We start from the raw sequence: 111150 nt of genomic DNA, 5'->3' as shown, positions 1-111150 counted from the left end.
CCCCCCTGCCCCGTCAACTGGCGTAGTGGCAGTACAGCTTAGGTCAAGGTCCGTCCGTGCCGACAGTTCTCTGAGGAGCGGATGGGGAAGGCGCACCTACTCAGGGCGGTGGAGCGGCTTTGGGCTGGAGCTGCTTTGGCGCGAGTGATCATGGCCCCGTAAGCTTCCGGCGCGTCGGGCAGTCTGTGGACCTGCCCGGTAAAGCACGACGTTGGGGCCATGATCTTCGAGGCTCGCGCCAAAGTGGCTGCCTAAAGCCGCGGAGCCGACCGCCCCAGCCACGACGAACCCCTTCTCTGAGGTCAGGCGGCTGATTACTGCGCGCGCGGCACGGGCGCCGGCCGGGCTGGAGCGGGGCGGAGACAGGAGCGCAGGCCCGGCCGGGGGCCGGGCCGCGCGCGGCGAGCAGGGCGAGCCGCCTTGAACCAGTAGAGAAAGTTTGAATCATGCTCGGGCTGCTGCCGTGTCCGGTCCCGGTAGATGCTTGAGAGTTCGGACCCGGTTGACGGTTGCAGGGCTGAGCAAGCCTGGCTGCTGCTGGCGCGTGGTGTAGAACCCTGGGCATGGGGAGTGAACGGCGGGAACGGACCAGGGTGCTCGGGGCACGTCTTCGCGGGCTTCGTGCAGAGGCCGGCCTGACGGGTGCCGTGTTGGCCCAGCGGGCTGGAGTGGGACAGCCGACCGTGTCCAAAGTCGAGACCGGGCGCATGGTTCCGAGTGCCGATGTACTCGACAGGCTCTCGCGTGCCCTCGGCCTCGACGAGTCGACTGTGGGGGAAGTCCGGGAGCTCCTGGCCGCGGTGGAGGCTGCGTCCGACTCTGACCAACTGGCGGACGGCGCTACTTCAGTCGGCATGACGGTCGATGAAGAGGTTCGGTCCGCTCAATTGGTGCGGTCGTTCCAATGTGTCGTTCTCCCGGCCATGCTGCAGAGTGCGGAGTATGCCCGGCACGTCTTCGCGAGTGCGCCGACCGCAACGGCTGAGGAAGTCGGCAGGGCTGTTGCTGCTCGCGTGGAACGACAGAGCGTGTTGTACGAGCCGGGGCGGGAGTCGGTGTTCGTTCTGACGGAAGCTGTGTTGCGGACCTGGCCCGGTACCCCGGCTCTCATGCTTGCTCAGCTCGACCGGTTGCTGGCTGTCGAGAGTCTGAGCACGGTACGGCTCGGAGTCATCCCCTGGCGGCGGCCGGTGCCGGTCCTGCCGCGCCACGGGTTCACGTTGTGCGATCGGCGGGCCGTCGTGGTGGAGACCTTCAGCAGTGAGCGCGTGTCCGGCGATGCTGATGAAGTTGCTTCGTACGAGGAGACGTTCGGCCGCTTCGAGCAGGCCGCGGTCTTCGGTGACGAGGTGCGGGAGCTGCTGTTGCTCGTGATGAAGGAGTTCCGCGACTTGGGAGACGCCGTCACCCCTTAGAGGAATAATTCCTCACAATGCCTGGCCTGGCGGTCGCGCATGGGAATACTCTGCCGCTGGGCTGTCTAGCCCCCTAGATATAGGTGAGGAGAGTCCCATGCGTTCCAAGTGGTGCCGTGCCTTCCGTGGGCTGCCTGAGGAAGTGGCACATGCCCGTCATTTCATCGCTGCCCTACTGCAAGAACAGGGGCCCACCGACGATGCCATCTTGGTCGTGAGCGAGCTCGCGACCAATGCCGTGCGCCACACGCTCAGTGGCTCAGTCGGAGGCTGGTTCCTCGTCGTGCTTGGCCTCGGCGACGACCTCGTCCGCATCGAGGTGGTCGACCAGGGCGGCGACTGCGTACCGCACCTGTGTGATGCGACTGGCCAGGAAGAGGGCGGCCGCGGGTTGCGGATGATCGCGGCCTGCGCGAAGGACTGGGGCGTGAAGGCCTGGCCGGAGGGTCGCTCGGTGTGGGCTGATCTCGCGCGGGAGGGCGTGTGACCGTCCTCTGGTAGGCCGCGCCGTGTGGTCGTTTCACGGGTAGTGGCGGGTGAGTCCCCGGGGTGTTCCTCGGCGGCGGGCCAGGTTTTACGTGATTGGCGTTCGGTCGGGACGGCGTCTCCCGCCCATACCGTCTAGGGCCCTAGACTCCTGGTTACTGCTAGGAGGTGAGGTCATGTCGGACGAGCTGCAACGGATCATGGCGATTGATGATCCGTACCTGCTCCTGCGCGAGGTCACGACCCGGTTGGCCGACGCGCAGCAAGAGGTGACCGAGCTGGCCCGGCTCCGCCGGCGAGTGGTCCAGGACCTCCACGCGCAAGGACTGTCGTACGCGCAGATCGCCGCCAAGGCTGGCCTGAGCCGCGGGCGCATTCACCAGATCCGGCACACCGGTCCGGCGCCGGAAGGCGCCTTCCTCGGACGGGGCGCCGTCACGGTCGCCACTCCGCTGCGGCGTGACGACGAGCGCGGGCGCACGGTCGTCGCCGTGGACGACGTCAGTTCCGGCAAGCGACTGGAAGACCTGGCGCGGTCGTACGGGCTCGACGTCACGTCGGAACACGTACCGGTGAGCGGTGAGATCGACCTCAACCGGGACGGCCTGGTCGTCGTCTGCGGGCCGCGCATGTCTCAGGAGATGTGGGAGACGTACGCGCAGGATCCCGTATTGCGCTGGGAGCGCGCGGAAGACGGGCCTTGGACGGTGGTGGACCGCCGTACCGGCGCCGTGCACCGGTCGGGCCAGGACAGTGATCCGGCCCGTCCGTATGACGTCGGATACCTCGGCCGACTGTCCCGCCCGGACGGCTCCGGCACGTTGCTCGCCATCGCCGGTGTCCATACGCAAGGCTCCCTCGGTGTCGTGCAGCTGCTCGCCAACGACCTCAACACGTTGTGGGGGCAGGTGGGGGACCGCCGCTTCTCCACGCTGGTGGGCGTCGAGTACGACCCCGAGACCAGCGAACCGCAGTCCGTCGAGCTGCTCTGCCCCCTGTACCGGCACGACGAGGACACACCGGCGTGAGAATCACCCTCGCCTCGCTACCCGCCGAACCGGGCCGGCAGAACGAGGACTTCGCCGCTTCCGCTCCCGGCGCGGCGGTCCTCCTCGACGGTGCCGGCGTCGGCGGCGCCGAGACCGGGTGTACGCATGGCGTCGCCTGGTTCTCCTCGACGCTGGGCGGCCTGCTGCTGCGCAGTATCACCGTGCAGCCGGCCCGGTCGCTCGCTGACTGCCTGGCCGACTCCATCGGCCTCGTCCGGGCCCTGCACGAGGACAGTTGCGATCTGACCTACCGGGCCAGTCCCACCAGCACGGTGATCGCCGCACGGGCCGGTGGGGGAGCCCTGGAGTATCTCGTCCTCGGTGACTCCTCGCTCCTCCTCGCCGACAGGAGCGGGAGTGTGGACGTGGTCACCGACCGGCGCCTGGACGACGTAGGCAAGCGGCTGCGCGGGCCGGTCGACGCGCTGCCCACCGGCTCGCCTGAACACTCCGCCGCGCTCGCCGAGTATCGGGACGCCCTGACAGGGCTCCGTAACCGGCCGGGCGGCTTCTGGATTGCGGGTCCCGACCCGCGGGCGGCCGAACACGCCCTGACAGGCCGGGTGCCGCTTGAGTCGCTGGCATCCGTGACGCTGATGAGCGACGGCGCAACGCGACTCGTCGACCGCTTCGGCCTCGACGACTGGCGGCAGACCCTGACCGTCCTCGACTCCTCCTCCGGGCCGGACGAACTGATCCGCCGGGTACGCGAAGCCGAGGCCGGCGACCCCGACGGCCGACGCTGGCCGCGCGGCAAGGCACGGGACGACGCCACCGTCCTTCACTGGGCGCTGCCGTAGGGCGTCGGCGGGCGCCGAGACACACTCGTATACCCCCCTAGACAGTCGGGGGCGTCCCCCTGTGCTGTCTAGGGGGGTACTCAATTCACGCGGTGCCGGGCGACCGGTGCCCACAACCCAGTGAGGTTCTGAAATGCGTGTCATCCCCGTGGACACTTCGGACGCGACGCTCCTCGTTACCAAGCTGCCCGAGGTCAAGGTGAGGGACCGGCAGACCGGAGAGGTCGCGGTGGACCCGGTGACCAATCAGCGGCTCATGACGCTGGAGCTGGTGTTCATCGCGGCCGGCGGCTCGGACATGGTCAAGGTCACCATCCCGGAACAGGGCATCGGTGACGGCCTGGTGATGGGCGCACCGGTCTTCCTGTCGGGTCTGGTGGCCCGGCCCTGGGAGAGCGAGTTCGGCGGGCGGGCCCGGCACGGCATCGCCTACCGGGCCGACGCTGTCATGGTCAGCGCGGCTGCACCGGCTCAGGGCTGACGGCCATGGCTGACATCGTCCGTGTGTTGTTAGCGGTCCTGCTGGTCCTGGCCGCGCTGCTTGTGCTCCGCCGTCGGCTGCCGGTCCTGTTCTGGTGGCTTATCGGGTACCCGGCCGTCGCGCTGCGGGTGCTCACCTCATATCGGGCGACGATGGATGCGTGTGGTCTGACGGTTCCCGCCTCGGCCATCCGCCGGGCCACGGCCCGGGTGGTGGGGTGGCAGGCGGCTCCCGTACCTCCTCGTCACTCGCTGCCGTGGCCGACCGGATCCGGTCTCGTAATGCGGCTGCGTCTGGCGGCCGGGCAGGCGCCCGAGGACTTCACCGCCTCGGCCGACCGACTACGGCACGCCTGGGGCGCTCACGCCGTGCACGTCCGCTCCACCAAGCCGGGACGCCTCGAACTGCGCCTGGTCGGCTGGGACGTACTCGCCGAGGTTCGTCCCGCCCGGCGTCGGCAGACGAACGGCCCGCTTCGCCTGCCTCTCGCCCTACGGGAGGACGGGGCATGGCACGTCCGGGACTTCCGCACCGTGCCGCACGAACTCATTCTCGGTGCCACGCAGTCCGGCAAGTCCGTCTACCTGCGCAACCTGCTGTGTGGCCTGGCCCGGCAACCGGTCGTGCTCGTCGGCATCGACTGCAAATGGGGCGTGGAACTGGCGCCGTTCGCACCCCGGTTGTCCGCCCTCGCCGACCAGCCGGACCGGGCCAACGATCTCCTCGACGCCCTGCTGGAGGAGATGGAGGCACGGTTCCGCCTGATCGGGCTCTCGAGCGTGGCGGGCCCGGACGCCGTGCTCACCTCGGACGTGTGGGGGCTGCCGGACGATGTACGGCCGGTGCCGGTCGTGATCGTCGTCGACGAAGTGGCAGAACTCTTCCTTGCCGCGAACAAAGACGACGAGAAACGGCGGGACGCCATGGTCACCAAGCTCATCCGCCTCGCCCAGCTCGGCCGCGCGGCCGGCATCTACCTGGAGGTGTGCGGCCAGCGCTTCGGCTCCGAACTCGGCAAAGGCGCAACGATGCTCCGCGCTCAGCTGACCGGCCGGGTCTGCCACCGCGTCAACGACGAGTCCTCGGCGAACATGGCGCTGGCCGACGTCTCCCCAGAGGCGGCCCTGGCCGCGACCTCGATCCCGGCTGACCGGCCGGGTGTCGCCGTCGTCGGTGACTCCTCCGGCGGCTGGTCCCGCGTCCGCTCACCACACCTCACCCTCGACGACGCTGCGGCCGTCTGCCGTGACACCGCCGCCCTGGTACCGGAACTGCCCCGGCTTGACGCCTTCCGGCCCGTCGTCGCCACCGAGGCGACCAAGGCGTCCTCGCCCTCGGGTGCCCCGGCCGCTCGTCCGGTGACCGAGTAACGCGCTCCCCCTCCCACGGCCGGCGTGACCGCCTCACGCCATGTCCCTACCCCTCCCGTGCCCGAAACCGGAAGGAGTCTAGTCGATGCGTGCTCACCTGGCCCGCGTAGACGCCGTGATCGTTCAAGCCGTCATCGCCGGTGCCCTGTCCTTCTCCCACCTGCACGACCTCGCTGCAGCGGCCGGACAGGCGGGCTGGAAAGCGTGGGCCTACCCCGTGAGCGTCGATCTGCTCCTGGTGGCTGCATGGCGCCGGATGCGTCAGTCGCAGCGAGCAGGACAGGCGGCCGGTGGCCCGCGGCTGTGGTTCCTGATCGCCCTGGCCGCGTCCCTCGGCGCCAACGTCGCCACGGCCGGACTCCTCGACCTGGACGACGTACCGGCCTGGCTCCGCGTCACGGTCGCAGGTTGGCCCGCCGTCGCCTTCTTCGGCGGAACCCTCCTAGCCCACGCACCACACATTCAGGAAGAGCCGAGCAAGCCGGCCGCATCGACCACGGACGCGGAACCGGAGCCGCGCCCCGCCCCACCCGTCGCCGTGGAGGTGCCCGATCGGGACGCACTCCCGGCCCCGCTCACCGTCCCCGAACCTGTCGCCGCACCGGTTGCCGCTTCGACCCCGGCACCTGCTCAGGCCGTTGCCCTTCCGCCCGCCCTCGTCGACCGCGTCCGGGCACTGGCTGACGAACACCGCTCGACCACCGGCCACCCCGCCGATCCCGACACCGTACGCGCCCGGCTCGGCCTGCCTCCGTCCATGACCGCATCCGTCGCCGCACACCTCTGAGGGAGGAGCACCACCATGAACCCGCGCTTCCGCAACGTCCGCCGCATCGGCCCCGTCAACGTCGCCTCCTACATCGACCGCGGCCGAAACCGCCACCTGGCCGCCTGCACCGCGCCCCGCTGCGACTTCTCCGCCGAGTACGACAGCCGCGCCGCGGCCGAACTCGCCGCCCGCACCCACCGCTGCTCGGCCTGACAGGAGACCACCGCCATGGACGTTCCGCTCTGGCTCGCCCTGCTCGTCGTCGGAGTCCTCGGCGTCAAGCTCATCCGCCCGCCCTGGTGGCTCATCGCCGTCCTGCTTCTCGGCGGCTACCTCATCGCCGACAGTCTGCTGGCCCCCGTCATCGACACCGCCGTCAAGTAACCGCGAAGGGAGACCCGCTCATGTTCCAGCCGAAGATCCCGACCATGCCCCAGCCGACCGGCATGGTCACCCCGCCCACCGTCGTCGAGCCGACCGCCATCACTCCGGCTGTTATGACTCCGCAGCCGGCCCCCGTGCCCCCGGCGCCGTCCCGCCCGGCTGTCCAGTTGACCCCTGGTGCTGCACTCGCCCTCGTCGGCTGCGGTACCGCCGTGGTCCTGGTTGTCGGCGCCGTCCTGGTCTCCATGCTCCTCGCCGTCGCCATCACGGCCGCGTCCGTGGCCGTGTGCGCCGTCGTCCTCCGCTCCCTTCTCCACCGCCGCTGACCTCATCGCCTTCTGCCCGCCCGGCTTGCCCGCACTGTTTAGCCCCCTCGACAGTGCGGGCGGGGCTGATCGCTCCGACCCCCCGACTTCGCTGCCAGGAGGAAACCGCACATGCACTCCACGGCTCCGGCAGGAGCCATCCGTCATCTGGCGTCCCTCGCCCGGCACGGCGACCTCAGCGCCTACGCCCACCAGATCCAGCGCCTCGGCGGCTGCGAGCGGCCCGTACGGATGGAGGGCCACCGGCTCGACGTCCACGCCGCCACCGGTGAGATCGTCCGGGAAGTCGTCGACCGTGACCTTCCGGCCGGACAACTCCTCATCCGCTGCAACAACCGCCGCGCCACCCGGTGCGCCACCTGCGCCGAGGTGTACCGCAAAGACACCTTCCACCTCGTCACGGCCGGCCTGAGCGGAGGCAAGGGCATCGGGCCGTCGGTTGCCCAGCACCCGCGCGTCTTCGCCACCTTCACCGCCCCGTCCTTCGGCCCCGTCCACAACCGCCCCGGCGGCGGCCGGTGCCGCTGCGGACGCCTCCACCCGGACGACGACCCCGCCCTCGGCACGCCCCTGGACCCGGACCGCTACGACTACCGCGCGGCCGTCCTGTGGAACGCACACGCCGGGGCACTATGGGGCCGCTTCACCACCTACCTACGCCAGCAACTCGTCTCCCGCGCAGGCATCGGCCGCTCGGAACTGCGCCACTGCCTCAAGGTCTCCTACGCCAAGGTCGCCGAGTACCAGCGGCGCGGCGCCGTCCACTTCCATGCTGTCATCCGCCTCGACGGCCCGGACGGCGCCGAGGATGCCCCGCCGGCCTGGGCCACGACCGAACTGCTCACCGACGCGATCCGCTCGGCGGCCCGCCTCGCCGAGACACCCGGCCTCGTCCTCGACGGCCACGCGTACGCCTTCCGCTTCGGCGAACAGCTCGACATCCGCCCCATCCGCTCGACCGACTTCGCTGGCACCTCGGAGCTCTCCAGCCGCGCCGTGGCCACCTACATCGCCAAGTACGCCACCAAGGGCGCCGAGACCGCAGGCACCCTGGACCGCCCCATCCGCAACCCGATCACCGACCTGATCGGCTCCGGCGTCACCGACCATGCCCGGCGCATGATCCTCACCTGCTGGCACCTCGGCGCCCTGCCCGAACTCGAAGACCTGCGCCTGCGCAAGTGGGCCCACATGCTCGGCTTCCGCGGCCACTTCTCCACCAAGTCCCGCGCCTACTCCGTCACCCTCGGCGCCCTCCGCCAGGAACGCGCCGACCACAACGAAGCCCTCACCCGCGAACGTGCGGCTGAGGCCGGCCACCCACTGCCCGACCCGGACACCGTGCTCGTCCTCTCCCACTGGCGCTTCGCCGGAACCGGCCTGACCGCCGCAGAAGCCTGGCTTGCCGCTGCACGCAAGCCCGATACAGGAGCGGCAGGAGGGCCCGCCCATGGCTAGCCGACGCAGCACCGTCGTGGACGTGGCCTCCGAGCCGCGATCTCTGCCGTCGCGGTATCTGACTCCTGACGACCTCGTGGCCATGTTCGACCTGCCCAGTGTCGAGACGGTCTACCAGTGGCGCCGCAAGCGCACCGGTCCTCGTGGCTTCCGAGTCGGCCGGCATCTCCGCTACGACCCTGCGGACGTCCAGGCCTGGGTCGAGTCCCTGCGGGAAGGGGCTGCCGCCTGATGGCCGGACACATCCAGGATCGCTGGTACCGGACCGAGACCGGCCAGGACGGGAAGGTGCGCAAGGCCAAGACCGAGCGCTACGGGTCCGGGCTCCGCTACCGCGCTCGCTACGTCGGCCCGGACGGCACGGAGAAGTCCAAAAGCTTCCCCGACCGTCAGAAGCGGCTCGCTGATCAGTGGCTGGCGCACATCGAGGCGGACATGGCGCGCGGGCAGTACATCGACCCACGCGCTGCCCGGATCACCTTTCAGCAGTACGCCGAACGCTGGGTCACCACGCAGGGCGCCGACCCGAACACCCGAGCCTCGATGGAGTCGCAACTACGGCTGCACGCCTTCCCCTACCTCGGCTCGCGCCCGCTCGGTTCCTTCCAGCCGGCGCACATCCGCGACTGGGTGCGGCAGTTGCAGGAGAACGGCGTCCGCGGGTCGTATGCCCGGACGATCTACTCCAACGTGCGGGCGGCGCTCAGTGCGGCCGTGGACGATGGACACCTTCCTAGGAACCCTTGTGCCGCTCGGTCTGTCCGGCCGCCGACCGTCGACAACAAGCGTGTCGTGCCGTGGACGCCCGAGCGGGTCTTCGCCGTCCAGGCCGCCATGCCCGAGCGCTACCAAGCCATGGTCGACCTGGGCGGCGGCTGCGGGCTCCGCCAGGGCGAGATCCTGGGCGTGGCCGTCGACGCGATCGACTTCGACTCGGACACGCTCCACGTGGTCCAGCAACTGAAGCTGAGCCGCAGCAAGGCCGTGTTCGCGCCGCCGAAGGGCGGCAAGCTGCGGGACGTGCCCCTTCCCGGCCCCGTCGCCGATGCGCTCCGGGCGCACGTGAAGCGGTTCCCGCCGGTCGAGATCACCTTGCCGTGGAAGGTGGCCGACGGTCCTCCGGTGACCAAGCGGCTCATCTTCACCGGGCCGCGCGGTGGGCATGTCTGGCGTACGTCGCTCAACGAGGAGGCGTGGAAACCGGCGCTGGCTGCGGCCGGCGTCATCCCCGTGCCCGAGCGGGGCCGCCCATACGCCGAGTCCCGCGAGAACGGCATGCACGCCCTCCGCCACTTCTACGCCTCGGTGCTCCTGGACGCGGGCGAGAACATCAAGGCCCTCGCCGAGTACCTGGGCCACTCGGACCCGGGCCTGACGCTCCGCGTGTACGCGCACCTGATGCCATCCAGTCAGGAGCGCACCCGCAAGGCGATTGCGGCTGTCTTCGCTTGACCTAACGTACGGTTCCTGACCTCGTGATTTGTCGGGGGGTGGGGCGGTGAAATGGCCATCATGGATTTGACACTCCGCGTGTCAATTCACGGTTCGTGATTTGTCGGGGGGTGGGGCGGTGAAATGGCCATCATGGATTTGACACTCCGCGTGTCAATTCACGGTTCGTGATTTGTCGGGGGGTGGGGCGGTGAAATGGCCATCACGGATTTGACACTCCGCGTGTCAAACCTCGCCCCAGGCTGACGGGGAGGGGCAGGGGGCACGGCCAGGGGCTTGTCGCCAAGCTCGCCAGACGCTCAGACGGGTGCTTCCAACCCCCAGGGCTTCGGCACTTTAGTAATTCAGTGGTTTTTCGCAAGGTGTGAGGGGGAGGCTCGCGAGAGAAGCGCCCTCCGGTCGTCGATGGCGGCGAAACGCGGCATGAAGAGCGTCACGCCTGGTCTTTAGCTGCGGTTTTGCAGAGCTACCGTTAAGCCGATAAAGTCCTCTGCACCGCCGGGGTGATCAAGAGGGGCCGCCCATCGCATTGGACGGCCCCTCGCTCCGTTGGCGCATTCGCATCCACGACATTAGGAGTACTCATGGAACCTACGGAGATGGCTATCGTGCCACGTCGAGGTCTGCGTATCGACCTCATCCCCCGTGAGCTGCACATCGTCCTCATCTGTGCTGGCGGGGCGATGCTGGCCGTGCAGGCCAACGTCACATTGCCCGTCGCCGTCCTGATGGGCTTCCTGCTGTCGGTCCGCGTGAGGATCCGCCGCATCTGAACGATGGCGGCCCAGGCACGGCCCAGGCCCACAGAAGAACCCCCTCCTGAGGGGAAACCCACAGGTAGGGGGCTTCTTCGGTGCTGCTTACTTCTTCTTGCCCTGATTCTTGACCGCCTCGATCGCGGCCGCTGCCGCGTCCGGGTCGAGGTAGGTGCCGCCGGGGGTGACCGGCTTGAAGTCGGCGTCGAGCTCGTAGGACAGGGGGATGCCCGTGGGGATGTTCAGGCCCGCGATGTCGGCGTCCGAGATGCCGTCGAGGTGCTTGACCAGGGCGCGCAGGCTGTTGCCGTGGGCGGCGACGAGGACCGTGCGGCCGGTGAGGAGGTCCGGGACGATCGAGTCGAACCAGTACGGGAGCATGCGGACGACGACGTCCTTGAGGCACTCCGTCTGCGGGCGCAGCTCCGGCGGCAGGGTCGCGTAGCGCGGGTCGGTGAACTGGGAGTACTCGGCGTCGTTGGCGAGCGGGGGCGGCGGGGTGTCGTAGGAGCGGCGCCACAGCATGAACTGCTCCTCGCCGAACTCCGCGAGGGTCTGCGCCTTGTCCTTGCCCTGCAGGGCGCCGTAGTGACGCTCGTTCAGGCGCCAGCTGCGGTTCACCGGGATCCACAGGCGGTCGGCTGCCTCCAGCGCGAGCTGCGCGGTGCGGATCGCGCGCTTCTGGAGGGAGGTGTGGAGCACGTCGGGCAGCAGGCCGGCGTCCTTGAGCAGCTCGCCGCCGCGCGTCGCCTCCTTCTCGCCCTTCGGGGTGAGGTTGACGTCCACCCAGCCGGTGAACAGGTTCTTCTCGTTCCACTCGCTCTCGCCGTGGCGGAGGAGGATCAGCTTGTACGGTGCGTCGGCCATGGGCCCGAGCGTAATAGACGCCCCGCGAGGGCCGCGCGCCCTGCCCGCTTGGCGGACGCTTGACGGGATCTGTTAATTGAGTGGCCTCCCGCGCCCCTTCCTTCGTAAGTTGTGCTCGCTGCATCAGCCACTTACATCCACCACTTCCAGGGTCACTGGGTTCTACGGGGGGTCCCCATGTCGGTCGCCGGACTGAGACGTGCCGTGCGCGAGTCGGTCTCGGGGCTTCCCCCCGCGTTCTGGTGGCTGTGGATCAGCACCCTCGTCAACCGGCTGGGCGGCTTCGTCGCCACCTTCATGGCGCTCTACCTGACGCTCGACCGCGGATACTCCGCCTCCTACGCCGGTCTCGTCGCCGCGCTGCACGGGCTCGGCGGGGTGATCTCCTCGCTCGGGGCCGGTGTGATGACCGACCGGCTGGGGCGGCGGCCCACGCTGCTCGTCGCCCAGACCGCCACCGCGCTGTCCATCGCGGTGCTCGGCTTCATGCGGGACCCGGTCGCCATCGCGGCCGTCGCCTTCCTGGTCGGCATGGCCTCCAACGCCTCCCGGCCGGCCGTGCAGGCGATGATGGCGGACATCGTCCGGCCGGAGGACCGTATCCGGGCCTTCTCGCTCAACTACTGGGCCATCAACCTCGGTTTCGCCGTCTCCTCCGCGGGCGCCGGGTTCATCGCAGAGGTCAGCTATCTCGCCGGTTTCCTGATCGAGGCCGGCATGACGCTGGTGTGCGCGGTCGTCGTCTTCGTGAAGCTGCCCGAGTCCCGGCCGAGCGGCGAGGACTCCCCGGAGGCCTCCGCAGCGGGCGAGTCCGTCTCACTCCTGACCGTGCTGCGCGACGGGCGCTTCATGGGCGTCGTCGGGCTGTCCTTCCTCATCGCCGTGGTCTTCCAGCAGGGGTACCTGGGGCTGCCGGTCGCCATGGGGGAGGCGGGGTTCACGCCCGCGGACTTCGGCCTGGCCATCGCCGTCAACGGTGTGCTCATCGTCGTACTGCAGCTTCCCGTGACGCGGTTCATCGAGCACCGGGACCCGCGGCACCTGCTCGTCGCCTCGTCCCTGCTGGCCGGGTACGGCTTCGGGCTCACCGCCTTCGCCGGGTCCGTCGCCGTCTTCGCCCTCACCGTGTGCGTGTGGACGCTGGCCGAGATCGTCAACGCGCCGACCCAGACGGGGCTCGTCGTCCGGCTGTCCCCGGTGCACGGGCGCGGGCGCTACCAGGGCATGTACACCATGTCCTGGGCGGTCGCCGCCCTCGTGGCCCCGCTGATGTCCGGGTTCGTCATCGACCACTGGGGCGCCGAGTGGCTGTGGGGGATGTGCGCCGTCGTCGGCACGGTGGCCGGCCTCGGGTACGGGCTGCTGATGCGCCGGCTGCCGGACGAGACCGCGGAGACGGTCGCCGGGGAGGGTGCTCGGGCCGCCGAGGCGGTGCCCGAGGTCAAGGCCTGCTGAGCGGAGCAGATCCGGAGGCCCCGGCGGCCGTCACCGGCGCCGGGGCCTTCGCTCGTACGGAGTCAGCCGCACTGGCACGGGTTGCCCGACTGGCACCCGCAACCGCAGCCGGAGCCGCAGCCGCACGCGGCGATCAGCGTGAGGTTCCTGACCTCGGCGGGCTGCTCGGTCTCGCGCTCCTGCGTGGGGTCGGGCGTCGTGCCGGGAGATTCGGCCATGGGTCCCTCCTCGGGGCTGGGGCATGCGCACACCACTCCCCATTGGATGCCCGCACCCCTGGGCGCATCAACGGCGCATTGGGGCTCGTACGCGCCCGTGGCCGCCTCCGCGCACGCCCGCCGCCCGGTCTACGCGCACGCGCGCCAGGCCGGTCACGCGCACGCCCGCCGGCCGCCTCCGCGCACGCCCGCCGCGGACCGCGGTCAGGCGCCCTCCACCCCCGGCACCGTCTGGATCTCCGTCTGGAGCTCCGCCTGGATCTCGTCCGCGTGCTCGCCGGTGACCAGGTAGACCACCCGCTTGGCGACCGAGACCGCGTGGTCGGCGAAACGCTCGTAGTAGCGGCCGAGCAGCGTGACGTCGACGGCCGTCTCGATGCCGTGCTTCCAGCGGTCGTCCATCAGGTGCTGGAAGAGGGTGCGGTGGAGGAGGTCCATCGCGTCGTCGTCCTGCTCCAGCTGGAGCGCCAGGTCCACGTCCTTGGTGATGATCACCTCGGCCGCCTTCGCCATCAGGCGCTGCGCGAGCTGGCCCATCTCCAGGATGGTCGCGTGCAGATCGTGCGGGACCCCGCGCTCCGGGTAGCGCAGCCGCGCGAGCTTCGCCACGTGCTGGGCCAGGTCGCCGGAGCGCTCCAGGTCGGCCGACATCCGCAGTGAGGTGACGACTATGCGCAGGTCGGTCGCCACCGGCTGCTGGCGCGCCAGCAGGGCGATGGCCCGTGCCTCCAGCTCGTGCTGGAGCTCGTCGACCTTCTGGTCGGCCTCGATCACGCTCTCCGCCAGCTTCAGATCGGCGTCCAGGATGGCGGTCGTGGCGCGCCCGATCGCCGACCCGACCAGCCGGGCCATCTCCACCAGACCGTCGCCGATCGAATCCAGTTCCTCGTGGTACGCGTCCCGCATCAGGGTTCCTCTCGTGCGTCTGTCCGGGCTTCAGGAGCCGGGGCTCCTGCCCACGCTCCCACGGTCCGACTCCTACGCGTCCGGTTCCGTCACCCCAAATGAACCATCCCTGGCTCCAAGGTGAACTCTGAGCGACGAGTGTTCGAGCTCGCCCGCCGACGGCTGTGGGCACCGGCCGCGCCATGCCTAACCTGGGTGCATGGACGTGAACGCGGCGGTCGCCGCAGTGGCTGCGATCGCCGGAGTGCTCACCGGCGTCATCGCCATGCTGGCGTTCCGCTTCAGCGAGCGCGAACAGAGGCGCCCCACGCGTACCTCCCTGCACACGGACCTGGTGCTTCCGCCGGGTGTGGACACCGTGCTGTCCGTGCTGCGCTCGTCCGCCGTCGTCCTCGACGAGGCCGACGGAGTCGTCAAGGCCAGCTCCGCCGCGTACGCCCTCGGCCTGGTCCGCGGCGGCAAGCTCGCCGTGGAGCCCATGATGAAGATGGCCCGCGACACCCGGCGCGACGGCGAGATACGCCAGGTCGAGCTGGACCTGCCCCGCCGGGGGACCGGACGCGGCGAGGCCCTCGCGGTGTCCGCGCGGGTGGCGCCGCTCGGCTCCCGGCTCGTTCTGCTGCTCGTCGAGGACCTCACCGAGGCCCGCCGCATCGAAGCCGTACGACGCGACTTCGTCGCCAACGTCAGCCATGAGCTCAAGACCCCCGTCGGCGCGCTCTCGCTGCTCTCCGAGGCCGTGATGGACGCCTCCGACGATCCCGAGGCCGTCGAGCGCTTCGCCGGGCGCATGCAGATCGAGGCGACCCGGCTGACGAACCTGGTGCAGGAACTCATCGACCTCTCCCGGGTGCAGAACGACGACCCGCTGGAGGACGCCGAACCGATCCGCGTCGACGAACTGGTCGCCGAGGCCATCGACCGCTGCCGGCACCAGGCGGGTGCCAAGGAGATCACCATGGCCGCGGGAGGCACCGCCGACCTGCGGGTGTGGGGCAACCGGGGCCAGCTCGCCGCCGCGCTCGGCAATCTCGTCGAGAACGCGGTCAACTACTCGCCCGCCCGTACCCGCGTCGGCATCGCGGCCCGTACGGTGGTCCAGCCCGGCGGGGACCTGATCGAGATAGCCGTGACCGACCAGGGCATCGGCATCTCGGACAAGGACAAGGAGCGCATCTTCGAGCGCTTCTACCGCGTCGACCCCGCTCGCTCCCGTGCCACCGGCGGTACGGGGCTCGGCCTCGCGATCGTGAAGCACGTGGCCGCCTCGCACGGCGGGGAGGTCACGGTGTGGAGCGCGGAGGGCCAGGGCTCCACCTTCACCCTGCGGCTGCCGGAGGCCCGCGCGGCCCGCGAGCGCGCCCACCAGATGTCTCACCGGGACGACACCGAGGGCCTCGAGGACGAGGCCGGACGGACGTCCCACCCATCCCCCCACTCTTCCGATCCATCCGCGTACGAAACGCTTCCCTCCCCGGAGGTCCTTCCGTGACCCGTGTGCTCGTCGTCGAGGACGAGGAGTCCTTCTCCGACGCCCTGTCGTACATGCTCCGCAAGGAGGGCTTCGAGGTCGCCGTCGCGACCACCGGGCCCGACGGACTCGACGAGTTCGAGCGCAACGGCGCCGACCTCGTTCTGCTCGACCTGATGCTGCCCGGGCTGCCGGGCACCGAGGTGTGCCGCCAGCTGCGCGGCCGCTCCAACGTCCCCGTCATCATGGTGACCGCCAAGGACAGCGAGATCGACAAGGTGGTCGGCCTGGAGATAGGTGCCGACGACTACGTCACCAAGCCGTTCTCCTCGCGCGAGCTGGTCGCCCGGATCCGCGCGGTGCTGCGCCGGCGTGGTGAGCCCGAGGAGGTGACCCCCGCGGCGCTGGAGGCCGGTCCGGTGCGGATGGACGTCGACCGGCACGTGGTCACCGTGGGCGGCACGAAGGTCGACCTGCCGCTGAAGGAGTTCGACCTGCTGGAGATGCTGCTGCGCAACGCGGGGCGGGTGCTGACCCGGATGCAGCTCATCGACCGGGTGTGGGGCGCGGACTACGTGGGCGACACCAAGACGCTCGACGTCCACGTCAAGCGGTTGCGAGCCAAGATCGAGCCGGACCCGGGGGCGCCGCGGTATCTGGTGACGGTGCGCGGGCTCGGCTACAAGTTCGAGCCGTAAAGAGGCCTGGGGGTGAGTCGGCGGACGGAGTCCGGCGCAGCACTCCGAAGCCCGCGCAGCGGTGTGAGGGGTGCGTCGGGGGCGGTGTTCGAGCCGTAAAGAGGCCTGGGGGTGAGTCGGCGGACGGAGCCGTAGGCCGTCCCCCCCGCCGGGACGTCCGACGGCTGTCCCGGCTGTCCCGTGCGACGCCGAAGGGCGGAACCCCCGACCGGGGTTCCGCCCTTCGGCGTCGTAGGGCGGGCGGTCAGTCGCCGGCCGGCTGGCTCGCGGAGGCCGCGTCGGACGGGGCGCCGCTCTCCGGGGACTCGCCGGCGGGAGCGCCGGAGGTCTCCGCGTCGCCCGGGGTCTCGCCCGTGCCGCCCTCGGCCGGCTCGCCGGAGGACTCCGCCGACGGCTCCGTCGAGGCGCCCGGCGCCGCCGGGATCTCGCTCGGGCCCCAGCCCTCGAAGAAGTTCTCCGCCGGGTAGACGATCGCGCGCAGGTTCACGTCACCGGTCTCGCTGAAGGTGAAGGTGACCTGCTGGGCGTTGCCGTCCCGGACGGCCTCACGGCTGCTGGACAGGACGGCGGAGGCGTTGCCCTCGCCGCCCAGGATCAGTGAGCCGCCGGCCGGGACGGTGAGGCTGCCGCCCTTGGCGGGGGACAGCTCGGCGGTCTTGCCGGTGCCGGGGAGGGTGACCGACTCCAGCGTCTGGTCGGTGCTGCCCTCGTTGAACAGGGTGGCGGCGATGACGGCGGGGCCGGTCGACTCCAGGTCGGGCTGGGTGACGACGATGGCATTCTGGACCTTGATGTCGCCGACGGTCGTCGCCGCGTTGTCCGGCTGGATCTGCAGTGTCTGGGCGTTGTTGCCGGCCCCGCACGCCGAGAGCGAGGCGATCGAGAACGCGATGGCGGCGGCGGCGAGGGCGCCGCGTCGAAGGCTGCTGCTCACGGCGGCGGCATCTCCTTGACTCTAGCGTTTGGCGACCGGGTGAAGCCGCCCTAAGGGTCTGTCAGCGGCCTCAGGTTACCGAGCCGTCCCCACGCCGCCGCACCCGACCCTCCCCGAGACGTCCCGGGTTAGCCCGGGAAGGCGCGCGCGCGGCGGTGCGGTCACCCGATCACCGATGACGTAGGGACGCTCCGTACGGGCTCATGAGCCACAGCTGACCCATGAGTAAACGCCGTCACTTGCGCATCGTGGTGGCGCGCCATTCGCGTGAGCGCGCATTTCCGTGAAGGAATGATCGGGCGGCCGCGGAATTGATCACCGGCCGCCGATCCTCACACCGTGTGATCAATTTCGGATTCGGCCGGAACCCGGCTCAGCCCACCGAACGGAGTAGCGGAAGTCGAGCAAGCGGAACCCGACATATCGGGCGTTTCGAGCGCTCGTGCGGAGCTCCGGATGCGTGTAACGTGCGCGATTCGCTCACACCGGAGAGCCGCTCCGACCTGCGAATACCTGCTTCCGCCAGGCGTCCGAAGCACGTTCCTGTTGCTGTTGTCAAGCCCCGAGAATGGCCCTGACCTGCGAAAACGCCATTCAGAAGACGCCGTATCCGTGTTACCCTGGATAGCCACGGAAGGGGTACCTGTCACATGACGTTCAAGGTTGGCGACACCGTGGTCTATCCCCATCACGGGGCCGCGCTGATCGAGGCTATCGAAACTCGCCAGATCAAAGGCGTGGACAAGACCTACTTGGTGCTGAAGGTCGCCCAGGGTGACCTGACGGTACGTGTGCCAGCGGACAATGCGGAGTTCGTCGGCGTGCGTGATGTGGTCGGTCAGGACGGGCTGGACCGGGTCTTCGAGGTGCTGCGCGCACCGTACGCGGAGGAGCCCACGAACTGGTCCCGTCGCTACAAGGCAAATCTGGAGAAGCTCGCCTCGGGCGATGTCATCAAGGTCGCGGAAGTCGTGCGTGACCTGTGGCGCCGTGAGCGCGAGCGCGGACTCTCCGCCGGTGAGAAGCGCATGCTCGCCAAGGCGCGTCAGATCCTGGTCAGCGAGCTCGCCCTCGCTGAGAACACCAACGAGGACAAGGCCGAGGCCCTGCTCGACGAGGTTCTCGCCTCCTGAGGCCGGCCTCCTGAGTCGCGGCTTCGCCCGTCCGGCGCTCGGCGGAGCGCAGCAGCAGGCAGCAGGCCGAAGCAGCACTCAGCAGCAGCACTCAGGACATCGAAATGCCGCGGTGCCCGATGACGTCATGGACGTCGCCGGGCGCTGCGGCATGTTCGTACCCGGACACCGTCCGTACGCTGCACTTGCGCCATGGCGTGGGATGTGTCATCACTCACGTCCCCACCCCCGGCGTGCCGGGCTCCGGGCGGCCGGCCCGACCAGAGTCACGGAAGGGGCTGGTCAAGGCGTCACGCCCGGCACTTCCCCCGCTCCGGGAGCGGGGGTACGCCCAGGCCATACCCACGTAGGCCGAGCACACAAACCTGACAGGAACCGATGACTGACGATCCGCTCCCCCCGCCGTCGCCGACCCCCCACTCCGGCCGTCCTGCCGCCCGTACGACCGCCCGCACGGCGGCCGTCATCCCGGCCGCGGGCCGGGGTGTGCGCCTCGGTCCGGGCGCCCCGAAGGCGCTCCGGGCCCTGGGCGGCACGCCCATGCTGATCCACGCGATCCGAGCGATGGCCGACTCCCGCGCCGTGTCCCTCGTCGTCGTCGTGGCCCCGCCCGACGGCGCTGCCGAGGTGAAGGCGCTGCTCGACACGCACGCGCTGCCCGACCGCACCGACTTCCTCGTCGTCCCCGGCGGGGAGAGCCGCCAGGAGTCCGTGAGGGCCGGCCTGGACGCGCTGCCGCCCGGCTACGACATCGTCCTGGTGCACGACGCGGCCCGCCCGCTCGTCCCGGTGGACACCGTCGACGCCGTCATCGAGGCCGTACGCGACGGGGCGCCCGCCGTCGTCCCCGCGCTGCCGCTCGCCGACACCGTCAAGCAGGTCGAGCCCGCTCCCGAGCCCGGTGCGCCGGAACGCGTGGTCGCCACTCCCGACCGGTCCCTGCTGCGGGCGGTGCAGACACCGCAGGGCTTCGACCGGGCCACGCTGGTGCGCGCGCACGAGACGGTGACGGACAACGTCACCGACGACGCGAGCATGGTCGAACAGCTCGGCCTGCCCGTCGTCACCGTCCCCGGGCACGAGGAGGCCTTCAAGGTCACCCGCCCCCTCGACCTGGTCCTCGCCGAGGCGGTCCTGGCCCGCAGGAGGCTGAACGATGGCTTCTGAGCCGTACCCGCTGCCCCGGGTCGGCATCGGCACCGACATCCACGCCTTCGAGGACGGCCGCGACCTGTGGTGCGCAGGCCTGAAGTGGGAGGGCGAGGGCCCCGGCCTCGCCGGCCACTCCGACGCGGACGTCGTCGCCCACGCCGCCTGCAACGCCCTCTTCTCCGCCGCCGGTCTCGGCGACCTGGGACAGCACTTCGGCACGGGCCGCCCCGAGTGGTCCGGCGCGTCCGGCGTGACCCTGCTGACCGAGGCCGCGCGCATCGTCCGGGAGGCCGGCTTCCGCATCGGCAACGTCGCCGTGCAGGTCGTGGGCCCCCGCCCGAAGATCGGCAAGCGCCGGGACGAGGCCCAGGAGATCCTCACGGAGGCGGCGGGCGCCCCGGTCTCGGTCTCGGGCGCCACGACCGACGGGCTGGGCTTCCCGGGCAGGGGTGAGGGCCTCATGGCGGTGGCGACGGCGCTGGTCGTACGGGACGGCATGTGACATACGCCGTCGAAACCGCCGGAGGCGCACCCCACGGCCACGCGCCCACTACCCTGGTGTCGTGACTATTCGCCTGTACGACACCAGCGCCCGGCAGATCCGTGACTTCACCCCGCTCCAGCCGGGTTGCGTCTCGATCTACCTGTGTGGTGCCACCGTGCAGGCGGCACCCCACATCGGGCACATCCGCTCGGGCCTGAACTTCGACATCATGCGCCGCTGGTTCGAGTACCGCGGCCTGGAGGTGACGTTCATCCGGAACGTCACCGACATCGACGACAAGATCATCGCCAAGTCCGCCGAACAGGGCCGCCCCTGGTGGTCCATCGGCTACGAGAACGAGCGCGCCTTCACCGACGGCTACCGCGCCCTCGGCTGCCTGCCCCCGGCCTACGAGCCGCGCGCCACCGGCCACATCACCGAGATGGTCGAGATGATGCGCGGCCTCATCGAGCGCGGGCACGCCTACGAGGCCGACGGCAACGTGTACTTCGCCGTCACCTCGTTCCCGGAGTACCTGAGGCTGTCCAACCAGGAGCTCGACAACCTGCTCCAGCCGTCGGGCGAGGGCGAGACCGGCAAGCGGGACCCGCGCGACTTCGCGATGTGGAAGGCGGCCAAGCCCGGCGAGCCGAGCTGGGAGACGCCGTGGGGCCGCGGGCGCCCGGGCTGGCACCTGGAGTGCTCGGCCATGGCGCACAAGTACCTCGGCAGCGTCTTCGACATCCACGGCGGCGGTCTCGACCTGATCTTCCCGCACCACGAGAACGAGATCGCCCAGGCCAAGGCCTACGGCGACGAGTTCGCCCGGTACTGGGTGCACAACGCCTGGGTCACCATGAGCGGCGAGAAGATGTCGAAGTCGCTCGGCAACTCCGTACTGGTCGGCGAGATGGTCAAGCGCTGGCGGCCCATCGTGCTGCGCTACTACCTCGGCACCCCGCACTACCGGTCGATGATCGAGTACAGCGAGGAGGCCCTGCGCGAGGCCGAGTCCGCGTTCGCGCGGATCGAGGGCTTCGTGCAGCGCGTGACGGAGCTGGCCGGGGGCGTCGTCGAACCCGCGGGCGAGGTGCCGCCCGCGTTCGCCGAGGCGATGGACGACGACCTGGGCGTCCCGCAGGCGCTCGCCGTCGTGCACACCACCGTCCGGCAGGGCAACAGCGCGCTGGCCGCCGACGACAAGGAGGAGGCCGTCGCCCGGCTCGCGGAGGTCCGTGCCATGCTCGGCGTGCTCGGCCTCGACCCGCTGGACCCGCACTGGGCCGGCGGGAGCGACCGGGGTGAGGACCTCCACGGTGTGGTCGACACGCTGGTCCGCATGGTCCTCGACCAGCGCGAGGCCGCCCGGGCCCGCAAGGACTGGCCCACCGCGGACGCCATCCGCGACCAGCTGGGCCAGTCGGGCCTGGTGATCGAGGACAGCCCGCAGGGGCCGCGCTGGAGCCTCGGCCCGCGCTGAGGAGCCTGGGGCCGCGAGGCCCCGACCTGGGCGTTCGAAGATCGACTGTGCCGTCCGGGCCTCCGGGCGGCACACTTCACAGGCACACGTCTCAGACGTGCGCACCCGAGCAGCACCACAGCAGCACCACCCACGACTTCACGGAGACGGATACCTCATGGCCGCGAACAACCGCCGCATGTCCGGCAAGAAGGGCGCGCAGGTCGGCAGCGGCGGCCAGCGGCGCCGGGGCCTGGAAGGCAAGGGGCCGACGCCGCCCGCCGAGATGCGCAAGGGGCACGCCAAGCAGCGTGCCGCGCAGTCGAAGGCACGCCGCGCCCAGGGCCGCCCGCCGCAGCGGCGCGGCGGGGGCCGCTCGGCCTCCGAGCTCGTCGTCGGCCGCAACCCGGTCGTCGAGGCGCTGCGCGAGGGCGTGCCCGCCTCCACGCTGTACGTCCAGCAGTTCATCGACAACGACGAGCGGGTGCGCGAGGCGCTCCAGCTCGCGGCCGAGCGCGGCGGCATCAACCTCATGGAGGCGCCCCGCCCAGAACTCGACCGCATGACCAACGGCCTGAACCACCAGGGTCTGGTCCTCCAGGTGCCGCCCTACGAGTACGCGCACCCGGAGGACCTGGTCGCGGGCGCCCACGACGAGGGGCAGGACCCGCTGATCGTGGCCCTCGACGGGGTCACCGACCCGCGCAACCTCGGCGCGGTCGTCCGGTCCGTCACGGCCTTCGGCGGTCACGGTGTCGTCGTGCCCGAGCGGCGAGCCGCGGGGATGACCGCCGGAGCCTGGAAGACCTCCGCCGGTACGGCCGCCCGCACGCCCGTCGCCCGCGCCACCAATCTGACGCGCGCGCTGGAGGCGTACCAGAAGGCCGGGATCACGGTCGTCGGCCTGGCCGCCGACGGGGAGGCCGAGCTCGGCGAACTCCAGGCGCTGGACGGGCCGGTCGTCATCGTCGTCGGCAGCGAGGGCAAGGGGCTGTCCCGGCTGGTCGGCGAGACCTGTGACGTCCGGGTGCGGATCCCGATGCCGGGCGGCGCGGAGTCGCTCAATGCCGGCGTCGCGGCGGGCATCGTGCTGTACGAGGCGGCGCGCCGGCGGGCCTGAACGGGTGTTCGGGCTCATCACCCGCGCGGAGTGTTCCGGGTGGTCCGGACGAGCTTGACGCGGTCCGGACACATCGGGCGGGTCAAGGCAGTGTCCTAACGCCATGTCACTCGGTTAGATGAGTGTGGACACCAGAACACCCCGCACACCCACGGGGGACCGCTCGTCGGGACTCGACGACGCTCCCGCGCTGAGCATGGTGAAGGTGCCGAGCGATCCGGCGCAGGTCATCGTCAATCACGCCAGCTTCCGCGTGCAGCTGGGCGTCTCGGCGCGGCGCGCCCCCTCGCCGCGGATCGCACGGCACACCAGTGTCGCCGAGGACACCGCCCGCATCCCCGTCGTCACCAGCATGGGTACGGCAGGGCCGGCCGCCGCCCGCCGTCGTCCCGTCGTCTGGAGCGGCCGGTCCGAGCCCGACGACACCGGCGCCCACCGACTGCTCCAGGCCGTGCGGCGGCACGACGGCGTCCGCCACGCCGACGACCTGTTCACCGACTCCGGAGCCACCCGGCTGCTGCCCCAGGCGGACACCGGGTACGACTACGACGACGGCCCGGCCACCCAGCCCATCGAAACCCCGTTCGTCGGCGCCCAGCGCCGCCACGGCGACGGCCCCCTGCTGCCCCCGATGCGCTCGTCCGGCAGCGCCTACGACGAACCCGCCTACGACCAGGGTTACGGCGACCAGGGCTACGGCGACCAGGACTACGGCGACCCGGAGTACGACGGGTCCGGGCACGACGACACGTTCGAGAGCACGGGCCGGCGCGGCAGGCGGCACGGGGACGACCCGGCCCGGCACGCCTACTACCCCGGCCGCCGGATGAACCTCGGCGTCGTCCTGCTCCCGCTGCGGGTCTTCCTCGGCGGCATCTCCGTCTACGCCGGGATGAACAAGCTCTGCGACCCCCTCTACTTCGAGGGCGGCAAGCGCGGCTCCATGGTCAAGTGGCTGCACACCCTGCACCCCTGGGAAGCCGCCGAGCCGCTGCGCCAGTTCGCCCTCGAACACCCCATCGGCGCCGGGCTGGTCATCGCCTTCGCCCAGATCGTTGTCGGAGTGCTGACCGTCCTCGGCTGCTGGCAGCGGCTGGCCGCCGTGGTCGGGGCGACACTGTCGGCGGCGCTGCTGGTCACCGTGAGCTGGAAGAGCGTCCCCGCCTACGAGACGCCCGACATCATCTACCTGGCCGCCTGGTCGCCGCTGATCATCGCGGGCGCCCCCGTCTACTCCGTCGACGGCCGTCTCGCGGCTGGTGCCTGGCGCCGGCTCGGCCCCCGCGCGGACATCTGGGACCTGCGGAGCCACGTGCTGCGCCGTGGCGTCCTCATCACCTTCGTGGTGTGCGGGCTGACCATGCTCGTCGGCTCGCTGCTCGGCGGTGCGGTCCGGGACGCGGACCGGGTGGTCGTCCCCGGGCCCGGCGAGGCCCCGCGCAACGAACTCCCGGGATCGCCGCTGCCGGAGGAGCCGGGCGAGCGGCAGGAGGAGCAGCGGACCCCGTCGGCCTCCACCCCGCCCACCCGGGGCGCCACCTCGGGCCCGGCGAGCCCGTCCGCCGGGACCACCACCCCCGGGGCGACCCAGGGCGCGGGTTCCGTCACCGGTGCGCCCAGCCAGACCCGGGGCAGCGCCGGCCAGGCCCCGCCGCAGCAGTCCGTCCCGGCGGAGCGGGCGCCGAGCACCACGTCCGGCCCGACCTCGGGCGGCGGTGCCGCCGGCGGCAGCGGCGGCGCCCCGAGCGGGGGCAGCGGCGGCTCCTCGGGCGAACCGGGGCTCGTGGGCGGCCTGTTGGGTTAGCAGAGGCCGCTTCCGTACGCAGATGGGGTCCCGCACGGTGCGACCGTGCGGGACCCCTCTGCGTCGTGCGCGGGGGTGATGTGGTGTCAGCGGCCCTGTGTAGCCAACTCCTTCGCCGCCTCCGTCAGGTCCTTCGCGGTGTCGATCGCTCGCCAGTAGGAGCCCTGGGGGATCGGGAACCCGGCCAGGCGCCGCTCACGCGCCAGACGCGGGAACGTGGTGCGCTCGTGGTCGCCGCGCTCCGGGAGCAGGCCGGCGAACTCGGGGGAGAAGACGTACACGCCCGCGTTGATCTCGAAGGTCGACGGCGGGGCCTCGATGAAGTCGGTGATGTGGCCGAAGCCGTCGGTGCGCACCGCGCCCCACGGGATGCGCGGGCGGGCCAGGGCGAGGGTCGCGACGGCGTCGCGCTCGGTGTGGAAGTCGGCCATGTCGCGCAGCGAGAAGCGGGTCCAGATGTCGCCGTTGGTGGCGTACCAGGGCCGGTCCGGGTGCGGGAGGTGGGCGGCGGCGTACTTGAGGCCGCCGCCGCGGCCGAGGGGTTCCGTCTCGACGACGGTGGTGACGGAGACGGGGAGGTCGGTGGTCTCCAGCCACTTCTGCAGCACTTCGGCGAGATGGCCGCAGGAGACGACGACGTCGGTGACGCCCTCCTCGGCGAGCCAGGTGAGCTGGTGGCCGATGATCGGGGTTCCCGTGCCGGGGATCTCGACCATCGGCTTGGGCCGGTCGTCGGTGTACGGGCGGAGCCGGGAGCCCTGGCCGCCGGCCAGAACGACGGCTTGGGTGGGGCGGGAGGCGGCACGCGGGTCGGTCATGCCCGCACTTTACGCGGCGCCGGGCGGGTGGCTGCGGGCAGCCGGGCGTGCCGGTGCGTTGTCGGCGCGCCCGGTGTCGGTGGCGGCTGGGGGGGCGCGCAGCCCGGCGTGGGCGGGGTGCCTCCCCCGGAGGGGGACTCCCAGCGCCCACCCTCCCCCACTTTCGGCTTCGCTCGAGCGGGAGGTACCCCCATCGCCCTGGGGGTGCCTCCCAGGCCTTCGGGGCACTGGGGGGAGGCACGATGGCCCGCAGCTGCGGCGGTGCGGGTGCCCGCAGTGACGGCGGCGTGGGTGTCTGCGGCCGCCGCAGGGTCAGCGGTTGGCTGTGACGACGCCCGCGGCGTAGGCGGTGTCGCAGACCGGACGGGCGTAGGACTGGGCCTTCGTGGGGCCGTGGACGCGGACCGCGGCCCGGCCCAGCGAGCGGGCGATGGAGGCGCAGTGCTTCGCCAGGGACGGGCGGTCGTTCACGGCCTGCTGGAGGTGGGTGAGCGCCACACCCGGGTTCTCCTCCTGGAGTTCCACCAGCAGCTTGTCGCGCAGCACGTCCTGCGGCGCGCGGGCGCCGGTCCGCGAGGAGGCGCCGGAGGCGGAGGTGTCGGCGGCGGTGAGCACCGGGCTCGTGGGGGCTCCGGACCAGTTGACCCCCGCGACCGCGAGAGTCCCGGAGAGCACCAGGACGACAGGCAGGACGAGGGCGAGGGAGCGGCCGATCCGGCGGGCGGGGCCCCGGCCGCGTCGCGTCTGAGGGTTAGTGGAGTGCTTCACGCGTGTGAGGGTAGCGCCCGGTAGTGGTGGGAAAACATTCCGTCACCGTTACGGGGGACGGGGAACTCCGAATTCCGGGCGACGTGTTGACGCAAGCGCCCGAAATGCCGGGTGTGCCGGGGTATTTGTCGACAACGTGAAGGGCCCCGCAGAGCTCTGCGGGGCCCTTCACATCCGTGCGGCCGACCTCAGTCGGACAGGCGCGCACCGGTCGACGTCGAGAACACGTGGGTCTCGCCCGGACGCGGCACGACGTGCAGCACGCTGCCCTTCTCCGGGACGTCCCGGCCGCCGACGCGGACCACGATGTCCTTGGACTCGCCGCCGACCTGCGCGGTGCCGTACACGAACGCGTCGGAGCCCAGCTCCTCCACGACGTTGACGGTCACGGCGACACCCTGGTCGGAGTCGGCGCCGGCCACGTCGAAGTGCTCGGGGCGGACGCCCACGGTGACGGTCTTGTCGCTGGTCGCGGCGAGCGCGTCACGCTGCACCGGCACCACCGAGTTGCCGAACTTCACGCCGCCGTCGGCGATCGGGACCTCGATCAGGTTCATGGCCGGGGAGCCGATGAAGCCGGCGACGAAGAGGTTGGCGGGCCTGTCGTACATGTTGCGCGGGGTGTCGACCTGCTGGAGCAGGCCGTCCTTGAGCACCGCGACGCGGTCGCCCATGGTCAGGGCCTCGACCTGGTCGTGCGTGACGTAGACGGTGGTGATGCCCAGCCGGCGCTGCAGCGAGGCGATCTGCGTACGGGTGGACACACGGAGCTTGGCGTCCAGGTTGGACAGCGGCTCGTCCATGAGGAACACCTGCGGCTCACGCACGATGGCGCGACCCATGGCGACACGCTGGCGCTGACCACCGGAGAGCGCCTTCGGCTTGCGGTCCAGGTACTCCGTCAGGTCGAGGATCTTCGCGGCCTCTTCGACCTTCTGCCGGATCTCCGCCTTGTTGACGCCGGCGATCTTGAGCGCGAAGCCCATGTTGTCGGCGACCGTCATGTGCGGGTACAGCGCGTAGTTCTGGAACACCATGGCGATGTCCCGGTCCTTGGGCGGCAGGTGGGTGACGTCGCGGTCGCCGATGCGGATGGCACCGCCGTTGACGTCCTCGAGCCCCGCGAGCATGCGGAGCGAGGTGGACTTGCCGCAGCCGGACGGGCCGACGAGGACGAGGAATTCGCCGTCCGCGATCTCGATGTCCAGGGCGTCGACGGCGGGCTTGGTGGAACCGGGGTAGATCCGGGTCGCCTTGTCGAACGTGACAGTGGCCATGGTGAATGGTCCCCTTCTACCGGCAGGAACGTGCCGGACGATCCGAGTAGGAAGGTGATGCCACGACGGGTGTTCCGTTGTGGTGTGGTCCACATGGGTGAACTGGCTCAGGACGGTACCTGGCGTTCACCTGGTCTGTCAGCAGTTCCCGTGCTGTGAATTTCACGGGAACTTTCGATCACGGAGGTGACCGTTCGGTTTCGTACGCGATCACTGCTCGTCCGCGTACCGGTCCGCGAGCGCCGTCACCGCCGCCGCGACCGCCCGCCGCAGTCCCGCGGGGCCGAGCACCTCCGCCTCGACGCCGAGCCGCAGCAGATCGCCCGTGGCCACCGCCTCCGACTCCACGGAGAGCTCCACCTCCACCCAGCCGTCCCCGTCCGGCGGCCCCGCGCCCGCGACGGCACGCGCCCCGGCCGCCCCGAACTGCATCGGCAGCAGCTTCCGCCCACGCGGCGAGAGCCGCAGCCGGGCCGTGCCCTGCCGCATCGCCGCCTCCAGCCGCCGGGAGGACTCGGCCCAGTACGCGGCCAGGTCGAACCCGGCGGGCCGGCCGAACTCCTCGCCCGTCTCCGCGACGGCCTGGAACCGCGACACCCGGTAGGTGCGCACCGCGTCGTCCGTCAGCGCGACCAGGTACCAGATGCCGCCCTTCAGGACGAGTCCCAGCGGGCGCACCTCCCGGTGCACGTCGCCGCGCCAGCGCCGGTAGTGGGTCCGCAGCACCCGCCGCTCCCACACCGCCCGCGCGATCGGCTCCAGGTACGGCACGGGGTCGGCGTCCCGGAACCAGGCGGGCGCGTCCAGGTGGAACCTCTCGCGCACCCGCCGTGCCTGTCCGGCCAGTTCGCCCGGCAGGGCGGCCTCGATCTTCAGCTGGGCGCTCGCCAGTACGGCGCCCAGGCCCAGGTCCCTGGCCGGTCCCGGCAGCCCCGCGAGGACCAGCGATCCGGCCTCCGCGTCCGTCAGTCCGGTCAGCCGTGTCCGGTAGCCCTCCATGAGGCGGTAGCCGCCCTCCGGCCCGCGATCGGCCCGTACGGGCACCCCGGCGGCACCGAGCGCCTCGACGTCCCGGTAGACGGTGCGGACCGACACCTCCAGCTCCGCCGCCAGCTCGGGAGCGGTCATCCGGCCGCGGTTCTGGAGCAGCAGAAGGAGGGAGAGGAGTCGGTCGGCGCGCATGGAGTCATTGTCGCCCGTACCTGACAGGAGGTGTCAGGTACGGGCGGCAGGGTCGGGGAGCACACCGGGAACGTCCGTCACCTCGGAAGGGGACACCCATGCCGACCACCAAGGTCACCGGCCACTTCACCTTCGCCGACTGGAAGGAGAGCCCCGTCACCCCGGAGGGCACCTTCCCCCGGCTCGCGCACGCCACGGTCACCAACGCCTTCTCGGGCGGGATCGATGCCGGGGTCACGACCTGCGACTACGCCATCGCCTACCTGACCGGGACGACCGGTGTCTTCGCGGGCACGGAGCTGGTCATGGGCCGCGTCGACGGCCGCGCGGGCACCTTCGTCCTTGAGGAGCGGGGCCGCTTCGAGAACGACGGCACCGTCCACTGCACCTTCGAGGTCGTGGCGGGCTCCGGCACCGAGGAGCTGAAGGGGCTGCGCGGCACCGGCGGATTCACCTACCGGCACGGGGAGACGGAGGTGCCGTACGCCTTCGCGTACGACGTGGAGTGAACGGGCGGGCTCCGGCCCACAAGTGCGTGGCCCGGCGAAACCGGCACTGTGTACAGTGGACCAGCCTTCGCGCGCGCCGCGCGGTGCCTCCTTAGCTCAGCTGGCCAGAGCAACGCACTTGTAATGCGTAGGTCGTCGGTTCGAATCCGACAGGGGGCTCCCCTTGGTCCCGGGCCGGAACGTCTCCGGTCCGGGATTTCTCATGCCGTGCGGGCACGCAGGCGGCGGGCGATCTCCAGGTCGTCCCCGTCCACGGGGCGGCCGTCCTCGATCTCCCACAGCGCGTTCTGCAGCAGCCGCCCGTACGTCCACGCGCGCGCCCGCGCGCGGTCCAGGCCGAGGACGTCGGTCATGGCGTCGAAGCGCCAGACGACGTCGTCCGGGTCGAAGTTGTTGGCGAGGGCCGGCCAGAGGTCGAAGCCGGGGTCGCCGGCCAGGGGCTTGGGGTCGATGGCGAGCCACGGGGCGCGGTCGGCGGCGAGGACGTTCTCGTCGTGCAGGTCCCAGTGGAGGAGGCGGTCGCCCGGTTCACCGGCGACCTCGCGTACGGCGGCGGCGCAGTCGGCGACGAGGCGGCGGGCCGCAGGGTCCGGGATGCGCTCCAGCGCCCGCGGTGTCCGCTCCAGCAGGGCGGCGGTGATGTCGCCCAGGCGGCGCATGCCGGCGGGCGCCGTGGTGGTGTGGAGGTGGGCGAGGAGACGTGCGATCACCAGGACGCCCTCGTGGACGTCCGGCTGGTGGGCGAGCATCCGGGAGGAGTCGAGGCGTTCCAGGAGCATGGTGCCGGTGGGTTCGTCGTGGTCGAGCAGGCGGACCGCTCCGTCGCCGTTCCACAGGCGCAGGGCGACCGGCTCGCCCTCGCTCTCGTGGTCGCGGATCTGGAGCTTGAGCACCGCCGGTGTGCCGTCCGCGCGGTCGACGGGGAGGACCAGGGCGGCGACGCCGTGCATGGGTGCCCCCGCCAGGCGCAGGTCCCAGCGGTCCAGGAAGGCGGCGGTGAGGTCCGGCAGGGCGGCGATGAAGGCCCGGCCGGCCTCCTTGTTGAACTTCTCCTGAGTGGCCGCGAGTTCCGCGGGGACATCGATCATCTCTCGCAGGGTAGTGGCGTGCGGCGGCCGGGGCCCGTGGTTCGGCGGGCGCCGTCAGGGCTCCAGGACGACCTTGCCGGTGGTGCCCCTGTTCTCCAGGGCCCGGTGGGCGGCGGCGGCCTCGGCGAGCGGGAAGCGCTGCACGGCCGGGGTGAGCCGGCCCTCGGCGGCCTCGGCGAGTGCGCGCAGTTCGAGGGTGCGGACGGGGTTGGGGCCGCCGGCCCTGCGCATCATCTCGGGGCCGAGGACGTTGACCGAGACGCCCTCGACGACGTACGGGCTGTCGCTGTCGAGGCCCTCGGCCGACCAGCCGAACACGACGTGCCGGCCGCCGGGCGCGAGGAGGCCGACCACCGCGCGGGCGACGTCGCCGCCCACACCGTCGTACACGACGGTGACCTTGCCCCGGTGGCCGTCGAGCCGTTCGGTCCACCGGGGGTCCGTGTAGTCGACGGCGAGGTCGGTGCCGCCCGCTTCCACGCGGGCCGTTTTGGCGGGGCCGCCGGCCAGGCCGACGACGGTGGCGCCGGCGTTCCTGGCGTACTGCACGAGGAGTGTGCCGATGCCGCCGGCCGCGGCCGGGACGACGACCACGTCGCCGGGGCCCGGCTCGGCGAACTGCACGATCCCCATGGCCGTGCGGCCGGTGCCGATCATGGCGACGGCCTGGGCGAAGTCCAGCCGTGCGGGTATCTCGTGCAGGCGGTCGGCGTCGGTGACGGCCAGCTCGGCGTAGCCTCCGGGAACGAAGCCGAGGTGGGCGACCACGCGGCGGCCGAGCAGGTCCTCGGGGGCGCCGTCACCGAGTGCGTCGACCACTCCGGCGACCTCACGCCCGGGGATGGTCGGCAGGGTGGCCGGTGCGGGCCCCGGGCCGCGCACGCCCCTGCGCAGGGCCGCGTCGAGGAGGTGGACTCCGGCGGCCTCGACGGCGATACGCACCTGGCCCGGGCCCGGCCTCGGGTCCTCGACCTCCTCGTAGGTGAGGTTCTCGGCCGGGCCGAAGGCGTGCAGACGGATGGCGTGCATGTGGGACCCCCCAGGGTCGGGCGCCGGTGTGGGGCCTCGGCGCGCGGCATCGGTGTGCGGCGTCGGGATGAGCGCCGCCACGGCCCCACGGTGCGACCTCAAGCGCGCTTGAGGTCAAGCGCGTCCCGGCCGAGCGCGAGCGAGACGGCGGTCAGGGCGCTGTTGAAGGACACCTCCGAGAGCACGCCGGGCGCGGCGACCTGGTCACCGGCGAGGTGGACGCCGTCGCCCCGGTCGACGGCGGGCCGGTCGCGCCAGCTGGTGCCGGGCAGGTCGACGGCGCCGGTACGGCCGTTCGCGACCGCCTGCCGCCGCCAGGTGAGCCGCTCCCGCCAGCCCTCGAAGGCCAGGTCCAGCAGCTCCTCCGCGCGGGCGGTGCCGTCCGTCTTGGACTCGCCCGGCGCGATGGGGATCTGGCCCTGGATCAGCTGCTCCCCGGCCGGGGCGAGGGTGCGGTCCTGGGCGGTGAACCGCTCCAGCCAGCCCGGCGCGTCCAGGTCGGACACGGCGAACGCGTCGCCGCGCCGGGTGCGCAGGGCGAGGTCGACCAGGACGGTGCGGCCGCTCGGCCAGGTCAGGGAGGGGTCGCCGAGGAGACGGCGGGCGGAGTCCAGGGAGGTGGCGACGATCACCGGGGTGTCGGTGGGCACCGTGTCTACGCGGGACAGCGTCTCCATCCGCACGCCCAGGTTCCACGCGCGGGCGGCCATCCGGTCGATGAGTCCGCCCCAGCCGCCGCGCGGGTAGTGCGCCTCCGGCGGGATCCTGGTGGCACGGCGCAGGCGTTCCTGGACGAAGGCGGCGGACAGGGAGCCCGGGTCGTGGTGGAACAGCGCGACCGCCGCGTAGTGGGCGGCGGCCCGCGCGCCCTCCTCGCCGGCGATCCCGGTGGCCCAGGTGAGGAAGTCGGTGTCGACCGGGGCGCGCGTGGCACCGGGGCGCAGCAGTCTCAGCATCGCGAGGGGCGGGGTGCGGCGCAGGGCGCCCCGGTGGCGGAACCGCAGCCGGGCCGCCTCCAGCGGCGGCAGCGGGGCGAGCGGTCCGACGAGGTCGCGCCGGCGCAGCCAGGTCCAGTGCGGGCCGCCGTTGTAGAGGGCGTGCGGTCCGTCGTTGGTCCGGTACGGGCCCTCGGCGGTGCGGGCGCGGCCGCCCAGGGTGTGGTGGGCCTCGTGGACGGTGACCTCGGCGCCCGCCTCCGCGGCGGTGATGGCCGCGGTGAGTCCGGCGAAGCCGCCGCCGATGACGGTGATGCGGTGCATGGCTGGGGGTCTCCCTCGGTGGTCGAACGTCGCCTTCAGGCTTTGTGGAGAAGACGGAACAGGGCGCCTGAAGGTGACATGCGCGGGGTTTTCCCAGGTCGGGCCGATTGTCAGTGGTGGGGTGCAGCATGGGGCCATGGCGAGCCGAGCGACAGGTGGTCCAGGGGTGAAGCGGGCGCGACGGCCGGAGCTGCGGCTGCCCGCGCTGGAGCGGTACGAGGGGAGCGGGCTGGAGCCCGACGGGGACTACGACGGGCTGGAGTTCCGGGAGACGGACTTCTCGGGGCAGGACGGCGGCGGGGCGCGCTTCATGGACTGCGCGCTGACCGGGTGCGCGCTGGACGGGACGCGGTTGTCCCGGGCGCGGGTGCTGGACTCCTCCCTGGCCGGCGTCCGGGGCGTGGGCACCGACCTGGCGGAGGCGACCCTGCGCGATGTCGAGCTGACCGACGCGCGGCTCGGGGGGACGCAGCTGCACGGGGCGGCGCTGGAGCGGGTGCTGATCCGCGGCGGCAAGATCGACTTCCTGAACCTGCGCGGGGCCCGGCTCAAGGACGTGGTCTTCGAGGGCTGCGTGCTGGTGGAGCCGGACTTCGGTGGGGCACGCCTGGAGCGCGTGGAGTTCGTCGACTGCGCGCTGAAGGGCGCGGACCTTTCGGGGGCCACGCTGAACCACGTCGACCTGCGGAACGCGTCCGTGCTGGAGATCGCCAGGGGGGTGGACCGGCTGTCGGGGGCAGTGATCAGCACACCCCAGCTCCTGGACCTGGCACCGGTACTGGCGGCGGAACTGGGGATCGAGGTCGAGGGGTGAGCGGGGACGCCGAGGCGGCCCGGAGGTGAGCTCCCCCGGCGGCCGGGGTGGTCAGGGGAGACGCGGGAAGCGGGCCAGGAGGGTCCAGATGGCCGGGTTGTCGGCGAGGTCGTCGTGGAGGTCGGTCAGGTCGGCGACGAGGTCGTGGAGGAAGTCGCGGGCCTCACGGCGCAGTTCGGTGTGGGAGAAGGTCAGCGGGGGTTCGGAGGCGGGCAGCCACTCCGCCTCGACGTCCACCCAGCCGAAGCGGCGCTCGAACAGCAGCCGGTCGGTGGACTCGGTGAAGTCCAGTTCCGCGTGCTGGGGCCGCGAGGCGCGGGAGCCGGCTGGGTCCCGGTCGACGCGTTCCACGATGTCGCACAGCGCCCACGCGAAGTCGAGCACCGGCACCCATCCCCAGGCTGTGGACACCTCGCGGTCCGACGCGGTGTCGGCGAGGTAGACGTCGCCGCAGAACAGGTCGTGGCGCAGGGCGTGGACGTCCGCGCGGCGGTAGTCGGTCTGCGGGGGGTCGGGGAAGCGGTGGGAGAGGGCGTAGCCGATGTCGAGCACGTGGGTGATGGTGTCACGGCACGGCGCACCCGCCCTCATAGGATCCGGAAGTGCGCTCCTACCTCCTCCGCTCCCGCACGGTCGCCGCCGCCCTCCTCACGGTTGTGCTGGCCGCGTGCGGAAGTGGTTCCGGGACCGGCTCCGGCGGCTTCGGCGGGCCCGGCGCGGGTGACCCGTACTTCCCGAAGGCCGGCAACGGCGGCTACGACGTCACCCACTACGGCCTCGACCTCGCCCACGACCCGCGCGCCCACCACCTCACCGGCACCGCGACGATCACCGCCCGCGCCACGCGTGACCTGTCCGCGCTGAACCTGGATCTCAAGGGTCTCGACGTCGAGTCCGTCACCGTGGACGGCGTGACCGCGCGGTGGAGCCGGGACGGCCAGGAGCTGACCGTCCGGCCGCGCGGCGCACTCGACCGGGACGCCCGCTTCCGTGTCGTCGTGCGCTACTCCGGCGCCCCGGAGACCGTCACCGACCCGGACGGCTCCGAGGAGGGCTGGCTGCGCACCGCCGACGGGGCGCTGGCCCTGGGGCAGCCGACGGGCTCCATGGCGTGGTTCCCGGGCAACCACCACCCCTCCGACAAGGCGACGTACGGCATCGCGGTGACGGTGCCCGAGGGGCTGCGGGCGGTGTCCAACGGGGAGCCGGCCGGCGAGGAGACGAAGGGGGGCCGCACCACCTACCGGTGGCGGGTCGGCGAGCCGATGGCGAGCTACCTCGCCACCCTGGCCATCGGCAGGTACGAGGTCGACCGCACGCGGACCGCGGACGGACTGCCGGTGTTCACGGCCGTCGACCCCTCGCAGGCGGCGGTGAGCCGCGCGGTCCTGGCGCGGATCCCCGAGGTCGTGGCGTGGGCGGAGCGGACCTTCGGGCCGTACCCCTTCTCGTCCGCGGGCGCGGTCGTCGAACGTCCCGGGGACGCCGGGTACGCCCTGGAGACGCAGAACCGGCCCGTGTTCCCCGGCGCCCCCGACACCGGGCTGCTGGTGCACGAGATCGCCCACCAGTGGTACGGCAACTCCGTGACCCCGCGCACCTGGCGGGACATGTGGCTCAACGAGGGCTTCGCGACGTACGCGCAGTGGCTGTGGCAGGAGGACCACGGCGGCGACACCGCGCAGCGGACCTTCGACTCGCTGTACGCCGGCGGGTACTTCCCGGACGCGGCGACCAACGCGGCGCTCTGGTCCTTTCCGCCGGCCGACCCGCCGGACGCGGCGCACATCTCCGCGACCCCCGTGTACTGGCGCGGAGCGATGGTCCTGCACAAGATCCGGCAGACGGTGGGCGACGACGCCTTCGCCGCCCTCCTGCGAGGCTGGGCACAGGAGCACCGGCACGGCACGGCGGACACCGCCGGGTTCACGGCCTACGTGGAGAAGACGGCGCCGGGCAAGGACTTCCGCGCGATCTGGGCGGAGTGGCTCCACGGGGAGGGGCGGCCGGGCAGCCCCTGAGGCACCCCCAGGAGTGCCCTCCTAGGACGTGCCGTCGTCGGTGAGCCGCTTGCGCAGGACCGTGCACGGGCGGCCGTGGCGGTGGTCCGCGCGGTGGTCGACGGCCGTGTAGCCGAGGGCGGTCCAGAAGGCGAGGGCCTTCGGGTTGCCGTCCAGCACGGCGAGGCTCACGGCGCTGTGGCCCGCGGCGCGCAGGCGGTCCTCGACGAGCCCGGCGAGGCGCCGGCCGTATCCCCGGCCGTGCAGGCGGGCGTCCACCATCAGCAGGCCGATCCACGGGTCGGGGTCGGCGGGGTCCGGGTGGCGGGCGAGGGTGACGGCGATGCCGACCGGACGCCCCTCGCTGCGGCCGAGCAGCACCTCCGCGTGCGGGGTGGCCAGCTCGTGGGCCAGTTCGTCGGCGACCTGCTCGGGCCGGATGTGGTCCGGGTCCGGGAAGTCGCCGCTGAGGGCGTGGAACTCCCGGTTGGACGCGTAGAGAGCGGTGATCCCGGTCAGCAGCGGGCCGGGGAGGTCACGGTCCGGGGACAGACGCAGGGATTCGAGGATCACGGGGGCAACGTAACGCGGAGAACGCGCCGCCCGCCTCCGGAAGGCCCCGGTGCGCGCCGGAGCCCCCGGCCGGGCGGGAGGCCGGGCCGGGGGCCTTCGTCACGGAGACGGTGTCCGTCAGACGTTCACGCCGAAGTCCTGGGCGATGCCCACCAGGCCCGAGGCGTAGCCCTGGCCGACCGCGCGGAACTTCCACTCCGCGCCGTTGCGGTACAGCTCGCCGAAGACCATGGCCGTCTCGGTGGCCGCGTCCTCCGACAGGTCGTAGCGGGCGATCTCGGCGCCGCCGGCCTGGTTGACGATGCGGATGTAGGCGTTGCGCACCTGGCCGAAGTTCTGCGAGCGGTTCTCGGCGTCGTAGATCGAGACCGGGAAGACGATCTTGTCGATGTCGGCCGGGAGCGCGGCCAGGTTGACGTTGATCGCCTCGTCGTCGCCGGCGCCCTCACCCGTGCGGTTGTCACCGGTGTGGACGATGGAGTTGTCCGGGGTCTGCTTGTTGTTGAAGAACACGAAGTGGGCGTCCGAGTAGACCTTGCCCTGCGTGTTGACCGCGATCGCCGAGGCGTCGAGGTCGAAGTCCGTGCCGGTGGTGGTGCGGACGTCCCAGCCGAGGCCCACGGTGACGGCGGTCAGGCCCGGAGCCTCCTTGGTGAGCGAGACGTTGCCACCCTTGGACAGGCTTACAGCCATTGTTGGGAGTCCCTTCCCTCGTTTACGTACGGCTAGAAGCTACAGCTACCACCTTGAACGCGGAGAGGGGTGCGCGAGGTTCCAGCTCGCTTTACTTTCTTTACCCGGGTTGCGCGGCATCCTCCGGAACCGGTTATTCGGATGACGTGACCCCGTCGGACGCGGGAACCTGTACGGCATGTCCGGTCCCTATCCCATCCGCGGTTCCGTCGCCCTGCCCGAGGCGGAGCTCATGTGGCGTTTCTCGCGGTCGTCCGGGCCCGGTGGGCAGCATGTGAACACCAGCGACTCCCAGGTCGAACTGCGCTTCGACCTCGCCCGCACCGAGGCGCTGCCCGAGGTGTGGAAGCAGCGGGCGCTCGAACGGCTGGCCGGACGGCTGACCGACGGGGTGATCACTGTTCGCGCCTCGGAGTACCGCTCGCAGTGGCGCAACCGTGAGACCGCCGCGGTGCGGCTGGCGGCGCTGCTCGCGGAGGCGACCGCGCCCCCGCCGAAGCCGCGGCGGCCGACGCGCATCCCGCGGGGCATCAACGAGCGGCGGCTGCGGGAGAAGAAGCAGCGCTCCGAGACGAAGCGGGGGCGCTCCGCGCGGGACTGGGGCTGACCTCGGTTCCCCTCCCCGGGCGCACCCCGCCCCGGGCCCCGGCCCCGGGGTTCCGTCTGGGCCCGCGGGTCCGGTGTGGGTGGTCGCGCACTTTCCCGCGCCCCTTCGGGGGCGGTGCTTCCGTGGCTAGTCCAGGGGCAGGACGCCCACCGTCTCGCCCTCGGCGAGTTCGCCGTTCTTGCGGAAGCCCAGGCCCAGGTAGAAGTCCTCGGGGCCGTTGTCGCCGGGATGCCAGGTGACGTAGAGCTCCTTGGTGCCGCGGCGGCGCAGTTCCGCGGCCACCGACCGCACCGCGAAGCTTCCGTAGCCCTTGCCCTGCTCCTCCGCCGCGATGTTCAGCCGCCACAGTCCGGAGCGGATGGCGCTGCCGTCGTCGTGCCAGTCGATGTCGAGGAAGGCCATCAGGAAACCGACCGCGCGGTCACCGTCCATGATCAGCCGGGGCCAGGCGGTGCCGGGGCGGACGTAGGCCTCGGCGAGGGAGTCCGCCACCGGCTCGACGGCGAATTCCTGGTCGGGGCGTACCCGTATGCCGAGGGCGGCCTTCAGGTTCCCGGCGGTGATCTCTTCGAGGCGCGGAGCCGTGGTCGTCGTCACGCGGGCACCCTAGGCGGGGAAATCCCGTGACGTAAAAGGGATTTCGCGGCCGGAGAGGAAATGCCGTCCGGCGTTCAGCCCAACTGCCGGTAACGTCCACGGAAATACGTCAGCGGACCGCCCTCCGAGCTCGGTACCCGGGCGGTCATGACGCGGCCGATCACCAGGGTGTGGTCCCCGGCGGGCACCCGCTGCTCGGTGCGGCACTCCAGGGTCGCCAGCGCGCCGCCCACCAGCGGGGCCCCGCTGTACTCGCCGCGCAGGTACGGGATGTCCGCGAACAGCAGGCGGTCGCTGACCCTGCCCTTCATCGCGAAGCGGCCCGCGATGTGGCGCTGGCTCCCGGAGAGCACGGACACCGCCCACGCCGGCTGCTCCTCGAGCAGATCGTCCATGCGGGAACCGTTGCGCAGGCTGACCAGCACCAGCGGCGGGTCCAGGCTGACCGACAGGAAGGCGGTCGCGGTCATGCCCACGTCCTCGCCGGCCGGCGCTCCCGGGTCGTCCGGGTCCAGCGGCGGCTCCTGCGCGGTCACCAGGACCACGCCGGCGGCCAGACGGGACATGGCTGCGCGGAACTCGTCGTTGCTCACCCCCTCAGCATGCCGGGCGGGGGGCGGAACGGTGATCGTGGCCGGGGCGGCAGGAGTGTTCAGCACACTCGAACGCTAATCTCCGCCGCACGGGCGCCGCATCGGGCCCTGGCCCGAGCCGGGACCTAGGACCAACGCCCGACCCGGGCCCGGGTCCCGCGCGACAGCCCGTGAAAAAGCCGTGTGCGGCGAAAGCCGGGAAACCCCGGAAAGACCACGCAATTGTTCACGTTTAGCTGTGACTTGAGTCACATGGGGCGGTAATTGTTGACCCTGTGTACCGAGTGGGCAGCGCGCTGTGATTCAGTGGCGGGGAAGCTGGTAGGACGATACGCCGAAGAGAACCCTTGATTCGCTCCGAGGTCTCGGGGGGAGGGCGAGGATGGAGACCGAGTCGGAACCCTACGTCCGTCTTGCGTCGCTGCGGCAACTGCACCAGGCCATGGCCGACATGAACACGGCACGCAGCCTGGCGGACACGTTGCAGACGGTCGCCGACGGCGTCGTGGGCGCCCTCGGGTACGAGCTGGCGTGCGTCAATCTCGTACGCCCCGACGGTGATCTCGTCGTCGCCGCCCTGGCCGGGAACTCCGCCGCCGAGGCCCTCATCACCGGCCGGGCCGGCTCCCGCGAGTCCTGGGACCGCCGCCTCGGCATGGGCGAACGCTGGGGCGACCTGGTCTTCATACCGCACACCGAGGGCTGGGTCCTCGACGACGACGACGTCCCGCAGTGGTACACCGACGGGCCCGCGCCCCGCTTCGAGGACGAGTGGCACCCCGCCGACCGGCTCTTCGCCCCGATGTACGCCCCCGGCCCGCAGGGCGGCGGCACCTCCGGCGAACTGGTCGGCGTCCTGTCCGTGGACCGTCCGCGCAACGGCCGGCGACCCGGCGCCTGGGGCCGCGAGGCCCTGCAGATGTACGCCTTCCAGGCCGCCATCGCGATCAGCAACGCCCGGCTGCGCTCCAACATGCAGCGCGCCCTGGTCCGCCTGGAGCGCGACCAGCAGGCGCTGCGGGCCAGCGAGGAGAGCTTCCGGCAGGCCTTCGAGTACGCGCCCTCCGGCATGGCCATCGCCGAGATGGGCGGCGACCAGCACGGCCGCATCCTGCGCACGAACGACGCCCTGTGCCGCCTGCTCGGCCGCCCCGCCTCCGCGATGCGCCGCTACTCCTTCTCCGACCTGGTCCACCCCGAGGACATCGGCACCCTGCTGCGCACATCCGCCGAGGGCGGGCGGGCCGAGCTGCGCCTGGGCCGCCGCGACGGGACGTACGTCTGGGTCTCCCTGCGCAACTCCGTCGTCGCCGACGCCGCCGACGGCCCCCGCTTCCTGCTCACCCACGTCGAGGACATCGAGGAGCGCAAGCGCCGCGAGCTCCAGCTCGCCCACCGCGCCTCCCACGACTCGCTCACCGGGCTGCCGAACTCCGCCGAGCTGCGGGCCCGGCTGTCCTCCCGGCTGTGCCGGCAGCAGCCGCAGAGCGTGCCCCCGGCCGATGTCGCCTCCATGGACCCCTTCGAGTCCTTCGACTCCTACGACGCCGCCTACGGCCCGCCCGTCTTCGACCGGGGGCACGACTTCGACTTCCCGCCGGGCGCCGAGGGCTACGAGGGCTTCGACCACCACGTGCACACCATCGCGCCGGCCGCGGAGTTCGACGACGGCACCAAGGGTCTCGCGGTGCTCTTCTGCGACCTCGACGGCTTCAAGTCGATCAACGACCGGTTCGGGCACAACGCGGGTGACGCGGTGCTCATCGAGGTCGCCCGCCGCCTCGGCAACGGCGTACGGGACGGCGACACCGTCGCCCGGCTCGGCGGCGACGAGTTCGTGATCCTCGCCGACGGGCTGGGCCGGGCCGACGCCCAGGACCTCGCCGTACGGCTGCGGAACGAGATCATCCAGCCCATCCGGGCCGAGGGACGGGCCGTGCGGGTCGGGGCCAGCTTCGGCATCGGGTGGGCGCATTGCGGGATGACCGCGGACGAAGTGCTGAAGTCTGCTGACGAACGGATGTACGTCGAGAAACGATCTCGTCCCAAACAGCACCGGCGCGCAGGATGATGCGCAGGTCAGCGAGTTGACGTGGTCGGGGCCACCCATTCGGGTCACGGCGAGCGGGTAGGCTCGCCTTCTCCACACCGCACCCGATCCGCAGCTAGGAGCACCAAGGGATGACGCCCGGCAACAACGGCGCGAGCACGCCCGAGGACGACGACCCGTTCGGCTACCTCTACGCCGACGGGCAGGCCAACGGGGCCCAGCCGCCGTCCGGCGGCTACGGCTATCCGAACTCGGTCAACCGGGTGCGTCCGGTCGGGACCCGGCAGTACGGCCAGCAGGCCCCCGCTCCGCAGGCACCGCCGCAGCAGGGCGCCTACGGCCAGCCGAGCGCCCACTACGCCGCCCCGGAGACGCTGCCCGGCGGAGCGCCGGCAGCCCACTCCCCGCAGCCGCCGCACGGCGGCGGTGGCGGCCGGGGCCGCGGCCCGAACACCAAGGGACTCCTGATCGGTGCCATCGCGGTGGTCGCCGCGGTCGTGATCGGCATCAGCGTGGCCATGATCGGCGGCGACGACGACGAAAAGGGCGGCAACCAGGCCGACGCGTCCCCGACCCAGACCCAGGGCAGCACCGAACCGAGCCCGTCGGCGAGCGACGGTGAGCCGGAGGAGAAGGCCGAACTGCCGACCATCGACGCGAAGGCGCTCCGCCTGGACGGGGGAGCGGTCACGGCCTCCGACATCAAGGGCGCGAAGGCCGACGGCGGCGTCTACGTGGCCGGCTTCAACAAGGTGGGCGCGAAGGTCACCTGGACCGTCAACGGCATGAAGGACGGCACCTACCGGTTCTATGCGCGCTACGGCATCCCGGGTGAGGACGCCTCGGCGACCCTGGTGGTCAACGGCAAGCCGGCCACCCGCCCGCTGAACATGAAGAACTTCGGCGGCACGCCCAAGGGCGACTGGGAAAAGGGCTGGCAGACCACCTGGGCCAACGTGAACCTGACCAAGGGCACGAACACCATCGAGGTCGTCTGCAACGAGGGCAACCAGTGCAACGCCAACCTCGACCAGTTCTGGATCCAAGCAGAGCCGAACGCCTAAGCCGCGTGCGCTTCCCTGGTCACCGTGACCTCCGGCAGCAGCTCCTCGTAGGCCGTGCGGTCGAACTCGCCGGCCGCCGGGGAGAGGACCGTGGCCGAGGCCAGGGCGACCGCTCGGGACAGGCGGGCCGGCCAGGGCTCGTGGGCGGTCAGGGCCGCCAGGAGGCCGGCGACCGCGGAGTCGCCGGCGCCGGTCGGGTTGCCGCGGAGGCGGGCCGGAGGGGCGGCGCGCCAGAGGGAGTCCGGGGTGGCCGCGAGGAGACCGTCCGGGCCCAGGGAGGCGACCACCGTGCTCGCGCCCCGGCGGCGGGCGTCCTGGGTGGCGCGCAAGGGGTCGTGCGAGCCGGTGAGTTCGGCCAGCTCCTCGGCGTTCGGCTTGAGGATGTCGGGGCGGCCCGCCACCCCGCGGCGCAGCGCCGCCCCGCTGGTGTCGAGCAGGGCCGGGACCCCGGCCGCGCGCGCCGTGCGGATCAGGCCCGCGTACGCGCCCACCGGGACACCCGGGGGCAGGCTGCCGCACAGGGCCACCGCCGAGGCGGAGGACAGCAGGTCCTCGTACACCTCCTGGAACGCCGACCACTCGGCGTGGCTGACGGCCGGGCCGGGCTCGTTGAGCTGGGTGGTGCCGCCGGAGCGCTCGTCGACCACGGCTATGGTGCGCCGGGTGGTGCCGGTGACCGGGACCAGCGCGTCCGTCAGGTGCGGTACCTCGGTGAGCTTCTCGCGCAGGACGCGTCCCGTCGTACCGCCCGAGAAGCCGGTGACCGTCACCTCGTGGCCGAGGGCGGCGAGCACCCGCGCCACGTTGACGCCCTTGCCGCCGGGGCGTTCCGTCACCTCGGAGACCCGGTGGGAGCCCCCCGGCCGCAGGGACGGCACGCGGTAGGTGATGTCGAGCGCGGTGTTCAGCGTGACCGTGAGGATCACCGGGCCGGCCTCCCCTCTTGCCTGCTCATGTCCGTGTCCCGGGGACACGATCATGCCAAACGGACGGCGGTCGGCCCACCCCCCGGACCGGCCGCCGTGCACGGACGGCGGGACGGATCAGCCCAGTTGGGGATCGACCACCCATTCTCCCCGGCGCATCACGCCCACCAGGTCGAACGCGTCGTCCAGCACCACCAGGTCGGCGTCCTTCCCGGGCTCCAGGGAGCCGATCCGGTCGGACAGGCCGAGGAGCCGCGCCGGGTTGGCGGAGATCGCCGCGACGACGTCCTCGACGGGCAGCCCGTCCACCGTCACCGCCCGCTTGAAGGCGCGGTCCAGGGTGAGCGTGGAACCGGCGATCGAGCCGCCCTCCACCAGCCGGGCCACACCGTCCGCGACCTCGACCTCCATCGGGCCCAGCATGTAGCGGCCGTCGCCGAAACCGGCCGCGTCCATCGCGTCGGTGATGAAGGCGACCCGTTCCCGGCCGGCGTGGTGGAAGGCCAGCCGGAGCGCGGCCGGATGCAGGTGCGTACCGTCGTTGATCAGCTCGACGGTGACCCGTTCGTCCTCGAGCAGCGCGGTGATCGGGCCCGGGGCGCGGTGGCCGAGCGGGGGCATCGCGTTGAACAGGTGGGTGGCGACGGTCGCGCCCGCGTCGATCGCCCCCAGCGTCTGCTCGTACGTCGCGTCGGTGTGCCCCACGGCCGCGATCACCCCGTGCTCGGCGAGCAGCCGTACGGAGTCCAGTCCGCCCGGCAGTTCCGTGGCCAGCGTCATCATCCGGGCCTGGCCGTGCGCCGCGTCGAGCAGCTTGCGGACCTCGGCCGGGTCGGGATCGCGCAGCAGTTGCTCGTCGTGCGCGCCCTTGCGGCACGGGGAGATGAACGGTCCCTCGAAGTGGATGCCGGCGATGTCGCCCTGCTGGGCCAGTTCGGCCAGCATCCCGGCGTGCCGGGCGAGGAAGTCCAGGTCACCGGTGACGGCGGAGGCGACCACGGTGGTGGTGCCGTGCACGCGGTGGGTGCGCACGCCCCGCAGGACGTCCTCGGCGGTGCCGCCGGCGAAGGACGCGCCTCCGCCTCCGTGGTTGTGGATGTCGACGAAGCCGGGGACCAGCCAGTGGCCGGACAGGTCGACCGTCTCGGCGCCGCCGGGAGCGGTGTCCGCGATCCGCGTGCCCTCGACGATCAGGCGGCCGTCGTCCACGGTCCCGGTGGGCAGTACCACCCGGGCACCGGTGAGAACCTTGGTGTGGGCCATCAGGCGGTTACCTCCGCGGGGTCAGTGGTGTCGATCAGATCCCAGGCGAGGAGCCCCGCGCCCAGGCATCCGGCGGTGTCCCCGAGAGCGGCGGGGACCAGGGACGGCAGCTTCTGGAAGGTGACCCGCCGCCGGACGGCCTCCCGCAGCGGTGTGAACAACGTTTCCCCCGCCTCGGCGAGCCCGCCACCGATGATCAGCGTGCGGGGGTCCAGCAGGGTGAGCGCGGTGACCAGCCCGTCGGCGAGCGCGTCCACCGCCTCCTGCCACACCTGACGGGCCCGGGTGTCCCCGGACTCCACGGCGGTCGCGCAGTCCGCGGCGTCCGCGCCCGCGTCGCCGCAGGCGGCCGCCCACGCCTCGCTCACCGCCGCGGCGGACGCGTACCGTTCGAGACAGCCGCGCTGCCCGCACGGACAGGGGGCGCCCCCGGGCCGTACGACGATGTGCCCGATCTCCCCGGCGAAGCCGTGCGCGCCCGCCTCGACCCGGCCGTCGATGCCGATGGCGCCCGCGATGCCGGTGCCCAGCGGCACGAACAGGAAACGGTCCGCGCCCCGGCCCGCCCCGATGCGGCCCTCGGCGAGCCCGCCGGTGCGCACGTCGTGGCCGAGGGCGACGGGGACGCCGCCGAGGCGCTCGGTGAGCAGCGCGCGCAGCGGGACGTCGCGCCAGCCGAGGTTGGCGGCGTAGACGGCGGTGCCCTCCGACTCGTCGACGATGCCGGGGACGGCGACCCCGGCGGCCGACGCCGGCTCGCCCAGCCGGCGGATGCCGTGGGCGCGCAGCTCGTCCGCGAAGCCGAGGATGCCGGCGACGACCGCGTCCGGGCCGCGCTCGCGGCCGGTGGGCCGGCGGGCCTGGTGCAACAGCGCGCCGTCCGCCCCGACCAGGGCGGCCTTCATCCCGGTGCCGCCCACGTCGAGGGCGATGACATGTCTCACGGAGACAGTGTGGACCCGGTACCCTCAAGAGGTCTAGTCCACTCACGTGGTGTAGACCTTATTCCGACTATCGAAAAGTTTCGGATGGCGCGGGGCGCCGGGGCAAGGGGCAAGGCAGTGCAGCGGCGGGTCAGGACAAGGACGATCGCGGCGTTGTCCGCGCTGGGACTGACGGGGGTCCTCGGCGGATGCGGAGCCGGCGGCGACTCGTCGGACGTGACCCTCACCCTCGTCGCCGCCGACTACGGCACCGGCGAGGCCGACAGCTCCGAGAAGTACTGGGCGGACCTGGTCGAGCGCTACGAGACCGACCACCCCGGCGTGCGGATCGACGTCAGCGTGTACTCCTGGAACGACGTCGACCGCAAGGTCAAGGAGATGGTCGACGCCGGCGACCCGCCGGACATGGCGCAGATCGGCGCGTACGCCGACTACGCGGCCGAGGGCCGGCTCTACCGGGCCGGGGACCTGCTCTCCATCCCCGTCCAGGCGGACTTCCTCTCGCAGCTCTCCGCCGCGGGGGAGGTCAACAGCGTGCAGTACGGCATGCCGTTCGCCGCGTCCACGCGCGTGCTGTTCTACAACAAGGACCTGTTCGCCGAGGCCGGCCTCACCCCGCCGAAGACCTGGGACGAACTCGCCGCGAACGCCGAGGCGCTCGCGGCCCGCGGGGTGACGTACCCGTACGCGCTGCCGCTCGGCCCGGAGGAGGCGCAGGCCGAGACCATGCAGTGGCTGCTCAGCGGCGACGGTGGCTACACCGACCTGGCGGGCACGTACGGCATCGACTCCACGGAGAACGTCGAGACGTTCAGCTGGCTGCGGGACGAACTGGTCGGCAAGGGCCTCACCGGTCCCGTCGCCCCCGGCAAGCTCGACCGGGCCAAGGCCTTCGAGGCGTTCGCCGCCGGTGACGTCGGCATGCTCAACGGGCATCCCTCGCTGATGGAGATGGCCGAGAAGAAGGGCGTGGAGTTCGGCATGGTGCCGACGCCCGGGGCCGACGGCGCGAGCCCCGCCACGCTCGGGGTCGCCGACTGGATGATGGCCTTCAAGGAGAACGGCCACCGCGACCAGGTCGGCGACTTCCTCGACTTCGTCTACAGCGAGGAGAACGTGCTCGACTTCTCCCGCGAGTACGACCTGCTGCCGGTCACCGGCTCCGCGTCCCGCACGATGGCCGCGTCCGAGCGGGACAAGGATCTCAAGCCGTTCCTCGACCAGCTCCCGACCTCGGAGCTCTACCCGGTCGGCAACACGTCCTGGGCGGCGGTCAACGCGGCGGTCAAGAAGCAGATCGGCAAGGCGGTCGCCCCGGGCGGCAGCCCCGCGGGCGTTCTCGGCACGCTCCAGGCGACGGCCACGCGCGCCGAGAGCGCGGAGTAGCCTGCGGGGCATGGACCAGGGGGACGAGGAACACGAGGGCGGCGGCGGGCCGGGGCGACGCGAGCGGGACATCCTCGCGCTGGAACGCCGTTCCTTCACGGGGCCCGGCGTGAAGGAACGGGCGATCCGCGAGGAACTGGGTCTGGCCCCCGTCCGCTACTACCAGCTCCTCAACGCCCTCCTGGACGACCCCCGTGCCCTGGCCCACGACCCGGTGACGGTCAACCGTCTGCGCCGCCTTCGGGAGACCCGCCGCACGGAACGCTGAGGCGCGTCGGGTCGGCACCGGTCGCCTCGGATTCCGGAGGGTTGTTCCGCCCCCGCCGCCCTTTCCCGTCCCGACCTGGGGCTCCGCCCCAGACCCCGCTCCTCGAACGCCGGAGGGGCTGACACACCAGCCCCTCCGGCGAGGAAACCGGTCTCAGGGCATCCGCTCCGCCAGCCCTCGCAGCAGCCGTACGACGCCGGCCGGGCCCTCCGTCACCACGTCGGCGCGTTCCCGCAGCTCCGTGACCTCTTCGCTGCCGCTGCAGACCAGCAGCCCGGGGACGCCGGCCGAGCGGAGCTTGTCGACGGCCGTGTAGGCGGCGAGGTCGCCCAGGTCGTCCCCGGCGTACAGGACGCACTCCGCGCCGATCTCACGGGCGTACTCCACCAGCGCGACGCCCTTGTCCATGCCGGGCGGGCGCAGCTCCAGGACCATGCGGCCGGGCTCGACCACCAGGCCGTGCCGGGTGGCGAGGTCGGCGAGCGGCTCGCGCAGGGTCTCGAACGCGGCCTGGGGATCGGAGGCACGGCGGGTGTGGACGGCCACCGCCCGTCCCTTCTCCTCGATCCAGGTGCCCTGCCACGCGCCGACCCGGTCGAGCAGCCCGGGCAGTTCCGCGCGGGCGGCGGCGACGCCGGGGTGCGGTGCGGGCGCGGTGACCGTACCGGTGACGGCGTCCCAGCGCTCGGCGCCGTAGTGGCCGAGGACGACGAGGTGCTCCAGGCCGGGAACGCCCGCGAAGCCCCCGTGCCGGACCGCGACACCCGCCGGCCGGCCCGTGACGACCGCGACCGCGGCCACCTTCGGGGCGAGCGCGGCGAGGGCGGGCACCGCGTCGGGGTGCGCGCGGGCCTGCTCGGGGTCGGCCACGATCGGGGCGAGCGTCCCGTCGAAGTCGAGTGCGATCAGTGCCTTCCCCGGACGGGAGAGAAGCGCCTGAAGCCCTTCCCGTCCGGCCTGCGTGGCGGGTGTCGGCATGGCATTCGGGTCCGTGGAATCCGTGTGGCTGCCCATAACGCCCAACCTATCCACGCTCGCCCCGTCGCACGCCTGCCCGACCGGCCGTATGACCGGCCGGCCGTACCGGTCAGCCGGACGCCGTGGTGCCCCGCAGCGCGTCCAGCTGGTCGAGGAACCAGCGTGCCGGGGGGAGTGCGGTGGCGGCCGCCGCCAGGCGCTTGGTGCGGTCGGCCCGCTCGTCCCCGCTCATGGTCAGGGCCTCGTGCAGGGCGCGGGAGGTCTCGACGACGTCGTACGGGTTGACCGTGATCGCGTCCTCGCCCAGCTCCTCGTGGGCGCCGGCCTCCCGGGACAGCACCAGCGCGCAGCCGCCGTCGGAGACGACCGGGACCTCCTTGGCGACCAGGTTCATGCCGTCGCGGATGGGGTTGACCAGCGCCACGTCCGCCAGCCGGTACGCGGCGAGCGAGCGCGCGAAGTCGTCCTTGACGTGGAGGACGACCGGCCGCCAGCCCGGCGTCCCGTACCGCTCGTTGATCTCCTCCGCGAGCCGCTGGACCTCGGCGGTGTAGTCGCGGTACACGGCGAGGTCCTGCCGGGAGGGGTAGGCGAACGCGACGTGCACGACGCGCTCGCGCCACTCGGGGTGGTCGTCCAGGAGCTGCCGGTACGCCAGCAGGCCGCGCACGATGTTCTTGGACAGCTCGGTGCGGTCGACCCGGACGATCGTCCGGCGGCCCTCACCGATCTCCTCGCGCAGCACGGTGATCCGCTCCTCGACGTCCGCCTCGTGGGACCGGGCGCGCAGGAAGTCCGCGTCGGCCCCCAGGCCGTGCACGCCCACCGCCGTGCCGCCGAGTCCGCCGGTGAAGCGCTCGCAGCACGCGGTGAAGGCGTCCGCCCAGCGGTGGGTGAGGAAGCCGAGCCGGTCGGCGCCGAGCATGCCGCGCAGCACCTGGGCGGCGATGTCGCCGGGCAGCATCGCGAAGTACTCCGGCGGCGCCCACGGGGTGTGCGAGAAGTGCCCGATGCGCAGGTCGGGGCGGAGCTCGCGGAGCATCCCGGGGACGAGCGTCAGGTGGTAGTCCTGGACGAGCACCGCCGCACCCTGCGCGGCCTCCTCGGCCAGCGCCTCGGCGAACGCGCGGTTGTAGGTCTCGTACGACGCCCACCGGCGGCGGAACTCCGCGTCGAAGACCGGCTCGAGGGGCGTCTGGTAGAGCATGTGGTGGACGAACCACAGGACCGAGTTGGCGATCCCGTTGTACGCGTCCGCGTGCACGTCGGCCGGGATGTCGAGCATCCGCACGCCGTCCTCGCCGGCCCCGCGCCGCACGGCCTCGCGGTCGCCGTCGGACAGGGCCGAGCACACCCACAGCGCCCCCGCCTCGGGGCCGATGGCCGACAGCCCGGACACCAGCCCGCCACCGCCGCGCCTGGCCCGCAGCGAGCCGTCCTCTCCCACCTCGTACGAGACCGGCCCCCGGTTGGAGGCGACCAGCACCTGAGCAGCACCGAAGCTTGAAGCCATACGCCTCAACCTAGCCCGGCCCCCGGAACCTCAAACGTGCCCCCGCGTCACCTCTGTGGCGATTCGGTCACACGCCTCGCGCGGAACGGACGCCCCCGCGCGCCGGTTCAGGCCACCCTGCGCGCCCGGTACTCCGCGATCTCCGTCATCGGCGGCCGTTCCTCCGTGTCGACGGAGTACGTACGGGGTGCGAAGGCGTCGCCCGTGCGCTCGAACTGGGTCAGGGCCGGCCGGATCAGGTGGCCGCGGGCCAGGCGGAGCTGGGCGGTGCGGTAGATCGCGGCGGCCATCCGCCCGAGGGCCTGGCCGTCCTGGTGCCGGTGCTTGCGCACACCGACGTCGACCTGGGCCAGCGCGTCCAGGCCCACCAGGTGCAGGGCGTCGACCAGCATGCCCAGCTCGACGCCGTAGCCGACCGGGAACGGGAGCTGTTCGAGCAGGCTCCGGCGGGCCGCGTACTCGCCGCCCAGCGGCTGGACGAAGCCGGCCAGCCGGGGCCAGTGCATGTTCAGCAGCGGGCGGGCCATCAGCTCCGTGACCCGGCCGCCCTGACCGGCCGCCGGTGAGCCGGGGGCGGGGCCGTCGGACACCGTCAGGGGCCGGTCGTACATGGCCTTGACCAGGTGCACGTCGGGCTCGGTGAGCAGCGGGCCGACGATGCCGGAGACGAAGTCGGAGGAGAACTCCCTGAGGTCCGCGTCGACGAAGCACACGATGTCGCCCCGGGTGACCAGCAGCGACCGCCACAGCACCTCGCCCTTGCCGGGCACCGCCGGTATGCGGGGCAGGATCGCGTCCCGGTGCACCACCCTGGCGCCCGCCGCCGCGGCCTCCTCGGCCGTGCGGTCCGTCGAGCCCGAGTCGACCACCACGACCTCGTCGACCAGCGGGACCCGCAGCACCAGGTCGCGCCGGACGGCCGAGACGATCTCGCCGACCGTCGCCTCCTCGTTCAGCGCGGGCAGCACCACGCTCACCGTCTGCCCCGTGGCCCGCTTCGCCGCCAGGATCCCGTGGAGCGGGCGGTCGGCCACGGACCAGGAGCGGTCGGCCAGCCAGCGCTCGACTTCTTCCAGCACGGTCCCCGGCTCCTCACTGCCCAGTGATCCATCTCGCGGTTCGGACGGACTGTCTCGACCATCCGGGCCTTCGGTTACAGTCTTGAACAACGCCGATGACCCTCGCATGCCGGGGTCGTCGCGCGGACAACTGAACACCGCTCATCCAGAGGGGCAGAGGGACACGGCCCGATGAAGCCCCGGCAACCCTCCAGTCGGTTCCTGTCACGCGGACGTGGCGAGGCTCCCGGCTAGGGAAGGTGCCAAATCCGTCTCACGGCGAGATGCGTCGTGAGGAAGATGAGGAGAAAGGGCCTCGCCTCACATGGCTGTGCAGACCGTTGCAAGCACCACCGACTCCGCCACCGCGAACGCCGTCGATCTCGGCCCCGCCACCGCGCTCTCCTGCCGCGAATGCGGTCACCGCGTGCCCCTCGGCCCCGTCTTCGCCTGCGAGGAGTGTTTCGGCCCGCTGGAGATCGCCTACGACTTCTCGGCCCACGACACCGAGGAGCTGCGCAAGCGGATCGAAGCGGGACCCGCGAACATCTGGCGCTACGCGCCCCTGCTTCCCGTCCCGGCGGACGTGGCGGCCAAGCCGAACCTGAACCCCGGCTGGACCAAGCTCGTCCAGGCCGACAACCTGGCCCGCGAGCTCGGCGTCACCGGCGGTCTGTACGTCAAGGACGACTCGGGCAACCCGACGCACTCCTTCAAGGACCGCGTCGTCGCCCAGGCCCTCGAGGCCGCCCGCGCCTTCGGCTTCACCACCCTGTCCTGCTCCTCGACCGGCAACCTCGCCGGGGCGGTCGGTGCCGCCGCCGCCCGGGCCGGCTTCCGCTCCTGCGTGTTCATCCCGCACGACCTGGAACAGGGCAAGGTCGTCATGGCCGCCGTCTACGGGGGCGAGCTCGTCGGCATCGAGGGCAACTACGACGACGTGAACCGCTTCTGCTCCGAGCTGATCGGCGACCCGGCCGGCGAGGGCTGGGGCTTCGTCAACGTCAATCTGCGGCCGTACTACGCCGAGGGCTCGAAGACCCTCGCGTACGAGATCTGCGAGCAGCTCGGCTGGCGGCTCCCCGACCAGCTCGTGGTCCCGATCGCCTCCGGCTCCCAGCTCACGAAGATCGACAAGGGCCTGCAGGAGCTGATCCGGCTCGGGCTGGTCGAGGACAGGCCGTACAAGATCTTCGGCGCTCAGGCGGAGGGGTGCTCGCCGGTGTCCACCGCCTACAAGGCCGGGCACGACGTCGTGCGTCCGCAGAAGCCGGACACGATCGCCAAGTCGCTGGCGATCGGGAACCCGGCGGACGGGCCGTACGTCCTGGACATCGCGCGCCGCACGGGCGGGGCCGTGGAGGACGTGACCGACGAGCAGATCGTCGACGCGATCAAGCTGCTCGCGCGCACGGAGGGGATCTTCGCGGAGACCGCGGGGGGTGTGACCGTGGGGGTCACGAAGAAGCTTCTCGAGAGCGGGGCGCTCGACCCTTCGCTCACCACGGTGGTGCTCAACACCGGGGACGGTCTCAAGACGCTGGACGCGGTGGCGGGTACGGGGTTGACCGCGACGATCCGCCCGAGCCTTGAGTCGTTCCGTGAAGCCGGGCTTGTCTGAGTCGTTCGTCTGCGGGTCCGTCGTGGCTGGCCGCGCCCACGCGGCGGTAGCCGCACATCAAGCACAGTCCCGCGCCCCCAGGGTGCTGTCCCTTCCGGAGGTTTTGTCGTGAGCGTGAATGTCCGTATCCCCACCATCCTGCGTACCTACACCGGTGGGCGGGCCGAGGTGAGCGCCGAGGGCGCCACCCTCTCCGAGGTCATCTCGGACCTGGAGAAGAACCACACGGGGATCGCCGCCCGCGTGCTGGACGATCAGGGCAGGCTGCGGCGGTTCGTGAACGTCTACGTCAATGACGACGACGTGCGGTTCGAGCAGGGGCTCGAGACGGCCACCCCGGACGGGGCCGGCGTGTCGATCATTCCGGCGGTCGCCGGAGGCTGATCATTACCTTCGGTAATGACGGTGACCGAGCGTTGAGGACATTGCCCCCTCCGTGAGAGATGCGGAGGGGGCAATTCCATGTGATTGAGCGCGGTAGAGTTGGGGAACGCGCTGCCGATCCACTGATCGAGCTCCCTGAATTCCTGCCGTACGCCCGACTGGATGTAGCCAAAGTGTGGGCACCTTTCGCGGCATATGTGACCGTTGTCCGGCCCGACTTGCCCTGGAATAGGGCTAATTCTCGCCACATTCCGGACCGGTGTCGTCCAGATTTCTCGTCCGACTGACCTGTTGCAGACGGCAGTTGGACAGATACATTCGGCCGCGGTCGACGCGTTCCGGCGCACACCCCCAACCGTTGGGGGGTGAGGTCTGACCCGGGTCCGCGAAGTGTGGATCTGTGCAAGGGCCAGTAATAGGGGAGTTAGGCATGGCTCAGGGCACCGTCAAGTGGTTCAACGCGGAGAAGGGGTACGGCTTCATCGCGGTCGACGGTGGTGCGGATGTTTTCGTCCACTACAGCGCGATTCAGATGGACGGCTACCGCACCCTCGAAGAAGGCCAGCGGGTCGAGTTCGAGATCTCGCAGGGTCAGAAGGGCCCACAGGCCGACATGGTTCGTCTCAGCGCCTGAACGCGCTACCAGCCGCAAGCAACTTCTGCCGACGAAGGGCCCGTGCCTCCCGGGGTGCGGGCCCTTCGCCCTGCCCGGACGGGTGCGGCCGGTGTTCGCGTGCGGCTGAGTGCCCCCGTGTCCCTCCACAGGCGCTTGCACTCGCATGGGTCGAGTGCTAATCATTGGCGTTAGCACTCTGAAGGTGAGAGTGACAACGAAGGACCGGGTCGGTGAGGCCCGCAGGCCGTGTGGGGCAAGGAACCACGAGGCCGGCGAGCCGTCCGTCGCGGGCGCGGGCGCGGTCCGAAGGAATCACCCCCAGTCCTGGAGGGACCACTTCACATGGCCAAGATCATCGCGTTCGACGAGGAGGCGCGGCGCGGCCTCGAGCGCGGCATGAACCAGCTCGCGGACGCCGTCAAGGTGACGCTCGGCCCCAAGGGCCGCAACGTCGTCCTCGAGAAGAAGTGGGGCGCCCCCACGATCACCAACGATGGTGTGTCCATCGCCAAGGAGATCGAGCTCGAGGACCCGTACGAGAAGATCGGCGCCGAGCTGGTCAAGGAAGTCGCCAAGAAGACGGACGACGTCGCCGGTGACGGTACGACCACCGCGACCGTTCTCGCCCAGGCCCTGGTCAAGGAGGGCCTGCGCAACGTCGCCGCCGGCGCCAACCCGATGGCTCTGAAGCGCGGTATCGAGAAGGCCGTCGAGGCCGTCTCCGGTGCCCTGCTCGAGCAGGCGAAGGATGTCGAGACCAAGGAGCAGATCGCCTCCACGGCCTCCATCTCCGCCGCCGACGTCCAGATCGGCGAGCTCATCGCCGAGGCCATGGACAAGGTCGGCAAGGAAGGCGTCATCACCGTCGAGGAGTCCCAGACCTTCGGTCTGGAGCTGGAGCTCACCGAGGGTATGCGCTTCGACAAGGGCTACATCTCGGCGTACTTCGCCACCGACATGGAGCGTATGGAGGCCGTCCTCGACGACCCGTACATCCTGATCGCGAACTCCAAGATCTCCAACGTCAAGGACCTGCTCCCGCTCCTGGAGAAGGTCATGCAGTCGGGCAAGCCGCTGCTGATCATCGCCGAGGACGTCGAGGGCGAGGCCCTGTCGACCCTGGTCGTCAACAAGATCCGTGGCACCTTCAAGTCCGTCGCCGTCAAGGCCCCGGGCTTCGGTGACCGGCGCAAGGCCATGCTCGGCGACATCGCCATTCTCACGGGCGGCGAGGTCATCTCCGAGGAGGTCGGCCTCAAGCTGGAGAACGCCACGGTCGACCTGCTGGGCAAGGCCCGCAAGGTCGTCATCACCAAGGACGAGACCACCATCGTCGACGGTGCGGGCTCGGCCGACCAGGTCCAGGGCCGCGTGAACCAGATCCGCGCCGAGATCGAGAACAGCGACTCGGACTACGACCGCGAGAAGCTGCAGGAGCGCCTGGCGAAGCTCGCCGGCGGTGTCGCGGTCATCAAGGCCGGTGCCGCCACCGAGGTGGAGCTCAAGGAGCGCAAGCACCGCATCGAGGACGCCGTGCGCAACGCCAAGGCGGCCGTCGAGGAGGGCATCGTCGCCGGTGGTGGCGTGGCCCTGCTGCAGGCCTCCCAGGTCTTCGAGAAGCTGGAGCTCGAGGGTGACGAGGCGACCGGCGCCAACGCCGTGCGCATCGCGCTGGAGGCCCCGCTGAAGCAGATCGCCGTCAACGGTGGTCTCGAGGGCGGCGTCGTCGTGGAGAAGGTCCGCAACCTCCAGGTCGGCCACGGCCTGAACGCCGCGACCGGTGAGTACGTCGACATGATCGCCGAGGGCATCATCGACCCGGCGAAGGTGACGCGTTCCGCGCTGCAGAACGCCGCCTCCATCGCCGCGCTGTTCCTCACCACCGAGGCCGTCATCGCCGACAAGCCGGAGAAGGCCGCGGCCCCGGCCGGCGGCGGCATGCCGGGCGGTGACATGGACTTCTGATCCTTCCGAGGATCGGATCCGTCCGTCGCGTGACCGAGGGCGGCATCCCCTGTTCCGGCAGGGGGTGCCGCCCTCGGGCGTGTCCGGGGGGCGGGTCGAGCCGGCTCGGCGGTCGGCGGTGTGGTGGGGATCACAGGGGGGCGTCACGGGGTGGCGGAATGCCCCCGGGTGCGGCCCGGTTGACGCCGGAGCGCGTTCAATGCACGCGCACATACCGTCCGGTACCCACTTGAGGAGCCCTCCACGTGACCGTCACCGCTTCGGACACCGCCGCCCGCGCCGCCGGGATTCTCTCGCGGCCCGCCACGATCAACGGCCTGACCGTCCCCAACCGCATCGTCATGGCGCCGATGACCCGGATGTTCTCGCCGGGCGGTGTCCCCGGCGACGACGTGGTGTCGTACTACGCGCGTCGTGCCGCCGCCGGTGTCGGGCTGATCGTCACCGAGGGGACGTACGTGGGGCACGAGTCGGCCGGGATGAGCGACCGGGTGCCGCGGTTCCACGGGGAGGAGCAGCTCACGGGCTGGGCGCGGGTCGCCACGGCCGTGCACGAGGCGGGCGGCGCGATCGTGCCGCAGCTCTGGCACATCGGCATGGTCCGTGAACAGGGTCAGGAGCCGTACCCCGAGGCTCCGGCGGTCGGTCCGTCGGGGGTGCGCACGGACGGCACCGAGGGCACGGGCAAGGCGATGACGCAGACCGACATCGACGCCGTCGTGGCCGCGTTCGCCCGGGCGGCCGCCGACGCCGAGCGGATCGGCTTCGACGGCGTGGAGCTGCACGGCGCGCACGGCTACCTGATCGACCAGTTCCTGTGGTCCGGCACCAACCGCCGCACCGACGCCTACGGCGGCGACCCGGTGGCCCGCGCGAGGTTCGCCGCCGAGATCGTGGCCGCGGTGCGGGCGGCCGTGTCACCCGGGTTCCCGGTGATCTTCCGCTACTCGCAGTGGAAGCAGGACGCCTACGACGCCCGGCTCGCCGAGACGCCCCAGGAACTCGAGGCGATCCTCGCCCCGCTCGCCGCGGCCGGTGTCGACGCCTTCCACGCGTCCACCCGCCGCTACTGGCTCCCGGAGTTCGAGGACTCCGACCTCAACCTCGCCGGCTGGACGAAGAAGCTGACCGGCCTGCCCGCCGTCACCGTGGGCTCCGTCGGTCTCGACGGCGAGTTCCTCAAGGCCTTCCAGGGGCAGGGCGCCGAACTCGGCGGCATCGACAACCTGCTCGACCGGATGGAGCGGGACGAGTTCGACCTCGTCGCCGTGGGCCGCGCGCTGCTTCAGGACCCGAACTGGGCGGCCAAGGTGCTCGCCGGGCGCTTCGACGAACTGGCACCCTACGAGGCGGCGTCCCTGCGGACGCTGAGCTGAGCCGGCCGGCCCGGGCACGCGCGCGTCACAGGTTCCCCATCGGCTCGATGTCGACCCGCACCGGCGTCCCCCACACGCGCAGCACCTCGTAGTCGGTGAACTCGTGGACGATCCGGTACGCCATGGCGGGGCGGGGCCCGCGCCGCTGCGCCGCGATGTACAGCTCCGCCTCGCGCCGGTCCCGGCGCGGGGTCCCGCAGAGCTGCCAGACCTGGCCGTTCCACAGCTCCGGCAGCCAGCGCTGCTGCGGCTGCGGCCGGTCGCCGCGCACCCCGTACCGGGACGGCGCGGGATCGGCGGGCGGGGCGTGCGGGGCGGGGCCGTTGAACTCGGCGCGGCGTGCGGCACGGCGCCGGGTCTCGCACAGCAGGCACAGGTCCGGGGCGCTCTCGTCGACCGGTCCCGTGGGGTGCTCGGCGCAGCGCGTGCTGGGCGCGGCCGTGGTGACGCTCTCCTCCAGCAGGTCCAGGGCCCGCCGCAGGTCGTCCTTCACTTCGTGCAGCCTGGCGTCCGGGGTGTCGGCGGACAGTGCCTCGCCGTGCTCACCCAGGACGCGCAGGGCCCGGCCCAGTGCGGTGCGCTGCGCGTGGTTCATGGTGGCTTCTCCGGGTGGGGGACGGCCTCCAGTATCCAGCAGTCCTGCCGGGTCGGTCCGCGGTCAGTGCGCGGCCGCCGCGAGCGCGGCCCGCAGACGGCCGCCGGACTCGGCGAGCAGACGGGCGGCCGTGGGGCCGTCCACCCCGGCCAGCAGCACCAGGATCGCGTTCTTGACCTCGCCGTCCGTGGCGGCCAGGGCCCGTTCGACGGCGTCGTCGTCCGCTCCCGTCACCTGGGCGACGATGCGGCGGGAACGGACGCGCAGCTTCTCGTTGGAGGCGCGGACGTCGACCATCAGGTTCCCGTACGTCTTGCCCAGCCGGATCATCGTGATCGTCGACAGCATGTTGAGGACGAGCTTCTGGGCCGTGCCGGCCTTCAGGCGGGTGGAGCCGGTGAGGAACTCCGGGCCCACGACGACCTCGATGCCGTGCTCGGCCGCCGCCGCCAGCGCGCTGCCCCGGTTGCAGGACAGGCCCACGGTGAGGGCGCCGCGCGCACGGGCGTACGCGACGGCGCCGACGGCGTAGGGGGTGCGGCCGGAGGCGGAGACGCCGACCACCGTGTCGTCGGCGGTCAGCTCCAGCGCGGCCAGGTCGGACTCGGCCAGCTCCCGGGAGTCCTCGGCGCCCTCGATCGAGGTGACCATGGCGTCGAGGCCGCCCGCGATGAGGCCGACGACCTGCTCGGGGTCGGTGTTGAAGGTCGGCGGGCACTCGGAGGCGTCCAGCACGCCGAGCCGTCCGGCGGTGCCCGCGCCCGCGTAGACCAGCCGGCCGCCGCGCGCCATCCGCGCGGCGGTGGCGTCGATCGCGGCAGCGATCCGAGGCACCTGCCCGGCCACGGCACCGGCCACCGAGGCGTCCTCCCGGTTCATCAGCCGGGCGATCTCAACGGTGGGCAACCGATCGACATCGGCCAGCTCCGGCCGGTACGCCTCGGTGGTCAGAGTTTCCAGTTCGGCGCGGAGGGCGCGGTGATGCGAGGCAGAAGGCATGGGTGACTTTCCGATTCGGGGCGGGGCGACCTGCCCAGGGGCGCGGGGAACTGCGCGACCAGCCACGGACGACCCGCAGACGACGACGGCGGCGCGGCTCTACGGCCCCTTGCGAGCCCGGTGCCGGTGCGCCAGCGCCTCGTACGACGCGGCCAGCGCGGGCGCCGCCGCCTCGTACGTCCGCTGGGCGACCCCCACGAACAGACAGTCCACCACCAGCAGCTGCCCGGTCCGTGAGGACATCGCGGCCGGCCGCAGCTCGCTCTCGCGGGCCGTGGACGTGGTCAGGACGTGGTCGGCGTACTGCGTGACGGGGCTGTCCGGGCGGCCGGTGACCGCCACCGTCGTCGCCCCATGCTCGAAGGCCACCCGGAGCGGTTCTATGACGTCCCCGGTCGACCCGGAGTGGGTGACGGCGATCGCCACGTCGCCCGGGCGCAGCTGCACCGCGTTGGTGACCGCGAGGTGCGGGTCGCTGTGGGCGTGCGCCAGGAGGCCTATGCGCAGCAGTTTCTGGGTGAGATCCTGGGCGACGAGTCCCGACGCGCCGACGCCGTACACATCGGTGCGGCGGGCGCCGGCCAGGGCGCTCACGGCGGCGGCGAGCTGCACGGTGTCCAGACCGGCCGCGGTGTCGGCGAGGGTCTGCTGCTCGTCGTAGGCGAGCTTGGCCACGACGTCGGCTATCGGGTCGTCCACCGCGATGTCCGTGGTGATGGCGGGCGCGCGCCCGGACTGCTGCTGGGCGGCGAGGCCGGCCAGCGCCAGGCGCAGGTCACGGTAGCCGGGGTAGCCGAGCAGGCGGGCGGTGCGGACGACGGTGGCCTCGCTGGTGCCGGTGAGCTCGGCGAGTCCGGTGACCGTGAGGGCCGCGCAGCCGGCCGGGTCGTCGGCGACGGCCTCGGCGACCCGCTGCATGGAACGGGTCATCGAGGGAGCCAGCGTGCGCACCTTGGCCGCGAGGGCGGCGGGTGCGGGCGGCGCGGGCGTGGCGCCGCCACCGGCGAAAATTTCCTTCAGGTCATGGGTCACGGTATGAAAGATATTTTCGTCCCGGCCTCGTGGTCAAGAGTGCGCACAATGGGGGCATGGACCCCCACGGCGAACCCGGCGCCCACCCGCTCGGCCCCCTGGAACAGGCGCTGCACGCGGCGCGTGCCCTCGTGCTGGCCGACCTGGCCGCGCGCGAGGTCGCCGAGGCGGACGTGGTGTCCATGGTCGAGGACTCCGTGGCGCACCGGCGCTGGTGGGTCGAACAGTGGCCGGACGGCGTCGGATTCCTTCCCGGCCTGGTCGCCCAGGACGTCCAGGACGCCCTGCTGGAGCGGTACGGGCGCTGGCCGCTGTGTCCGGTGTGCCCCACCGGCGAGCCGCACGCGCTGGAGGTGGAGCCCGAACTCGGCCCCGACCCGCACTGGGTCTGCCACAAGGCGGGCGTGAAGGTCGCGGCGGTGGGCGGTCTGGGCGGGGCGACGCCCTCGTGACCGTGTACATCGACCCGCCCACCTGGCCGGGCCACGGACAGCTCTGGTCCCACCTCGTCAGCGACCTCTCCTACGCCGAACTGCACGCCTTCGCCGACCGCCTGGGCGTTCCCCGCCGCGCCTTCGAACGCGACCACTACGACATCCCCCGGCACCGGTACGCCGACGCGGTGCGCGCCGGGGCGGTCGAGGTCAGCAGCCGCGAGGTGGTGCGGCTGCTGCACGGGTCGGGGCTGCGGCGGCGCAAGGGCGCGGGTCAGCCGCGCAGTTCGTAGGAGATCTGCCCCACGTCCTCGGAGACCCGCGTGAAACCGGCCCGGGTGACGACCCGTTGTGACGGCACGTTCTCGTGGTCGACGACGGCGACCACGGCCCGTACCCCGTCCCGCTCCAGCGCCCGGCGCGACAGCGTGCGCAGCGCCTCGGTGGCGTACCCGTGGCCGCGGGCACCCGCGACGAGGTCGTAGCCGATCTCCACGCGGCCGTCCCCGTCCGGGACGCCGTGGAAGCCCATCGCGCCCACCGCGAGGTCGTCGTCCCGCCGGACCAGCACGTACATGCCCCACTCGGGGTGGAACACGCCGTCCTCGTACCGCTTCACCGCGTGTCCGGCACCCACGCGGGTGCCGTCCGCGGGGGCGCCGCCGACCCAGGTGTAGCCGCCGTCACCGGCCAGGGAGAGGTCGGCGGCGGTCGCCGGGGTGACGCCCTCCAGTGTCAGCCGCTCCGACCGGAGCACCGGGTTGTTGCTCCAGCGCCACCCGGTGACGGGCTCCCGGCCCGGCAGTTCGCCGCGCCCGGTGGCCCAGAGCAGCGTCCGCCACGGCGTGGGCCCCGGCTCGACCTGGGGGAAGAGCCGGGTGAGGGCGAAGGAGGCCAGTTCCGGGGGCGGTTCGTGGCCGATCCCCAGCCCCTCGGCGACGTCGTGCGTGTGCAGCAGCACCTCGGTCACCCCCATCGCGGCGAAGCCCTCACGGCTCGCGTGCCCGAAGGGATAGGGGTGGAAGGCGCGCACCGCGCGCGGGGTGGTGCGGACGGCGGCGGCGAGCAGGGCGCCGGTCGCCTCGATCGTCCTCAGCACACCGGTGTTGTCGGTGTCCCCGTCGAGCGAGAGCGTGAAGGGCAGGCGCCCGGCGGCCACGCGTCCCGCGAGCCGTCCCGCGTAGGCGATCAGGTCGTCCGCGATGTGCTCCGCCGTCTCCCGGCAGCTCCACTCCAGCCGCCCGGCCCTCACCCCCGCCCAGTCCCGGTCGGTGACCGCCCCCAGCGTCGCCACGCAGTGCGCGACGGCTTCCTCCACGTGTTCCGCTCCCACAGCATGCATGCGGGGCAGGCTAGGCGGGCGGTGCGGGCGTGGTCGACAGCATTTCCAGTTCACCGCGCACGTTGTAGCGGGCGGTGGCCTCCCAGTGCTCGTGCCCGTACGGCGTACGGAACAGGCGGGGCAGGGCGAGGAGCTGCCGCAGCACCTCGGCGCGGCCCTCGCGGAAGGCGCCGCTCGGCACGAAGTGGTACTCCTCGCGGACGGCGGCGGTGTAGGCGGCGTACGCGGACGGCGACGCGGCGAGGATCGCGAGGTCGGCGTCGCACAGCACCTGCCCGTCGCGGTCGTCGTCGGCCGGGTCGTGCGTGACGGTGAGCCGCACCAGCCGGGCCACCTCGGCGGTCTTCTCCGCCGGCACCCCGGCCTCGGTCAGGGCCCGCTCGGCGAGCCGGGCGGAGCGCTCCTCGTTCTCCGAGCGGTCCGGCAGGTACACGGCGTCGTGGAACCAGGCGGCGAGCCGTACGACGTCCGGGTCGCCCGCGTGCTCCGCCAGCTCGTCGACGTGGTCGAGGACCGCCGTGAGGTGGGTGAGCGTGTGGTAGTGCCGCTGCGGTTCCCGCCAGCGGCCGAGCAGGGCGTCGGCGTACGGCACCGGATCGGGACCGCCGCCGGGTCCGCGGGCCCCTTCCAGGGCGTGGACGAAACGGGCACGCAGGGCTTCGGTGTCGGCCATGCGCCCATTGTCCTCCGGTGCGGTGCGGGGACGCGCCGCCCGCCGGGACGGGGCGGAGTTAATTGCGTATCCGTAGGTCACCGGATCCGGATAGTGGGCCGGAGAGGGCACCCGTAGGTTCCAGGCCACCGGTTCACCGAACGTTCAACCTTCGCAACGGACTTCGCTGCGATCGCGTGCGGTCGAACGGGTCGTGCCTGCCCGTGTCCCCCCACCCGGCCGCCCCTCCCCATCCGCCCCACCGGGGCCGCCGGGCACGGGTGGCACGTCGAATTGTCATGAGCAGAACCATCTTGCCGGTGCCGCACGTGCGGTGCCGGCTCGTGAAAGGCAACCCCACCTTGAACGGTTCCAGACGCCTCCGCATATCCCTCCTGGCGGTGACCTCGGCCGCGCTCCTGGGCTCGGGAGTCACGGCGGCCTCCGCGGCACCGGCCGCCCAGCCCGCCCAGGACCGGCCGCAGGCCGCCTCCGAGGCGCCCGTCGAGCGCCTCATCGTCGGGTACGAGAAGAAGGCCGCCGAGGCGAAGTCCGACGCCGAGGCCAAGGAGGACGCCAGGGCCAAGGGCAGGAAGGCCGGCGAGTCCCTTTCCTTCGAACGGCGGCTCGGCACCGGCGCCGCGCTCGTGGACCTCGGCGACGGGCTGAAGGGCGGCTCCCTCCAGGACGTCATCGACACGTTCGAGGCCGACCCCGACGTCGCCTACGTCGACCGCGACACCCGCATGTACGCGACCGCCGCGCCCAACGACACGTACTACAACCGCCAGTGGGACTTCTTCGAGGCCACCGCGGGCATGAACGTCCAGAACGCCTGGGACGGCGGCGCCACCGGACGGGGCGTCACCGTGGCCGTGATCGACACCGGTTACGTCACCCACTCCGACCTGGGCGCCAACATCGTCTCGGGCTACGACTTCATCTCCGACGCCGCGAACGCCCGCGACGGCGGGGGCCGGGACAGCAACCCCCGCGACGAGGGGGACTGGAGCGCCGAGAACGAGTGCTACTCCGGCTCCCGGGCGAGCGACTCCTCCTGGCACGGCACGCACGTCGCGGGCACCGTGGCCGCCGTCGCCGACAACGGCAAGGGCGTCGCCGGCGTCGCGTACAACGCGAAGGTCCAGCCCGTCCGCGTCCTCGGCAAGTGCGGCGGCAGCACCGCGGACATCGCCGACGCCATCGTGTGGGCGTCCGGCGGCTCCGTCCCCGGTGTGCCCGTCAACCCCTCCCCGGCCGACGTCATCAACCTCAGCCTCGGCGGCTCCGGTTCCTGCCAGACCATCACCCAGAACGCCATCAACGGCGCCGTGGGCCGCGGCACGACGGTCGTCGTCGCCGCCGGCAACAGCAACACCAACGCCTCCGGCTTCACCCCGGCGAACTGCGCCAACGTGGTCAACGTCGCCGCGAGCGACCGCGAGGGCAACCGTGCGAGCTACTCCAACTACGGCTCGATCATCGACATCACCGCCCCCGGCGGCGAGACGGCCGTCAGCTCGGCCAACGGCATCCTGTCCACGCTGAACAGCAGCGCCACCACGCCCGGCACCGAGAACTACGAGGCCTACCAGGGCACCAGCATGGCCACGCCGCACATCGCCGGCCTCGCCGCGCTGATGTACGAGAAGGACCCGGCCATCACGCCGAGCCGCGTCGAGTCCCTCATCAAGAACAACGCCCGCACCCTGCCCGGCACCTGCAGCGGCGGCTGCGGCTACGGACTCGCGGACGCCGCCGGCACCCTGGCCGCGATGGGCGGCGGCACCACTCCGGAGCCGGACCCCACCGAGCAGGTCTTCACCAACTCCGAGAACTGGTCGATCCCGGACGGTGACGGCCGCTACGTCTACTCGAACATCAACGTGAGCGGTGTCAGCGGCTACGCCCCCTCCGACCTGAAGGTCTCGGTGGACATCAAGCACACCTACCGCGGTGACCTGAGGGTCCAGCTCGTCGCCCCCAACGGCAGCATCTGGACGCTGAAGGACACCAGTGCCTACGACAGCGCCGACAACGTCCTCGCGACGTACACGGTCAACGCCTCGTCCGTCCTGGCGTCCGGGACCTGGCAGCTGCGGGTGACCGACGTCTACTCGGGCGACACCGGCTACATCGACTCCTGGAGCCTGACCTTCTGACGAGTCCGGCTCGAGGTGACAAGGAGGGCTTGCCGGTGCCGGGGGCACCGGCAAGCCCTTCTTCGCACTAGCGTGGGCGGCATGACGACTCCTGCGGATGTGCACGACGTACGAGACCCCGAGCTGCCCGGGCGGCTGCTGACCGTCGAACGGGACGCGCTGGTACCGCTGTTGCGGGGGCGGGACGACGCCGACTTCGCGCTGCCGGTGGCGGCGTGCCCGGGATGGACGGTGCGGGACGTGCTGGCGCACTGCTCGGCGGCGCTGTCACGGGTGGTGGAGAGCCGGTTCGAGGAGGGCGTGTTCTCGCCCGAGAGCAATGAGCGTGACATCGCGGAACGGGCCGGGTGGGCGAACGCCCAGGTCGTGGACGAGCTCGAGCGCGGAATGACCGCGGCCGGTCCGCTGATCGCCGACGCGGGCGGGGCGTTGGACGTCCTCGCGCTGGGCGAGTGGGTGCACGCCGGGGACGTGCGGGTCGCCCTCCGTGAGCCCGACGCGTACGCGGGGCCGGGACTGCCGCACGCGCTCGCCCTGCTGGGCCAGGTCACGACCCGGAAGGGGCATCTCCCGCTGCACGCCGACCTCGACGACGCCGACGAGCCACTGCGCCTGGGCGACACCTCGGGGGAGCGCCCCCCGGCCCGCTACATCGGTGACGGGCCGACGCTGGTACGGCTGTACGCGGGGCGCCCGCTGGAGGGTGCCTCGTACGAGCTGGCCGGAGTGGAGGCGGCGGAGCTGAACATCTTTGGACGCTGACGGGTGGGGGCGGGGGAGCCCCGGGCGGCCGGCCGGGCGTAGGCTTGGATTGGACTAGACCTGTAGGCCCGCCTGATGCCTGCCTGATACCTGATGCCGAGGAATGGGGTCCCATGAGCAAGCGTGCAGTCCTGGAGGTGATCGCCCTCGACGTCGAGGACGCGGTCGCCGCCCAGGCCGGAGGTGCGGACCGCCTCGAGCTGGTCACCGACATGGCGGCGGACGGGCTGACTCCGTCGGCGGCGACCGTCGCGGGGATCCGGGCGGCCGTGGACATCCCGGTGCGGGTGATGCTGCGGCTGGCGGACGGGTTCGCGGCGGGGGACGTCGACCGGCTGGCGGGCGCCGCCTGCGAGATGCGCGCGGCCGGGGCGGACGAGTTCGTGCTCGGGTTCCTCGACGCCGACGGGAATGTGGACCTGGGCGCGGTGGAGCGGGTGGCCCGCGAGCTGGAGGGGTGCCGCTGGACGTTCCACCGCGCCATCGACCGGGCCGCCGACCGGGACGCGCTGCGCAAGCAGCTCGCGGATCTGGCCGGGCTGGACACGTATCTGACGGCCGGGGCGGCCGACGGGGTGGACGCGGGCCTGCCGACGCTGCTCGCCGAGGCGGGGCGGCAAGGTGAGCCCGGGTACGAGCAGCGGCTGCTGGTGGGCGGTGGCCTGCGGCTGGAGCACGTGCCCCTGCTGGCGAAGGCCGGGATCGACGGTTTCCACATCGGTGGGGCGGCGCGGCCGGACGGCTGGGACGGGGCCGTCTCGGCGGCGGCCGTCGCTCAGTGGCGGCGGGTGCTGGGGGACTGAGCGTTCGCTCCCTTGTCGGCGGGGGTCGCTGCCGGGCGGGGGTGGGTCGCGCAACCCGGCGCTCACGGGGTGCCGTCGCGCCCACCCGTGCCGCCCTGCGGCACGACTGCCCGCGGGTGCGGTGGTGCGACTGCCCGCGGGTGGCGTGGTGCGGCTGCCCGCGGGGTGGGTTGGTGCGGGTGTGCGCGGGTGGCGTGGTGTGGGCGGGAGCGGGTGGGTGCGGCCGGTACGCCCGGCCTCGTGATCAGGTCAGCTGGTCCGGCAACGGGGCCGTGTGCGTCACGATCAGGCCCGAGACCGCTCGGGTCAGGGTGACGTACAGGCGGCGCAGGCCCGTGCGTTCGTCGGGCTCGGCGTCCACCACCGCGCCGGGTTCGTCCAGGACGACGTAGTCGTACTCCAGGCCCTTCGCCAGGGAGGCCGGGACCAGGGTCAGGCGGGTGGCGTGGGTCGTCTCCTCGCCGGGGGCGATGTACGTGACCCCCGCCGCCGTCAGGGCCCGTGCCAGTTCCGGGACGCGGGCGTCCGCGGCGATCAGGCCGACCGAACCTTCGTGGTCCAGGAGTTCACGGCACGCGGACACCACGTCGTCCGGCCCCCCGGACCGGCGGACCTCGAAGAAGCCCGGGTTCTCGCGGATCGACGCCACAGGCGTGAGACCCGGAGCGATGTGCGGGAGGAGCCGGGAGGCGTACGTGATGACGTCCGTCGGGACGCGGAAGCCGGCCGTCAGCTCCTCGATCACCGCGTCCCGCTTGCCGAGGTGGGCCAGCGCCTCCTCCCAACTGCGGGTCGCCCACGGCGTGGTGCCCTGGGCCAGGTCGCCCAGGACGGTCGCCGACCCGGTCGTGCAGCGCCGTCCCACCGCCCGGTACTGCATGGGGGACAGGTCCTGCGCCTCGTCGAGCACCACGTGCCCGAGGGAGTGCGTGCGCCGGATCAGGTCGGCCGCCTCGTCGATCAGCACCGCGTCCGCCGCCGACCACTTCGCCGACTTCACCGAGCGGGCGGGCTTCGCCCACAGGATCGTCTTCTGCTCCTGCTCGTCGAGCAGGCCCTCCGCGTGCTCCGCCAGGAACTCCGGGTCGCCGAGCAGCCGCAGCACCAGCTTGGCCGGGTCGACGGCCGGCCAGACCGCCTTCACCGCCGCCTTCACCGCGGCGCTGCGGGCCACCGCGTCCTGCACCCGGTCGTCCGGCGCCTCCCCGGCCCGCTCCATCCGCACCAGCACGGCGTGCGCGATGCGCTGCGGGAGGGCGTCGCGGGCGGCGCCGTAGCGGATGTCGCGGTTGAGCAACTGGCGGACCGTCTCCTCCAGTTCGTACGCGGGGATCCGCCAGCGGCGTGATCCGCGGACCACCACGACCGACTCGGCGGGCATCGTGACGTGGGAGTACAGGGCCCTGCGCAGCACCTGGGCCATGCGGGCGTCGCCCTTGACGACAGCCGCCGCCGCGTCGTCCGTCCCGCGCACCTCCACGTGCGCCACCAGGTCGTCGACCGTGGCCTGCGCGACCGTCAGTTCGCCCAGTGCGGGCAGCACCTGCTCGATGTAGTGCAGGAAGGACCGGTTCGGTCCGACGACCAGCGTGCCGGTGCGGGCCAGCCGCTCGCGGTGGGCGTACAGCAGGTAGGCCACCCGGTGCAGACCCACGGCCGTCTTCCCCGTCCCGGGTCCTCCCTGGACGCACACGCTGCCGGACAGGCCGGACCGTACGATCTCGTCCTGCTCCGGCTGGATCGTCGCGACGATGTCCCGCATCGGGCCGACGCGCGGGCGCTCGATCTCCTGCTGGAGCAGCTTGCTGGTCGTGGCCCCCTCCGTCGGGTCGGACAGGTGCTCGTCCTCGTACGCCGTGAGGTCGCCGCCGGTGTAGCCGAAGCGGCGGCGCAGCGTGACGTCCAGCGGATCCCTCTTGGACGCCCGGTAGAACGGCTGGGACACCGGCGCACGCCAGTCGATCACCATCGGGTCGCCGTCCGCGTCGTGCACGTGCCGCCGCCCGATGTAGAAGCACTCACCTTCCGCGCCCTCGGCCCGTTCGGCACCGGGGGCGTGCAGGTAGTCGAGCCGGCCGAAGAACAGCGGGGTGTCGCTGAGGTCGGCCAGCGCCTTGACGCGCTCCTCGATCTGGCGCTGCAGGACGGCCGCGTTGACCCAGTTGGCGGTGACGTCGCTGATGTCCAGGGCCTCGACGTCCTCGCGCATGGCGCGCAGTGCGGAGCGGGACGCGGCCAGGTGGGCGCGCTCCCGCGCGAGCGGATCGTCGCCTGCGGGGTTGGTCGTCGCGGGACCATCTACGGGCTCGTCTACCGGCGTGGACGCGGACAAGGGGGTGCCTCCGGGGGACCTGCTGCTGGCGTGGGTGCGGGATACCGGCCGGTTTCCGTCCGGTCGGCGGCGCTCCGTGAGGGAGGCGGGCAAGGCGGAGGAGTCTAGGCGAGGAGCCGTGCGCGAGGCCAACCGGTTTCTCCGGTTCCGGCCGCCGGGGGACCGGTGACGCTCCGTGCACGCACCGGTTGCGGGGGCCGGGGACCGTTCACAGACTGGAACGGTCCCCGCACCCGCAGGAGGCAGTGGTGCAGCGCAGACTTCCGTTCGCCGTGTCGGCCGCCCTCGTCCTCGCCGCCGTGGGAGTCACCGGCTGCGGTGACTCCGACGGGGACGCGGAGCCCGCCCGCACGGTCACGGCGACCACCACGGCCCCCGGCACGCCGACCGCCTCGACCACCTCCGGCAGCCCGGAGGAGGACGCGAGCACCGGCCCGGTCCGCAGGTACCCGGGTGCGGAGGTCGTCACCGAGGCCAAGGGCTTCACCATGCTGCGCACGGACGACCCGGTGGAGAAGGTGGGCGACTTCTACATCGATCTCCTCGAGGACGAGGACTGGGACATCACCTCGAAGTACGAGGGGGAGACCAGCGTGCACCTGCTCGCCCGCAAGGGCGGCGACGGCCTGACCGTGCAGGTGAGCCCGACGGGCTCCGGCACATCGATCTCGCTCTCCTACTACGGCGTCTAGCGGCGCGGAGCGAGGTCTTCCGCAGGCCGGTGCCCGCCCGGTGGCCCAGCGGTCACCACCGCCATCGTGCGGGCGACGCCCTGCGTGCCGTGAAGGTGTTCCTCGGCGCCGCCTTCGACGTGATCGTTCTCGGCGAGTACGCCGAGGAGGCGGGCGTCCGCCGCAGGTAGGCACCGTTCCTTTTCCCGGCCGGGGTCGCGACCGGCTCCGGTCACCCCTGGTCCGGACGAGGCTGCCCGGCGCTGTCGTCCGAGGCCGTTCCGGGTTTCGGGTGGAGAATCTCGCGGGCCTGCTCGGAGGCGCGGATCATGGTCTCGGCGATGAAGTCGAGGAAGCGGGCGGCGTTCTCCAGGCGTGTGGCGGCCGGTGTGCCGGGCCCCATGACGGCGACGCCCTGCCGTGAGGTCTCGGCGACCCGGGCGGTGGACTCGGCGCTGGCCATCATCGACTGGTACCAGATGTCCTCGTCGAAGCCGTAGCGCTCACGGCGGCCTTCTTCGCGGTACCGGCGCACGAGGTCCTGTCCCTCCAGGAACGTGATCGCCTTGGAGATGGACGCCGGGCTGACCTGCAGCCGCTGGGCGAGTTCGGAGGCGGTGAGGCTGCCGCTGTCGGTGAGGGTGAGGCAGGCCATGACCCGCGCCATCATCCTGGGCGTGCCCGACGCTATGAAGGCGGTGGTGAGCGTCTCCTCGTACTCGCGCACGGCCTCCGCGTCGCGCCCGTGAGCCTCCTGCGGCACCTGCGGCCCCTGGGGTGCGGCCCGTCTGCGTCGGTGGGCGCGGCGTTCGGCGGCGCGGTGGGCCAGGTCCGCGCGGTAGGAGGCGGGACCGCCGTTGCGCATCACCTCACGCGTGACCGTCGACGTGGGGCGGTCGAGCCGCCGGGCGATCTCCGCGTAGGCGAGCCCGTCGGCGAGTCCCAGCGCGATCTGCTGGCGTTCCTGCTGGGTGAGCCTGCCTCCTGGCACCGCGTACTCCTCCGTGCTCCGTGGGCGTGGTCCGTGAGGTCGCCAGCATAGCGTTCACCTCCTTGTCATTGCAACGAACGCCTACGTCTTGTTGCGTTAATTCACTATACGTTGCAACGATAATGCCGCTGTGAGCTGCGCAAATATCTCTTGTGTGCAACGAAATAGTTGCTGACTATGTGAACGCAACGTAGCCTTTCCCGTATCAGAAAAGACAAGCGAAGGAACGCTCGATGGGAGAACCCCTGATGACCGGCTTGGCCATCGCGGTGCACGGGCTGCGCAAGTCCTACGGCGACAAGGTCGTCCTCGACGGCGTCGACCTGACCGTCCCGGAAGGGACGATCTTCTCCCTGCTGGGGCCGAACGGTGCCGGCAAGACCACCGTCGTCAAGATCCTCTCCACCCTCGTCACCGCGGACGCCGGCGATCTGCGGGTCGGCGGCCACGACCTCGCCGCCGACCCGCAGGCCGTGCGGGCCGCGATCGGTGTCACCGGTCAGTTCTCCGCCGTGGACGGCCTGATCACGGGCGAGGAGAACATGCTCCTGATGGCGGACCTGCACCACCTCTCCAAGCGCGAGGGGCGGAGGGTGGCCGCCGAGCTGCTGGAGCGGTTCGACCTCGCCGAAGCGGCGAAGCGGCCCGCCTCCACCTACTCCGGCGGCATGAAGCGCCGCCTCGACATCGCCATGACCCTCGTCGGCGAGCCCCGGATCATCTTCCTCGACGAGCCGACCACCGGCCTCGACCCGCGCTCCCGCCACGGCATGTGGCAGATCATCCGCGAACTGGTCTCGGGCGGCGTCACCGTCTTCCTCACCACCCAGTACCTGGAGGAGGCCGACGAACTCGCCGACCGCATCGCCGTCCTCCACGACGGGGGGATCGCCGCCGAGGGCACCGCCGAGGAACTCAAGCAGATCGTTCCCGGCGGGCACGTCCGGCTCCGCTTCACCGACCCGGCCGGCTACCGGTCCGCCGCCTCCGCCCTGGACGCTGCCTCCCGGGACGACGAGTCCCTCGTCCTGCAAGTCCCCAGCGACGGCAGCCAGCGCGAGCTGCGCGCCCTCCTCGACCGCCTCGACTCCGCCGGCGTCGAGGCGGACGGACTGACCGTGCACACCCCCGACCTCGACGACGTCTTCTTCGCCCTGACCGGCGGCGCGGCCGTCCCCGCCCAGTCCAAGGAGACCGTCCGATGAGCACCCTCGCCCTGGCCGTACGCGACTCGTCCACGATGCTGCGCCGCAACCTCCTGCACGCGCGCCGCTACCCGTCCCTCACCCTGAACCTGCTGCTCACGCCGGTCATGCTCCTGCTGCTCTTCGTCTACATCTTCGGCGACGTGATGAGCGCGGGCCTGGGCGGAGCCGACCGCTCCGCGTACATCGCCTACCTGGTGCCCGGCGTGCTGCTGATGACCATCGGCAGCACCACGATCGGCACCGCGGTGTCCGTCTCCATGGACATGACCGAGGGCATCATCGCCCGCTTCCGCACGATGGCCATCCACCGGGGCTCCGTGCTCGTCGGGCACGTCGTCGGCAGCGTGCTGCAGTCGGTCGCGAGCGTGGTCCTGGTCGGTGCCGTGGGCGTGGCCATCGGCTTCCGCTCCACGGACGCCACGGCCCTGGAGTGGCTGGCCGCGTTCGGGCTGCTCGTGCTGTTCTCCCTGGCGCTCACCTGGATCGCCGTCGGCATGGGACTGGTCAGCCCGAACGCCGAGGCGGCCAGCAACAACGCGCTGCCGCTGATCCTGCTGCCGCTGCTGTCCAGCGCCTTCGTCCCGGTCGACGGAATGCCGGGCTGGTTCCAGCCGGTCGCGGAGTACCAGCCCTTCACCCCGGCCATCGAGACCCTGCGCGGCCTGCTGCTCGGCACGGAGATCGGCCACAACGGATGGCTGGCGGTGGCCTGGTGCCTGGGCCTGGCGGTACTCGGCTACTTCTGGTCGGCCGCCAGGTTCGACCGGGACCCGAAGTAGCGCCCGCGACCGTGCGAGCCTCGCCCCGCCCGCGGGCGGCGTACTCCGGCACCGCGTCGGGGCGCGCCGCCTCGCCGGCGTGTGAGTACGCGGACACCCGCCGCTGAGTACCCGCGCCGGTGCGCCGCCCGCCGCCGGGCCGCTTCACTGGCGGTATGAGTCACCACCACGCCGCCGCCCCCGTGTCGCCCGTCCGGCGGTACCGGGCCGAGCGGGATCCCCGCGCCCGGGTGGCGCCCGCCGTCGCGGCCGCGCTCGGGGCGCTGCTGGCGCCCGCGGCGGTGCTGTTCGGCGGGCTGTCCGCCATGGCGACCGACAGCTGCGGTCCCGACCACTGCTCGTCCGCGCTGACGACCACCCTGAGCGTGATCTACGGAACCCTGTCCTTCGGCGGCGTCCTCTCGGTCTGCGCCTGGCTCGCCTGCTGGCTGCTGCCCCGGACCCGCCGCTGGTCGGTGCCGCGGATCTGGCTGGCCGGCCTGTCGCTGCTGCCCTGGCTGGTCGTCCTGGTGCTGGTGTTCAACCTGCCCGCGGGGTGACCGCCGCCGGCCCACGCGCTCAGTTCTCCGCGAGGAGCTCGTCCGCGTCCATGATCCGGTAGGCGTACCCCTGCTCGGCCAGGAACCGCTGGCGGTGCGCCGCGAAGTCCTGGTCGATGGTGTCCCGGGCGACCACGGAGTAGAAGTGCGCCTGGTGCCCGTCCGCCTTGGGCCGCAGCACCCGGCCGAGCCGCTGCGCCTCCTCCTGCCGGGAGCCGAAGGTGCCCGACACCTGGACGGCGACCGTGGCCTCCGGCAGGTCGATCGAGAAGTTCGCGACCTTGGACACCACCAGGACGCTGATCTGGCCCTCGCGGAACGCGTCGAACAGCTTCTCCCGCTGGGCGTTCGACGTCTCGCCCTTGATCACCGGCGCGTCCAGGTGCTCGCCCAGCTCGTCGAGCTGGTCGATGTACTGCCCGATGACGAGGATCTGCTGCCCCGCGAACCGCCGGACGATCGCCTCCGTCACCTTCTGCTTGGTCGCCGTCGTCGAGCAGAACCGGTACTTCTCGTCCTGCTCCGCCGTGGCGTACGCCAGCCGCTCGGCGTCGGTGAGACTGACCCGGACCTCCACGCAGTCGGCCGGGGCGATGTAGCCCTGCGCCTCGATCTCCTTCCACGGCGCGTCGAACCGCTTCGGGCCGATCAGCGAGAACACGTCCGACTCGCGGCCGTCCTCACGCACGAGGGTCGCCGTCAGGCCGAGCCGCCGCCGCGCCTGCAGGTCGGCGGTGAACTTGAAGACGGGGGCCGGCAGCAGGTGCACCTCGTCGTAGAGGATCAGGCCCCAGTCCCGGGAGTCGAACAGCTCCAGGTGGGGGTAGATGCCCTTCCGCTTCGTCGTCAGCACCTGGTAGGTGGCGATGGTGACGGGGCGGATCTCCTTCCTGGTGCCGCTGTACTCGCCGATCTCGTCCTCGGTCAGCGAGGTCCGCTTCACCAGCTCGTGCTTCCACTGGCGGGCCGAGACGGTGTTGGTGACCAGGATCAGCGTCGTCGACTTCGCCTGGGCCATCGCACCGGCGCCGACCAGTGTCTTGCCCGCGCCGCAGGGCAGGACGACCACACCGGAACCGCCGTGCCAGAAGTTCTCCACGGCCTGCTTCTGGTACGGGCGCAGCGCCCACCCGTCCTCGACCAGCTCGATGGGGTGCGCCTCGCCGTCCACGTACCCGGCGAGGTCCTCGGCGGGCCAGCCCAGCTTCAGCAGCGTCTGCTTGATCTGGCCGCGTTCCGAGGGGTGCACGACCACCGTGTCCGGGTCGATCCGGGCGCCGACGAGCGGCGCGATCCGCTTCGAGCGCAGCACCTCCTCCAGCACGGGCCGGTCGGTGCTGGTGAGGACCAGGCCGTGCGCCGGGTGCTTGACCAGGCTGAGCCGGCCGTAGCGGTCCATGGTGTCGGCGATGTCGACGAGCAGCGCGTGCGGCACCGGATAGCGGCTGTACTGCACCAGCGCGTCCACGACCTGCTCGGCGTCGTGCCCCGCCGCCCGCGCGTTCCACAGGCCGAGCGGGGTCACCCGGTAGGTGTGGATGTGCTCGGGCGCCCGCTCCAGCTCGGCGAAGGGCGCGATGACCCGCCGGCAGTCGTCGGCCTGCTCGTGGTCGACCTCGAGGAGAAGAGTCTTGTCGGACTGGACGATGAGCGGACCATTCACGCGCGGCTGCCTTTCTGCGACGGGCTCGGCACGGGCACAGCTCGGCCAAACGTCCAGTTTGCCTGATCGCACGCGTCCGGTGCCCCGAACGGGAAGCCCCGCTTCGCCGCGGCCGGCGTGAGCTTGTTCACCGGCGCCCGCCCCGGACGGACCGGCCCTCGGGGACGCGGGACCCCCCGGCGGGCCGCGCGGCACGTCACAGGGGCCCCGGGCGAGGCCGCTGCGGACCGCCGCGCCTCGGCGGTGAACGCCGCGAGCACCGCGGCCGTGGAGGCCGGACGGCGGCGGCTCGACGTACGGCACGCCCGCATCGGCGGCAACGCCCGGCGTGGCGTGCGGGAACCCACCCCGCCTCGCCCCCGAACGGTCAGCCGTCCTCGTCCGCCAGCTCCGCGACCCCCGTGATCCTGTGCAGCGGATACGTACGGACCTCGTCGGCGGTGTGGTCGTACGCCGTGACGAAGCCGCCCTCGACGCGGACCGGGGCGATCACGCGCCGGCTCGCCGCGCCCTCGGCGTTGACGTGGCCGATCCACAGCGCCTCGCCGGTGAGGACGGCCGCCTGCAGGGTGGCGAGGGTCTCGGCGGCGGTCGTCCGGGGCAGCTCCCCGCCCCCGCCGGCCCGGTCGCCGGCGGCCGGGCCGCGTGGGGCGGTGGAGGCGAGGTCACCGGCGCGGATGGCGCGGACCGCGGCCGTGAGCAGGGTGTCGTCCGGGACGGGCGGCCCCTCCGGGACCGGCTCGGGGGGCGTGCGCGGCGGGGTCCGGCGGGCGTCTGCTCGGGTGATCAGGACATCGCCCTCGGCGGACTCGGCGGCCGGTGCGAAGCCCATCGCGCGCAGCCCTTCCAGCAGACCGGCCGGGTCCGCCGTCGCGGCCAGCACCGTCGGCGCGAGCCGGCGCAGGCCCAGTCCGGCGGCCCGCCTGTCGGCGAGGATCTCGTCCAGCACCGCGTCGTCGTCGCAGCGGACGTACGCCGAGGCGGCGCCCACCCGCAGGTGCCCGTGCCGGCGGGCCACGTCGTCGATCAGGTACGCCAGCGGCTGCGGCACCGGCGTACGGGAGTGCGCGGCGAGGAAGGCGTGCAGGTCGGCGGCCGTCCGCCCGGTGTCGAGCGCGCGCCGCACCGAGCCCGGCGTGAACCGGTAGACCGTCGCGCCACCCTTCGATTCCACGTCCGCGAGGACACCCAGTACGTCGGCGAGCGGCCGCTGCAGCGGGCCCGGCGCCACCGCCGTCAGATCGGCCTGCAGAAGGACGTGGTCCAGCGGCTGCGGCAGGAGCGGGGCGAGCAGCCGCGCGGCGGCAGCGGCGGCGGTGGCCTGTTCGCCGGGGGAGAGGGGGGCGGGCGGCGGGGCGGGCCGGTGGTGAACGGGCAGTTTGTCACCGGGCCCCTCGGGCTCCGCCTCCGGGCGCCGGGGCGCGGGCGCGCCGATCAGCGCCCGCCCGTGCGCGGAGAGGGCGCCGCGCCCGGTGACCCCGAGCATCTCGGCCTCGGACAGCACCCACCGTGCCAGCCGGGACCGCGGATCGTCGGCGTCCCCGCCGCCCGCGGGCTCCGCCGCGCCCCGCCCGCCGCTCCGTCCGTCGCGCGGCGGCCGTTCCCAGGCCAGCCGGGCCAGGACCGATCCGGCGGACGGCGCGGCACCCTCCGGGAGGGCCGCCAGCAGGGCCAGCACCCTGTGCCGCACCTCGGGGGCCGCCGAGCGGTCCAGGCCCGGACCCAGCGCCGACAGCGTGTGGTCCTTGGCGTCCCGCCCGCCGACCAGTCCCGGCGTCCGTGTCGCCGCCAGCCACGCCGTGGCCAGCCGCGCCCACCGTTCCGCCGCGGGACGCTCGCGCCACTCGTCGTACGCCGGGGTCGCCGCGTACCGCTCGTCGGCCTCCCCGTCGGACGCCAGCAGCCCCGCCGCGTAGGCCAGTTCGACCCAGAACGCGGCCACAGGCTCGGTCACGTCGAGGGCCACGGCGGTCCGCTTCAGGTCCCGCACGCTCAGCCCGCCCGACCGCAGCACCGCCGGGCCGCCCTCGTGCCAGTCCCGCAGCAGCTCCTCGACCGTCGCCAGCGCCGTGTACGCCTGCCCGGCCGCCGTCGCGTCCACCACCTGGGGACGGTGCGTGCCGGCCGCCTCGACGGGCGGCGGCAGCGGCTCCGGTCTGCGGTGCGCCCGCCCGGCCCGCAGCCGCAGCGCCACCTCGCGCGGCAGCACGACCGTCCCGGGCGCCGTCGGCAGCAGCAGGCCCCGGTCGAGGAGCCAGCGCAGCCGGGCCGCGGGATCGGCGGTGACCTGCCCGTACGGCGGGCCCCAGACCAGCCGCTCCAGCACCTCCACGGACTCGCTCGGCGCCTCGTCGAGCAGCGCGGACATCCGCTCCGGATCGTTGAACAGGTCGGTCAGCGAGGCCACGGCGGACACCGCGTCGTGGGTGGACGGCAGCCCCGCCGTCGCCACGATCTCCTGGATCCGCCCCGGCGACATCCCGGCGGTGGCCTCCCGCACCGTCGGGCCGAGACCGGTCGGCGACGGGTGCTGCGGCGACGGCGCCAGCAGCTCACGGGCGGTGCGGACCAGCCGCAGCCGGTCGTCGCCGCCCCACACCAGGGCCTGCTCGCGCAGGGCACCGAGCGCGTGCGGCAGCGCGGCGGAGACCGCCGGGTCGCCGTCGTCGCCGGCCAGCAGCCCGAGCAACTCCTCGTAGGACGCCGGGTCCGAGGCCACCGCCAGCGCCTGCGCCGTCTGCAGCGCGAACCGGTCCAGCCGCTCCAGCGCCCGCACGACCGAGGCGCGGGTCCCGGCGCGGGTGGCGAGCTGGGTCAGGTCGGTGGGCACGGGCGTGATGAGATCGGGCCGGCTGCGCAACAGCGCGGCCAGGGACGCGTCGTCCCGCTCCCGGAGTGCCTCAGCGAGGGATCGGGGGGCCGCCGCCGCGGGCTTCTCCTCGGTGCTCATCCGCCTCACGGTAGCGGGTGGGCACGTCCGTGGCGTGCACGGAGTTGGGCCGGCCGGCCGCTCTCACGGTACGGTCGGGCGACGGTGTCCAGGCGCATCCGTCCCGGAGGGGACTTCGTGGGTATCGAGAGCGACCAGGTCGTCTACGAGTATCTGAGCCGCGTCGGCGACGTCGCGCAACAGCGGCAACTGCCGTCGGCGGCCCGTATGCGGCTGGTCGCCGAGCTGCGCGACGAGATCGACCGGCGCAGGGCGAAGGCCGTGGTCGATTCCCCCGCCGCGGTCCGCCGCATCATCTCCCGCATCGGCACGCCGACCGAGGTCGTCACGGCGGCCGAGGACGCCTCGTCCGGCACCACCCCGGGCGCCCCCGAGGCGCCGGCCGCCGTCCCGGTGCAGCGCGAGCCGGCGCCGGGAGGCGACGCCGGCGGGGAGCGCGAGGGCCGCGGCGAGCGGGGTGACCGCGGTGAGCGCCCGAAGGGCGTGCTGCGACGGGTCGTCCCCCGGCCCCGCCCGGCGGAACCGGTGCGCCCCGCCCCCGCCGACGTACCGTCCCCGCCGCACCGGGCCGGCACGGACGAACTCGGGGACAGCGCCGACCAGCCCGACTGGTGGCGGGTCGACACCAGCGCGTTCGGGATCGGCGACGACGTGCCGGGCTTCGTGGGCGGTGTGGAGATCCCGGAGCTGCTGCGGTCGCCGCCGAGGAAGCAGGAGCCCGAGCCGGAGGTACGAGCGGAGCCGGCCGCCGCGGCCGAGGCGGACACCGCCGCGCCCCGCCGACGCCTTCTTCCGCGCCTGCCGTCCGGCCGCTGGAGCAACCCCCTGCTCCTGGTCGCCGCCGGTCTGCTGGTCGCGGGAGCGGTGCTGGGCAGCTGGTTCGCGCTGATTCTCGGCTGGCTGATCGCCTACGCCTCCCGGCGGCTCACCCCCGCGGAGTCGAAGTGGGCGGTCGTCATCATCCCGGGCCTCGCGCTGACGGGCGGCGTGGTGTGGCTCTGGGGGAGGACGGAGGGGCGCTGGGGCGACCCCATCGCCGAGGGGCAGATGAACGCGGCGATCACGGGGACGTGGCCGTGGGTCATCCGGGGGGCGGCGGTCGCGTCGGCGCTGTTCCTGGTCTGGCGGTCGCAGCGCCGGCGCTGAGGCGGCGGGGTGCGCCGGCGCGCGCTTCGGCTGGGTGCCGGGGGCTTTGCCCGTGGGGCCTGGCGGGTGCCTGCTGTGCCCGCAGTGCCGTCCCAGCGCGGTTGCTGAGGTGTGCTCGGCGCGGCCGGACGTTCCGGCTGGGGTACCGGCGTTCAGCTCGCGGCGCTTGCCGGTGCCTCCCCCACTCTCGGCTGCGTTCCAGCGGGGGGACCCCCATCGCCCACCCGTGCCGCCCTGGGGGTACCTCCCAGGCCCTTAAGGCACTGGGGAGGCACGACTGCCCGCGGCTGCGGCGGTGCGGCTGACGGCGGCTGCGGCGGTGTGGCTGACCGCGGTTGCGGCGGTGCGGCTGCGGCGGGTGGGGGCGGGGCTGACGGGCGGGGTGGGCACAATGGTGGGCATGGTTCTGGCCCCGTCCGCGCCCACCGTCGGGTTCGATCTCGACATGACGCTCATCGACTCCCGGCCCGGTGTCCGCGCCTGCTACCAGGCGCTGGCCGAGCGGACGGGGACGTACATCGACGCCGAGCTCGCGGTGAGCCGGCTCGGGCCCCCGCTGGTGGACGAGCTGGCCCACTGGTTCCCGGCCGACCGGGTCGAGGAGGTCGCGGACCTGTACCGGGAGATGTACCCGGTGTACGCCATCAGCCCGACGCCCGCCCTGCCCGGCGCCCGTGAGGCGATGGCGGCCGTACGGGACGCGGGCGGGCGTGCGATCGTCGTCACGGCGAAGTACGAGCCCAACGCCAAGCTGCACCTGGCCCACCTGGGCATCGGACCGGACGCCGTGATCGGCGGACTGTGGGCCGAGCAGAAGGCGCTGGCGCTGCGCGAGCACGACGCCGCCGTCTACGTCGGCGACCACGTGGGCGACGTGCGCGGCGCACGGACCGCCGGCGCGCTGTCCGTCGCGGTGGCCAGCGGCCCGTGCGACGTCACCGAGCTGCGCGGGGCCGGCGCGGACGCCGTCCTCACCGATCTGACGGAATTCCCGCGATGGTTTTCGGACTATTGCATCGGCGGTCGCTCGGACAACTGAGCCGCCCGCGCCCGGCGCCGCCCCGCCGCGGCCGAACGCAGTACACCCGCGCCGGCCATCAGGAATCCGACGGCCATGAGCATGCTCAATCCGAACATGTACGTCGGAAAGGGCGACGTTCCGAGGAACAACGGGGCCACAGTGACCAGAGTGGCCACGGCACCGACGAAGAAGACGAGGGCACCGGCACGGACCAGACCGTCACCGGGCGCCACGCTGGAATTCGCTTGGGTTTTGTCACGCACCGCACCAGGGTAGTTCCCTGCGCGAAGGAACAACCGGGTGACGTCTTGTCACCGGCCTGAAGACCATTAGCCTTGGTACCGGCGGGTCATCGGGCCCGCCCGAGTGCTATCCAGAGCCGTTTTCCGAAGCAGTTTTCCCGACGAGTACGAGGACGAGGACAGACGTGCCCACCGGCAAGGTCAAGTGGTTCAACAGCGAGAAGGGCTTCGGCTTTCTCTCCCGTGACGACGGCGGCGACGTCTTCGTGCATTCCTCCGTCCTCCCCGCCGGAGTCGAGGCCCTCAAGCCGGGCCAGCGCGTGGAGTTCGGCGTGGTCGCCGGACAGCGCGGCGACCAGGCACTCTCCCTGACCGTCCTGGACCCGACCCCGTCGGTCGCGGCCGCCCAGCGCAAGAAGCCCGACGAGCTGGCGTCCATCGTCCAGGACCTGACGACCCTGCTGGAGAACATCACGCCGTCCCTGGAGCGGGGCCGCTACCCCGACCGCGCGGCCGGCAAGAAGATCGCCGGGCTGCTCCGCGCGGTCGCCGACCAGCTCGACGTCTAGGGCCCCAAGCTCACGGGAACCGCAGCGCGTCCGGGCCGAGGGGCGGCACCAGCCCCTCGGCCGCCGCGCGCGTGAGCAGCCCCCGCACGGCCGCGTAGCCGTTCTCGCCGAGGTCGGCCGTGAACTCGTTGACGTACAGCCCGATGTGCTGGTCGGCGACGGCCGGATCCATCTCCTGCGCGTGTTCCATGACGTAGGGGCGCGAGGCCTCGGGGTCGTCCCACGCGGCCCGCACCGAGGTGCGGATCGAGGCGGCGAGCCGCCTCAGCGTCTCCCCGCCCAGCGACCGCTTCGCGATGATCGCGCCCAGCGGGATCGGCAGCCCCGTGGTCCGCTCCCAGTGCTCACCCATGTCGGCGAGCCGGTGCAGGCCGTAGTTCCGGTACGTGAAGCGCGCCTCGTGGATGACGAGCCCCGCGTCGACCTTCCCGTCCCTGACGGCGGGCATGATCTCGTGGAACGGCATCACCACGATCTCGCCCACACCGCCGGGCACCACGTCCGCCGCCCACAGCCGGAACAGCAGGTACGCCGTCGACCGCTCGCCGGGCACGGCGACCGTACGGCCGGTGAGCTCCGTCCCGGCCTCCCGGGTCAGCACCAGCGGCCCGCAGCCCCGCCCCAGCGCGCCCCCGCAGGGCAGCAGGGCGTACTCGTCGAGGACGTACGGCAGCACGGCGTACGACACCTTCAGCACGTCCAGCTCGCCGCGCTCGGCCATGCCGTTGGTGACGTCGATGTCGGCGAAGGTCACGTCGACGGCCGGTGCGCCGGGGACACGGCCGTGGGCGAGGGCGTCGAAGACGAAGGTGTCGTTCGGGCAGGGGGAGTAGGCGATCCGCAGCCGCTGCTGCTCACTGGTGGTCATGCCGGTTCCAACTCTCCAGGACGGGTGCGAGCTTCCCGAAGCCGCCGGTGAGGGCGGTCAGGGCGTCGCCGACGCGCCAGGCGGCCCGGTCGCGCGGGCCGACCGGGTTCGACACCGCGCGCACCTCCAGCACGGGCACCCCCTGCGCGGCGGCGGCCTCGGCGACCCCGAAGCCCTCCATGGCCTCGGCGAGGGCCCGCGGGTGACGGGCGCGGAGCGCGGTGGCGCGGGCGGCGGTGCCGGTCACCGTCGAGACGGTGAGCACCGTCCCGGTGAGCGCGCCGGCCGCGGCGGCGGCCCGCCGGACCAGGGCGGCGGGCGGACGGTGGGTGACCGTGCCGAAGCCGAGGTCGGTGACCGGCAGGAAACCGTCGGCCGTCTCCGCGCCCAGGTCGGCCGCGGTGATCTCGTCGGCGACGACGAGGGAGCCGAGCGGCGCGTGCGGCGGGAAACCGCCCGCGATCCCGGCGGAGACGACGAGGCCGTACGGCCGGCCGTCCAGGGCGGCGGCGGTCAGCGCGACGGCCGTGGACGCGGCGGCGAGCGCCGGCCCGACACCCGCGGCGAGCAGGTCGGGCCCGCCGGTGCCCCGGAGCACCGTCGCTCCCGGCAGCACGAGCTCCTCCGCGGGCCCCCCGAACGCCCGGGCCACCGCGTCCCGCTCGACGGGGACAGCGGTGGCCACGAGTACGCGTGAGGACGACGTGATCAGTCTTCCTGCTTCTTCAGCCGGAAGGACCACAGACCCGTGGTGTCGTTCTCGCCCTCCTTGATCGACACCAGGGTCGAGTCGCCCTGGGCGCCGTACTGGGCGTTGAAGAACACGCTGCCCGGGATGGCCTGGTACGTCTTCTTGCTGGAGTCGACCAGCGGCTGGCCGTTCATCAGGATGGTCCAGCCGTTGTCGGCGATCTCCGGGTCGACGCCGAAGCGCACGGTCTCGGCGGGGTCGACCGAGATCTCGTCGATCCCCTTGTCCTTCAGGCACTTGTTCAGGTCGGCGGCCTTGAGGGCCTCGCCCTCGCCACCGCAGGTGGCCTCGGAGCTCACCGAGTCGCTGCCCACCGTGACGGTGGTCATCGACGTCGGCTTCTCACAGGCGGCCAGGACGAGCAGTCCGGCGGATACGGCGCCGGCGACGGCGACGGCGCGGCGGCGTCGCACAGCGGATTGCATCGTGGTCATGGCCGAAGGCTATCGGGCAGGTGTGCCCCACCCCCCACGTGGGGGTACGGCGTGGCCGGAGCGTTACGCCACTCGCGCCCGCCCCTCGTGGCCCTGGCGGGCCGAACGGACCAGTCCGCGGACGGTGGTCAGCCACCCCGTCGCCACGATCGCCGCACCCACCGCCAGCCCCAGGGACCCGATCAGCGGCATCGCGATGCCGATCGCGCCGCCCAGTACCCACGACATCTGCAGCAGCGTCTCCGACCGGGCGAACGCCGACGTCCGCACCAGCTCGGGCACGTCCCGCTGGATCAGCGCGTCCAGCGACAGCTTCGCCAGCGCCTGCGCGAATCCCGCGATCGCGGCGAGACACGCCACCAGCGCCGCGCCGAAGAACGCCGCGGCCACGATCGCCGCGCTCACCACACACGCCACCACCGTCACGATGATGATCTCCGGCGCGCGGGACCGCAGTCCCGCCCCCACCGCCGTGCCGAGCGCGTTGCCCGTGCCGGCCGCCACGCCCACTATGCCGAGCGACACCGCGGCGCTCTGACCGCTCATCGGGTGCTCGCGCAGCAGGAACGCGAGGAAGAAGATCAGGAATCCGGTGAGGCAGCGGATGGAGGCGTTGGCGGCCAGCGCGTGGGTGACGGCCGGGCCGACCGTGCGCAGCCCGGGGCGCTTCTCCGCCTTGCGGTGCGGGCCGTGCAAATGCTGCTCGTCGGCGGCGAGCAGCGCCACGGCCTCGCCCTTGGCGGAGTCGACCTTCGGCGGCAGCCGGAAGGACAGGAACATCCCCGTCACGAAGAGCGTGAACGCCCCGTACAGCGGCCAGCGCGGCCCGATCTGCTGCAGGCCCACCCCGATCGGCGCCGCGATCCCGGTCGCCAGCAGCCCGCCGAGGGTGACCCGCGAGTTCGCCTTCACCAGGGAGAAGGCAGGGGGCAGCAGCCGCGGTACGACCGCGCTTCTGACCACCCCGTACGCCTTCGAGGCGACCAGGACGCCCAGCGCGGCCGGATACAGCTCGAGTCCGCCGGTGACGACCGCGCCGGACAGGATCAGCGCGAGCAGCGCCCGGGCGAGCATCGCGCCGGCCATGGCCGCGCGGCGGCCGTGCGGGAGCCGGTCCAGGAGCGGTCCGACCACCGGGGCGAGGAGGGTGAAGGGGGCCATGGTGATGGCGAGGTAGAGGGCGACACGCCCGCGCGCCTCGTCGGTCGGCACGGAGAAGAACACGGTGGACGCGAGCGCGACGGTGATCATGACGTCACCGGCGCCGTTCACGCCGTGCAGCTCGATCAGCTTGCCGAGTCCTGACTCCCCGGCGCCGTGCGCGTGGGTCGCCCGCCGGATCCCCCGGGCCGTCTTGGTCAGCGGGAAGCGCAGGACGCGCCCGCACGCACGAAGGCGGCCGCCCGCCCGGCCCGTACCGAGGCGTCGGCCGCTCCCCTTGACCTCTTTCGGCCCACCGGTCCCGGTGGCGCCCTGGGGTGTCCTCGCGGTAGCCACGACGTCATAGTGCCCCGAGATGGCGGTGCATAGTGCCGTACCCGCCACGGACGGCACCCGGGATGCGGCTGGACGGCGCAACCACCGGGCCCACGGCACCGGCGCGGACACGCCGCCGGAGGGGGACCGCCACCCCCGGAAACCGGCGCGCGGGACGGAAGGAACAACCGTCGGTGTAGGCCCAGCGCACGCGAACAGGTAGCGTGCCTATCTCAGCCATCCCGCAGAATGGATGGAGGCGCGCCCGAGCACGTTGCGGCGCGGACGTCGACGCGGTCCCACGGTCCGCTCCGTCCGCCCCCCGCGCTGGGAGTGGCGCACTCGTGAGACGGCGTAGGAGAGAAGCGATACCTGTGAGCGCAGCGACAACGCGAAGCCGCACCCCCGACCGTCTGTGCGCCGAGGCCGTCGACCTCGCCCGCGCCGCAGCCGAGGAGGCCGCCGCGCCCGGGGTCGTGGGCGAACACGAAGGGCTCGTCTCCGAGGGCGACCGCGTCGTCACCCACTTCTTCGGCTGCCGCGAGGCCGGCTACCGCGGCTGGCGCTGGGCCGTCACCGTCGCCCGCGCCTCCCGCGCCAAGATCGTCACGGTGGACGAGGCGGTGCTGCTGCCCGGCCCCGACGCGGTCCTCGCACCGGAGTGGGTGCCGTGGAGCGAGCGGCTGCGCCCCGGCGACATGGGGCCCGGCGACCTGCTGCCCACCGAGGCCGACGACCTGCGGCTGGAACCGGGTTACTCCGGCGAGGACGAGCCGCCGCCCCACTCCGCCGTCTCCCACGAGATGGCCGACCTGGCGGAGGCGGAGGACGCCGACGTCACGGCGGGCCCCCCGGCCCACCTCGCGGTGCCCCCGTCCCGCGGCACGATCGCGGCGGTCGCCGAGGAACTCGGCATGCGCCGCGCCCGGGTCCTGTCCCGCTACGGCCTGCACGCCGCCGCCGACCGCTGGGAGGAGTCGTTCGGCGCGAAGACCCCCATGGCCCAGGCGGCACCCGCCTCCTGCATGTCGTGCGGCTTCCTCACCCCGATCGGCGGCTCCCTGGGCCAGGCGTTCGGCGTGTGCGCCAACGAGTTCTCCCCGGCCGACGGCCACGTCGTCTCCCTGGGGTACGGCTGCGGCGGCCACTCCGAGGCCGCGGTCATGCCGAAGCCCCCGCAGCCGGCCCCGCCGGTCATCGACGAGACCCGGGTGGACCCCTTCCCGCTCCGCCCGTCCCCCGACTCCGGCTCGGTCCCGGCGACGGAGGACGCGTCGACGGCGGAGCTGGGGCACTCGTAGCGCCGCCCGGGGGCGGCACTGATCAGACGCGTACTGCCTCCTTGGCTTCGTTCAGGACGCCGCTCAGCTCCCGCAGCGCCTCGCGGGCGGTCGCGGCGTCCTCGTGTTCCAGGTTGCTCCTGGCACGGGCGTGACGGGCGGCGAGGTCGGGACGGCGGGCGATCTCGATGTCCCGCGCCCAGGCCAGGACCCAGCTCCGTACCGGGCTGAGGGACTGCCACTCCACGGCCTTGGCGAAGGCCTCGTCCTTCGTCCGCTGCATCTCGGGCAGGCGCCTCGGGTCGACGACGGCGAGGGCGGCCCGTAGGGCGTCCGGGGGCTGCTCAGGGCGGGGAACGAGTTCGTTCACGCGTCCTCGAAGACCTCTTCGGCCTTCGGGGCGGTGACGGCGCGGGCGAGCCAGCGGCGGAGAAGTTCAGGGTCGGTGCAGTTCGTGACGCGGCTGCGGACGTCCTCGGAAATATCGAGGCCGCGCTGCTCCAGGATGAGCATGATGTCCTCGGCACGGCTCTCGGCGCGGGCTTCGGCGCGCACTTCGTCGCGTACTTCGTCGCGTACTTCGTCGCGTACTTCGTCGCGTACTTTGGCACGTACTTCGTCGCGAACTTCTTCGGCGAGGTAGGACGTGTAGAAGGAGAGGTCCACGGCCACCAGATTCCTCCAGAGGTTCTTGGCCGGGCGCTTGGCCAGGCCCTGTGCGGTGAATTCGACGAGGGGCTTCGCGATGTCTTCGGGTGCGTCCCGGAGCGCTGTGGACAGGGCCTTCAGTATCGCATCGACGTCCGGTTCGGCAGCGTGTGTGATGGCCGCCAGACTGGCCAGGACCAGGTCGGCGCGGGCTTCTTCCGGGTCGGTGATCACGGGCATGTTGTGCGGTCCGGCGACCAACGGCTGCACGGTGAGGGTGGGCAGCTGAGGCGGTCCGCAGCTCACCGGCTGCTGGGCCGCGTTCGCGGCGGAGGTAGCCGTGGGCTTCGAGTTCGCGGAGGGCGGCGGCGATGCGCGTGGTGCCTTCCTTGAAGCGGGCGGCGAGGCTCTTGATGTCCGCGGGGGTGCCGGTGGGGAGCGACTGGATGTGGCAGCCCAGGCCGATCGCGAGGAGTGAGAGCTCCTTGTGCTGGGTGAGGTGGTTGCCGATCACCACGAAGCGGGTGGTGTGGCGGGTGTTGTCGTGGATGACGCGGCTGGTGTGGTGACGCGATCGGGTCGAATTGGCGGCGGGGGCTGACTGGGCGCACGGGGGCGCGCTAGGGTTTTGCGTATCCATCGGGAAGGTCTCGACTTCCTTGGTGGTCAGGCCCTCGCACCGGGATTGCAGCCCTGGCGGGGGCCGAAGTTTTTTGTGGGGTTGATTGCGCTGAGCGTAGAGGTGTCTGGGGTTCGAAAATCCAGCTGAGCCGGTGATGTTCACCCGCCCGAGTGATCGCGCGCCTCGGGCGGGAGGGGTGGGGCTTGGTGGGGTTCTTTCTCCCCGGGTTCTTGCTTGGTAAGGCGCCGACAGCACCGGAGCTTCAGATCTCGGGTTCCGGTGGCGTGAGGCGCAGTTCGGCCCAGACGGTCTTGCGCGGGAAGCGGTCCTCCGACACACCCCAGCGGTCCGCGAGCGCGTCGACTAGGCACAGGCCGCGGCCCGACTCGGCGTCCGGGGCGGCCGGTTGGCGCTGGGGGAGTCGGTCACCCCGCGTGTCCGTGACCTCGATACGGAGCGTGTCGTCCACCACGTAGAACGCGAGACGGAAGTCCCGGCCCGGCACGCGGCCGTGGGTGACGGCGTTGGTGGCCAGCTCGGCCACGACGTGGCGCGCGGCTTCCGAGTCGTATCCCCAGTCGCGGAGATGGGCGTCCGTGAGGAGACGGGCGAGGCGGGCACTGCGGGGGGTGGCGGACAGCAGCACGCTGAAGTTCCTGACGGCGGCGGTGGGTTCGGCAGTTCGCTGATTCACATCACTCAGCGTGGCCGGATCTGCGTACCGTGAAGTGTCACTTAGCGCGTGCGTACGGTCACTGTCCGGTGGCTGTCCGGTGCTGTCGTGGCTGTGCCGACGGTTGGTACGGGTAGGGCGCCGGGTGCGTCACGGACGGTTCCGAGGGAGAGGTGCGGCATGACGGCGGTCGAGGCGGAGGCGGGTCGGCTCAAGGAAGAGGCGGACGAGCCCGGTTGGGAGGTGGACCCGGACGACGAGTGGGGCGTCGCGGTCATCACGACGGTCGGACGCCAGCTGAAGCTGCGGCGCGAGGCGGCGGGGATGCGGGCCGCCGAGTTCGGCCGGGTCGTCGGGTACGGCGAGGACATGGTGTACAAGATCGAGGGCGGCAAGCGGATCCCTCGCCAGGAGTTCCTGGACAAGGCGGACGAGGTCCTGGAGGCCGGCGGGCTCCTCTCGGCGGCCTGGGAGGACGTGAAGAAGGTCCGGTACCCGAAGAAGGTTCGTGCGCTGGGCAAGTTGGAAGCGAAAGCGGTCGAGATCGCTGTGTACCAGTCCAACAGCATCAATGGCTTGCTGCAGACGCCGGAGCACGCGCGAGCTGTGATCGGGGCAGCGCAGCCGCCCTATTCCCCGGACGACGTGGAGCGCATGGTGGCTGCACGCGTCGCCCGGCGAACAGTCTTCGAGCGTGACCCCGCCCCGGCGCTCAGCTTCGTCCTGGAGGAAGGGGTTATGCGTCGGCCTATCGGAGGCACAATGGTGTGGCGTCAGCAACTCGAACGCCTATTGGAGGTGGGGCGGTTGCACAACGTCGTGCTTCAGGTGATGCCGATGAACTGTGAGACCCACTCCGGGACGGACGGCACGATCGAGCTGCTGAAGTTCGCGGACGGGACGGCGGTTGGCCGGGCCGATGGGGAGTTCAACGGACGGCCGACTTCGGACCCCAAACAGCTGCGCATTCTTGAACTGCAGTATGGGACGATCCGAGCTCAGGCGCTCTCGCCGCGGGAGTCGCTGGCCTTCATCGAGCAACTGCTGGGAGATACATGATGCGCAAGACCACTGCCGGGGACGCCTCCGAGCTGGCGTGGTTCAAGAGCAGCTACAGCAGCGGCAACAACGGTGAGTCGTGTGTCGAACTCGCCCTCACCCCCGGCACCGTCCACGTCCGCGACTCCAAGACCACCGAGGGCCCCCGCATCGCCTTCACCCCGGGCACGTGGGCGGCGTTCGTGCCGTACGCGTCCAAGGCCTGAACTCCTGACAGCGGGCGTTGTGCCGCAGGCTGCCGACAACGCGGGCATGCCGGGCACCGGAGGCCCGGGGCCGCGGGGGCGTCACGCCTCCTGGTGTGCCGGGGCGACGCGTCCGGTACCGGTACCGGGGGCCGCTGCCAGTGCCCGGCGGTGGTGGCGCAGCACCGCCGACTCGCCGAGCAGCAGGGCGGTCGGCCGGTAGGCGGGGCCGTGCAGGGTGCGCTCCAGCGCGGGGAGGTAGTTCCAGCGCACCGCCGGGTGCGCGGAGTGGGCGAAGTGGTACAGGTCGCCGTACGGCAGCCAGGTGCTGCGGGCCAGCAGGGCGAGGAGCGTGTTGCGCGGGTACAGGCGCAGACAGCGGCCGGCCTCGACTGCGACGGGCGGTCCGGTCACCCGCTCCGGGTCGAACCAGCGGTGCTCGACGAGCAGCGACATCCATGCGAGCTGCGGATACAGCAGCACCCGGGGCAGCACGAAGGCGAACACCGCCGCCTCCCAGCTGCAGAGCGTGGCGACAGCGGCCGTCACGACCATAGGACCGGCGATCCGCAGCCTCCTGGCGCCCGGCTCCCGCACCAGGGCCGCCAGACCGCGGACGGTGCCGTACGCGCCGGACGGGGTGAGCGGGTGGACCATGCCCCGCAGGCACCGTGCCGTCGTGGCACCCGGGCGCAGGCCCGCCGCGTGGAGCTCGGCCAGGTTCGGATCGGCTCCGGCGACCGTCGCGTTCGGATGGTGCTCACGCACGTGCCGACGACGGCGTACCGGCACGGGGACGAAGCCGAGCGGGAGGTGGACGGCCACCTCGGCGAGCAGCGTGTTCAGTCGGCCGCCCCGGACCAGTACGCCGTGCACGGCGAAGTGGCTGACCTCTTGGAGATGGCGGAATTTCGCCGCCCCCGCGAAGGCGGCGAGTACGCAGCCCCAGGGTCCGCCGTGTACGGCCACCGCACACCATCCGGCGAACTCCACCCAGTGGCCCAGGAGCAGGAGGACCGGTGTGACATCGTTCAGCCGCTCACGCTGGAGCCGCATCACCGCACGGAGCGAGTCCGGTGTGTGCCGTCCCCGTGCCGGGCTGAACCACCACCGGTCGACCTGCCGCAGTGCGATCCCGGCCACGATGGCCACCAGTCCGGCCGACAGTGCCCCCAATGCCGTTCCCTCCCCCTCGTCCCCACCGGCGAGCGGCACGGGGCGGGGCGGACCGCAGGGGCGGCGCCGTGCCTCCGCTCAGACCTCGGTCGGGTGGATGCCCGCCTCGTGCAGCACCTTCATGTTTTCCCGGCTGAGCTCGGCGAACGCGCTGATTTCCGCCATGTGCGCGGCACCCTCGTAGGACACCGGACCGTCCCCGAGGAGCACCGCGGGGTCGAGTTCCGCGTCGTACACGAGGGTGGCGTTGCCCTCCAGGACCGGCTGCCACACGGCACCGACCGTCTGGAGGTAGCTGCGGGCCACGCCCCCAGGGTTGCGTACGGTCACCGGCCGCTCGGGGTCGACGAGGCCGAGGCGGGAGAGGGTGGCCCGCGAGGCCGCGATGCCCGAACCACAGGACGGCGTCAGTCCGGCCCCTCGCTCGTAGGTGTGGATGAACACCTCGTCGTCGGACAGCGGCAGCACGAAGGAGAGGTTGGCGCCGATGGGGAAGACGTCCGGGGAACCGGCGACGCGTCGGCCGGTCTCGATCAGTTCCGCCTCGTCGTACGCGTCGATCACGGTGATCAGGTGCGAGTTCGGCACCGCGACCGCCGTCACGTGCCGTGCCGGGTGGAAGGCGGGAAGCAGCCGGTCCACGTACACGCCGTGCGGTCCCGCCTCCGCCACGATCGGCTGACCAGGCGCGAAGTCCACGGCGGGCAACTCCACCGACACCTGCCGCACCCCGTGGGACGTACGGCCCCGGTCGCGCACGGTGAACGAGTACGGCCCCTGCTCCACGACCACCGACTCGGCCCGGTGCCGGTCCAGCAGTATCCGGCCGGCGCACCGCATGCCGTTCCCGCACAGCAGCGCCTCGGAGCCGTCCGGGTTGTAGAACCAGGCCCGCGCGGTGCCGTCGCCGTGATCGGCCACGAAGTACACCCCGTCACCGCCCAGTCCGCGCTTGCGGTCGCACAGCAGCCCGACGGCGCGGGTCAGCTCGTCCGCCGTGGCGAAGTGGTCGAGCGGCGCACCGTCGACCACGAAGATGTCGTTCCGCGAGCCGTGGGCCTTGGTGAGCGAGAGAGTGGACATCACGTACTTTCCGTCGCGCTGTGACTTCGCGCCGTCCCGCCAGGTCCGGACCGGCCGTCGCTCCATGCTAGCTAAACCCGTTCGGTGTCACGGAGCGTGATGGAGTGGAGCGGGGTGTGGGACACCTCGCCTGCCTCAGAGGCGGACCGTTGCCTCACGGACGGCTGCCTCGTCCCACGCCCCGCCGTTCATCATGGGCCGGACGGTCGTCTCGTAGGACTGCAGGACGAACGGCGCCGAATCGGAGCCGTGCCCCCAGATCGACTCGAACCGCCCGGCCCAGCGTTCGACGTGCTTGAAGTAGACGGAGCTCCGGCCCCGGCGGTAGTCGGCGTCCCCCTGCTCTTCCTCCAGGAGGACCGCCGCCTTCGAGACCACCACGAAGTCCACGGCCTGGTCGGCCCGCAATCGGTCGCGCACGGCAAGCGCGCACTGGACGCCCAGCGAACGATGATGGTCGACGAGCTCGAGGAGGGGACGTGCGAAGTCCTCCCTGGCGAGATCGTCCTGCCAGCAGATGAAGAGCCGTTGGACGGTTCCGCCCGCCTCGATCAGCCGCCGGTTGACGGCCAGGTACTCCCGCCGCTGCGTCAGCAGGTCGGGGCTGGTGGTGAGGTCGGCCGCCAGGACTCGCTTGGGTTCGGTGCCTGAGTCGATGAGGGCCTGGAAGAGCAGTACGGAGAGCCGGGGTACCTCGGACGCGTACACCTGGAGGTGCCCGTCGGCGATCTCACCGAACCCGGCCATGAGTTCCCGTTCCAACTGCTCACGGACCAGCGCGAAGTAACGGGCGTCCGACATGTGCCGGTCGTTGGCCCGGCGAAGCTGGATGTAGATACGGCGTAACCACATGTGGTTGGCCACCATGAGCAGTAACAGCACGGTCTCGGCCGCCAGGAGAACGTCCTTGAGCAGGCTCTTCTCGGCCACCCAGGCGGCTATGGGAATGGCGATACCGGCGATACCCACCAAGGCGTTCAGCACCTGGGAGGACAATGCCTCTGCCACGCGAGTACTGACGTCCCGGCGCGGCTGCGTGGTCGTTGTCATGCGCTCCATCCCCCTGGTGAGTGCAATTCCCTTACATCTTCGAGGCTTCGGTCACGGACAGGCAAGTGTGCTTTGCAGTCAGTGATGATCGCCGCGCGTGGGTGGGTGGGGACCCGGGCGGTGATCGGCGTCAGGCGGCCTGAGGCCTGAAGGTCACGGTTCTTCGAAAGGCCCGGACGCAGATGCGGGACGAAGTCCTCGGGGTGCAGCGAGCGAGGAAACTGTGCGAGGAAGCACGGACGAGGAGGCAGGCCCGATGAGCAGCGGATACCACACGAGTTGGAAGGTTCCGGCGGACCACCGTGAGGATGCGGCGTACCGTGCCGCGGGTCGGCGTATGGACTTCGTGCAGGCGGTCTGCGACCGGCGCTCGGCTCTCGGCTGGACCACCGCGGAACTCGCGCGTCGTGCCGCGCTGACCGAAGAAGACATCGAGGCCATCGAGGAGAGCGGCGTCGACCCCACGCTTGAGCTGATCGAGCGACTGGCCACAGCTCTGGAAGCCGGAGCGCGCATCGACCCTCGCACGAGTCCCGAGTTCCGCTTCGAGGGATACGCGGCCTGATCCGCCACCGCCCCGGCCCGACGGGGCGTTCTCTCCGCTGGACGACGACGCGACCCCGAGGACGGGCGAGGGGCCGTTCTCCGGGTCGGGTGCGTGTATCGGCGTGCGTCAGAGGGTGACGCCGTTGGCGCGGAGGAACTGCGCCGGGTCGACGGCGGTGCCGTAGTTCGGGCTGGTGCGGATCTCGAAGTGCAGGTGGGGTCCGCTGGAGTTGCCGGTGTTGCCGGACAGGGCGATCTTCTGGCCGGTCTTGACGATCTGGCCGGCCTTCACGTTGACCGAGGACAGGTGGGCGTACTGGGAGTACGTCTTGTTGCCGTGCTTGATCACGACGGCGTTGCCGTAGGCGGGGCCGTCGCCGGCGCCGTTGCCGCCGGCCTTGACGACGGTGCCGCCGTGGGTGGCGAGGACCGGGGTGCCGGTGGGGACGGCGTAGTCCTGGCCGGAGTGCTTGGAGGCCCACATGCCGCCGTTCTGGGCGAAGCTCGCGGACAGCTTGTAGCTCTTCACCGGCGAGACCCAGGACGCCTGCGTCTTCGCGGCCGCGGCCTTGGCCTGCTTGGCCTGGGTGGCCTTGGCGGCCTGCGTCTTCGCGGCCTCGGCCTGGGCGGCGGCCTGCGCCTGAACGGCGGTGGCGGTGCCGGACACGGCCGCGGTGTCCGCGGCGGCGACCGCGACCCCGGCTCCCAGGACGGCCGTGGAGCCCAGGCCGGCGGCCAGCACGGCCGCACGGGTGCGGGTCAGGGACGTACGGGGGAGACGGGACGTGACGCGCTGGAACATCGAAACCTCATGGGGGAGGGGGCGGGGGAAGCCACCGGCGGAACGGGTCCGTGCCGTGGTGGCCGTTCCTTGGTAGCCCGCCCCTCACGAAAGCCGCAAAGGTGTGACCTACGACGAAAGGTCGTACTTCGGGCGTGAGATGTACGTCTCTTGACGGAGAGGGTCGTACGGCGCGAAACCCCCCATTTCAAGCTGATCGATCAGCGCTGCGCACTAATTGTCCGTTTTCGGTTCAGCCACTTCACGACTATTCCGGGTAGTACCGGATGTCGCGCCTGTGCCGCTTGTCACCGGGCGGCCGGTTCGGGCGTCGGGTGGATGTGGCGTGGGTCTCCGTCGCCCTGCGGTGTAATAATTCATGTACTAGAATCGGTCCCGTGAAGTCACCACGCCCCGGCGGCACGGAGAACATCTCCGTCTCGCTGCCTTCGGAACTCCTCGGTGCTCTGCGCACGCGCACCGGCAAGCGGGGCGTGTCCGCCTATGTGACCGCGGCGGTCCGGCACCAACTCGCGATGGACGGCCTCGCCGAGATCGTGGCCGCCTACGAAGGCGAGCACGAACCGTTGAGCGAGGCCGAGGTCCAGGCCGCGCAGCGTGAGCTGTTCGGTGACGCTCCGGCGCCGTACGCGTCCGACGACAGCGCCGCATGAAGGCACCCGCGGCCAGATCTCTGGTGCTCGACTCCCAGGGACTGTCGCTGCTCCTGCGCAACGACCGGCAGATGATCACCCGGATCGAGGCGGCCCGGCGCGTGGGCGTGCCCGTCCTGGTGTCCGCTTTGACTGTGGTGGAGGCCGTCCATGGAAAGACGGACACCGCCCGGCTGCACTGGGTGCTCTCCCGCCTTCAGGTCCAGGACGTCACACACGCGGACAGTCTCACCGCGGTACGGCTGCTGAGCGAGGCCGGTGGGCTGCACGGTCACAAGTACGCCATCGACGCCCTGGTGGCCGCGATGGCGCTTCGCGTCCCGGGGCCGGTGCTGGTGCTGACCTCGGACCGTGACGACTGGACGAAACTGTGCGGCGGCCGCGTGCAGATCAAGGACGTCTGAGGCCGCTCCTCCGTTTGTCGCGCCACTGAACAGGTCAGCCCGGTCCAGGGCCCGATTCGGATCGATGGCTCCTGGGCCCCGTCCGGCCGGTGGCAGCGGCTCCGCCGGGCGGGGCGGTACCTTCGAGCTCACGCCGATCAGGGCCGATGAGGAGAGTCAACGTGAGCAAGTTCGTGCGGCCCGCCGCCGAGGGTGCCGATCCGTTCGGTACGGCGCGTCTGCGGCGCGGGGTCCTGGACGCCTGGGCCACCAGTCCCGCCCGCTTCCGTGAGGACGCCAACGCCGAGGAGGACCTCGTCCTCGGCGGGTACCGGGACCGTCTCGTCGTCGAGCTCGCGCAGAACGCCGCCGACGCCGCCGCCCGGGCCGGCGTACCGGGACGGCTCCGGCTCACCCTGCGGGACGGGGTCCTCGTCGCCGCCAACACCGGCGCCCCGCTGGACGCGGCCGGGGTCGAGTCGCTGTCCACGCTGCGGGCCTCCGCCAAGCGCGACGCCCCGGACCGGGCCGTGGGACGGTTCGGCGTCGGGTTCGCCGCCGTGCTCGCCGTGACCGACGAGCCCGCCGTCGTCGGACGGCACGGCGGGGTGCGGTGGTCGCTGGCCGAGGCACGGGACCTCGCGCACGACACGGCCCGGCACAGCCCCGGGCTGGGCGACGAGATCCGCCGCCGCGACGGGCACGTGCCGCTGCTGCGGCTTCCGTTCGCCGCCGAGGGCACCGCGCCCGACCCCTACGACACGGCCGTCATCCTCCCCCTGCGGGACACCGCCGCCGCCGACCTCGCCGAGCGGCTGCTGCACGCCGTCGACGACGCCCTGCTGCTGGCCCTGCCCGGCCTGGAGGACGTCGTCGTCGAGATCGGTGACGCGGCACCCCGCACCCTGGTCCGGCGTGACGACGCCGGCCTCACCGTCGTCGAGGACTCGCGGGAGGGCGTCACCCGGTGGCGCACCGCCGCCGCGCACGGGCCGCTGACCCCCGACCTGCTCGCCGACCGGCCCGTCGAGGAGCGCCTGCGGCCGCACTGGTCGGTCACCTGGGCCGTCCCGGTCGACGACGACGGCGCCCCCGCCCGGCCCCGCACCAGCGCGGTCGTGCACGCGCCCACGCCGAGCGACGAGCCACTCGGCGTGCCCGCCCTGCTCATCGCCTCCCTCCCGCTGGACTCCACCCGCCGGCACGCCGCCCCCGGCCCGCTCACCGACTTCCTGGTGCAGCGCGCGGCCGACGCCTACGCCGCACTGCTCGCCGACTGGCGGCCGGTGACCGCCGGGATCATCGGACTGGTGCCCGGCCCGCTCGGCAAGGGAGAGCTGGACGGCGCCCTGCGCCAGGCGATCCTCGACCGGCTGCCGCGGACGTCCTTCCTGCCGCCCGCCGTCGAGCCGCGCGAGCAGGACGGCGACTTCGAGCTGCCGCAGTCGCTGCGGCCCCGGGAGGCCGAGGTCGTCGAAGGCGCGGGGACCGACACCGTGCGCGTGCTGGCCGAGGTGCTTCCCACCCTCCTGCCCGCCGGTCTCGAACGCCGCGTGGAGCTGCGCACCCTCGGCGTCGCCCGCGTGCCGCTCACCGAGGCGATCGACCGGCTGGCCGGACTGGAGAAGTCCCCCGACTGGTGGCGGCGGCTGTACGACAGCCTCGCCGGGGTCGACCCGGACCGGCTGTCCGGGCTGCCGGTGCCGCTGGCCGACGGGCGGACCACGATCGGGCCCCGGCAGGTGCTGCTGCCCACCCCCGACTCGGCCTCCCTCGACGCCGAACTCCTCGCCCGGCTCGGCCTCAAGGTCGCCCACCCGGACGCCGCCCATCCGCTGCTGGAGAAGCTGGGCGCGCTCCCCGCCACTCCGCGCGCCGTCCTCACCACCCCGCAGGTGCGGGCCGCCGTCGCCGCCTCGCTGGACGACGAGGGCGGGGTCACCTGGGAGGAGGACGCCCCGGACGCGGAGGAACTCGCCGACATCGTGCTGGGACTGGTCCGCGACGCCGGTCTCGAACCCGGCGACGAGCCGTGGCTGGGCGCCCTCGCCCTCCCCGACGAGGACGGCGAGCTGTCCCCGGCCTGCGAACTCGTCCACCCCGGTGGCCCCTTCGCCCAGGTCATCCGGGAGGGCGAACTGGCCGCAGTGGACGGCGAACTGGCCGCCAGGTGGGGCGAGCAGCCGCTCGCCGCGTGCGGGGTGCTGGTGGACTTCGCGCTGATCCGCGCCACCGACGTGGTCCTCGACCCCGACGAACTCGAGCCGCGCGAGGGTGACTTCGCCGAACCCGACGACGCCGGTCTGCTCGACGCCGTGGACGTGTGGAGCGAGGACGTCCTCGACCGCTTCCCGGACAGCCCGGTCCCGCCGGTCGCCACCGAGATCGTCGCCGTGCGCGACCTCGACCTGGTGGACGACGACCGGTGGCCGCAGGCCCTGGCCCTGCTGTCGCGGCCCCCGCTGCGGGACGCGCTCGTCCAGCCGGTGCGGATCCTGCTGCACGACGGCACCCACGAGGTCGTACGGCCGTACACCGCGTGGTGGCTGCGCGGGCACCCCGTGATCGGCGGGCGCCGCCCGGCAGGACTGCGGGCGGCCGGCAGTGATCCGCTGCTGCGGGGCCTGTACGAGGAGGCCGACGCGACCGGGTTCGAGGACGAGCAGGTGCTGCGGGCGCTGGGCGTGCGGACCTCGGTGGCCGCGCTCCTCGACGAGCCCGGCGGCGCGGCCGAGCTGCTGGACCGCCTCGCCGACCCGGACCGGCCCGTCACGGCCGCCCAGCTCCACGCCCTGTACGGGGCGCTGGCCGAGCTGGACCCCGAGCAGGTGACCCTGCCGGACGATCTGCGGGCCGTGGTGGACGGGCGGGTGGAGGTGGTGGACGCCGCGGACGCGGTGGTCGTCGACTCGCCCGACCTGCTGCCGTTCACCTCGGGTGTCCCGCTGCTGCCGGTGCGGCCGGCGCGGGCCGCCGAACTGGCGGAGCTGTTCCAGGTGCGGCGGCTGAGCGAGTCCGTCACCGGTCGGATCGACTCGGAGGGCACCGAGCACGACGTGCCGGAGCCGGTGCGGGTGCTGCTGGGAGCGGGGACGCCGGCGTCGTACGTGGAGCACGACGAGCTGGTCGTCGACGGTGTGGAGATCGACTGGCGGCTCACCGACGACGGCGTGCTGCACGCGTCGACGCTGGAAGGGGTGGCCGCGGGGCTCGCCTGGGCGGCGGGGCAGTGGCCCCGGCGCTTCGAGGTGGCGGCGCTGCTGGAGGACCCGACCAGGACGGAGGAGCTGGCCCGGGACCGCTGGTTCGACTGAGCGGTACCGCCGGAAGACGACTGGCCACGGCCCCGGAGCCCTCTTCGCGTGCGTGGGTGAGGCGGTGTGCCGTGGGCTGGTCACGGCGGCGCGCTCAGGCGCCGGGCGTTGCCGGGCAGGGCCCGGCGGGCCGGTGCCCGGGTGGCGCCGGAGCTCTCTCGGGTGCTTGCTTCGCGTGCGTGGGACCCGTGTGCCGTGGAGCGGCGCGGGGCGGTCTGCCCCGCCGAGTCGGGCCGGGCGGTGCGGCTGGTCACGGCGCCGGTGCCCGGGTGGCGCCGGAGCCCTCCCCGGTGCTCGCCTCCAGTGCGCGGGCGAGCGTCTCCGCGTCGTACGGGCCGATGTGCCGCCGGGTGCCGATGAAGAACGTCGGGGCGCCCCGGACGCCGCTGGCCTCGGCGCTGGCGGCGTCCCTGCGGACCCGGGCGGCCGTCCGGTCGTCGTCCAGGTCCCGCAGGAACCGCTCCATGTCGAGACCGAGGTCGATGGCGTAGACGACGGTGTCCTCGTACTCGAGTTCCTCCTGGTGCCGGTAGAGCAGGTCGTGCATGTCCCAGAAGCGGCCCTGGGCGTCGGCGGCGACGGCGGCGCGCGCGGCGAGTTCCGCGTGCGGGTGCACGTCGGGCAGCGGCAGGTGCCGGAACACGTAGCGGAACCGGTCGCCGAAGCGCTGCCGCAGTTCCTTGGTGACGCCGGTGGCGCGGGCGCAGAAGGGGCATTCGAAGTCGCCGTACTCCACCAGGGTCAGGGGTGCGTGCGGGGGACCGAGGATGTGGTCGGTCTCCGGGTCGACGGGGCGGTCGAGGTAGCGGGGCAGGTCCGCGTCCCTCTGCCCGCCCAGGACGGCGGCGAGCCGGAACACCAGCCAGCCGAGGAGGGCGGCGAACAGGGCCGCGAGCAGCACGCCGACCGTCGCCCGGGCGAGGGCCTGCGGCGCGTCCTTGAAGGCCAGTCCGGCGATCAGCAGGGAGACGGTGAACCCGATGCCGGACAGGGCGCCGCCGCCCAGGACGTGGCCCTGCCCCACCCCGGTGGGGAGCCTGCCGAGGCCGAGCCGGGTGCCGAGCACGGCCCCGCCCCAGACGCCGACGAGCTTCCCGGCGACCAGACCCACGGTCACGGCCCAGGTGAGTGAGGAGCGGAGGGCGTCGGCCAGGACGCCGTCGCGCAGGTCGACACCGGCGTTGGCGAGGGCGAACACCGGGACGATGACGTAGCTGGACCAGGGGTGGAGGTACGTCTGGAGCCGCTCGTTGACGGAGACGGCCTTCTGCAGTCCCCTGCGTGCCGTCCTGCCGACGTCCGGGCGGGGTGACTGCCGGAAGGCGCGGAAGCGTCGCGCGGCGTGCTCCACGTTCTCGCGGGAGGGGTTGCGGGCGGGGATGAGGAGACCGCCGAGCATGCCGGCGATGGAGGCGTGCAGGCCCGCGTCGAGCGTGGCGAACCACATCACGAGGACGACGAGGACGTACGGTGCGGCCTGCCAGACGCCGAAGCGGGTCAGCGCCGACAGGACCACACCGAGGACGAGCGCGGCGATCAGTTGCGGCACGTTGATGGTGCCGGAGTAGACCACGCCGATCACGGTGACCGCCACGATGTCGTCGATGACCGTGATGGCCAGCAGGAAGATCCGCAGCTGTGTGACGAACCGGGGGCCCACCACGGCGAGCGCGCCCAGCATGAACGCCGTGTCGGTGCCGATGACGATGCCCCAGCCGTCGGCGGCGTCACCCCCGGGGGAGATCGCCAGGTACAGCAGGACGGGCACCACCATGCCGCCGAGCCCGGCCAGGCCCGGGATCATGATGCGGCGGCGGTCGTTCAGCGCGCCCACGGAGAGTTCGTAGCGGACCTCCAGGCCGATGACGAAGAAGAACAGGGCCATCAGCCCGTCGTTGACCCAGTGCCCCAGGTCCATCGACAACCGCGCGTTTCCCACCGCGACGGACGCCTCGGTGTGCCACAGGGACGTGTACGCCTCCGACCACGGCGAGTTCGCCCAGACCAGGGCCACCGCCACCGCGACCAGGAGCAGGCCCGCACTGCCCGCCTCGGTCGCCATGAAGGCGCGCACCGGGGCGGTCAGCTGGGCCGCCAGCTCGCCCCGCCGTGACCGGGACTGGGCGTCCGCGGACCTCTTCCCGCGCAGCTTCATCGGACTCTTCGTCTCCGCGTCACGTCTTCCATGAAATGTTCATGTTCTGGAGCAACCCTTCACGCGTGTGGTCGATCTGATCATGCGAGTCAACAGACTCCACGACCACCATTCGGGGTCCGGTACCGACGAAGCCGCTGACGGCACCGGGATCGGGTCCCCCCTCCTCACGTGGGGAACACATGCGTATTCGTGCCACCGTCGCCGCTGTCTCCGGCGCCCTGGCCCTGTCCGCCCTCGCCGTCCCGGCCGCGCACGCCGACGATTCCGCGGGCGACACCAAGATCTCCAACGTGTCGGTCAACGGCGGCAAGGCCGTCGTCGCCGGCACCACCGCCGCCAAGAAGGTCACCGTCACCTTCACCGTCACGGACAACTCCGGCGTCGACTGGGCGCAGGCCATCCTGTTCCACGGCTCGACCATCGAGAAGTCCGACAGCGGGGCCGTCGCCGACAGCAGCGACGGCAGGGCCTCGTGCACCAAGGTCAGCGCCACGACGTCGACCTGCAAGTCGACCCACACCCTGGAGCCGGGCTACAACCTGGTCAACAAGGTCGCCGGCACCTGGAAGGTGTGGGCCGTCGCCGCGGCCAAGGACGCCGACTACGTGCAGAAGGACAACGCCAAGAGCTTCAAGGTGCAGCGCGCCTCCAAGCTCACCGTCAACGCCTCCCCCGAGCCGGTGAAGAAGGGCAAGACCATCACCGTGACGGGCAAGCTGACCCGGGCCAACTGGGACACCGGCACGTACGCCGGCTACACCGGCCAGTCGGTGAAGCTGCAGTTCAAGAAGAAGGGGGCCAAGACCTACGGCACCCTCAAGACCATCAAGACCAACTCCAAGGGTGACCTGAAGACCACCGTCAAGGCCTCCGCGGACGGGTACTTCCGCTACTCCTTCGCGGGCACCTCGAACACCCCGGCCGTCAACTCCTCCGCCGACTTCGTCGACGTGAAGTAAGTGACGTAGTCCGGCTACGCGGGGAAGCGGCGGTCCACCCCTCTCCACAGCAGTTCCAGGGTGGCCGCCGCCACCACCGCGACACCGACCGCGACCCACGGCATCGTCATGCCGACCAGCCGCAGCGCGAAGAACTCCTGGAGCCACGGCACCGCCAGCACCAGCAGGAACGCCCCTGCCATCGCCGCCACCAGACCGATACGCCACCACGTGTACGGGCGGGCGACGATCGCCAGGACCCAGATCGAGATCAGGAACAGCGTCAGCGTCGCCGCGCTGGTCTCCGCGTCCAGCTCGCCGGCGCCGGTGTAGTACTCCCGCGCGATCAGGTACGTCGCGAAGGTCGCCAGCGCGGCAAGCGCCCCGCCCGGGAGCGCGTACCGCATGACCCGGCGCACGAAGTGCGGGCGGGCGCGTTCCCTGTTGGGGGCGAGGGCCAGGAAGAACGCCGGGACGCCGATGGTGAGGGTGGACAGCAGGGTCAGATGGCGCGGCAGGAACGGGTACTCCACCTGCGAGACCACCACCAGCACCGCGAGCAGCACCGAGTACACCGTCTTCACCAGGAACAGCGTCGCGACCCGGGTGATGTTGCCGATCACCCGGCGCCCCTCCGCCACCACCGACGGCAGCGTGGCGAAGCTGTTGTTCAGCAGCACGATCTGCGCGACCGCCCGCGTGGCCTCCGAACCGGAGCCCATCGCGACGCCGATGTCCGCGTCCTTCAGCGCCAGTACGTCGTTCACGCCGTCCCCGGTCATCGCGACCGTGTGCCCGCCCGACTGGAGCGCGCCCACCATGGTCCGCTTCTGCTGCGGGGTGACCCGTCCGAACACCGTGCCCTCGTCCAGCGCCTCCGCCATGGCGTCCGGATCGGCGGGCAGCCGGCGCGCGTCCACCGCCGTACCGGACAGGCCCAGCTTGGCGGCGACCGCGCCGACCGACACGGCGTTGTCGCCGGAGATGACCTTGGCGCGGACGTCCTGCTCGGCGAAGTAGCGCAGGGTGTCGGCGGCGTCGGGGCGCAGCCGCTGCTCCAGCACCACCAGCGCGGTGGCCCGCACGCCCTCGGCGGCCCCGGGGTCGTCGACGTCCACGCCGGGACGGGCCCGCGCGAGCAGCAGCACCCGCATCCCCTGCTCGTTCATCCGCTCCGTCTCGGCCAGCGCGGGGTCGCCGGGGTCCAGCAGCACGTCGGGCGCCCCCAGCAGCCAGGTGACGGGGTCACCGGAGCCCTCGTCGAACGTCGCGCCGCTGTACTTGCGGGCGGAGGAGAAGGGGAGGGTGTCGGTGAGGCGCCAGTCGGTGGTGTCCGGGTACGCGTCGACGATCGCCCGCAGGGAGGCGTTCGGGCGCGGGTCCGCCGAGCCGAGCTCGCCCAGCACCTTGCGGATGTACGTCCCGTCGCCGTCGCCGAACACCCGCAGCCCGGTGACGTCCATGCCGCCCTCGGTGAGCGTGCCGGTCTTGTCCAGGCAGACGGTGTCGACCCGGGCAAGCCCCTCGATCGCGGGCAGCTCCTGCACCAGGCACTGCTTGCGCCCCAGCCGGATCACGCCGATCGCGAAGGCGACGGAGGTGAGCAGCACCAGCCCTTCGGGGACCATCGGCACGATCCCGCCGACCGTGCGCGCGACGGAGTTCCCCAGCTCGTTGTCCTTGACCACCAGCTGGCTGATGATCAGGCCGATCGCGGTGGGGACCATCATCCACGTCACGTACTTGAGGATCGTGGAGATGCCGGAGCGCAGTTCGGAGTGGACGAGGGTGAAACGGGAGGCCTCCTCGGCGAGCTGCGCCGCGTAGGCCTCGCGCCCCACCCTGGTCGCCTGGAAGGCGCCACCGCCCGCGACGACGAAGCTGCCGGACATGACGCGGTCCCCGGGCCGTTTCACCACCGGATCGGCCTCGCCGGTGAGCAGGGACTCGTCGATCTCCAGGCCGTCGGTCTCGACGCACACCCCGTCGACGACGACCTTGTCCCCCGGCCCGATCTCGATCAGGTCGTCCAGGACGATCTCGGAGGTGCCGACCTCCGCCGCCGTCCCGTCCCTGCGCACCGTGGGCCGCACCTCGCCGATCAGCGCGAGGGAGTCCAGGGTCTTCTTGGCCCGCCACTCCTGGACGATGCCGATGCCCGTGTTGGCGAGGATCACGAAGCCGAACAGGCTGTCCTGGACGGGGGCGACGATCAGCATGATCACCCAGAGCACGCCGATGATCGCGTTGAACCGGGTGAAGACGTTCGCACGGACGATCCCGGTCAGGGACCGGCTGCTGCGCACCGGTACGTCGTTCACCTGGCCGCGGGCCACCCGCTGAGCCACTTCCGCCGAGGTCAGCCCGGTCGCGGGCGGGGTGACCGTGGTGGGGAGCGCGGCGTCGGCCCGGGCGCCCGCATCGAGATGCGTCATGCCTCCGACGGTACGTGCGGACGGAGGGCCCCACCCACCCGAATGGCGGAAGATCCGACCTGGGGAGGACGGCCGTGGCACCGGGGTCGTACGCCCGTGACGCGGACACCGGCGGCTGCCCGCGCGGTGCCCGGCCCGCTCAGCCGGCCGGCGGGGCGGGAGAGCGGTCCGGCACCGGGTCCGTCCCCCCGGTCCGCGCCCGCCGGAGCGCGGCGTCGCGCCTTCGGACGTACCAGATGCCGATGAAACCGAGCCCGCCTCCGGCGAGGCAGGTCCACAGCCACCAGGTGTGGCCGTGGTCGTCGAACCAGCCGTAGAACGGCAGCTGCACCAGGAACAGGGCGAACCAGACGATCGTGCCGCCGGTGATGGTGGCGACCACGGGGCCCTCCAGGGGCTCCGGCGCCTCGTGCTTGGGGGTCCACTTCGCCATGCGGACAAGCTTACGAGGGGCGGGGTGCGTGAGGTGCGCCGCAGGGGCGCTGTCCGGTTGCTCACACTGCTTCCGGCCACACGGCTCTACGCGCGGAGATAGCGTCCACGACGTTATATGTTCATACTGAATCCGTTTGTCTCTGACCGCTTTCATTCGTAGAAAACACCAAAGGGCTTTGGGGGAAGTCCGCCGGTGATGAGGTCCACGCATGTCCACGTCGGCCCCCGCCAAGGCCCCCACCCCCGAGCAGCCGGGGTCCGGTGCCGCATCCGGCGCCCTCGACCGCTACTTCCGGATCACCGAGCGCGGCAGCACCCTGTCCCGCGAGATCCGCGGCGGCTTCGCCACCTTCTTCGCGATGGCCTACATCATCGTGCTGAACCCGATCATCCTGGGCAGCGCGAAGGACATGTACGGCAACCAGCTCGACAACGGTCAGCTGGTCACCGCGACCGCCCTGACCGCGGCGTTCACCACGCTGCTCATGGGTGTCATCGGCAACGTCCCGATCGCGCTCGCCGCCGGCCTGGGGGTGAACTCGGTCGTCGCGCTCCAGCTCGCGCCGCGCATGTCGTGGCCGGACGCCATGGGCATGGTGGTGCTGGCCGGGTTCGTCGTGATGCTGCTGGTCGCCACCGGTCTGCGCGAGCGCGTGATGAACGCCGTCCCGTTCGGGCTGCGCAAGGCCATCGCCATCGGTATCGGCCTGTTCATCATGCTGATCGGACTGGTCGACTCCGGCTTCGTGTCCCGTATCCCGGACGCCGCCCAGACCACCGTCCCGCTCCAGCTCGGCACCGGCGGTCACCTCACCGGCTGGCCGGTCCTCGTCTTCATCCTCGGCGCGCTGCTCACGCTGGCACTGATCGTGCGCAAGGTCCCCGGCGCGATCCTCATCTCGATCGTCGCCATGACGGTCGTCGCCGTGGTCATCAACGCCGTCGCCGACATCCCCTCCTGGGGTCTGACCACGCCCACCTGGCCCGGCAACCCGGTCGCCACCCCCGACTTCGGCCTGATCGGCGAGGTCAGCCTGTTCGGCGGCTTCGGCAAGGTCGGTGTGCTCACCGGCGTCCTGTTCGTCTTCACCGTGCTGCTGTCGTGCTTCTTCGACGCGATGGGCACGATCATGGGCGTCTCGGACGAGGCCAAGCTGACCGACGGCGAGGGCCAGATGCCCGGCATCAACAAGGTCCTCTTCATCGACGGCGTCGCGGTCGCCGCGGGCGGCGCCAGCTCCTCCTCGGCCACCACCGCGTTCGTGGAGTCCACGGCCGGTGTCGGCGAGGGCGCGCGGACCGGTTTCGCCAACGTCGTCACCGGCGGGCTCTTCGCGGCGGCACTGTTCCTCACGCCCGTCGCCACCATGGTGCCGTCCCAGGCGGCCACCCCCGCGCTGCTCGCGGTGGGCTTCCTGATCCTGGCCGGGTCGGTCAAGGAGATCGACTGGGCCGACTACACGATCGCCGTCCCGGCCTTCGTGACGATGGTGATGATGCCGTTCACCTACTCGATCACCAACGGCATCGGCATGGGCTTCATCACCTTCGCGGTGCTGCGCCTGGCGGCCGGCCGCGGCCGGGAGGTCCCGCCGGCGATGTACGTGGTCGCGGCGGTCTTCGCCTTCTACTACCTGATGCCGGCGCTGGGCCTGACCTGACGCCGGGCACGGGGTCCCACGTGACCCCGTGGAACTTCTCCGTCTCCTCGACGGCGGTGCGGAACCGCCGGTCGACCCCCTCGCGCATGAGCGTCCGGACACATGGTCCCGGGCGCTCATGCCGCGTTCGGCGGCCTGCTCCCGGTAGTGGCGCGGGTCACGGCGCGGGACGTGCGCCCCGGGTGGTATTTAGCGAGAGTAATGAGTTACGCTAAAGAACATGCCGGACCTCAGCCATGGCGACGACGCAGCCGCCGTGAACGCCCTCCGATCCGCCGTGATGCGGCTGTCCCGTCGGCTCAAGCACCAGCGCGTCGACGAGTCCCTCAGCCCCACCGAGATGTCGGTGCTCGGCACCCTGGCCCGCTGTGGCCGCGCCACCCCGGGTGAGCTCGCCCGCAAGGAGCACGTCCAGCCGCCGTCGATGACCCGCATCGTGGCCCTGCTGGAGGCCAAGGGACTCGTCCGGCTGGAGCCGCACCCCGACGACCGGCGCCAGAAGGTCGTCACGCAGACCGAGCAGGCCGAGGCCATGCTCGAGGAGAGCCGCCGCAAGCGGAACGCGTTCCTGGCATCGCTCGTGGAGGAGCTCGACGAGGACGAGTGGGCGAAACTCCGCGCCGCCGCCCCCGTGCTGGAGAAACTCGCACACATCTGAAGGAGGCGAACCCTTGTTGAGTACGGGATCCGGAGCAGCTTCCGCCCCCGCACCTGACCCCTACGACACCCCGGCCGCCCCCGACACCCCCGCCCGCGGGAACTCGATGTTCTCCTCGCTGGGCGTCCGCAACTACCGTCTGTTCTTCCTCGGCCAGGTCGTCTCCAACATCGGCACCTGGATGCAGCGCATCGCCCAGGACTGGCTGGTGCTCACGCTCACCGGCTCCTCGGCCGCCGTCGGCATCACCACGGCCCTGCAGTTCCTGCCGATGCTCCTGTTCGGCCTCTACGGCGGTGTCCTCGTCGACCGGCTGCGCAAGCGGCCCACGCTCCTCGTCACCCAGTGCGCGATGGCCCTCACGGCGATCGTGCTCGCCGTCCTCACCCTGACCGGCCGGGTCGAGGTCTGGCACATCTACGTCGCCGCCTTCGCCCTCGGTCTCGCCACCGTCGTCGACAACCCGGCCCGCCAGGCCTTCGTCTCCGAACTCGTCGGCCCCGGCCAGCTGCAGAACGCGGTCAGCCTGAACTCCGCGAACTTCCAGTCCGCCCGCCTGGTCGGCCCGGCCGTCGCGGGTCTGCTGATCACCGGCGTCGGCACGGGCTGGGCGTTCCTCCTCAACGGACTGTCCTTCGTCGCACCGCTGGCCGGCCTGATGATGATGCGCTCCCGCGAACTGCACTCCGTCGAGCGCGCCCCGCGCGGCAAGGGGCAGCTGCGGGAGGGCCTGCGCTACGTCGCCGGACGGCCCGAGCTGATCTGGCCGATCGTCCTCGTCGGCTTCATCGGCACCTTCGCCTTCAACTTCCCCGTCTACCTCTCGGCGTTCGCCGACGACGTCTTCCACGGGGGTGCGGGCGTCTACAGCATGTTCAACACCCTGATCGCGGTCGGCTCCGTCTCCGGCGCCCTGCTCGCCGCCCGGCGCGGCACGGCCCGGCTGCGCCTGCTGATCGTCGCCGCGCTGGCCTTCGGCGCGCTGGAGATCCTCGCCGCCGCGTCGCCGCGGCTGTGGATGTTCGCCCTGATCATGGTGCCGCTGGGTCTGTTCTCGATGACGGTCAACGTCACCACCAACACCAGCCTCCAGATGGCCACCGATCCGGCGGTGCGCGGCCGTGTCATGGCCCTCTACATGATGGTCTTCCTCGGCGGCTCCCCGGTCGGCGCCCCGATCGTCGGCTGGATCACCGACACCTACGGCGCCCGCGTCGGCTTCGCGGCCGGCGGCGCGGTCGCCATCGCCGCGGCGACGGTCATCGGGCTGATCCTGGCCCGGGCCGGCGGCCTGCGCCTGTCGCTGGGCTGGCACCACGGCCGCCCCACGGTGCGGTTCGTGCCCCGCGAGCGTCAGGAGGCGCTGGCTTGAGGTGGCGTGAGGGCCGCCGGGCCGCGCCCGGGGTCAGTCGCGGGGGAACTCGTCGGTCTTGAGGACGAGGCCGACGGCCGTCCGGTTCAGGTCGATCTCCTCGCCGAAGCCGAAGCTGACGTCGCCGTGGTAGGTGCCGTCCTTCGGCAGGGTGTGCAGGTGCCACTCGGCGGTGTACGGGTCGACGATCAGGTACACGGGCACGCCGGCGGCGGCGTAGGTGTCCTTCTTCGGGCCGTAGTCGTTGGCGGCGGTGTCCCTGGAGATGACCTCGGCGATGAACTCGACGTCCTGGTAGCGCCAATGGCCCCGGCTGTCCTTCACCGAGTGGTCGGCGAACGCCGCGACATCACAGGCGAAGCCGTTCAGCCGCCCGGGGAAGTCGATCCGTACATCCGAGGCCAGACGCTTGCGCGGGTACTTGGCGCGCAACTGCTCCAGGACATCGAGGATGATCTGGAAGTGGGTGTCCCGCTGCGGCGTCATGAAGATGTGCCCCCCGACGATCTCGGCCTTGTAACCCTCGGGGATGGGCATCTTCTCCAGCCACTCGAACATCATGTCGAGTGTGAGCTCGTCGCCGCTCTCGGCCATCTCGATCCTGTCTTCGAGGACGGTCATAGTGGCGCTCCTCCCCGGCCGACGCTCGATGCGTACAGCCGCGCGGTACAACGATACGCACGGTGACCAGGACACGCGCGACACTGATCGCATGAGACTCTTCGCCGCCGTGCTGCCGCCCGAGGACGTCGTTCGTGAGTTCGCCGGCGTGGTGGCGCGGTTGAAGAACGTGCCCGGGGCCGACGGGCTGCGGTGGACCGAACGGGCCGGGTGGCACTTCACGCTCGCGTTCTACGGGGAGGTGGACGACGAACTGCTCCCGGAGCTGACCGCGCGGCTGGCGCGGGCCGCGTCCCGCACGGAACCCTTCGCACTGGCCCTGCGGGGCGGCGGCCAGTTCGGGCGCGGGAGAGCGCTGTGGGCCGGCGCCGAGGGGGATCTGCGCACCATGCGGCTGCTCGCCGGGCGGTCGGAGGCGGCCGCGCGGAAGGCGGGCGTGGCGATGGACGAGCACCGCCGCTACAAGGCCCACCTGACGGTGGCCCGCAGCCGGGACGGTGTGGACGCGCGGCCGTACCTGAAGGTCCTGGAGGACTTCCGGAGCCGCACCTGGACCGTGGACGAACTGGTGCTGGTGCGGAGCACCCTTCCGACGTCCGGCACACCGGGCGAGCAGCCCCGGTACGAGGCGGTCGCCCGCAGGCCACTGGGCGCGGCCGGTTAGGCTCGGGGGCGTGGACCCGAAGACCCGGAACCGGATCATGGCCGGTGCGCTCGTGCTGATGTTCGTCGTGGTGGTGCTGGCGGCGGCGCTCGGCAGGTAGCGCCGCCGCCGGCCCCGCGCGGCGTGCCGCCGTTACCAGGCGAAGGCCTCCGGGGACGGGCCCGGGCCCGGGAAGATGTCGTCCAGGGCGGTCAGCAGGTCCTCGTTCAGCTCCAGGTCGACCGCCCGCAGCGCGGACGCGAGCTGCGCGGCGGTGCGCGGGCCGACGATCGGGCCGGTCACCCCGGGCCGGGTGAGCAGCCAGGCCAGCGCGGCCTCACCGGGCTCGATGCCGTGCTTGTCGAGCAGGTCCTCGTACGCCTGGATCCGGTCGCGCGCGGCCGGATCGGCGAGCGCGTCGGCGGCCCGTCCGGAGGCGCGCCTGCCGCCCTGGGCCTGCTTCTTGAGCACACCGCCCAGCAGACCGCCGTGCAGCGGCGACCACGGGATGACGCCGAGGCCGTACTCCTGCGCGGCCGGGATGACCTCCATCTCGGCGCGGCGCTCGGCGAGGTTGTACAGGCACTGCTCGCTGACCAGGCCGATGGTGCCGCCGCGCCGGGCGGCGATCTCGTTGGCCTGGGCGATCTTGTAGCCGGGGAAGTTCGAGGACCCGACGTAGAGGATCTTGCCCTGCTGGACCAGGACGTCGATCGCCTGCCAGATCTCCTCGAACGGGGTGCTGCGGTCGATGTGGTGGAACTGGTAGACGTCGATGTAGTCGGTGCCCAGCCGCTTCAGAGAGGCGTCGACCGCCCGGCGGATGTTCACCGCCGACAGCTTGTCGTGGTTGGGCCACGCCTCGCCGTCCGGGCCCATGTTCCCGTACACCTTGGTCGCGAGGACCACCTTGTCGCGGCGGTCGCCGCCCTTGGCGAACCAGCTCCCGATGATGGATTCCGTACGGCCCTTGTTCTCGCCCCACCCGTAGACGTTGGCCGTGTCGAAGAAGTTGATGCCGGCGTCCAGCGCCGCGTCCATGATGGCGTGGCTGTCGGCCTCGTCGGTCTGCGGACCGAAGTTCATCGTCCCGAGGACGAGCCGGCTGACCTTGAGTCCCGTGCGTCCGAGCTGCGTGTACTTCATGTGCATCAAGCCAACGGCTTGGAGTGCGCTCTACGCAAGAGGGGACCGCTCCCGGGGGAAGGCACTGGTGCTCACGGTCAGATCGGCCACGGTGCCGGTGAGATCGATGTCGTCGCCGAAGTCCACCCTCGTCCGCGTGACGTAGTCGCCGTTCTTGGGGTCGGTGTAGACGTAGCAGCGGCCCTGGTAGGGATCGGCGATGACGTAGAGGGGGACCGCGGCCGTCGCGTAGGCGGCCTTCTTGGGGCCGTAGTCGTTGGCGGCCGTGCCTTCGGAGATGACCTCGAAAACGAACTCGACGTCCTCGTAGCGCCAGCGGCCCTCGTCGTCCTTCTCGGCGGAGGCGCGGAGTACGGCGACGTCCGGGCAGAGGCCGTTCTCGTGACCGGGAAAGTCGATGCGGACGTCCGAGAACACCCTGACGTCCTCTCCGAATCGGGCTTCGACAGCCGTCGCGAGCTTGAAGATGATGGCCCAATGGGTGTCACGCTGCGGTGTCATGTAGACGTTGCCCCCGACGATCTCGACCCTGAATCCTTCGGGGACGGGCATCCGCTCCAGCCGCTCGAACCACTCGTCCAAGCGCTGCGTGTTGGCGTCGGCCATGGCGATCCTGTCGTCTACGACGGTCATCGTCGCGCTCCTCCCCGGCTGTTCCCGGACGAGTACAGCCCGCGCGGTACAACGATACGCACGGCGAGCAGGACACGGGGCCGCACGCATATGCCAGAAGTCCTCGAAGGCTACGCCGGCGTGTAGGGCCCGCCCAGGTCCCAGTCCTGCCACATCGCCTCGGCGAAGGCCTCCGCGATCTTGTGTTCGCCGCTCTCGTTGGGGTGCGTGCCGTCGTACGTGTCCGTGTGGAAGTCGTACGACGCCGGCGGCGGCACGAGCAGCAGCGAGGAGTTCGGCTCGTCCAGGTCGGCGACGGTCTTCGCCAGGAGGTCGTTGAACCGGGTGACCTGTCCGGCGAAGGACGCGTCGGCCTCCACCCGGATGTTCCGGAGCACCGGCATCACGGCCACGGCGACGCGCGGGTGGGCGGCCCTCGCCTCGGCGACGAACGCGCGGACGTTGTCCGCCGTCTGTTCGGCGTTGGTGTAGAAGCCGAGGTCGATGAGCCCCAGCGACACCAGCAGCACGTCCGCGCGGCACGCGCGCACGGCCTCGCCTATCAGCGGGGTCATGTGGTGCCAGCCCTCGCCCCAGCCGGCCAGATGGGCGCGGGGGAAATCGGGGTCGGCGTACGCGTGCGACGTGGGGGCGTCCGTGGCCGGGTCGTGGAGCGTCTCGCGCGGGCCCACCAGGGTGAAGGGGCCGCCGTACGCGGTGCACAGGTGCTGCCACAGCCGGTAGCGCCAGGTGTGTTCACCCGCGCTCCCGATCGTCATCGAGTCACCTACGGGCATGAACCTGAGCACACGGTCATCATGGACGATCGGCCCGGTCACCGCGATGTGAGTCCCGACACCCGCCGTGAACTGCCCCGGGCAATGGCAGTCTTGGGTCATGCGCCGACCCTTCGCCCTGCTCGCCGCGTCCCTTCTCCTGGCCGCGCCCACCGTGCCCGCCTCCGCAGCCGACGGCGGTGACGGCGACGAGGGGTTCGCCCTCAAGGACCCGCGGATCACCGAGTCCAGCGGGCTCGCCGCCTCCCGCCTCCACCCGGGCGTCTACTGGACCCACAACGACAGCGACGACGGCCCCTACCTCTACGCCGTGGACGGCGCGACCGGCGAGACCGTCGCCCGCCTCACCCTGACCGGCGTGGGCACGCCCCGGGACGTCGAGGCGATCTCCGTCGGCCCCGGCAACAGGCTCTTCGTCGGGGACATCGGGGACAACCTCGGGGGCTCGTGGCCGTACGTCTGGATCTACGAACTCCCCGAGCCGGAGAAGCTCCGGGACGCGACCGTGCGGGCCACCCAGTACGTCGTGAAGTACTCCGACGGGCCCCGCGACGCCGAGTCGATGATCGTGCACCCGAAGACCGGGCGGGTCTACATCGTCGACAAGAAGGAGGAGGGCGGGCACCTGTACGAGGGGCCCGCCGAGCTCTCGGCGTCCGGGGACAACGTGTTCCGGCCGATCGCCCCCGTCGAGCTGTGGGCCACCGACGCCGCGCTCTCCCCGGACGGGCAACGGCTGGCGGTGCGCGGTTACTTCGGCGGCATCCACTACGCCTGGAACGACGGCCGGATCCAGCGGAAGGGCAGGCTGAGCGTGCCGCTCCAGGGACAGGGGGAGTCGGTGACCTACTCCGCCGACGGTTCCCGGCTCATGTACGGCAGCGAGGGCACCGAGAGCCCGGTCGAGTCCCGGGAGGCGCCCGGGGGTGAGGGCGGGGACGGCGAGGGCGCCGGCGCGGAGGGCGGGGACGACACCGCCGGTGACGGGAACGGAGACGGGAACGGCAACACGGTCACGGTCGTCGCGGCGGCCGTCGTCGTCGCGGTCCTGTTCGGACTGGTGAGGCGGCGCCGCAAGGGCTGAACCGGCGGCCGGCCGGGCGGTGCGACGTCACTCCGCCCGCCGCCGGGCCACGAACACCTCGAGGCCGTCCAGGATGCGCTGCAACCCGAACTCGAAGTGGTCGAAGCCGGGGCCGAAGGTGTCCTCGGAGAGCCCGGCCAGGACCGGGTAGCGCCCGCTGTTCATCGCCTTCTCCAGCGCCGGGCGCTGGGCCTCCCAGAACTGCGCGTCCGTCAGTCCCGAGGTGCGCTCGGCCTCCTCCTGGTAGAGCTGGGTGCGGGCGGCGCCCACGACGTACCCGTCGATCATGATCATCGCGGACAGCAGCTCGGGGTCGGACAGGCCCATCGGCTTGATCCGGGAGAGCACCGTCTCCATGCCGTCCAGCGCGCCCGGGCCGAGGATCGGGCGGGACTGGTTGACCTCCAGCAGCCAGGGGTGCCGGCGGTACAGGGCGAGGGTGGCCCGTCCCAGGGCCTCCAGGGCCGGGCGCCAGCCGCCGTCGCCGAGGCCCGCGAGGTCCTCCGTGGTGCGCTGCACCCGGTCCAGCATCAGGTCGAGCAGCTCGGCCTTGCCGGGCACGTAGCGGTACAGGGACATCGTGCCGGTGCCGAGCTCGGTGGCGATCCGGCGCATCGACAGCGCGCCGATGCCGTCGCGGTCCGCGACCTCGACGGCCGCCTCCACGATGCGCTCCAGCGTCAGGCCCGGCTTCGGGCCCCTGCCGGGCCGCGGGCCCGTGTCCCACAGCAGGTCGAGGGTGCGGGTGATGTCGCCGCCGCCACTGCTCTGCGTACCGCCCCTGCTGCTGCTCATGGGGGCAGTCTAGATCCGCGCCGAATAACTGAGTACGCCGTACGCGCAATCGGGTACGGTGTACCCAGTTGAAAGGGGGATCCATGAACGACGACGGTTTCGCGGTCCGGGCCGAGGGCCTGGAGAAGCGGTACGGCGAGAAGCGCGCGCTCGACGGCTTCGACCTCGCCGTCCGCGAGGGCACCGTGCACGGACTGCTCGGACCGAACGGCGCCGGCAAGACCACCGCCGTACG

The 111150-nt window shown here is 72.0% G+C and carries 113 protein-coding genes, 1 tRNA gene, 2 pseudogenes and 1 riboswitch (1 of these 117 cut by a window edge); of the genes and pseudogenes, 64 read left to right on the top strand and 52 right to left on the bottom strand.

Going from position 1 to position 111150, the window contains the following annotated elements; all coding sequences use genetic code 11:
• The first annotated feature begins 563 nt into the window (after nt 1–563).
• The 14 genes from BU52_RS08690 to BU52_RS08630 all read left to right on the top strand — a co-directional run bounded on the left by BU52_RS08690 (nt 564) and on the right by BU52_RS08630 (nt 10763).
• Nucleotides 564–1415, top strand: coding sequence for a helix-turn-helix domain-containing protein (locus tag BU52_RS08690; RefSeq protein ID WP_078903164.1), 852 nt, complete (start codon nt 564–566; stop codon nt 1413–1415).
• A gap of 97 nt (nt 1416–1512) precedes the next feature.
• Nucleotides 1513–1902 carry an ATP-binding protein gene (locus tag BU52_RS08685; RefSeq protein WP_037930783.1) on the top strand — a complete coding sequence of 130 codons (390 nt, stop codon included), beginning with the start codon at nt 1513–1515 and terminating at the stop codon, nt 1900–1902.
• A 175-nt stretch (nt 1903–2077) separates the two neighbouring features.
• Nucleotides 2078–2929, top strand: coding sequence for an RNA polymerase subunit sigma-24 (locus BU52_RS08680; RefSeq protein ID WP_037930780.1), 852 nt, complete (start codon nt 2078–2080; stop codon nt 2927–2929).
• On the top strand, nt 2926–3750 hold the full coding sequence (locus BU52_RS08675) for a protein phosphatase 2C domain-containing protein (protein ID WP_037930777.1): 825 nt from the start codon (nt 2926–2928) through the stop codon (nt 3748–3750). The genes BU52_RS08680 and BU52_RS08675 overlap by 4 nt, the downstream gene beginning before the upstream one ends.
• Before the next feature lie 133 nt (nt 3751–3883).
• The gene (locus tag BU52_RS08670; RefSeq protein ID WP_037930775.1) at nt 3884–4231 is read left to right on the top strand and encodes an SCO3933 family regulatory protein; all 348 of its coding nucleotides are present in this window, start codon (nt 3884–3886) and stop codon (nt 4229–4231) included.
• Between the two features lie 5 nt (nt 4232–4236).
• Nucleotides 4237–5601, top strand: a complete 1365-nt coding sequence (locus BU52_RS08665) for an FtsK/SpoIIIE domain-containing protein (RefSeq protein WP_037930772.1) — start codon at nt 4237–4239, stop codon at nt 5599–5601.
• A gap of 85 nt (nt 5602–5686) precedes the next feature.
• Entirely contained in the window at nt 5687–6388 is a 702-nt protein-coding gene (locus tag BU52_RS08660; protein ID WP_037930769.1) for a DUF2637 domain-containing protein, read from the top strand.
• A gap of 15 nt (nt 6389–6403) precedes the next feature.
• On the top strand, nt 6404–6583 hold the full coding sequence (locus BU52_RS08655) for a mobile element transfer protein (protein ID WP_037930767.1): 180 nt from the start codon (nt 6404–6406) through the stop codon (nt 6581–6583).
• Between the two features lie 15 nt (nt 6584–6598).
• On the top strand, nt 6599–6754 hold the full coding sequence (locus tag BU52_RS34660) for a hypothetical protein (protein ID WP_107061112.1): 156 nt from the start codon (nt 6599–6601) through the stop codon (nt 6752–6754).
• A 20-nt stretch (nt 6755–6774) separates the two neighbouring features.
• Complete coding sequence (locus tag BU52_RS08650; RefSeq protein WP_037930765.1) at nt 6775–7080, top strand: hypothetical protein; 306 nt, start codon at nt 6775–6777, stop codon at nt 7078–7080.
• A 111-nt stretch (nt 7081–7191) separates the two neighbouring features.
• Nucleotides 7192–8538: a replication initiator gene (locus BU52_RS08645; RefSeq protein WP_037930763.1), complete on the top strand. Its 1347-nt coding sequence runs from the start codon at nt 7192–7194 to the stop codon at nt 8536–8538.
• On the top strand, nt 8531–8770 hold the full coding sequence (locus BU52_RS08640) for a helix-turn-helix transcriptional regulator (RefSeq protein ID WP_037930761.1): 240 nt from the start codon (nt 8531–8533) through the stop codon (nt 8768–8770). The genes BU52_RS08645 and BU52_RS08640 overlap by 8 nt, the downstream gene beginning before the upstream one ends.
• The gene (locus tag BU52_RS08635) at nt 8770–9990 is read left to right on the top strand and encodes a tyrosine-type recombinase/integrase (RefSeq protein WP_037930758.1); all 1221 of its coding nucleotides are present in this window, start codon (nt 8770–8772) and stop codon (nt 9988–9990) included. Before BU52_RS08640 ends, BU52_RS08635 begins: the two co-directional genes overlap by 1 nt.
• A 599-nt stretch (nt 9991–10589) precedes the next feature.
• A complete protein-coding gene (locus BU52_RS08630) occupies nt 10590–10763 on the top strand; it encodes a hypothetical protein (protein WP_157847831.1) in 174 nt (57 codons plus the stop codon).
• 87 nt (nt 10764–10850) lie between these two features.
• On the opposite strand, the gene BU52_RS08625 is transcribed toward BU52_RS08630, so the two are convergent.
• The gene (locus BU52_RS08625) at nt 10851–11612 is read right to left on the bottom strand and encodes a phosphoglyceromutase (RefSeq protein WP_037930752.1); all 762 of its coding nucleotides are present in this window, start codon (nt 11610–11612) and stop codon (nt 10851–10853) included.
• A 177-nt stretch (nt 11613–11789) separates the two neighbouring features.
• On the opposite strand from BU52_RS08625, the gene BU52_RS08620 reads away from it, so the two are divergent.
• The gene (locus BU52_RS08620) at nt 11790–13067 is read left to right on the top strand and encodes an MDR family MFS transporter (protein ID WP_037930749.1); all 1278 of its coding nucleotides are present in this window, start codon (nt 11790–11792) and stop codon (nt 13065–13067) included.
• Nucleotides 13068–13129: 62 nt separating this feature from the next.
• On the opposite strand, the gene BU52_RS35590 is transcribed toward BU52_RS08620, so the two are convergent.
• Together BU52_RS35590 and phoU are read right to left on the bottom strand one after the other, a co-directional pair.
• Nucleotides 13130–13285, bottom strand: coding sequence for a hypothetical protein (locus tag BU52_RS35590; RefSeq protein WP_167343507.1), 156 nt, complete (start codon nt 13283–13285; stop codon nt 13130–13132).
• 204 nt (nt 13286–13489) lie between these two features.
• Complete coding sequence (gene phoU, locus BU52_RS08615; RefSeq protein ID WP_037930745.1) at nt 13490–14191, bottom strand: phosphate signaling complex protein PhoU; 702 nt, start codon at nt 14189–14191, stop codon at nt 13490–13492.
• Between the two features lie 199 nt (nt 14192–14390).
• On the opposite strand from phoU, the gene BU52_RS08610 reads away from it, so the two are divergent.
• Nucleotides 14391–15683 carry a sensor histidine kinase gene (locus BU52_RS08610; RefSeq protein ID WP_037930743.1) on the top strand — a complete coding sequence of 431 codons (1293 nt, stop codon included), beginning with the start codon at nt 14391–14393 and terminating at the stop codon, nt 15681–15683.
• Nucleotides 15680–16360 (top strand): response regulator transcription factor, encoded by a 681-nt coding sequence (locus BU52_RS08605; protein ID WP_004929857.1) that lies wholly within the window; start codon nt 15680–15682, stop codon nt 16358–16360. Before BU52_RS08610 ends, BU52_RS08605 begins: the two co-directional genes overlap by 4 nt.
• A 244-nt stretch (nt 16361–16604) precedes the next feature.
• On the opposite strand, the gene BU52_RS08600 is transcribed toward BU52_RS08605, so the two are convergent.
• The gene (locus tag BU52_RS08600; RefSeq protein WP_037930741.1) at nt 16605–17294 is read right to left on the bottom strand and encodes a copper chaperone PCu(A)C; all 690 of its coding nucleotides are present in this window, start codon (nt 17292–17294) and stop codon (nt 16605–16607) included.
• A gap of 650 nt (nt 17295–17944) precedes the next feature.
• Here BU52_RS08600 and BU52_RS08595 point away from each other — a divergent pair.
• From BU52_RS08595 to BU52_RS08570, 6 genes are all read left to right on the top strand, one after another.
• Complete coding sequence (locus BU52_RS08595) at nt 17945–18427, top strand: CarD family transcriptional regulator (RefSeq protein ID WP_003953493.1); 483 nt, start codon at nt 17945–17947, stop codon at nt 18425–18427.
• 378 nt (nt 18428–18805) lie between these two features.
• Nucleotides 18806–19594, top strand: a complete 789-nt coding sequence (gene ispD / locus BU52_RS08590; protein ID WP_037930737.1) for a 2-C-methyl-D-erythritol 4-phosphate cytidylyltransferase — start codon at nt 18806–18808, stop codon at nt 19592–19594.
• Complete coding sequence (ispF, locus tag BU52_RS08585; protein WP_037930734.1) at nt 19584–20081, top strand: 2-C-methyl-D-erythritol 2,4-cyclodiphosphate synthase; 498 nt, start codon at nt 19584–19586, stop codon at nt 20079–20081. Before ispD ends, ispF begins: the two co-directional genes overlap by 11 nt.
• Nucleotides 20082–20142: 61 nt before the next feature.
• Nucleotides 20143–21543 carry a cysteine--tRNA ligase gene (cysS, locus tag BU52_RS08580; RefSeq protein ID WP_037930732.1) on the top strand — a complete coding sequence of 467 codons (1401 nt, stop codon included), beginning with the start codon at nt 20143–20145 and terminating at the stop codon, nt 21541–21543.
• 157 nt (nt 21544–21700) lie between these two features.
• The gene (rlmB, locus tag BU52_RS08575) at nt 21701–22642 is read left to right on the top strand and encodes a 23S rRNA (guanosine(2251)-2'-O)-methyltransferase RlmB (protein ID WP_037930730.1); all 942 of its coding nucleotides are present in this window, start codon (nt 21701–21703) and stop codon (nt 22640–22642) included.
• A gap of 118 nt (nt 22643–22760) precedes the next feature.
• A complete protein-coding gene (locus BU52_RS08570; protein WP_078903163.1) occupies nt 22761–24446 on the top strand; it encodes a DoxX family protein in 1686 nt (561 codons plus the stop codon).
• Nucleotides 24447–24532: 86 nt separating this feature from the next.
• Here the strand turns inward: BU52_RS08570 and BU52_RS08565 are convergent, their stop codons facing one another.
• The 4 genes from BU52_RS08565 to BU52_RS08550 all read right to left on the bottom strand — a co-directional run bounded on the left by BU52_RS08565 (nt 24533) and on the right by BU52_RS08550 (nt 28491).
• Nucleotides 24533–25264 carry a nucleotidyltransferase family protein gene (locus BU52_RS08565; protein WP_037930726.1) on the bottom strand — a complete coding sequence of 244 codons (732 nt, stop codon included), beginning with the start codon at nt 25262–25264 and terminating at the stop codon, nt 24533–24535.
• A gap of 312 nt (nt 25265–25576) precedes the next feature.
• Entirely contained in the window at nt 25577–26032 is a 456-nt protein-coding gene (locus BU52_RS08560) for a hypothetical protein (protein WP_037930723.1), read from the bottom strand.
• A 188-nt stretch (nt 26033–26220) separates the two neighbouring features.
• A complete protein-coding gene (locus tag BU52_RS08555; RefSeq protein WP_037930720.1) occupies nt 26221–27309 on the bottom strand; it encodes an ABC transporter ATP-binding protein in 1089 nt (362 codons plus the stop codon).
• Between the two features lie 210 nt (nt 27310–27519).
• Nucleotides 27520–28491 carry a helix-turn-helix transcriptional regulator gene (locus tag BU52_RS08550; RefSeq protein WP_037930719.1) on the bottom strand — a complete coding sequence of 324 codons (972 nt, stop codon included), beginning with the start codon at nt 28489–28491 and terminating at the stop codon, nt 27520–27522.
• Between the two features lie 98 nt (nt 28492–28589).
• Here BU52_RS08550 and BU52_RS08545 point away from each other — a divergent pair, with 98 nt between their 5' ends.
• Both BU52_RS08545 and BU52_RS08540 read left to right on the top strand, forming a co-directional pair.
• A complete protein-coding gene (locus BU52_RS08545) occupies nt 28590–29000 on the top strand; it encodes a DUF3224 domain-containing protein (RefSeq protein ID WP_037930716.1) in 411 nt (136 codons plus the stop codon).
• 85 nt (nt 29001–29085) lie between these two features.
• Nucleotides 29086–29159, top strand: a tRNA-Thr gene (locus BU52_RS08540).
• Nucleotides 29160–29200: 41 nt separating this feature from the next.
• Here BU52_RS08540 and BU52_RS08535 read toward each other — a convergent pair.
• The 3 genes from BU52_RS08535 to BU52_RS08525 all read right to left on the bottom strand — a co-directional run bounded on the left by BU52_RS08535 (nt 29201) and on the right by BU52_RS08525 (nt 32376).
• Nucleotides 29201–30088 carry an aminoglycoside phosphotransferase family protein gene (locus BU52_RS08535; protein ID WP_051858044.1) on the bottom strand — a complete coding sequence of 296 codons (888 nt, stop codon included), beginning with the start codon at nt 30086–30088 and terminating at the stop codon, nt 29201–29203.
• Between the two features lie 54 nt (nt 30089–30142).
• Complete coding sequence (locus BU52_RS08530) at nt 30143–31117, bottom strand: zinc-binding dehydrogenase (RefSeq protein ID WP_037930712.1); 975 nt, start codon at nt 31115–31117, stop codon at nt 30143–30145.
• 98 nt (nt 31118–31215) lie between these two features.
• Nucleotides 31216–32376, bottom strand: coding sequence for an NAD(P)-binding protein (locus BU52_RS08525; RefSeq protein WP_037930710.1), 1161 nt, complete (start codon nt 32374–32376; stop codon nt 31216–31218).
• 136 nt (nt 32377–32512) lie between these two features.
• Between BU52_RS08525 and BU52_RS08520 the strand changes: the two genes are divergently transcribed.
• Nucleotides 32513–33190, top strand: coding sequence for a pentapeptide repeat-containing protein (locus BU52_RS08520; protein ID WP_037930708.1), 678 nt, complete (start codon nt 32513–32515; stop codon nt 33188–33190).
• A gap of 51 nt (nt 33191–33241) precedes the next feature.
• Here BU52_RS08520 and BU52_RS08515 read toward each other — a convergent pair whose 3' ends face one another.
• Nucleotides 33242–33742 (bottom strand): hypothetical protein, encoded by a 501-nt coding sequence (locus tag BU52_RS08515; protein ID WP_037931068.1) that lies wholly within the window; start codon nt 33740–33742, stop codon nt 33242–33244.
• A gap of 50 nt (nt 33743–33792) precedes the next feature.
• Between BU52_RS08515 and BU52_RS08510 the strand changes: the two genes are divergently transcribed.
• Nucleotides 33793–35211 (top strand): M1 family metallopeptidase, encoded by a 1419-nt coding sequence (locus BU52_RS08510; protein ID WP_037930706.1) that lies wholly within the window; start codon nt 33793–33795, stop codon nt 35209–35211.
• A gap of 21 nt (nt 35212–35232) precedes the next feature.
• Here BU52_RS08510 and BU52_RS08505 read toward each other — a convergent pair whose 3' ends face one another.
• Nucleotides 35233–35763 (bottom strand): GNAT family N-acetyltransferase, encoded by a 531-nt coding sequence (locus BU52_RS08505; RefSeq protein ID WP_037930704.1) that lies wholly within the window; start codon nt 35761–35763, stop codon nt 35233–35235.
• Nucleotides 35764–35880: 117 nt separating this feature from the next.
• Nucleotides 35881–36456 (bottom strand): TerD family protein, encoded by a 576-nt coding sequence (locus BU52_RS08500; protein ID WP_010035999.1) that lies wholly within the window; start codon nt 36454–36456, stop codon nt 35881–35883.
• Between the two features lie 169 nt (nt 36457–36625).
• Between BU52_RS08500 and arfB the strand changes: the two genes are divergently transcribed.
• Entirely contained in the window at nt 36626–37063 is a 438-nt protein-coding gene (arfB, locus tag BU52_RS08495) for an alternative ribosome rescue aminoacyl-tRNA hydrolase ArfB (protein ID WP_037930701.1), read from the top strand.
• A gap of 126 nt (nt 37064–37189) precedes the next feature.
• Here the strand turns inward: arfB and BU52_RS08490 are convergent, their stop codons facing one another.
• Nucleotides 37190–37660 carry a GNAT family N-acetyltransferase gene (locus tag BU52_RS08490; RefSeq protein WP_037930699.1) on the bottom strand — a complete coding sequence of 157 codons (471 nt, stop codon included), beginning with the start codon at nt 37658–37660 and terminating at the stop codon, nt 37190–37192.
• Nucleotides 37661–37734: 74 nt separating this feature from the next.
• Nucleotides 37735–38319, bottom strand: a complete 585-nt coding sequence (locus BU52_RS08485) for a flavin reductase family protein (protein WP_078903162.1) — start codon at nt 38317–38319, stop codon at nt 37735–37737.
• A gap of 316 nt (nt 38320–38635) precedes the next feature.
• On the opposite strand from BU52_RS08485, the gene cdgB reads away from it, so the two are divergent.
• The gene (cdgB, locus tag BU52_RS08480; RefSeq protein ID WP_037930692.1) at nt 38636–40324 is read left to right on the top strand and encodes a diguanylate cyclase CdgB; all 1689 of its coding nucleotides are present in this window, start codon (nt 38636–38638) and stop codon (nt 40322–40324) included.
• A gap of 110 nt (nt 40325–40434) precedes the next feature.
• Nucleotides 40435–41367, top strand: a complete 933-nt coding sequence (locus BU52_RS08475; protein ID WP_037930690.1) for a carbohydrate-binding protein — start codon at nt 40435–40437, stop codon at nt 41365–41367.
• On the opposite strand, the gene BU52_RS08470 is transcribed toward BU52_RS08475, so the two are convergent.
• The 3 genes from BU52_RS08470 to BU52_RS08460 all read right to left on the bottom strand — a co-directional run bounded on the left by BU52_RS08470 (nt 41364) and on the right by BU52_RS08460 (nt 44500).
• Complete coding sequence (locus BU52_RS08470) at nt 41364–42293, bottom strand: 1-phosphofructokinase family hexose kinase (RefSeq protein ID WP_037930687.1); 930 nt, start codon at nt 42291–42293, stop codon at nt 41364–41366. The genes BU52_RS08475 and BU52_RS08470 overlap by 4 nt on opposite strands.
• 117 nt (nt 42294–42410) lie before the next feature.
• Nucleotides 42411–43556, bottom strand: coding sequence for an N-acetylglucosamine-6-phosphate deacetylase (gene nagA, locus BU52_RS08465; protein WP_037930684.1), 1146 nt, complete (start codon nt 43554–43556; stop codon nt 42411–42413).
• Complete coding sequence (locus BU52_RS08460; RefSeq protein ID WP_078903161.1) at nt 43556–44500, bottom strand: ROK family protein; 945 nt, start codon at nt 44498–44500, stop codon at nt 43556–43558. The genes nagA and BU52_RS08460 overlap by 1 nt, the downstream gene beginning before the upstream one ends.
• Before the next feature lie 117 nt (nt 44501–44617).
• Here BU52_RS08460 and BU52_RS08455 point away from each other — a divergent pair, with 117 nt between their 5' ends.
• Both BU52_RS08455 and BU52_RS08450 read left to right on the top strand, forming a co-directional pair.
• On the top strand, nt 44618–45886 hold the full coding sequence (locus BU52_RS08455; protein WP_037930679.1) for an extracellular solute-binding protein: 1269 nt from the start codon (nt 44618–44620) through the stop codon (nt 45884–45886).
• A 10-nt stretch (nt 45887–45896) separates the two neighbouring features.
• Entirely contained in the window at nt 45897–46154 is a 258-nt protein-coding gene (locus tag BU52_RS08450; RefSeq protein WP_051858042.1) for a DUF3263 domain-containing protein, read from the top strand.
• A gap of 153 nt (nt 46155–46307) precedes the next feature.
• On the opposite strand, the gene otsB is transcribed toward BU52_RS08450, so the two are convergent.
• The 3 genes from otsB to BU52_RS08435 form a co-directional block, all read right to left on the bottom strand.
• Nucleotides 46308–47168: a trehalose-phosphatase gene (gene otsB, locus BU52_RS08445; protein ID WP_037930670.1), complete on the bottom strand. Its 861-nt coding sequence runs from the start codon at nt 47166–47168 to the stop codon at nt 46308–46310.
• Nucleotides 47169–47241: 73 nt separating this feature from the next.
• Nucleotides 47242–48645 carry an alpha,alpha-trehalose-phosphate synthase (UDP-forming) gene (locus BU52_RS08440; protein WP_078903160.1) on the bottom strand — a complete coding sequence of 468 codons (1404 nt, stop codon included), beginning with the start codon at nt 48643–48645 and terminating at the stop codon, nt 47242–47244.
• Nucleotides 48646–48752: 107 nt separating this feature from the next.
• Complete coding sequence (locus BU52_RS08435; RefSeq protein WP_037930665.1) at nt 48753–49724, bottom strand: glucosyl-3-phosphoglycerate synthase; 972 nt, start codon at nt 49722–49724, stop codon at nt 48753–48755.
• A 138-nt stretch (nt 49725–49862) separates the two neighbouring features.
• Nucleotides 49863–50010, top strand: a riboswitch (SAM riboswitch).
• 18 nt (nt 50011–50028) lie between these two features.
• Between BU52_RS08435 and thrC the strand changes: the two genes are divergently transcribed.
• The 5 genes from thrC to BU52_RS08410 all read left to right on the top strand — a co-directional run bounded on the left by thrC (nt 50029) and on the right by BU52_RS08410 (nt 55665).
• Nucleotides 50029–51324, top strand: a complete 1296-nt coding sequence (gene thrC, locus BU52_RS08430; protein ID WP_037930662.1) for a threonine synthase — start codon at nt 50029–50031, stop codon at nt 51322–51324.
• A gap of 108 nt (nt 51325–51432) precedes the next feature.
• Nucleotides 51433–51708 carry a MoaD/ThiS family protein gene (locus BU52_RS08425; protein ID WP_037930661.1) on the top strand — a complete coding sequence of 92 codons (276 nt, stop codon included), beginning with the start codon at nt 51433–51435 and terminating at the stop codon, nt 51706–51708.
• A gap of 430 nt (nt 51709–52138) precedes the next feature.
• Nucleotides 52139–52342: a cold-shock protein gene (locus BU52_RS08420; protein ID WP_004929928.1), complete on the top strand. Its 204-nt coding sequence runs from the start codon at nt 52139–52141 to the stop codon at nt 52340–52342.
• Between the two features lie 324 nt (nt 52343–52666).
• The gene (groL, locus tag BU52_RS08415) at nt 52667–54289 is read left to right on the top strand and encodes a chaperonin GroEL (RefSeq protein ID WP_037930660.1); all 1623 of its coding nucleotides are present in this window, start codon (nt 52667–52669) and stop codon (nt 54287–54289) included.
• Between the two features lie 245 nt (nt 54290–54534).
• A complete protein-coding gene (locus BU52_RS08410) occupies nt 54535–55665 on the top strand; it encodes an NADH:flavin oxidoreductase (protein WP_037930659.1) in 1131 nt (376 codons plus the stop codon).
• 25 nt (nt 55666–55690) lie between these two features.
• Here the strand turns inward: BU52_RS08410 and BU52_RS08405 are convergent, their stop codons facing one another.
• The 3 genes from BU52_RS08405 to BU52_RS08395 all read right to left on the bottom strand — a co-directional run bounded on the left by BU52_RS08405 (nt 55691) and on the right by BU52_RS08395 (nt 58291).
• Nucleotides 55691–56260 (bottom strand): hypothetical protein, encoded by a 570-nt coding sequence (locus tag BU52_RS08405; RefSeq protein ID WP_037930658.1) that lies wholly within the window; start codon nt 56258–56260, stop codon nt 55691–55693.
• Nucleotides 56261–56323: 63 nt separating this feature from the next.
• Entirely contained in the window at nt 56324–57259 is a 936-nt protein-coding gene (gene murQ, locus BU52_RS08400) for an N-acetylmuramic acid 6-phosphate etherase (protein ID WP_037930652.1), read from the bottom strand.
• 99 nt (nt 57260–57358) lie between these two features.
• The gene (locus BU52_RS08395; protein WP_037930649.1) at nt 57359–58291 is read right to left on the bottom strand and encodes a MurR/RpiR family transcriptional regulator; all 933 of its coding nucleotides are present in this window, start codon (nt 58289–58291) and stop codon (nt 57359–57361) included.
• 56 nt (nt 58292–58347) lie between these two features.
• Between BU52_RS08395 and BU52_RS08390 the strand changes: the two genes are divergently transcribed.
• The gene (locus tag BU52_RS08390; RefSeq protein ID WP_037930641.1) at nt 58348–58743 is read left to right on the top strand and encodes a hypothetical protein; all 396 of its coding nucleotides are present in this window, start codon (nt 58348–58350) and stop codon (nt 58741–58743) included.
• Entirely contained in the window at nt 58740–59018 is a 279-nt protein-coding gene (locus BU52_RS08385) for a DUF4031 domain-containing protein (protein WP_037930638.1), read from the top strand. Before BU52_RS08390 ends, BU52_RS08385 begins: the two co-directional genes overlap by 4 nt.
• On the opposite strand, the gene BU52_RS08380 is transcribed toward BU52_RS08385, so the two are convergent.
• Both BU52_RS08380 and BU52_RS08375 read right to left on the bottom strand, forming a co-directional pair.
• Nucleotides 59000–60043 carry a GNAT family N-acetyltransferase gene (locus tag BU52_RS08380; RefSeq protein WP_037930635.1) on the bottom strand — a complete coding sequence of 348 codons (1044 nt, stop codon included), beginning with the start codon at nt 60041–60043 and terminating at the stop codon, nt 59000–59002. The two genes, BU52_RS08385 and BU52_RS08380, sit on opposite strands and share 19 nt — an antisense overlap.
• A gap of 34 nt (nt 60044–60077) precedes the next feature.
• Nucleotides 60078–60740: an HD domain-containing protein gene (locus tag BU52_RS08375; protein WP_037930633.1), complete on the bottom strand. Its 663-nt coding sequence runs from the start codon at nt 60738–60740 to the stop codon at nt 60078–60080.
• 341 nt (nt 60741–61081) lie between these two features.
• On the opposite strand from BU52_RS08375, the gene BU52_RS08370 reads away from it, so the two are divergent.
• The 3 genes from BU52_RS08370 to BU52_RS08360 all read left to right on the top strand — a co-directional run bounded on the left by BU52_RS08370 (nt 61082) and on the right by BU52_RS08360 (nt 64446).
• Entirely contained in the window at nt 61082–62881 is a 1800-nt protein-coding gene (locus BU52_RS08370; protein WP_235216288.1) for a S8 family peptidase, read from the top strand.
• Nucleotides 62882–62962: 81 nt separating this feature from the next.
• Nucleotides 62963–63643: a maleylpyruvate isomerase family mycothiol-dependent enzyme gene (locus BU52_RS08365; protein ID WP_037931063.1), complete on the top strand. Its 681-nt coding sequence runs from the start codon at nt 62963–62965 to the stop codon at nt 63641–63643.
• 113 nt (nt 63644–63756) lie between these two features.
• On the top strand, nt 63757–64446 hold the full coding sequence (locus BU52_RS08360; RefSeq protein ID WP_037930630.1) for a copper homeostasis protein CutC: 690 nt from the start codon (nt 63757–63759) through the stop codon (nt 64444–64446).
• 244 nt (nt 64447–64690) lie between these two features.
• On the opposite strand, the gene BU52_RS08355 is transcribed toward BU52_RS08360, so the two are convergent.
• Nucleotides 64691–66778 carry a HelD family protein gene (locus tag BU52_RS08355; RefSeq protein WP_037930628.1) on the bottom strand — a complete coding sequence of 696 codons (2088 nt, stop codon included), beginning with the start codon at nt 66776–66778 and terminating at the stop codon, nt 64691–64693.
• A gap of 248 nt (nt 66779–67026) precedes the next feature.
• Here BU52_RS08355 and BU52_RS08350 point away from each other — a divergent pair, with 248 nt between their 5' ends.
• Both BU52_RS08350 and BU52_RS35585 read left to right on the top strand, forming a co-directional pair.
• Nucleotides 67027–67470, top strand: a complete 444-nt coding sequence (locus BU52_RS08350; protein ID WP_157847829.1) for a hypothetical protein — start codon at nt 67027–67029, stop codon at nt 67468–67470.
• 29 nt (nt 67471–67499) lie between these two features.
• On the top strand, nt 67500–67640 hold the full coding sequence (locus BU52_RS35585) for a hypothetical protein (RefSeq protein WP_167343506.1): 141 nt from the start codon (nt 67500–67502) through the stop codon (nt 67638–67640).
• Between the two features lie 41 nt (nt 67641–67681).
• Here the strand turns inward: BU52_RS35585 and BU52_RS08345 are convergent, their stop codons facing one another.
• Nucleotides 67682–68440, bottom strand: coding sequence for a helix-turn-helix domain-containing protein (locus tag BU52_RS08345; protein ID WP_037930621.1), 759 nt, complete (start codon nt 68438–68440; stop codon nt 67682–67684).
• A gap of 248 nt (nt 68441–68688) precedes the next feature.
• Here BU52_RS08345 and BU52_RS08340 point away from each other — a divergent pair, with 248 nt between their 5' ends.
• The 3 genes from BU52_RS08340 to BU52_RS08330 all read left to right on the top strand — a co-directional run bounded on the left by BU52_RS08340 (nt 68689) and on the right by BU52_RS08330 (nt 70966).
• Entirely contained in the window at nt 68689–69645 is a 957-nt protein-coding gene (locus tag BU52_RS08340; RefSeq protein WP_037931059.1) for an ATP-binding cassette domain-containing protein, read from the top strand.
• A complete protein-coding gene (locus tag BU52_RS08335) occupies nt 69642–70427 on the top strand; it encodes an ABC transporter permease (RefSeq protein ID WP_037930619.1) in 786 nt (261 codons plus the stop codon). The genes BU52_RS08340 and BU52_RS08335 overlap by 4 nt, the downstream gene beginning before the upstream one ends.
• A gap of 155 nt (nt 70428–70582) precedes the next feature.
• On the top strand, nt 70583–70966 hold the full coding sequence (locus BU52_RS08330) for a hypothetical protein (RefSeq protein ID WP_037930617.1): 384 nt from the start codon (nt 70583–70585) through the stop codon (nt 70964–70966).
• A gap of 19 nt (nt 70967–70985) precedes the next feature.
• On the opposite strand, the gene BU52_RS08325 is transcribed toward BU52_RS08330, so the two are convergent.
• Together BU52_RS08325 and BU52_RS08320 are read right to left on the bottom strand one after the other, a co-directional pair.
• Nucleotides 70986–72629 carry a DNA repair helicase XPB gene (locus BU52_RS08325; protein ID WP_037930615.1) on the bottom strand — a complete coding sequence of 548 codons (1644 nt, stop codon included), beginning with the start codon at nt 72627–72629 and terminating at the stop codon, nt 70986–70988.
• A gap of 367 nt (nt 72630–72996) precedes the next feature.
• Nucleotides 72997–75579 carry a helicase C-terminal domain-containing protein gene (locus tag BU52_RS08320; RefSeq protein ID WP_037930614.1) on the bottom strand — a complete coding sequence of 861 codons (2583 nt, stop codon included), beginning with the start codon at nt 75577–75579 and terminating at the stop codon, nt 72997–72999.
• Between the two features lie 117 nt (nt 75580–75696).
• Here BU52_RS08320 and BU52_RS08315 point away from each other — a divergent pair, with 117 nt between their 5' ends.
• Both BU52_RS08315 and BU52_RS08310 read left to right on the top strand, forming a co-directional pair.
• Nucleotides 75697–76725 (top strand): hypothetical protein, encoded by a 1029-nt coding sequence (locus BU52_RS08315; protein ID WP_037930613.1) that lies wholly within the window; start codon nt 75697–75699, stop codon nt 76723–76725.
• Nucleotides 76726–77125: 400 nt separating this feature from the next.
• A complete protein-coding gene (locus tag BU52_RS08310) occupies nt 77126–77764 on the top strand; it encodes an HAD family hydrolase (protein WP_037931056.1) in 639 nt (212 codons plus the stop codon).
• Here BU52_RS08310 and BU52_RS36215 read toward each other — a convergent pair.
• Nucleotides 77734–78009: a hypothetical protein gene (locus BU52_RS36215; RefSeq protein ID WP_078903158.1), complete on the bottom strand. Its 276-nt coding sequence runs from the start codon at nt 78007–78009 to the stop codon at nt 77734–77736. The two genes, BU52_RS08310 and BU52_RS36215, sit on opposite strands and share 31 nt — an antisense overlap.
• A gap of 164 nt (nt 78010–78173) precedes the next feature.
• Here BU52_RS36215 and BU52_RS36965 point away from each other — a divergent pair, with 164 nt between their 5' ends.
• Complete coding sequence (locus BU52_RS36965; RefSeq protein ID WP_037930607.1) at nt 78174–78557, top strand: cold-shock protein; 384 nt, start codon at nt 78174–78176, stop codon at nt 78555–78557.
• A 10-nt stretch (nt 78558–78567) separates the two neighbouring features.
• Here BU52_RS36965 and BU52_RS08295 read toward each other — a convergent pair whose 3' ends face one another.
• The 4 genes from BU52_RS08295 to BU52_RS08280 form a co-directional block, all read right to left on the bottom strand.
• Nucleotides 78568–79425: a 1,4-dihydroxy-6-naphthoate synthase gene (locus tag BU52_RS08295; RefSeq protein ID WP_037930604.1), complete on the bottom strand. Its 858-nt coding sequence runs from the start codon at nt 79423–79425 to the stop codon at nt 78568–78570.
• Nucleotides 79412–80167, bottom strand: coding sequence for a futalosine hydrolase (locus tag BU52_RS08290; RefSeq protein WP_268747599.1), 756 nt, complete (start codon nt 80165–80167; stop codon nt 79412–79414). The genes BU52_RS08295 and BU52_RS08290 overlap by 14 nt, the downstream gene beginning before the upstream one ends.
• Nucleotides 80134–80589 (bottom strand): hypothetical protein, encoded by a 456-nt coding sequence (locus BU52_RS08285; protein WP_037930601.1) that lies wholly within the window; start codon nt 80587–80589, stop codon nt 80134–80136. The genes BU52_RS08290 and BU52_RS08285 overlap by 34 nt, the downstream gene beginning before the upstream one ends.
• A gap of 84 nt (nt 80590–80673) precedes the next feature.
• The gene (locus BU52_RS08280; RefSeq protein ID WP_037930597.1) at nt 80674–82107 is read right to left on the bottom strand and encodes an MFS transporter; all 1434 of its coding nucleotides are present in this window, start codon (nt 82105–82107) and stop codon (nt 80674–80676) included.
• Between the two features lie 353 nt (nt 82108–82460).
• Between BU52_RS08280 and BU52_RS08275 the strand changes: the two genes are divergently transcribed.
• Complete coding sequence (locus BU52_RS08275; RefSeq protein ID WP_037930594.1) at nt 82461–83387, top strand: DUF3027 domain-containing protein; 927 nt, start codon at nt 82461–82463, stop codon at nt 83385–83387.
• A 22-nt stretch (nt 83388–83409) separates the two neighbouring features.
• On the opposite strand, the gene BU52_RS08270 is transcribed toward BU52_RS08275, so the two are convergent.
• The 4 genes and pseudogenes from BU52_RS08270 to BU52_RS08255 form a co-directional block, all read right to left on the bottom strand.
• Complete coding sequence (locus BU52_RS08270) at nt 83410–83736, bottom strand: hypothetical protein (protein WP_037930591.1); 327 nt, start codon at nt 83734–83736, stop codon at nt 83410–83412.
• Nucleotides 83733–84347, bottom strand: a pseudogene (locus BU52_RS08265) (hypothetical protein); the annotation flags it as partial. The gene BU52_RS08270 and the pseudogene BU52_RS08265, both read right to left, overlap by 4 nt.
• Nucleotides 84286–84654: pseudogene (locus tag BU52_RS37100) on the bottom strand (helix-turn-helix domain-containing protein); the annotation flags it as partial. The pseudogenes BU52_RS08265 and BU52_RS37100, both read right to left, overlap by 62 nt.
• Nucleotides 84655–84898: 244 nt before the next feature.
• A complete protein-coding gene (locus tag BU52_RS08255) occupies nt 84899–85330 on the bottom strand; it encodes an ATP-binding protein (protein WP_037930586.1) in 432 nt (143 codons plus the stop codon).
• Between the two features lie 159 nt (nt 85331–85489).
• On the opposite strand from BU52_RS08255, the gene BU52_RS08250 reads away from it, so the two are divergent.
• Together BU52_RS08250 and BU52_RS08245 are read left to right on the top strand one after the other, a co-directional pair.
• Nucleotides 85490–86368 carry a helix-turn-helix domain-containing protein gene (locus BU52_RS08250; protein WP_037930580.1) on the top strand — a complete coding sequence of 293 codons (879 nt, stop codon included), beginning with the start codon at nt 85490–85492 and terminating at the stop codon, nt 86366–86368.
• A complete protein-coding gene (locus BU52_RS08245) occupies nt 86365–86574 on the top strand; it encodes a DUF397 domain-containing protein (RefSeq protein ID WP_037930577.1) in 210 nt (69 codons plus the stop codon). Before BU52_RS08250 ends, BU52_RS08245 begins: the two co-directional genes overlap by 4 nt.
• Nucleotides 86575–86655: 81 nt before the next feature.
• Here the strand turns inward: BU52_RS08245 and BU52_RS08240 are convergent, their stop codons facing one another.
• The 3 genes from BU52_RS08240 to BU52_RS08230 all read right to left on the bottom strand — a co-directional run bounded on the left by BU52_RS08240 (nt 86656) and on the right by BU52_RS08230 (nt 89820).
• Nucleotides 86656–87729, bottom strand: a complete 1074-nt coding sequence (locus BU52_RS08240; protein WP_235216287.1) for a fatty acid desaturase — start codon at nt 87727–87729, stop codon at nt 86656–86658.
• 78 nt (nt 87730–87807) lie between these two features.
• Nucleotides 87808–88812, bottom strand: coding sequence for a diaminopimelate epimerase (dapF, locus tag BU52_RS08235; RefSeq protein ID WP_157847827.1), 1005 nt, complete (start codon nt 88810–88812; stop codon nt 87808–87810).
• A gap of 135 nt (nt 88813–88947) precedes the next feature.
• On the bottom strand, nt 88948–89820 hold the full coding sequence (locus BU52_RS08230; protein WP_235216286.1) for a hypothetical protein: 873 nt from the start codon (nt 89818–89820) through the stop codon (nt 88948–88950).
• Nucleotides 89821–90199: 379 nt separating this feature from the next.
• On the opposite strand from BU52_RS08230, the gene BU52_RS08225 reads away from it, so the two are divergent.
• Nucleotides 90200–90427: a helix-turn-helix domain-containing protein gene (locus BU52_RS08225; RefSeq protein ID WP_051858038.1), complete on the top strand. Its 228-nt coding sequence runs from the start codon at nt 90200–90202 to the stop codon at nt 90425–90427.
• A gap of 108 nt (nt 90428–90535) precedes the next feature.
• On the opposite strand, the gene BU52_RS08220 is transcribed toward BU52_RS08225, so the two are convergent.
• Complete coding sequence (locus tag BU52_RS08220) at nt 90536–91210, bottom strand: M23 family metallopeptidase (RefSeq protein ID WP_037930571.1); 675 nt, start codon at nt 91208–91210, stop codon at nt 90536–90538.
• Between the two features lie 377 nt (nt 91211–91587).
• Here BU52_RS08220 and BU52_RS08215 point away from each other — a divergent pair, with 377 nt between their 5' ends.
• The 3 genes from BU52_RS08215 (at nt 91588) to BU52_RS08205 (ending at nt 95560) form a co-directional block, all read left to right on the top strand.
• A complete protein-coding gene (locus tag BU52_RS08215) occupies nt 91588–91863 on the top strand; it encodes a hypothetical protein (RefSeq protein WP_037930568.1) in 276 nt (91 codons plus the stop codon).
• Nucleotides 91860–92267, top strand: coding sequence for a PIN domain-containing protein (locus tag BU52_RS08210; RefSeq protein ID WP_037930565.1), 408 nt, complete (start codon nt 91860–91862; stop codon nt 92265–92267). Before BU52_RS08215 ends, BU52_RS08210 begins: the two co-directional genes overlap by 4 nt.
• A gap of 161 nt (nt 92268–92428) precedes the next feature.
• A complete protein-coding gene (locus BU52_RS08205; protein WP_037930557.1) occupies nt 92429–95560 on the top strand; it encodes a sacsin N-terminal ATP-binding-like domain-containing protein in 3132 nt (1043 codons plus the stop codon).
• 250 nt (nt 95561–95810) lie between these two features.
• On the opposite strand, the gene nhaA is transcribed toward BU52_RS08205, so the two are convergent.
• Entirely contained in the window at nt 95811–97715 is a 1905-nt protein-coding gene (gene nhaA, locus BU52_RS08200) for a Na+/H+ antiporter NhaA (RefSeq protein WP_078903156.1), read from the bottom strand.
• Between the two features lie 182 nt (nt 97716–97897).
• On the opposite strand from nhaA, the gene BU52_RS08195 reads away from it, so the two are divergent.
• Nucleotides 97898–98677 carry a hypothetical protein gene (locus BU52_RS08195; protein WP_037930554.1) on the top strand — a complete coding sequence of 260 codons (780 nt, stop codon included), beginning with the start codon at nt 97898–97900 and terminating at the stop codon, nt 98675–98677.
• A gap of 14 nt (nt 98678–98691) precedes the next feature.
• Here the strand turns inward: BU52_RS08195 and BU52_RS08190 are convergent, their stop codons facing one another.
• Nucleotides 98692–101091, bottom strand: a complete 2400-nt coding sequence (locus BU52_RS08190; RefSeq protein WP_037930551.1) for an HAD-IC family P-type ATPase — start codon at nt 101089–101091, stop codon at nt 98692–98694.
• A gap of 139 nt (nt 101092–101230) precedes the next feature.
• Nucleotides 101231–101524, bottom strand: coding sequence for a DUF2530 domain-containing protein (locus tag BU52_RS08185; RefSeq protein ID WP_051858036.1), 294 nt, complete (start codon nt 101522–101524; stop codon nt 101231–101233).
• A 211-nt stretch (nt 101525–101735) separates the two neighbouring features.
• Between BU52_RS08185 and BU52_RS08180 the strand changes: the two genes are divergently transcribed.
• The 3 genes from BU52_RS08180 to BU52_RS08170 all read left to right on the top strand — a co-directional run bounded on the left by BU52_RS08180 (nt 101736) and on the right by BU52_RS08170 (nt 105217).
• Nucleotides 101736–103187: an NCS2 family permease gene (locus BU52_RS08180; RefSeq protein ID WP_037930546.1), complete on the top strand. Its 1452-nt coding sequence runs from the start codon at nt 101736–101738 to the stop codon at nt 103185–103187.
• Between the two features lie 220 nt (nt 103188–103407).
• Nucleotides 103408–103845, top strand: a complete 438-nt coding sequence (locus tag BU52_RS08175; RefSeq protein ID WP_037930543.1) for a MarR family winged helix-turn-helix transcriptional regulator — start codon at nt 103408–103410, stop codon at nt 103843–103845.
• Between the two features lie 16 nt (nt 103846–103861).
• Nucleotides 103862–105217, top strand: coding sequence for an MFS transporter (locus tag BU52_RS08170; protein ID WP_037930540.1), 1356 nt, complete (start codon nt 103862–103864; stop codon nt 105215–105217).
• Nucleotides 105218–105250: 33 nt separating this feature from the next.
• Here BU52_RS08170 and BU52_RS08165 read toward each other — a convergent pair whose 3' ends face one another.
• Nucleotides 105251–105838, bottom strand: coding sequence for a Uma2 family endonuclease (locus BU52_RS08165; protein ID WP_107061110.1), 588 nt, complete (start codon nt 105836–105838; stop codon nt 105251–105253).
• 91 nt (nt 105839–105929) lie between these two features.
• Between BU52_RS08165 and thpR the strand changes: the two genes are divergently transcribed.
• Nucleotides 105930–106502 (top strand): RNA 2',3'-cyclic phosphodiesterase, encoded by a 573-nt coding sequence (thpR, locus tag BU52_RS08160; RefSeq protein WP_037930537.1) that lies wholly within the window; start codon nt 105930–105932, stop codon nt 106500–106502.
• 132 nt (nt 106503–106634) lie between these two features.
• Here thpR and BU52_RS08155 read toward each other — a convergent pair whose 3' ends face one another.
• The 3 genes from BU52_RS08155 to BU52_RS08145 form a co-directional block, all read right to left on the bottom strand.
• Entirely contained in the window at nt 106635–107627 is a 993-nt protein-coding gene (locus BU52_RS08155) for an aldo/keto reductase (RefSeq protein WP_037930534.1), read from the bottom strand.
• 30 nt (nt 107628–107657) lie between these two features.
• Entirely contained in the window at nt 107658–108260 is a 603-nt protein-coding gene (locus tag BU52_RS08150; RefSeq protein WP_037930532.1) for a Uma2 family endonuclease, read from the bottom strand.
• A 110-nt stretch (nt 108261–108370) separates the two neighbouring features.
• Entirely contained in the window at nt 108371–109048 is a 678-nt protein-coding gene (locus tag BU52_RS08145) for a GDSL-type esterase/lipase family protein (RefSeq protein WP_037931039.1), read from the bottom strand.
• An 88-nt stretch (nt 109049–109136) separates the two neighbouring features.
• On the opposite strand from BU52_RS08145, the gene BU52_RS08140 reads away from it, so the two are divergent.
• Entirely contained in the window at nt 109137–110120 is a 984-nt protein-coding gene (locus tag BU52_RS08140) for a hypothetical protein (RefSeq protein ID WP_037930530.1), read from the top strand.
• Nucleotides 110121–110147: 27 nt separating this feature from the next.
• Here BU52_RS08140 and BU52_RS08135 read toward each other — a convergent pair whose 3' ends face one another.
• Entirely contained in the window at nt 110148–110915 is a 768-nt protein-coding gene (locus tag BU52_RS08135; protein ID WP_037930528.1) for a TetR/AcrR family transcriptional regulator, read from the bottom strand.
• Between the two features lie 83 nt (nt 110916–110998).
• Between BU52_RS08135 and BU52_RS08130 the strand changes: the two genes are divergently transcribed.
• Nucleotides 110999–111150 carry the start of a daunorubicin resistance protein DrrA family ABC transporter ATP-binding protein gene (locus BU52_RS08130; protein WP_037930524.1) on the top strand. It continues 814 nt past the right edge of the window, so the window shows 152 of its 966 coding nt (coding positions 1–152); its start codon is at nt 110999–111001; its stop codon lies off the right edge, out of view.

The sequence above is a fragment of the Streptomyces toyocaensis genome, assembly GCF_000725125.1.
GTDB lineage: Bacteria > Actinomycetota > Actinomycetes > Streptomycetales > Streptomycetaceae > Streptomyces > Streptomyces toyocaensis.
The sequence above is the reverse complement of the archived record's forward strand: the minus strand, read 5'-3'. Positions and strand labels throughout refer to the sequence as shown.

Bases quoted from the DNA above. Each gene is read 5' to 3' on its own strand.
- BU52_RS08250 (WP_037930580.1), top strand. From the start codon at position 85,490: ATGACGGCGGTCGAGGCGGAGGCGGGTCGGCTCAAGGAAGAGGCGGAC.
- BU52_RS08475 (WP_037930690.1), top strand. From the start codon at position 40,435: ATGACGCCCGGCAACAACGGCGCGAGCACGCCCGAGGACGACGACCCG.
- BU52_RS08165 (WP_107061110.1), bottom strand. From the start codon at position 105,838: ATGACCGTCCTCGAAGACAGGATCGAGATGGCCGAGAGCGGCGACGAG.
- BU52_RS08525 (WP_037930710.1), bottom strand. From the start codon at position 32,376: ATGCACCGCATCACCGTCATCGGCGGCGGCTTCGCCGGACTCACCGCG.
- BU52_RS08530 (WP_037930712.1), bottom strand. From the start codon at position 31,117: ATGCACGCCATCCGTCTGCACGCCTTCGGCCCGGCCGAGAACCTCACC.
- BU52_RS08135 (WP_037930528.1), bottom strand. From the start codon at position 110,915: ATGAGCAGCAGCAGGGGCGGTACGCAGAGCAGTGGCGGCGGCGACATC.
- BU52_RS08625 (WP_037930752.1), bottom strand. From the start codon at position 11,612: ATGGCCGACGCACCGTACAAGCTGATCCTCCTCCGCCACGGCGAGAGC.
- BU52_RS08500 (WP_010035999.1), bottom strand. From the start codon at position 36,456: ATGGCTGTAAGCCTGTCCAAGGGTGGCAACGTCTCGCTCACCAAGGAG.
- BU52_RS08375 (WP_037930633.1), bottom strand. From the start codon at position 60,740: ATGGCCGACACCGAAGCCCTGCGTGCCCGTTTCGTCCACGCCCTGGAA.
- BU52_RS08245 (WP_037930577.1), top strand. From the start codon at position 86,365: ATGATGCGCAAGACCACTGCCGGGGACGCCTCCGAGCTGGCGTGGTTC.
- BU52_RS08320 (WP_037930614.1), bottom strand. From the start codon at position 75,579: ATGAGCACCGAGGAGAAGCCCGCGGCGGCGGCCCCCCGATCCCTCGCT.
- BU52_RS08645 (WP_037930763.1), top strand. From the start codon at position 7,192: ATGCACTCCACGGCTCCGGCAGGAGCCATCCGTCATCTGGCGTCCCTC.
- nagA (WP_037930684.1), bottom strand. From the start codon at position 43,556: ATGGCCCACACCAAGGTTCTCACCGGTGCCCGGGTGGTACTGCCCACC.
- BU52_RS08190 (WP_037930551.1), bottom strand. From the start codon at position 101,091: ATGACGCATCTCGATGCGGGCGCCCGGGCCGACGCCGCGCTCCCCACC.
- BU52_RS08140 (WP_037930530.1), top strand. From the start codon at position 109,137: ATGCGCCGACCCTTCGCCCTGCTCGCCGCGTCCCTTCTCCTGGCCGCG.
- BU52_RS08650 (WP_037930765.1), top strand. From the start codon at position 6,775: ATGTTCCAGCCGAAGATCCCGACCATGCCCCAGCCGACCGGCATGGTC.
- BU52_RS08150 (WP_037930532.1), bottom strand. From the start codon at position 108,260: ATGACCGTCGTAGACGACAGGATCGCCATGGCCGACGCCAACACGCAG.
- thrC (WP_037930662.1), top strand. From the start codon at position 50,029: ATGGCTGTGCAGACCGTTGCAAGCACCACCGACTCCGCCACCGCGAAC.
- BU52_RS08450 (WP_051858042.1), top strand. From the start codon at position 45,897: ATGGACCAGGGGGACGAGGAACACGAGGGCGGCGGCGGGCCGGGGCGA.
- BU52_RS08175 (WP_037930543.1), top strand. From the start codon at position 103,408: ATGCCGGACCTCAGCCATGGCGACGACGCAGCCGCCGTGAACGCCCTC.
- BU52_RS08440 (WP_078903160.1), bottom strand. From the start codon at position 48,645: ATGGCTTCAAGCTTCGGTGCTGCTCAGGTGCTGGTCGCCTCCAACCGG.
- BU52_RS08555 (WP_037930720.1), bottom strand. From the start codon at position 27,309: ATGGCCACTGTCACGTTCGACAAGGCGACCCGGATCTACCCCGGTTCC.
- thpR (WP_037930537.1), top strand. From the start codon at position 105,930: ATGAGACTCTTCGCCGCCGTGCTGCCGCCCGAGGACGTCGTTCGTGAG.
- ispD (WP_037930737.1), top strand. From the start codon at position 18,806: ATGACTGACGATCCGCTCCCCCCGCCGTCGCCGACCCCCCACTCCGGC.
- BU52_RS08635 (WP_037930758.1), top strand. From the start codon at position 8,770: ATGGCCGGACACATCCAGGATCGCTGGTACCGGACCGAGACCGGCCAG.
- cdgB (WP_037930692.1), top strand. From the start codon at position 38,636: ATGGAGACCGAGTCGGAACCCTACGTCCGTCTTGCGTCGCTGCGGCAA.
- BU52_RS08335 (WP_037930619.1), top strand. From the start codon at position 69,642: ATGAGCACCCTCGCCCTGGCCGTACGCGACTCGTCCACGATGCTGCGC.
- BU52_RS08640 (WP_037930761.1), top strand. From the start codon at position 8,531: ATGGCTAGCCGACGCAGCACCGTCGTGGACGTGGCCTCCGAGCCGCGA.
- dapF (WP_157847827.1), bottom strand. From the start codon at position 88,812: ATGTCCACTCTCTCGCTCACCAAGGCCCACGGCTCGCGGAACGACATC.
- BU52_RS08155 (WP_037930534.1), bottom strand. From the start codon at position 107,627: ATGAAGTACACGCAGCTCGGACGCACGGGACTCAAGGTCAGCCGGCTC.
- BU52_RS34660 (WP_107061112.1), top strand. From the start codon at position 6,599: ATGGACGTTCCGCTCTGGCTCGCCCTGCTCGTCGTCGGAGTCCTCGGC.
- murQ (WP_037930652.1), bottom strand. From the start codon at position 57,259: ATGCCTTCTGCCTCGCATCACCGCGCCCTCCGCGCCGAACTGGAAACT.
- groL (WP_037930660.1), top strand. From the start codon at position 52,667: ATGGCCAAGATCATCGCGTTCGACGAGGAGGCGCGGCGCGGCCTCGAG.
- BU52_RS08210 (WP_037930565.1), top strand. From the start codon at position 91,860: ATGAAGGCACCCGCGGCCAGATCTCTGGTGCTCGACTCCCAGGGACTG.
- BU52_RS08595 (WP_003953493.1), top strand. From the start codon at position 17,945: ATGACGTTCAAGGTTGGCGACACCGTGGTCTATCCCCATCACGGGGCC.
- BU52_RS08310 (WP_037931056.1), top strand. From the start codon at position 77,126: ATGGTTCTGGCCCCGTCCGCGCCCACCGTCGGGTTCGATCTCGACATG.
- BU52_RS08340 (WP_037931059.1), top strand. From the start codon at position 68,689: ATGACCGGCTTGGCCATCGCGGTGCACGGGCTGCGCAAGTCCTACGGC.
- BU52_RS08655 (WP_037930767.1), top strand. From the start codon at position 6,404: ATGAACCCGCGCTTCCGCAACGTCCGCCGCATCGGCCCCGTCAACGTC.
- BU52_RS08665 (WP_037930772.1), top strand. From the start codon at position 4,237: ATGGCTGACATCGTCCGTGTGTTGTTAGCGGTCCTGCTGGTCCTGGCC.
- BU52_RS08610 (WP_037930743.1), top strand. From the start codon at position 14,391: ATGGACGTGAACGCGGCGGTCGCCGCAGTGGCTGCGATCGCCGGAGTG.
- ispF (WP_037930734.1), top strand. From the start codon at position 19,584: ATGGCTTCTGAGCCGTACCCGCTGCCCCGGGTCGGCATCGGCACCGAC.
- BU52_RS08185 (WP_051858036.1), bottom strand. From the start codon at position 101,524: ATGGCGAAGTGGACCCCCAAGCACGAGGCGCCGGAGCCCCTGGAGGGC.
- BU52_RS08550 (WP_037930719.1), bottom strand. From the start codon at position 28,491: ATGCGCGCCGACCGACTCCTCTCCCTCCTTCTGCTGCTCCAGAACCGC.
- BU52_RS08180 (WP_037930546.1), top strand. From the start codon at position 101,736: ATGTCCACGTCGGCCCCCGCCAAGGCCCCCACCCCCGAGCAGCCGGGG.
- BU52_RS08630 (WP_157847831.1), top strand. From the start codon at position 10,590: ATGGCTATCGTGCCACGTCGAGGTCTGCGTATCGACCTCATCCCCCGT.
- BU52_RS08420 (WP_004929928.1), top strand. From the start codon at position 52,139: ATGGCTCAGGGCACCGTCAAGTGGTTCAACGCGGAGAAGGGGTACGGC.
- BU52_RS08690 (WP_078903164.1), top strand. From the start codon at position 564: ATGGGGAGTGAACGGCGGGAACGGACCAGGGTGCTCGGGGCACGTCTT.
- otsB (WP_037930670.1), bottom strand. From the start codon at position 47,168: ATGGGCAGCCACACGGATTCCACGGACCCGAATGCCATGCCGACACCC.
- BU52_RS08565 (WP_037930726.1), bottom strand. From the start codon at position 25,264: ATGACCGACCCGCGTGCCGCCTCCCGCCCCACCCAAGCCGTCGTTCTG.
- nhaA (WP_078903156.1), bottom strand. From the start codon at position 97,715: ATGAAGCTGCGCGGGAAGAGGTCCGCGGACGCCCAGTCCCGGTCACGG.
- BU52_RS08570 (WP_078903163.1), top strand. From the start codon at position 22,761: ATGAGTGTGGACACCAGAACACCCCGCACACCCACGGGGGACCGCTCG.
- rlmB (WP_037930730.1), top strand. From the start codon at position 21,701: ATGGCCGCGAACAACCGCCGCATGTCCGGCAAGAAGGGCGCGCAGGTC.
- BU52_RS08365 (WP_037931063.1), top strand. From the start codon at position 62,963: ATGACGACTCCTGCGGATGTGCACGACGTACGAGACCCCGAGCTGCCC.
- BU52_RS08620 (WP_037930749.1), top strand. From the start codon at position 11,790: ATGTCGGTCGCCGGACTGAGACGTGCCGTGCGCGAGTCGGTCTCGGGG.
- BU52_RS08660 (WP_037930769.1), top strand. From the start codon at position 5,687: ATGCGTGCTCACCTGGCCCGCGTAGACGCCGTGATCGTTCAAGCCGTC.
- BU52_RS08225 (WP_051858038.1), top strand. From the start codon at position 90,200: ATGGACTTCGTGCAGGCGGTCTGCGACCGGCGCTCGGCTCTCGGCTGG.
- BU52_RS08330 (WP_037930617.1), top strand. From the start codon at position 70,583: ATGAGTCACCACCACGCCGCCGCCCCCGTGTCGCCCGTCCGGCGGTAC.
- BU52_RS35590 (WP_167343507.1), bottom strand. From the start codon at position 13,285: ATGGCCGAATCTCCCGGCACGACGCCCGACCCCACGCAGGAGCGCGAG.
- phoU (WP_037930745.1), bottom strand. From the start codon at position 14,191: ATGCGGGACGCGTACCACGAGGAACTGGATTCGATCGGCGACGGTCTG.
- BU52_RS08405 (WP_037930658.1), bottom strand. From the start codon at position 56,260: ATGAACCACGCGCAGCGCACCGCACTGGGCCGGGCCCTGCGCGTCCTG.
- BU52_RS08685 (WP_037930783.1), top strand. From the start codon at position 1,513: ATGCGTTCCAAGTGGTGCCGTGCCTTCCGTGGGCTGCCTGAGGAAGTG.
- BU52_RS08670 (WP_037930775.1), top strand. From the start codon at position 3,884: ATGCGTGTCATCCCCGTGGACACTTCGGACGCGACGCTCCTCGTTACC.
- BU52_RS08295 (WP_037930604.1), bottom strand. From the start codon at position 79,425: ATGACCACCAGTGAGCAGCAGCGGCTGCGGATCGCCTACTCCCCCTGC.
- BU52_RS08680 (WP_037930780.1), top strand. From the start codon at position 2,078: ATGTCGGACGAGCTGCAACGGATCATGGCGATTGATGATCCGTACCTG.
- BU52_RS08360 (WP_037930630.1), top strand. From the start codon at position 63,757: ATGAGCAAGCGTGCAGTCCTGGAGGTGATCGCCCTCGACGTCGAGGAC.
- BU52_RS08390 (WP_037930641.1), top strand. From the start codon at position 58,348: ATGGACCCCCACGGCGAACCCGGCGCCCACCCGCTCGGCCCCCTGGAA.
- BU52_RS08545 (WP_037930716.1), top strand. From the start codon at position 28,590: ATGCCGACCACCAAGGTCACCGGCCACTTCACCTTCGCCGACTGGAAG.
- BU52_RS08195 (WP_037930554.1), top strand. From the start codon at position 97,898: ATGCGTATTCGTGCCACCGTCGCCGCTGTCTCCGGCGCCCTGGCCCTG.
- BU52_RS08520 (WP_037930708.1), top strand. From the start codon at position 32,513: ATGGCGAGCCGAGCGACAGGTGGTCCAGGGGTGAAGCGGGCGCGACGG.
- BU52_RS08220 (WP_037930571.1), bottom strand. From the start codon at position 91,210: ATGTTCCAGCGCGTCACGTCCCGTCTCCCCCGTACGTCCCTGACCCGC.
- BU52_RS08535 (WP_051858044.1), bottom strand. From the start codon at position 30,088: ATGATCGATGTCCCCGCGGAACTCGCGGCCACTCAGGAGAAGTTCAAC.